Genomic DNA, 89,753 nt, shown 5'->3' on the forward strand with positions numbered 1-89,753 from the left:
CACAAGCTCCGGTGCGCGACCACCCGGATCACCGGCCTCGTCCAGGCCGTCCTCACTCTGCATCTGGCCAGCTCAGACCGATGATGGAAAAGCCTCACTGATACGAGTGCCCCGAGCTGCGCGGCGGCCTCGCTTTGCTCTGGAGCGCCAACCAGTTCGTGCGGCGCCGGCTGCGGTGGCCACACAAGCACCCGACGGAACGGAGGTGTTCCGCCCGGCACACCGGTCATCGCCACGTCCCCGCCGCCTCGCCCCGCCCCGCACCCGCGGCCTTCCCCACCCGGGCGGTGCCGCTGCTGGAGCGTCTGGAGAACACTGGTTCAGCCACGTCTTCGAGTGACCAGAACATGCAGAAGGGAAGACATGCCGCACCGCTCGATCACTCTGGACCCCGACCAATTCAACGCGCTTTACCAGGTCACGCACCAAATATCCGAATTTCCGGCGTCTCGTCTGCTGGAGACGGGGTGTACTGCCGATGATCTGCGGTCTCTGATCACCCTACTGCGTGATGTGAAGGACCGACTGGAGGGAGTGTCGCGGATACGTCTGCTGCTGATCCCCGGGGAGGTGGGAGACGTCGGCCGCCCGGCTTCCGCCGAGGAGTCCGGCGCAGATGGCGAATCGGTCCGCGAGGTCCGGGCAGCCGTCCCACTGCGGCTCGCCGAACGATGGCATGATCTCGCACGCATTGCCGTGGACGGGTTGGGGCCGCGTGAAGTATTCCTCCGGACCGGCTACCGCCCGGAGGAAGTCGATTCCATGATGACTGTGCTCGAGTCCGCCTCTCCTCGATGATCCGCCCCGGGAGCTCGAAACCTGCGGACGTCCTTCCGGCTTCACCTCGGACGGCCGATGCCGCGGGGACCTCTGCCCCGGGTATGCGTGCACGGCTCGACGAGTATCGGATCCCGGCGAACACGTGAGTCGCCGTGGCCTTGTCGAGGCGGTCGAAGCCCATGGCCAGGGCCTTGAGCGTGTGCCGGCCGACCCCGTACCCGGAGAGACCCGCCGGGGACGCTGCACCTGGCGACTTCTCGCTCCCCCGTTGACCCGCCGAACAAGCAGGCACGAGCATGACGCAGATGGACAGCGGTGAAGGATGGGATGCCGTGAAGCGCAGGCTGCCTCTCGGCCGTCGAGTGAGAGGAGTCGTAGAAGTCCGCCGCCCCTTTGGCTTCTTTGTGAACTTGAGGGAAGCGCCAGGGATTGCCGCAATCGTGGACGTAATATCCTACTGCCCTGATGGGGAAGTGGCCGACCCGGTGGACTGGCCTACTGAAGGGGAGGAGATCGAAGCAGTCGTTTCGGATCACCGTGACCTTTATCACCAGATCAGACTTCGTGTCGGTCCTCCGTTCTCTCACTTGCCCATCGAAGGCGGCCTGCATCCGAAGTTACACTGAGGAGGAGAAGCGGAACTTGACGGGAGGCGCTTCGGCGCTGCTCTGGCTACTTTCGGAGAACTGAGGTGGATCAGGGCGCCTGTAGCCTTCAACCCGGTTATCGAACGCTGGCAAGTCCCACTCCCCGGATGGCGTCATGAGAACCCGGGAATCAACCCGAAGGGATTATTCCAGAAGATCACCGAGGATTATCCAAGGTCTGTGAAGTGGCACTTTGACACGTCGACCAGAAATTGACACATACTCCCCTGCCGACTGATTGAAATAATGGATCGCGAGGGCGGCATCCTTTCGAATCTCGCGGTTTCCGTGGCTCAGGAAGACCAAGTCTTCTGCGTTGAAGCGAACGCGGACATGGCGTTGATCCTTCAAGGACTCGAAAGAGCGGCAGCAGCGAGGGAACTTTCACGTGGCCAAGCAGTGGGTACAAAGTTTTCCGCATCAGGTGAAGAGGAATGACGGACGCGAACGATCCTCGCAGCAAAACCCTGGTGACAGACCGGGCCTTCCTCTCTCTCGCACGGAGCGATGCGCAGAGAATCGTCGAGCGAGATCTCCGTCGGCTGGCCGTTGAGCGCTCTCTCAGGAGCCCCGCCATCGCCGCAAAAATGGATGAGCCCGCCCACTCCATCAAGAAGATGATGCAGGAGTGGGAGCGTTTGGTGAACGTCCTGGAATCCCCGTGGGAGACAACCGATTACTTCCTTCTTGACGACTACATGTTCGCGCTCGACACGCGGGCTTCGCTTGAGAAGGAACTGGGTGACTTCTCCCCCGCCCCTCCCACGCCTCTCCTCATTGCTCTGGAGGGTCTTGACGCCCGATTCCTTGCACAGACCGTGAGGGAAGAACCAGGACAGGAGCGACAACTGCAAGCCTGGCTGAAGCCGCTCTCCGGACGCCCGCCGGAGTGGCTCTGGAACCGTCGGCCACGCGTCATGCCATGGTGATGAAGGCGGTGTCCCGTCCGCCGTCCCCCTCCACCGGCTCCCTCCTGGCCCGGCCCCGAGCCCGGTCGTTCATGGGTGGGGGCAGTATCGTCCCGGGGACGGCTTCTCCGTCCCCTTGGAGGACCGCGCGGATCGATGGGGAGACGGCGTCGAGTACCGAAGGCTTCACAGGCCGGACAGTGCCTGTCGGCTGAGTTACCGCATGGGGGAGACGAATGTCCGATCTGACCTCCGCCGCCAGGGACCTGGGCCGGGCCGTCGACGGCCCGGCCGGCGGCCGGATGCCCGAGGCCGCCAGGGCCTACGTCGAGAAGATCACCTTCGCGTCGGCCGACGACATCCTGACGGCGCTCCGGGAGGTCCTGGCCGAGGACTGGATGGCGCTGCCGCCCTGGGCGCGCAACCTCGCCTACCGTCTGGCCTGCCTGCAGCGCCCCGACGACGCGGGCCTGCTGCGGGAGGCGGCAGCGGACCTGCTGTGCTTCGGACCCGACTGGGACGACGCCGCCGACGCGCTCAGGCAGCGCGCCGAAGACCTGGAGCGTCGCAAGTGACTGAGGTCTTCCATGCCCCCGCGGTATGCGCACACGCCTCGGCGGAGGTCAGATCCCCGCGAATTCGGGTGCCCAGGCGAGCCGGACGCCAGGACTCTCGGCGAGTGCGGCCCACCGGGCGCCGGTGGGCCGCTTCTCCAGCACCAGCACCGGACGCACACGGCAGCCGGGATGCGCGGCCCGGAGCTGGTGGGCACAGTCGAGGACCCGGCCGATGCCCAGACGGGATCTGCCGGCCCGCGCTCGCGCCGCTCAGACTCTCGACCTCGGCGATGAAGACGTCCGCGCCGGACGACCAGCCGGCGTCGAATCCCGGAGCGTTCCGCGCGTACATGCGTACGTCGATCCCGCGGCCGCGCCCAGGTCCGCGATGAGCGCACCCACCGTCGCCCCATGGGCCCTTGAGGCTGCTGACCCTTCCGTCACACCGCTGTCCTGCCGCGGCCACTCTCTCCGCTCGCGTCGGTCCACGCCCGGGGCAGCCAGCCGACGTGGCGCAGGACGGGCACGATGCGGAAGTGGACGAATGCGGCCACCGGCGTCCTGCCGTCCTCGGCGGGGAAGAACAGGGCGTGCTGGAGGGGCATGTCGTCCTGCGGGTCGTCCAGGCCGACATCGGACAGGTCCGGCCGGTCGAACGCGGGCTCCAGCGTGACGCCCTTGCGTGCGGTCAACTCCCGCAGGGGGCACAGCCCCACCCGGTCCGCGAGGTCCGCCGTCGTGAGGGATGTGCAGACCCGCGGCCTCCCCCGATCGTCGACGTACGTGGGGTACAGCATGATGCGCAGTTCCGGGCGGCCCGGAGGTGCCGCTATCCCGGAGCGCAGCCGGTTGTGCAGGTTGGAGAGGGGCGCGGGCATCTCGGGGACGACGGTTGGCTGGTAGAGCGTCAGGTCCCGCTCGCCGCTCTCCCAGTGGTTGTCGTGGATCGTCAGCGGAGGGTGTCCGGGAACGCTCAGCTTCCACTCGACGGGGCTGGTGGCGGAGGCCGCGCCCGAACAGGTGGTGCCCTCCTTCCTCTCGCCCGCTTCCTTGCTCCGCGTCAGCTTGAGGTCGTTCAACAGGCGCATGGGTGTTGCTCCTCTCGGAAGGAAATCGCTCGCGCTTCAGGTTTTACGTGCCGGTTCCATGGCCGCCGTGCGGACACATCCGCCCGGTGTCTCGAGGTTCTGTGCGTCGCGGCCGGTGCGCTTGCGCCCCGTGTCCATCGCGGTGAGGGCGGTGCGGGGTACGCCGTGGGTGACGGTCGGGGGCACCCCGGTCCCGGTTTTGGCGATCGCCGCCGGTCGGGTACCGGCCCCCGATGAGTGAGCCGTCCTCGTCGAAGGCGACGCCCTGGTGCGTCAACTGCCATTGCCCGCGCTGGATCCGGTCGGCTGCTGCGCCGTGCTCTTGCCGAGGGAGCGGTTGTTGGTGTTGTGCGTGAGTCGCTCGGCCGCCAACTCGGTCGGGACGTCGGGTACTTCCATGTGCATGGCGGGTGCGCCTTTCCCCGGGAACCCTGGGGGTCCGAGCGGGTGAAGCTGGATAGAGACTGCCTCCATCGCGTGAACTCTGCCAATTTGACAGCTTGATTGTCGAGATGTTCAAGGCAGGCAGGGGCGGGCTCCAGGCCGGTGGGGAGGAAGCGCCGGCAACATGGCCTGCCCGCGGACCCCGGTGCTTCGGCAGCACCGCGGGACCGGGTCGCTCCGAGCTCGGCGGCCCGAACACATGCCTCTGACGCCCCCGCCGCGCTTGCCCGGTCCGGGCTCGGGTTGGCATCTTGGGGCGCGTCGCATCGGGCGTGGGATATGGCCGAGGCGGGATTCCACAGGACGCGCCACCATGCGGCCCCGAGGCGGAGGCCGAACCCATGGGCATGGCGGGTGGGCAGGGGTCGAAGACCGCTGAGCGTCAGGGAGCAGGCGCCGTCTACGGGAGCGGCCGGGAACGGCGGGGACCGAAGGGCTGGGGTGGCCGCGCGTGAAGTACGTCGTGGTGAGCTGGGACGCGGAGTGCCGGGGCTTCTGGACCGACCCCCGTGACTACGTGCACGCGCTCGACCTCCTGCGAGGGGACCTCCCCGAGGGAGCGAGGGAGTTCGCGACCGACCCCTCGCACTATGACTTCTACAGCGAGCGCTGCGTGAAGGACCTGAGACTCTCGAAGATGGAGCTGCCGGGGACGACCCCTGGGGACCTGCGGATCGTTTTCTCCCCGAACCCCTGGAAGCATGCCGCGGGACTGGTGATCGAGTACTCGGGCGTACGGCGCGTCGACATCTCCGAAGGCCGTTGTCCGTGGGACCAGGACGAGGGGTACGGCACCGTGCTGCTCGACGAGATCCTGCCCTCCGAGGCCGGGTGCTCCCACGAGATCGCGCTGAGCGTCTCCACGCTCAGGATCGAGTGCGCCGATCTCGTCGCCGGGTGGGCCGAGGCCGGGCGGTGATTCCGGGGATGCCGCATTCCGATGACCACAGAGCGTGGAAACTCGCCGCAAGCGGTCTCGTGGTCCTGGAGGATCCGCCGCCGAGCGATGTTCCCACGGCTGCCGAAGCCTGGCGGAAAGTGGTGAACATCGAGACGAAGCCCGTGGTCAGGGTGGACCGATCACTCCCGGACGCCATGGACGAAGTGGACCGGCAGTGGCTCGCCCGGGCGGAGAGGGAGTCGCTCTTCGCGGAAGACGGCTCTTTCCTCGTCAGCGTGGCGGGGCCCGGCGCTCTCGACGGGTGGGTGAGCGTGCGGTGGCCGGGGAGCGCCCGTATGGCCTCGGCCCTCTTCCATGACGAGGGATCGCCGGAGTTCGTCGCCATGTCGGCGGACGGACGCGTGCTGTGCGCGGTGACCACGGAGGAGTACGACTTCTGGATCGTGGTCCATGTCTTTCGGTGACGACCGTCCCCGCCTGCCGGGTCCCGGCGTGCGTCCGGAGCGTCTGTGGTCCGCGTCGGCACCACCAACCATCCCGGCCGGCACCGCGCCCGGCCTCCGACGACCCTCGCCGGCCTCGCCCGTCATGCCCGGCCGCCCCTGACCGGCCGGGCATGACGGACCCTGTGGCGTACGGGACCGCGAGAACGAGAAGGGTGATCCAAGGTGGCCCGATCGGCCGACATCGATTTCAACTTCGGTGCCCCGGTGTCCGTTTCGGAAGTTCTGCACTCGTTTCTGAGGCACGGCTTCCTCCTGACCCACCGCGGACTGGTTTCCTACGTGCTGGACGACGACGGGATGTACGACTGGAAGAAGGCGGACGGCTCGCGACTCGAGGAGGTCATCGCCATCGGAGGCAACAGCGACCCGGAGCGAACCTCGTTCGGCATCTCCTTGTTCCTGGGCGAACACGGGACAGGCGGCGACCTCCTTTTCCATCGAGGCCGGAAAAGGAGGTCGTTCATGATCGAGGTCAACCGCAGAACCGTTTCGCGGTCCTCGCGGTTCTGCGACTTCGGGTGGTATCTGGAGCGCATGGTCCCGGTCATGGAGCCTCTGGGGATGACCGAGCTGGTGGCGCGGGACTCGGCTTGACGTTCCGGCCGCGTCCCGCACGCACGCCGCGACGGCGGCCCCGGCCCGGCCCCGGCGTCATCGGCGGACCGAAGGCGTGGGGCCGTCCTTCCCCGGACCGGCCTCCTCACCGACACGACCCTGCTGGAGCGAGGACATGTACGAGTTTCACGGCTGGTTCGGGATCGCCGAGTCTCCCGAGGAGTCGGACACGGGAAGCCTTGAGGCGGGCATCGCCGAGCTGGAGGCGCGGATCGCACGGATCGCCTGGGCCACCGGCGAGGCCGCGCTGAAGGTCTACAACGGCGAACACTTCGTCCTGGTCAACGGCCTGGTGAACCGCCGCCGCGACGAGGCCGAGGAGCTCGAAGCCCTTCTGCGCCACATCGCCGCCCGCTTCCCCGGCTCCTGGGGCCTGCTCTACGAGCGTTCCGCCGACATGGACGTCCCGCCGGGGCAGGGCGCGTTCCGCGTCCGCGTCATGGCCAGGGGTGAGCTCCGGGACCGTCCGGATCCGTTCCTCTCGCCGGTCAGGCCGGTCATCGAGGACTGAACGGAACTTTCCGGAACTCGGCGGCCCGCACATGGTGCGGCTCGGCGCCCCGCGGCCTCCGGCCGGACGGCGAGGCGGGCGGTTCTCCCGCGGGACGCCGGGGGTTGAGCCATGGGGCGCCGAGTGAGATCGTGCCCGCTCGCCGGCCGTGTCCCCTCCGTTCCGGAGGCGGCTGCCGGTCTGGAGACGCACCCGGACCACGTGCCCGGCTTCAGAGTTCGCCGAGGAGGCATTCATGGATGAGCAAGTCGCCTGCGTGCACTGCGGACAGGACTGGCTCCGCCCGTTCCGCCGCAAGGACACCGGGGAGCGGTTCCTCCTCTGTCCCGAGTGCGATTCCCTCTGGCCCGAGGGGCACGATCCGCACTCCGAGACGGAGCACTGCCTGAGCGAGTTCGTGTCCGCTCCCGCCCCTGGAGGAGCCTGGGATGTGATCGCTCCCGTTGAACGACCCGACGCGGGCGGCGCAGACAGGGAGTCGTCGCCCGGGCCGGGAGCGGCAGGCGGCGGCAACCGTATGCCCTCGGCCGTACGGCCGAGGGGCCGCCCGTCACATGAGGAGGTGCCGGTGATCGAGGTCGGAAGGGTGGGACGCATCTCCTCGGGCGACCATTCCGGGAAGTTCGTCAAGGTCCGGGAACTTCCCGACGATCCGCCGAGTTTCCTGGTCCTCCTGGCGCACGACAGGGGGTTCCGGCGCGGATACGGGGACTACTGGGTCGAAGACCGCGCGTCCCTGGAGCAGTTCTTCGCCGAGGGGAGCTGGGTGGTCGAGTGGCTGGGGCCGCGCGGTGCGACGGCGGGCTGACACGCGGCAGCCGTGAAGGCGTCCTCGGCAGCCGGAGGGCGCGGAAGGGGATCTCCGCGGCCGACGCGACCGGGCAACGGACCCGGGGCCACCGCGGCATCCCCCTTGCCCCCGTCGCCCGCGGTACTCCGGCTGTGAACGGCGGTTCTCCCGCACGGGACGTGGCTTGTCGCCGGCGACGACCGGCTCATGCCGCGTGCCCGGTAGGCTGCGCGCAGTTCCGTCCGGAGTTTCGGGGAGCGGCATGTGGCGCGAGTTGGTGGCAGGAGCCGGTTCGGGGGCCGAACTCCGCCCTCCGGTCCGGGAGACCCACATCGGTGAGGCCGAGCGCCGGCTCGGACATCCCCTCCCTTCGGACCTGGTAGAGCTGCTGCTGGAGACCGATGGGGTGGTCGATTCCCACGGCACCTCTGTCGTGTGGTCCACCGGGCGCATCACGGCGGACAACCTGGCGTTCCGTCGCAGCCCCTCGTTCGCCCGGCTCTACCGCCCCTTCGGCTCCCTGCTGTTCTTCGGGGACAACGGAGGCGGGGACCAGTTCGCCTTCGCTGTCGGCCGGGGCGGGGACGGCGTCTTCGTGTGGGACCACGAAACCGACGAGCGGTGCGTGGTCGCGTCCTCGCTCGAGGAGTATGTGAGGCGCTCCCTGGAGGCCGACGCGGGAGACTGGTACCGGCAGTGACCTGGCTGAAGGGCCCTGCGGCACCGCTGATCCCCTCATCGCCTCGTCATCGGAGCAGTCCCTCAGCGGATCCGGCAGACCGGGAGCGGCATGCGGGAGGAAACCAGTGCGATATCGAGGCTCTGGAGCGAGGGACGTCTGCCGGTACGCGACGGCGCGTACGACGCGACCGGGCGCGCATGGGACGTCGTCGTCGACCCGGCCGCGCCGGGCGGACTGCTGATCGCGGACGAGTTCAGCCTCGACGCCTTCCTGGACGCTCGGCCGGACTGGGTCACGGCCGTCGATCCGACAGTGGAGGAGCAGGTGGGCCGGGGCGGGGGTTTCCTGTGCTGTGGCGAGGGGTCCTACGGTTCCGAGGGGTTCATCGCCCGGCTCGATCCGCGCAGGAAGCTGCTGTGGGCGGTCTATCTGGAGGACTCCGATCCCTTCGTGTCGATCGACCTCCGGAACGACACGGCTCGTTTCAGGTCCAGTTCCGGTGTGACGGTCACCGTCGACGCCGGGGCACGCTTCTTCCGCCCCGCAGGAGACGCTTGAGAACGCTCCGGCTGCGGTCCCCGGCGCCCGGCCCCCGGCTTGCCGGCCTCGTCCGGGCCCGTACTCTGCCGACATCCGGCCGGATGGGAACGGAGGCGGGGAACTCTTGGCACGAACGGAGCGGGACGGGCCGATGGCCGCGGCGGTCGGGGTGCTGGAAGGCATCCGGGCCCTCACCCCGCTGACCGGTGAGGGCGTGGCGGCGCAGTTCGGGGCCCGGGGCTGGGAGGCCGGGGGGCGGCCGAAGGGCGGCTTCGAGACGTCCTGGAGCAAGAGCGGCGTCATCGGCTGGTTCCACCGCTACTCGGGCGGGGTCCGGGTCGAGTTCACCGTCTGGATGCGGGACGTGGACGAGGACACGGGCTACTTCGAGGATCTGGAGGCGGTCTACGCGGAGGGGGAGCAGGCCCTGGCCGGATTCCTCCCACAGATCGAGTCGTCCGCGCTCTCGGCCCACCTGTCCGAGGCCGAGGGGACGGCGGAGGACACCGACGAGTACATCGCGTTCCGGAAGTGGACCCTGAACGGCCGGATGCTGACCGCCGGCGTCGTTCAGGAGGACACCGATCTCCCGGTCCGTGTCGTTCTCGTGCTGGAGGAACAGCCGTGATCCGGATGCGTGGCCTCCCCGCCCGTCCAGGGAGGCCGTGTGCCGGGCGGCGCGCGGTCGTGCGCCCCTCCCCCGTCCCGGCTCGTCGCGGCGCGGAAGGGGCGCACGGGGTGCGGCGGGCCGGTCAGGCCAGGCCGGCCACCAGTTCCGCCACCGGCTTGCGGCGGCCGGTGAAGAAGGGGACCTCCTCGCGGACGTGGAGGCGGGCCTTGGAGCCGCGCAGGTGGCGCATGAGGTCGACGATGCGGTGCAGCTCGTCGGCCTCGAAGGCCAGCAGCCACTCGTAGTCGCCCAGCGCGAAGGAGGCCACGGTGTTGGCGCGGACGTCCGGGAAGCCGCGCGCCATCTGGCCGTGCTCGGCGAGCATGCCGCGGCGCTCCTCGTCGGGCAGCACGTACCACTCGTAGGACCGCACGAACGGGTAGACGCACACGTACGCCCGCGGCTCCTCCTCGGCGAGGAAGGCCGGGACGTGCGACCGGTTGAACTCGGCGGGGCGGTGCAGCGCCATGTTGGACCACACCGGCTCCAGGGCGCGCCCCAGCTTCGTGCGGCGGAAGAGGTTGTAGGCCTCCTGGAGCGCGTCGGCGGTCTCCGCGTGCCACCAGATCATCACGTCGGCGTCGGCGCGGAGCCCGGAGACGTCGTAGGTGCCGCGCACGACGACGTCCTTGGCGGCGAGCTGGTCGAACAGCTCCTGGACCTCGTCGGCGTGGCCGGCGCGGTCCTCGGGGAGGGCCTCGCGCAGCCGGAAGACCGACCAGAGGGTGTAGCGGATGACCTCGTTGAGGTCCCTGGCCTTCTTGCCCGCGTTGGGCGTCTTGCGGGGTTCAGCAGTCATACGGCCATTCTCACGCGCCCGTTCCGGGGCCGGGCGACCGGGTCCCGGCGGTCCTCAGCACCGTCCGGGCGGCGGCGCGGCCGCTGGCGATGCAGGCCGGGATGCCCACGCCGTCGTACGCGGCCCCGCACACCGCCAGGCCGGGGTAGGCGGCGAGGTCCCGGCGGACGCGGGCGACGCGGTCCGGGTGGCCCACCGGGTACTGCGGCAGTCCGTTCTCCCAGCGGGTGACCGTGCGCGCCACCGGGCGGGCGGTGAGTCCGATCGCGGACTTCAGGTCCCGCAGGGACAGGTCCACCAGTTCGTCGTCGTCGTGCCGCAGGACCTCCTCCTCCCCGTACCGGCCCAGGGAGGTGCGGAGGACGAACAGGTCCGGGTCCTGGGCGGCGACCCACGACCACTTGTTGGTCGAGAAGGTGGACGCCTTGACGGCGTGCCCGTCCACGGGCGGGACGAGGAAGCCGCTGCCCTCCGGGGCCTTCGTGAGGTTCCGGCGGCGGAAGGCCAGGGTGACCAGGGCCATGGAGGCGTACTCGACGGTCTCCAGTTCGGCGGCGGCGGCCGGGACCTCCCCGGCCAGCAGCCGTGCGGCGGCCGGCGCCGGGACGGCCAGCACCACCGCGTCCGCGTCCCGGTCCCGGCCGCCGGCGGTCACCGTCCAGCCCCGCTTGGTGCGGCGCAGCTCCGTCGCGGACACGTCGGTGAGGATCTCCGCCCCGGCCGCCCGGCAGGCGTCGGCGACGGCTCCGGGGAGCCGTCCGACGCCGCCCTCGATGCCCATGAACACGGGGCCCTCCCGGTGCTGCGCGGCGGTCCGCTCCCGGACCGCGCGCGCCGCGGCCAGCAGGGAGCGCTCCCGCCTGGCCGCCTCGTACAGCCCGGGGACGGCGGCGCGCATCGAGATCCGGTAGGCGTCCCCGGCGTACACCCCGCCGAGCAGGGGTTCCACGAGCCGGTCCACGACCTCACGGCCGAGACGCGCGGCGACGTACTCGCCGACGGCCACGTCCTGTCCGACTCCGGTGCGCGGCAGGTCGGCGTCCTCGGCGGCGCGGGCGATGCCCTCGGGGGAGACCACTCCGGCCAGGGAGGCCGGGTCGGCGGGCACGCCCATGACGTGCCCGGTGGGCATCGGGTGCAGCCCGCCGCGGGTCCACACCGCCGCGGCCGTGGTCGCGGGCGGCTGGAGGGCGTCGCCGAGGCCGACCTCGCGGGCCAGTTCGACGGCCTCGGGGCGGCGGGCGAGCATCGACTCGGCGCCCAGGTCCACGTCGACGTCCGCGATGCGTCCCGTGTGCAGCTTGCCGCCGAGCCGGCCGGTGGACTCCAGGACGGTCACGCGCGCGCCGCCCTTGAGGAGGTGGTGGGCGGCGGCGAGTCCGGAGATGCCGCCGCCGATGACGATGACGTCCATGTCTCCACTCTCGCAGACCTGCGCCCGTCCGGCGGAGGTGGCCCCTCCGCGTCCGGACCGTGACCGCATCGCGACCGGGGACCGGAAACCGGCCCGGCGGGGCGTCCGTCCAACTTCCGTCATCGGCAGACGTATTGGGGGATGGGATGTTCACACGCGGCACACCGCCGTCCGGTTCCTTCCGCGGGTCGCTGCGGTCGCGTCCGAGGCTGCTGGCCGCCGCCGTGCTGGCCGCCGTGGCGGTCGCCGGCTGCGGGGCGGCGGGCGACGGCGGGGCGGCGAGTTCGGCCGACCGGGGGGCGGCGGCGCAGCGGGACGCCGGGGAGGGCGGGCCGGAGAAGGCGTCCGCGGGCCGCGCGGCCGAGGCGCCCGGCCCCGCCGCCACCCATATCGTCCGGACGGCCTCGCTGACCGTGGAGGTCGGAGACGTGCCGGGCGCGCTGGCGGGCGCCCGCCGGACGGTGGAGGCGGCGGGCGGCTACGTCGCCGACGAGTCCACCGACCGGGACTCCGGGGGCCGGGAGCGCTCCCGGGTGACGCTGCGGGTCCCGCCCGCGGAGTACGAGGAGGTGCTGGAGGACCTGGCCGGGCTCGGGAAGCCGGTCCGGCGGAAGGTCACGGCGGAGGACGTCACCGACGAGGTCGTGGACGTGGAGAGCCGGATCAGGACGCAGAAGGCCAGCGTGGAGCGGGTCCGGGAGCTGATGGACGAGGCGGAGAAGCTGTCCGACGTGGTGACCCTGGAGTCCGAGCTGAGCACCCGGCAGGCCGACCTGGAGTCCCTCCAGGCGCGGCTGGAGTCCCTGCGGAAGCGCACCGGGATGGCGACGGTCGCCCTGTCCCTGCACGAGCCGGGCGGGGAGCCCGGAGAGGACGCCGGGCCCGGCTTCGGCGACGCCCTGGCGGCCGGCTGGGACGCGTTCGTCACGGTGCTGCGCTGGACCGTCGTCGTCATCGGGGCGGTGCTGCCCTTCGCCGCGGCGGCCCTGCTGGCGGCTCTGGTGTGGCGCGGTCTGTCGCGGGGCGTCCGCCGTCTGCCGCGAGGAGTCCGCGGCCCGTCCCGCGCCGCCTCCCCGGCGCCGCCGGAGCCGGTCCCGCCGGCGGGCGGCGGGACCGGCGGGGCCGGGGGCTCCGGGAAGGACGGTGCGGACGGCGGGGACTGAGCGGGGCGGCGGCCCGGGGCGTCAGCGGGCGGTCTGCTCGTGCACGAACTCCACCAGCCGGGTGAGGGCGTCGGGGTCGGTGTCGGGCAGGACGCCGTGGCCGAGGTTGAACACGTGGCCCGGCAGGTCCCGGGCCGCGTCCAGCACGCGCCGCGCCTGGGCCTCGACGGCCGGGCGCGGCGCGAAGAGCACCGCCGGGTCGAGGTTGCCCTGGACGGCCTTGTCCGGTCCGATGCGGCGGGCGGCCTCGTCCAGCGGCACCCGCCAGTCGGCGCCGACGACGTCCGGGCCGGCCTGCGACATCAGTCCGAGCAGCTCGCCGGTGCCGACGCCGAAGTGGATGCGGGGGACGCCGTAGGGGGCGACCGCGTCGAACACCTTGGCGGAGGCGGGCAGCACCGAGTCGCGGTAGTCGGCGGGGGCCAGGGCGCCGGCCCAGGAGTCGAAGAGCTGGACGGCGGAGGCGCCCGCCTCGATCTGCACCTTCAGGAAGGCGGCGGTGATCTCCGCGAGGCGGTCCAGGAGGTCGGCCCAGAGGTCCGGGGCGCCGTACATCATCGCCTTGGTGTGCTCGTGGTTGCGGGACGGCCCGCCCTCCACGAGGTAGCTGGCGAGGGTGAAGGGGGCCCCGGCGAAGCCGATCAGCGGGGTGGCGCCCAGCTCGGCGGTGAGCGCGCCGACGGCCTCGGTCACGTACGCCACGTCGTCCGGCTCCAGCGGGCGCAGCCGGCGCAGGTCCTCGCGGGTGCGGAAGGGCCGGTCGACGACGGGGCCCACGCCCGGCTTGATGTCCAGGTCGATGCCGATGGCCTTGAGGGGGACGACGATGTCGCTGAAGTAGATCGCCGCGTCCACCTTGTGGCGGCGGACGGGCTGGAGGGTGATCTCGGTGACGAGATCGGGGCGCATGCAGGAGTCGAGCATCCCGATCCCCTCGCGCACCCTGCGGTACTCCGGCAGGGAGCGTCCGGCCTGCCGCATGAACCACACCGGGGTGTGCGGCACCGGCTCGCGGCGGCACGCCCGCAGGAAGGCGGAGTCGGCGACGGCGGCTCCGGAGCGGGCGGCCTCCGGGGCGGAGGGGGAGGTCGGGGCGGGGGTACGGTCGTCGGCGGTCACAGGCAGAAGTCTCGCACGTGTCCCTACCCGCCCGGGGCACCCGTTCCGCCTACGCTGCCGCCCATGGCAGCGGCGCGAGCACACCTGGCGGACGGTGCGGAGGGTCCCGGCGGCGGGGAGGCCCCGCACCCCTTCCGGCAGGCCGTGGCGGCCCTGGAGGCGGCGCGGGCGCGGCCGGAGGTGCGGCTCGGGCCGCTGCCGGCGCCCCGGCGGCTGGCGCCGTTCGCACACGCCCTGGAGGCGTCGGTCGAGGTGGACGGCGAGGAGCTGGCCGACGGGCGCTTCGTGCTGCTCCACGACCCCGACGGCCAGGAGTCCTGGCGGGGCGCCTTCCGGGTGGTCACCCTGGCCCGCGCCGACCTGGAGGCGGAGGTGGTGGCGGATCCGCTGCTGCCCGAGGTCGCCTGGTCGTGGCTGACGGGCGCCCTCGCGGCGCGGGGCGCGGCGTACGACGCGCCGGGCGGCACGGTGACGCGGGTGAGTTCGCACTCCTTCGGGGAGCTGGGCGACCGCGCGCCGCGCGCGGAGATCGAGATCCGCGCCTCGTGGACTCCCCGGGAGGGCGCGGTGAACGCGGTGGCCGGGCATCTGGCCGCCTGGTGCGACCTGCTGTGCCAGTGCGCGGGGCTGCCGCCGGAGGGCGGGGACGGCGCGGCCATCGTGCCCCTGCCGCAGCGCCGCGGCCCGCAGCCGCTCCGGTGACTCCGCGCCCGCCCGAAAGGGGCGGGGTCCGTCCCTGCGCGGGGCGGGGCGGGCGGCGGGACGCGGGGAGGCCGTGCGGAGGGGGCGGCCCCCCCACCGGGTGAGGCCGGTGACTCCTTTGCCCGGCGTGGCGGTCCCCGGGTCGACCCTGTGTCCGATTTGCCGGAATTATCACTCACTCATTCGTGATCATTCCCTAAAGCCGGACGCCGGAACTGCCGAAGGACTCTGTGGCCCCTTCACAGGGCCCATCCCGACTCCCCCCAGTCGGCTTCCGTCCGCTCTCCACTCCCCAGGAGGCCCGGTGTCCGTTCTTCTTGAGCACCCCACAAGCCTGGTCGCCTACCGCCCGAACAAGCCGACGGCCATGGTCGTCGTCGCCGACCCCCGCGTCCGTTCCACCGTCACCCGCCACCTGTGGGCGCTCGGGGTGCGGGACGTGATCGAGGCGTCGTCGATCGCGGAGGCCCGCCCCCGAGTGGCCAATCCACGCGACATCTGCGTGGCCGAGGTCCACCTGCCCGATGGCTCCGGCCTGACCCTGCTCTCCGAGACCCGGGCGGCCGGCTGGCCCAACGGCCTCGCCCTCTCCGCCGCCGACGACATCGGTGCCGTGCGCAACGCCCTCGCGGGCGGCGTCAAGGGCTACGTCGTCACCGGCACCCGCGGCGCTCCCCCCCACCCCGGCCGTCCCGGCGCCACCCCCATCGGCGCCACCGCGGCCGCCCGCATGCACCGCCGCCCGCCGGGCGCACCCGGACAGCCCAGCGGCTACCGGGAATTGTCCGGCCGGGAGATCGAGGTGCTGCGACTGGTGGCGGAGGGCCAGTCGAACAAGGCGATCGGCGTCTCCATGGGCCTGTCCGCCCTGACCGTCAAGAGCCACCTCGCCCGGATCGCCCGCAAGCTGGGCACCGGCGACCGCGCGGGCATGGTCGCGGTCGCCCTGCGCACCGGCATCATCCACTGACCGCCCACCCGTCCGCCGACCCCCACCGAACCCGCTCCCGCGGTCCGGGCCCCGGCGGCCCGGACCCCGACCCCGTCACGGCGTCCCCGGCCCCCGCCGGGGACGCCGTGCGCGGCGCCCGCCGACGTCACGTTCCGTCGGCGGGCGCTGCGTATCGCGTGCACACGGATACCCTTGTCGCGTGACCGACGCCCAAGAGACCTCCATAAGCAGCACGGATCGGCTCCCCTCCGGGGACGCGGGTCCGGCGCCGGTCCCCCTGCTGGAGCCGCGCGAGGGCGTTCCCCCCGTGATCGCCACGCCCGAGGCCCTCGCCGAGGTCGTGGACGCCTTCGCCGCGGGGCGCGGGCCCGTCGCGGTCGACGCCGAACGGGCGTCCGGCTACCGCTACGGACAGCGCGCCTACCTCGTCCAGCTGCGCCGCGAGGGCGCGGGGACCGCTCTGATCGACCCGATCGGCTGCCCGAACCTGACGTCCCTCGGCGAGGCGGTCGAGGACGCCGAATGGGTGCTCCACGCCGCCACCCAGGACCTCCCCTGCCTGCGCGAGATAGGCATGCAGCCCAGGCGGCTGTTCGACACCGAGCTGGCCGGCAGGCTCGCGGGCTTCGCCCGGGTCGGCCTCGGCCCGATGGTCGAGAACGTCCTGGGCTACTCCCTGGAGAAGGGCCACTCCGCGGTGGACTGGTCCACCCGCCCGCTGCCCGAGCCCTGGCTGCGGTACGCGGCCCTGGACGTGGAGCTGCTGGTCGACCTGCGCGACGCCCTGGAGGAGGAGCTGGAGCGCCAGGGGAAGCTGGACTGGGCGCGCCAGGAGTTCGCCGCCATCGCCGCGGCCCCGCCGCCCGCGCCCCGCAAGGACCCCTGGCGCCGCACCTCCGGCATGCACAAGGTCCGCAGGCGCCGCCAGCTCGCGGTCGTGCGGGAGCTGTGGACGGTCCGCGACCAGGTGGCGCAGCGGCGCGACGTCTCGCCGGGCAAGGTGCTCACCGACGCGGCCATCGTGGAGGCGGCGCTGGCCATGCCCGCCACCGTGCAGGCGCTGGCCGCGCTGCCGGGGTACGGGCACCGGATGGGGCGGCGCCAGCTCGAGCAGTGGCACGCGGCGGTCCAGCGCGCCCGCGCCCTGCCCGAGAGCGAGCTGCCGCCGCCCGCCCTGGCCCCCAGCGGCCCCCCGCCGCCCCGCGCCTGGGCGGACAAGGACCCGGTCGCGGCGGCCCGGCTGTCGGCCGCGCGCGCAGCGGTGACCGGACGCGCCGAGGAGCTGGACCTCCCCCAGGAGAACCTCCTCTCCCCCGACACCGTGCGGCGGCTGTGCTGGGAACCCCCGGCCGATCCGACCCCCGGGGCGGTGGCGGAGGCGCTGCGCGGGTACGGCGCGCGGGAATGGCAGATCGAGCAGACGGCGGAACTGCTGGCGGTCGCCCTGTCGGCCGCCCCGCCGGAGGAGTAGGCCGCCTCCCCGGCCTTCCCCCGGCGGTGGGGCGGGGGACGGGCCCCGGCTGCGCACCGCGGTGGTGGAACCGGGCTTCACTCGGACGGCGGCGCCACGTAGAGTGAGCGACCGCCAACGAACGAGGGGGACAGCATGTCTTATCCGAACCAGCCGTACCCGCCGCAGCCGCAGCCGCCGAACAACTCCAACACGCTCAGCATCGTCGGGATCGTGCTGGGCTGCGTGGCGCTCATCTTCTGCCCGCCGCTCTTCGGCATCGCGGGCATCATCTGCGGTGCGATCGCCAAGTCCAAGGGCGAGCGGCTCGCCATGGCCGGCATCCTGGTTCCCGCGGCGGGCCTGGTCCTCGGCATGGTCCTCGGCTTCGTCGTCTTCCAGGGCATGTACAACGTCTGACGCGGGCGCGCGTCGCCCTCCGGGCCCGTCCCCCATCCGGGGGCGGGCCCGTTTCGCCGCTCCGCAGCGGAACCGGGGCGCGGCGGAGCGTGGCGAGTGTGATGTGCGACTCCTCGGGGAGGCGGCTGTCCACCTGAGGGTTACCGGTAAGTAGCATAAGCTCCGGGAAGCACGCCGTACGGCGTACCACCGCACCCCTGGAGGAGAGCCAACGTGCCTCGTACCGCTAGGGACGTCGTCTTCGTCGACGGCGTTCGCACCCCGTTCGGCAAGGCGGGCCCGAAGGGCATCTACCACGAGACCCGCGCCGACGACCTGGTCGTCAAGTGCATCCGCGAGCTGCTGCGCCGCAACCCCGGCCTGCCGCCGGAGCGCATCGACGAGGTCGCCATCGCCGCGACCACCCAGATCGGCGACCAGGGCCTCACCCTCGGCCGCACCGCCGGCATCCTCGCCGGGCTGCCGAAGACGGTGCCCGGCTACTCCATCGACCGCATGTGCGCCGGCGCCATGACCGCCGTGACCACCACCTCCGGGTCGATCGCCTTCGGCGCGTACGACGTCGTCGTCGCGGGCGGTGTCGAGCACATGGGCCGCCACCCGATGGGCGAGGGCGTGGACCCCAACCCGCGCTTCGTCTCCGAGAAGCTGGTCGACCAGTCCGCCCTGTTCATGGGCATGACGGCGGAGAACCTCCACGACCGCTTCCCGCACATCACCAAGCAGCGCGCCGACGAGTACGCGGTGCGCAGCCAGGAGAAGGCCGCCAAGGCCTACGCCGACGGCAAGATCCAGGCCGACCTGGTGCCGGTCGCCGTCCGCCGCACCAGCCCCGAGGGCGGGGAGACCGGCTGGGGCCTGGCCACGGCCGACGAGCCGATGCGCCCCGGCACCACCCTGGAGCAGCTCGCCGGGCTGAAGACCCCCTTCCGCACCCACGGCCGGGTCACCGCGGGCAACGCCGCCGGCCTGAACGACGGCGCCACCGCCTCCCTGATCGCCGCCGAGGACGTGGCGCGGGAGCTGGGCCTGCCGGTCAAGATGCGCCTGGTCTCCTACGCCTTCGCGGGCGTCGAGCCGGAGGTCATGGGCATCGGCCCGGTCCCCTCCACCGAGAAGGCGCTCGCCAAGGCGGGTCTGTCCATCGGCGACATCGGCCTGTTCGAGATCAACGAGGCGTTCGCCGTCCAGGTGCTGGCCTTCCTGGACCACTACGGCATCGCCGACGACGACCCGCGCGTCAACCAGTACGGCGGGGCCATCGCGTTCGGCCACCCGCTGGCCTCGTCGGGCGTCCGCCTGATGACGCAGCTCGCGCGGCAGTTCGAGGAGCAGCCGCACGTCCGCTACGGCCTGACCACCATGTGCGTCGGTTTCGGCATGGGCGGCACCGTGATCTGGGAGAACCCCCACTGGGAGGGCAAGTGAGCACCGCTGAGCTTCTGAAGGGCGCCGCCGCGCTCTTCCCCGACGAGGTCGTCACCAGCGCGCACGTGCGCCACCTCGACCTCCCCCAGGGCGCCGGCCGGTTCGCGCTGATCACCCTGGACAACGGGTTCGACCACACCAAGCCCACCACCTTCGGTCCGCAGTCGCTGGTCAACCTGGACAAGGCGATCGACCAGGTCGAGGCCGAGGCCGCCCGGGGCGAGATCGTCGGCGTCGGCGTCACCGGCAAGCCGTTCGTCTTCGCCGTCGGCGCCGACCTCAAGGGCGTCGAGGCCATCCGCGACCGCCAGGACGCGCTGGCCATCGGCAAGGGCGGCCACGACATCTTCAAGCGCCTGTCCTCCCTGGCCGTGCCCACCTTCGCGTACTACAACGGCGCGGCGATGGGCGGCGGCGTCGAGATCGGCCTCCACTGCACCTACCGCACCGTCTCGCGGGCCGTCCCCGCCTTCTCCCTGCCCGAGGTCTTCCTCGGCCTGGTGCCCGGCTGGGGCGGCTGCACCCTGCTGCCGAACCTGATCGGCGCCGACCGCGCGGTCTCGGTGATCATCGAGAACTCGCTCAACCAGAACAAGCAGCTCAAGGGCGCCCAGGTCCACGAGCTGGGCATCGCCGACGCCCTCTTCGACGGCGCCGACTTCCTGGAGCAGTCCCTGATCTGGACCGCCTCGGTGCTCCGCGGCGAGATCGAGGTCGACCGCCCGGACGTCGACCGCGGCGAGGCCTGGGACCAGGCCGTCGCCCGCGGGCGCGGCATCGCCGACTCCAAGGTGCACGGCGCGGCCCCGGCCGCCTACCGCGCGCTGGACATCATCGCGGCGGCCAAGAACGGCGACCTGCGCCAGGGCTTCGCGGCCGAGGACGAGGCGCTGGCCGACCTGATCATGGGCGACGAGCTGCGCAGCGGCCTGTACGCCTTCAACCTGGTGAACAAGCGCGCCAAGCGGCCCGCCGGCGCCCCCGACAAGTCGCTGGCCCGCCCGGTCACCAAGGTCGGCGTCGTCGGCGCCGGCCTGATGGCCTCGCAGCTGGCGCTGCTGTTCGTCCGCCGCTTGGAGGTGCCGGTCGTCCTGACCGACGTCGACCAGGAGCGGATCGACAAGGGCGTCGCCTACGTCCACGGGGAGATCGACAAGCTCCTGCTCAAGGGCCGCGTCAACCAGGACAAGGCCAACCGCCTCAAGGCCCTGGTCAGCGGTGCGCTGGACAAGGCCGAGGCCTTCTCGGACGCCGACTTCGTGATCGAGGCGGTCTTCGAGGAGATGGGCGTCAAGCAGCAGGTGTTCGCCGAGGTCGAGGCGGTCGTGCCCGAGCACGCCATCCTGGCCACCAACACCTCCTCGCTGTCGGTCACCGAGATGGCGAGCAAGCTCAGGCACCCCGAGCGGGTCGTGGGCTTCCACTTCTTCAACCCCGTGGCCGTCCTGCCGCTGCTGGAGATCATCCGCGCCGAGCGGACCGACGACGCCTCGCTGGCGACGGCCTTCGCGGTCGCCAAGTCGCTGAAGAAGACGGCCGTCCTGGTCAAGGACGCCCCGGCGTTCGTCGTCAACCGCATCCTCACCCGCTTCCTGGGCGAGGTGCTCCGCTCCATCGACGAGGGCACCCCCGTCGAGGTCGCCGACCGGGCGCTGGCCCCCCTGGGCCTGCCCATGTCGCCGATCGTGCTGCTGGAGCTGGTCGGCCCGGCGGTGGCCCACCACGTGGCGGGCACCCTCCACGCCGCGTTCCCCGACCGCTTCGCCGTCTCGGAGAACCTGGGCCGCGTCGTCGAGGCGGGCAAGCGCAACCTGTACGTCCACGACTCCGGCAAGCCGGAGCTGGACCCGGAGGTCGCCGCCCTCTTCGAGACCGGCGACACCGTCCTCACCGAGGAGCAGGTCCGCGAGCGCGCCCTGAACGCGATCGCCGAGGAGGTCCGGCTGATGCTGGACGAGGGCGTGGTGGCCGAGGCGCAGGACATCGACCTGTGTCTGATCACCGGCGCCGGCTGGCCCTTCCACCTGGGCGGCATCACGCCGTACCTGGACCGCGAGGGCGTCTCCGAGCGCGTCAACGGCAAGCGGTTCCTGGAGCCGGGCGTCGCCGGCGTCCCGCGCTGACCGCAGCCGCTCCTGAGGGCGTCCGTCCGCACACCCCGTGCGGGCGGGCGCCCTCCGCCGTGCGCGTGGCACCCTGGTGCGCATGCGTGGGCGCACCCTTCTGGTCGTGGACGCCGCCAACGTCGTCGGCTCGGTGCCCGACGGCTGGTGGCGGGACCGGCACGGCGCGGCCGAGCGGCTGCGGGACCGGCTCGCCGCCCGGGAGGGCGGCGAGGAGGTGGTGCTCGTCGTGGAGGGCGCGGCCCGGGGGGTGGCCTCCGTGCCCGGGGTCCGGGTGGTGGCCGCCCCGGGCAGCGGGGACGACCGGATCGTGGAGCTGGTGGCGGCCGAGGGCGCGGGGCGGCGCTGTGTGGTGGTCACCGCCGACCGGGAGCTGCGGGAACGGGTGACGGCGCTGGGCGCCGAGGTGGCCGGGCCCCGCTCGGTGCGCTGAGCGCCGCCCGCCGGCCTCACCGGGAGGCGTCGTCGCGGACGTACACCACCGCGCCGTCCACCCGCTCCACCCGCTCGTAGTGGGCCGCGAGGAAGGAGCGCAGGGCCGGCATCCGGGCGGGGGCGTAGGGCTTGCCGCGGGAGTCGTCCACGATCACCTTCGGCGGGTCCTCCTCCAGTTCGGCGCGGAAGACCCGCCAGCTTCCCTCGACGCCGTACTGCTGCCCCACCCGGTTCCCGTCCCGGCCGCCGCTGAAGTTGGTGAGGAGCCCGGCGGTCAGGTACCGGCTGGCCGGGGCGCGGTCGGCGAGCCAGTAGCCCTCCGGGTGCATCCCCCAGAGCAGCACCTCCTCGTCCGGCGCGGTGTGCTCGCGGACGGCGGCGGCCACCCGCCGGGCGTGCCGCAGTTCGGTGTCGTCCGCCACGGCGGCCCACCCCAGGAACGCCGAGCACGACAGTGCGCAGCACAGCCCCGCGGCGCGCAGCCGGCCGGCGGGCAGTAGGCGCAGGGCCCCGGCGGCCAGCAGGGCCAGCGGCGGCAGGAGCTGCAGGTAGTAGTGCCCGAAGAAGTGGAAGCCGGAGAGCACCGCCACCGCGGACGCCGCCAGCCAGACCCACAGGTCGGCCGTGAGGACGCTCCACCGGCCCGGCACCCGCCCGCGCAGCACCGCTGCCAGCGGCACCAGCAGTCCGGCGCACCCGGCGGCCACGATGGCCGTGTTGCCCAGGCCCCGGCCGAGCACGTGCAGCTCCGAGCCGGTGAAGGAGGCGTACGAGCCGGAGCCGGTGACCGTCCAGAACAGGAAGTTCCGCCACCCGGTGGCCAGGGCCGCCGCCACGACGGGGGCCGCGGTGCCGGCGGCGAGCAGGGCGAGCGCGGCCCGCCGCTCCCGGCCGCGCGGCACCGACCGCCACAGCAGGAACAGCACGGGCAGCAGCACGGCGCCGCCGGTCTGCTTCACCAGGAACGCCCCGGCGACCGCGAGGCCGGCCGCCGCCCAGCGCCGGCGGTCGGCGCACCAGACGGCCGCGGCCATGAACGGCACCGTGAAGACCTCGAAGTTGGCCGCCTGGGCGTCCTCGGGGCCGAGGCAGACCGAGGCCAGGACGTAGAGCACCCCGGCGCTCCGCCCGGCCCGGTCGCCCCAGCGGCGGCGGGCGAGGGAGGCCAGCAGGGCGGCTGTGGCCGCCACCGCCGCCACGGCGGCGGCCTTCAGCGGCCACAGCGACTCGTCGCCGAAGACGGCGAACGCCCCCTGGTACAGCCACGGCAGCAGCGGCGGCTTGCGGTCGACGACGGTGTCGTAGAGCACGCCGCCGTCCGCGAGCATCCGGGCCTGGGTGGCGAGGAAGCCCTCGTCGGGGTTCCACACCGGGCGCAGGAACGACGGGATGCGGGTGAGCGCGGCCAGCGCCACCAGCACCGGCAGCAGGACCGGCCAGAACGGCCGCGGGCCCGCGGCGGAGCGGGACGGCGACCACCGGACGGCGGCGCCGTCCCGCAGCCGGGCACGGGGGCCCGGCACCCGCGCGGTCGTCGTCTCCGGCCCGCGGGGGGCCGTGGATCGCGGCGGCTCAGCGGCTGTCGGCATGGGCACAACCTATCCGGCGGCCCGGCCGGGGCCGCCGGGAACGGACCGGGCCCGGCGCGGCACGCCCCGGGTTCCGGGGGTGCCGCGACGGACCCGGTGGGACGTCAGTCGCGGGTGGCCCCCGCGGCCCGCTCGGCGGGGCTCCCGCCGTCGAGGCGGCCGTCGAGCTTGGCGACCAGGCCGGTGACCTGGCGGGCGATGTCCGGGGCGGTCAGGCCGATCTCGGCCAGCACCTCGTTCCGGGAGGCGTGGTCCAGGAACCTCGGCGGGATGCCGAAGTCGCGCAGCGGCACGTCCACGCCCGCGTCGCGCAGCGCCTGCGCGATCGCCGAACCGACGCCGCCCACCCGGATGTTGTCCTCCACCGTGACGACGACGCGGTGCCGGGCGGCCAGCGGCGGCAGCGCCTCGTCCACCGGCTTGACCCAGCGCGGGTCCACCACGGTGGTGGAGATGCCCTGCTTGTCGAGGAGGTCGGCGACCTCCAGGCACATCGGGGCCAGCGCTCCGACGGAGACCAGCAGCACGTCGGGCCGCTCGCCCTCCTCCAGCTCCGGGGCGCGCAGCACGTCCATGCCGCCGGCGGTGCCGACCGCCGCGACCGCCGGGCCGACCGCGCCCTTGGAGAAGCGGACGACGGTGGGGGCGTCGTCGACGTCCACGGCCTCGCGGAGCTGGGCGCGGAGCTGGTCGGCGTCGCGCGGGGCGGCGATCCGCAGGCCGGGGACGACCTGGAGGATCGACATGTCCCACATGCCGTTGTGGGAGGCGCCGTCGGTGCCGGTGACCCCGGCCCGGTCCAGGACAAAGGTCACCCCGCACTTGTGGAGGGCGACGTCCATCAGCACCTGGTCGAAGGCCCGGTTGAGGAAGGTGGCGTAGACGGCGAAGACCGGGTGGAGCCCGCCGGTGGCCAGTCCGGCCGCCGAGACGGCGCCGTGCTGCTCGGCGATGCCCACGTCGTAGACGCGGTCGGGGAAGGTGTCGGCGAACTTCTGCAGGCCCACCGGCTGGAGCATCGCGGCGGTGATGGCGACGACGTCGGGGCGCTCGTGGCCGAGCCTGACCATCTCCTCGCCGAAGACCGAGGTCCAGTCCAGGCCGGCGGCCGACACCGGCAGGCCCGTGTCGGGGTGGATGACGCCGACGGCGTGGAAACGGTCGGCCTCGTCCTGGACGGCCGGCTGGTAGCCGCGGCCCTTCTCGGTCAGGCAGTGGACGATGACCGGCCCGTTGAAGCGCTTGGCGCGGGTCAGGGCCGACTCCAGGGCCGCTATGTCGTGGCCGTCGATGGGGCCGACGTACTTCAGGCCCAGGTCCTCGAACATGCCCTGCGGGGCGATGACGTCCTTGATGCCCTTCTTGGCGCCGTGGAGCGTCTCGTACAGCGGCCTGCCGACGACCGGGGTGCGGTTGAGGAGCTCCTTGCTGCGGGCGAGGAAGCGCTCGTAGCCGTCGGTGGTGCGCAGTGTGGCCAGGTGGTTGGCCAGACCGCCGATGGTGGGCGCGTAGGACCGCTCGTTGTCGTTGACCACGATCACCAGGGGGCGGTCCTTGGCGGCGGCGATGTTGTTCAGCGCCTCCCAGGCCATGCCTCCGGTCAGCGCGCCGTCGCCGATGACCGCGACGACGTGGTCCTTGCGGCCCGTCACCTGGTTGGCCTTGGCCAGGCCGTCGGCCCAGCCCAGCACCGTCGAGGCGTGGCTGTTCTCGATGACGTCGTGCTCGGACTCGGCCCGCGAGGGGTAGCCGGAGAGGCCGCCCTTGGCGCGGAGCCGGGAGAAGTCCTGCCGCCCGGTGAGCAGCTTGTGCACGTAGCTCTGGTGTCCGGTGTCGAAGAGGACCTTGTCCTTCGGCGAGTCGAAGACCCGGTGCAGTGCGATGGTCAGCTCCACCACGCCCAGGTTGGGGCCCAGGTGGCCGCCGGTCTTCGAGACCGCGTCGACGAGGAAGGTCCGGATCTCCCCAGCGAGCTGATCGAGCTGTTCGGGGCTGAGCCGGTCGAGATCTCGCGGTCCCGTGATGCGGGTCAGCAGAGCCACCCGTGCCTCCTTGCTGGTCGAGCCGTACGGGCCTGTGCCGATCCGATGAGTCTAATGTTCCCCTCGCGCAGGAGTACGGCGGGCGGCGCGATCCCCGTCACACCCGGTTTCCCCCTTCCGCGTCCTGTACGCGGTGCGCCCGGCGCCGGGCCCCCGGAAAGGGGGCCCGGCGCCGGGCGGAGGCGGTGCGGATGCAGATGCGGATTGCGGGGGGACGGTGTGTCAGCCGCGGCCCGCGGACCGCTGGGTGCGCCGGGAGACCGAGTCGATGACGACCGCGGCCAGCAGCACGGCACCCGTGATCATGTACTGGATGGCGGCGGCGATGCCCAGCAGCGCCATGCCGTTGGCGATCGAGCCGATCACCAGCATGCCCAGCAGCGCGGACCACACGTTGCCGCGTCCGCCGAAGAGGCTGGTGCCGCCGATGACGGCCGCCGCGATGGCCTCCATCAGCAGGTTGCCGGTGCCGGCGCCCTGGTTGGCGGCCAGGATGCGGGAGGCGATCATCAGTCCGCCGAAGGCCGCCATGGTGCCGGCGATGGAGAACACCGAGATGCGGACGAACTCGACGTTGATGCCTGCGCGGCGGGCCGCCTCGGTGTTGCCGCCCAGCGCGAAGACCTTGCGGCCGTAGGAGGTGCGCCGCAGCAGGAAGTCCAGCCCGACCAGCACGACCAGGAAGATCAGCAGGGCCAGCGGCATGCCCCGGTACTGGTTGAGCATGTAGGCGGCGCCGAAGGCGAGCACGGCCAGCAGCGCGGTGCGGACGATGATCTCGCTGACCGGCCGGGCGGGGACGCCGGCCGCCGTGCGCCGCCGCGCGCCGAGGAACTGGGTGACGAAGAAGACGCCGACCGCGACCGCCGCGGTGCCGTAGGCGACGGAGATGTCGCTGAAGGTGTGGTTGGAGAGGGTGCCGACCAGGCCGTCCCTCTTCAGGTTGATGGTGCCGGTGGTGCCGAGCACCTTCAGCATCAGGCCGTTCCAGGCGAGCAGGCCCGCGAGGGTGACGACGAAGGCGGGCACGCCTATCTTCGCGAAGAAGAAGCCGTGGAGGGCGCCGATCACCGCGCCGGTGGCCAGGGCCGCGAGGACCGCCAGCCACTCGTTCACCCCGTTGTTGACGGCGAGTACGGCGAAGACGGCCGAGGCCAGACCGCTGACCGAACCGACCGACAGGTCGATCTCGCCCAGCAGCAGCACGAAGACGATGCCGACGGATATCAGGCCGGTGCCGACGATGTAGACCGACAGGTTGGAGAGGTTCTCCGCCGAGAGGAAGGCCGAGTCCATCGACTGGAAGATGGCCCAGATGATGATCAGGCCGACCACGACCGGGACGGATCCCAGTTCGCCGGAGCGCATCTTCCGCTTGAAGTCGGTCCAGTAGCCGGCGAGGCCCTCCTCGCGCACCAGCAGCCGCGGGTCGACGGCGGGCACGGCGTCCTTGGCCACGCCGCTGCCGCCCGCGGTGGCGGCGGCCGGGGTCTTGGAAAGGTTGGTGTCACTCACGGTCGGCTCCCGCGGTACGCGCCTTGCGGCGGGTCACGGCGTTGTCCGTGGCGCCGGTGATGGCGGAGATGATCTCTTCCTGCGTGGTGTTCGCGACCTCGAAGACGCCGTTGTTGCGACCGAGCCGGAGCACCGCCACCTTGTCGGCGACCGCCTTGACGTCCGCCATGTTGTGGCTGATGAGGATGACGGCGAGGCCGCGCTCGCGCAGTCTCTCGACCAGGTCGAGCACCTGGGCGGTCTGCTCGACGCCGAGGGCGGCGGTGGGCTCGTCGAGGATGACGAGCTTGGGGTCGCCCAGCATCGAGCGGGCGATCGCGACGGTCTGCCGCTGGCCGCCGGAGAGGGACGCGATGGGGATGCGGACGCTGGGGATGCGGATCGACAGGGTGTCGAGCAGCTCCCGGCTGCGGCGCTCCATCTCGATCTCGTCGAGCACGCCGCCGCGCTTGATCTCGCGGCCGAGGAACAGGTTGCCGACGACGTCGAGGTTGTCGCACAGGGCGAGGTCCTGGTAGACGGTCGCGATGCCCAGTTCCTGGGCGTCGTGCGGCCGGTTGACCTCGACGGGGCGGCCCTGCCACTCGAAGACGCCCTCGTCGGCGGGGCTGACGCCGGCGATCGTCTTGACGAGGGTGGACTTTCCGGCGCCGTTGTCGCCCACGAGGGCGACGACCTCGCCGGCGTGGACCTCCAGGTCGACATCGGTGAGCGCCTGAACGGCACCGAAGCGCTTGGAGATTCCGCGCAACGCCAGTACAGGCGTAGCGGACACGTGAACCAACTCCTAGAAGAGCACGGGGGGATGACCGGCCGGTGCCCGCGACTCCGACGGGGCGGGAGGAGGCGCGGGCACCGGCGGGACCGGGGGACGGGCCGGGCCGACTACTTCAGGCCGGCCTTCTCGCACGCCTTCTCGTACTCCGACGTGCAGATGTCCTCGACCGTGTAGAGACCGTCCTTGATGACGGTGTCCTTGAGGTTGTCCACGGTCACCGCGATCGGCTCGATCAGGGTCGCGGGAACGTCCTTGGTGGTGGCGCTGTCGACGGTGGTCTCCGTCTTGGGCTTCTCGCCCCGGGCGAGGGCCACGGCCATCTCGGCGGCGGTGTGCGCCTCGGGCTTGAACGGCTTGTAGACCGTCATGAACTGCTCTCCGGCGACGATGCGCTGGACGCCCGCCAGCTCGGCGTCCTGGCCGGTGACCGGCGGCAGCGGGTCGACGCCGGCGTTCTTGAGGGCGGTGATGATGCCGCCCGCCATGCCGTCGTTGGCGGAGTAGACGCCCACGATGTTCTTCTTGCCCAGGGAGGCGATGGCGCCGCTCATGTTCTTGTTGGCCTCTTCGGGCTTCCAGCCGGTGGTGTCGTAGGACTTGCCCACCTTGACCTTGCCCTTGAGGACGGACTCGGCGCCCTTCTTGAACTGGCCGGCGTTGGGGTCGGTCGGCGACCCGTTCATCATGACGATCTGGCCGTCCCCGGCCTTGTCGCCCAGCTCCTCCAGCAGGGCCTCGCCCTGCACCTTGCCGACCTTCTCGTTGTCGAAGGAGGTGTAGGCGGAGATCGGGCCCTCGGCGAGGCGGTCGTAGGCGACGACGGGGATGCCGGCGTCGGCGGCCTTGCTGACCGAGCCCGCGATGGACTTGGAGTCCACGGCGTCCAGGATGATCGCGTCGACCTTCTTGGTGATCATCGAGTTCATCTGCTGCTGCTGCGTCGACGCGTCTTCCTTGGCGTTGACGTAGCTGACCTTGCAGTCGGCGCACAGCTCCTTGATCTTCTCTTCGATCAGGGGCTTGTCGAAGTTCTCGTAGCGGGCCGTCTGGTCCTCCGGCAGCAGCAGGCCGATGGTCAGCGGGCCGTCCTTCTTCTTCTCGCCGCCGCCCGAGCCGTTGTTGTCTCCGGCCTCCTTCGCGCTGCCGCAGGCGGCGAGAGACGGCCATGGCGGTCGCGGCCATGGCCACAGCGGCACGGCGCAGTTGCGTGTTCATCCAGGAACCTCCCTGACGAGGCCGCGTCACTGCGGCCGAGGTGGCAGGAAGTCAACTCGTAGTGACCACTGCCGTCAAGAAGTAAATCCTTAACGAGAACGCAACGATGCCTTGCGTGAACAAAATGAACGCAGAGTGGCGATGAGAGCGCTCTCACGCCCTGCCCGCCGGTGCCGGACGGCTGTTTCTTCGCGTGTGGTTCACCTCCCCGCCCCCTCCGGGCCGCCTTCCGTGGCCGGAGGGCGGCCCGGAGGGGACGGGCGGGGCCCGCTCCGGACCCCGGACGGGCCCGGAGCGGGCCCTCGCCGGGCTTCAGGCCCCGGCCGGCGCGGCGACCGCGGGCACGGCGCCCACGGTGTTCAGGGAACCGTCCAGCAGCGTCGAGTCGCCCATCTCGCTCAGCACCAGCGCCAGCGCGCCCAGCACCTCCGCGCGACCGCCCAGGGCCCCGGGCACCACCTTCAGGCGCCGGGCCGCGCTGGGGATGGCGTACCGGGACACGGAGTCGCGGATCGGGTCGAGCACCAGCTCGCCGGCCTCGGCGAGGTCGCCGCCGAGCACCACCCGGCTGGGGTTGAGCAGGTTGCAGAGGTTGGCGACGCCGCTGCCGACGTGGCGTCCGACGTCGGCCACCACCCGGCGGCAGCCCAGGTCGCCCGAGCGGGCGAGCCGGACCATCTCGGCCATGGTCAGGCCGGGGCCGTGGCTGGGGTACAGCAGGGGCAGGACGTAGGGGGCCGCGGTGAACGTCTCCAGGCAGCCCCGGTTGCCGCAGCGGCACACCGGCCCGGACTCGTCCAGGGTGATGTGGCCGATCTCCCCCGCCGTGCCGCCCGGTCCGCGGTAGATCTGCCCGTTGATCACCAGCCCCGCGCCGACGCCGCTGGCGACCTTGATGTACGCCAGGTCCCGCGCCCCGCGCCCGCTGCCCCACACCAGCTCGCCGAGCGCGCCGAGGTTGGCGTCGTTGTCGACGTGGACCTCCACGCCGAGCCGGGCGGCCATCTCCTCCCGTGGGTTGGCCCCGGCCCAGCCCGGCAGGATGGCGGTCGAGCCCAGCGCCCCGGTCTCCACGTCGATGGGGCCGGGGACGCCCAGGCCCATTCCGATGACCTTCTCGCGGCCGAAGCCGGTCGAGGCGATCAGCCGCTCGACGAGCTGCTCGGCCCGGTCGAAGCCCTGGGCCGCGGAGACGTCCACGTCGAACGGCTCGGACTCCTCGGCGAGCACCTGGTGGGCCAGGTTGCCGATGGCCACGCGCAGGTGCGAGTGGCCGAAGTCGACGCCGACGACGATCCCGGCGTCGCCCGAGAGCGAGACGCTGCGGGCCCGGCGGCCGCCGGCGGAGGTCGGGGTGACCTCCACCGTCCCGTTGTCCTTCAGCTCCCGGACGATGTTGGAGACCGTCGCGGCGGACAGTCCGGTGGTCCGGGCGATCTCCGCCTGGGTGAGCGAGCCCGCCATGCGCACGGCCCGTACCACCCGTTCCAGGTTGGCCCGGTGCAGTGAGGACTGCGACCCCGGAGTCTCCACGACCCATCCACTCCCGCCTCGACGGGAGGCTCGACCACCTGCCCGCCTGCCGCACCACTCCAACGGGGTACGGTTTGTCTCCAACACGTGAACTCTAAGAACAGCCTGAAGCGTTATCCTCCGTCAAGACCTTGAGCGGAGTGAACGGCGGGAAGCCGGGCTTTCACCGACAGTGACAGCGTCCCGCGGGCGGGCGCGCCGAGAGGCGGCCACCGCACTCGCGGTGGCCGCCTCTCGGCGCGGGAGCGGGGCCGGGCGGGTCCCCGCGCTACTTCAGGGCCCCGGCCGTCAGGCCCGCCTGCACCTGGCGCTGGAAGACGACGTAGACGACCAGGATGGGCAGCACCGCCAGGGTGAGGCCCGCGAACAGCCCGCCCCAGTTGCCCCGGTAGCCCGTCTGCGCCGCCAGGTTGGCCAGGCCCTGGGTGAGGACGTAGCGGTCGGCGTCGCCGACGTGCACCACCTGGGGGATCAGGTACTGGTTCCACTGCCCCAGGAAGTTGAAGATCCCCACGCTTATCAGGCCGGGCTTGGCCATCGGCAGCATGACCTGGAAGAAGATCCGGGTGTGCGAGGCCCCGTCGATCTCCGCCGCCTCCGCGATCGAGGTGGGCAGGGTGCGGAAGAAGGCCGCCATGAAGAAGACGGTGAACGGCAGCGAGTAGGCGATGTAGACCAGGATCAGGCCGTGGTAGGTGTCCAGCAGCGCGAAGTTCTTCATCACGAAGAACAGCGGCACCAGGGCGACGATGATCGGGAACGCCATGCCGCCGACGAACAGGAAGTAGATCAGCCGGTTGCCGGGGAAGTCGTAGCGGGCCAGGACGTAGGCCACCATCGAGCCCAGCAGCATGGTGCCGACCACGGAGCCGGCCACCACGATCACCGAGTTGATCGTGTACTGGCCGATGTTCGCCTCGTTCCAGGCGAAGGACCAGTTCTCCCAGTGCAGCTTCGTCGGCAGCGACCAGGGGTCCTCCAGGATGGCCCCGGAGGACTTGAAGGAGTTCATCACCGCCCACAGCAGCGGTCCCGCGGCCATGACGGCCCACAGGACCAGGAAGGCGTGCGAGAAGACGTTGAGGGTGCGGCCCTCGCCGCCGCTCTCCGGCCTCCCGGCGGCGCCGCCCGGTCCGGCGGCCGGGCCGGCCGTGCCCTTGGTGAGGGCGACGGCGGTCTCCTCGGGGTCCCCCGGCCGGAGCGAGGGGGACGGTCCGGCAGTGGTCATCGGTTGCTCTCCCCGCTCGTCCTGTCAGAACTCGATCCGGTCCTTGGTGCGTCCCAGGGCCATCGCCGCCACCGAGAAGACCATGGTGACGATCAGCAGGGCCACGGCGACCGCGGTCGCGTAGCCCGCCTGGCCGTCCTGGAACGCCTTGTTGTAGAGGTAGACCGGCGCGACGATGGTCGAGTAGGCGGGACCGCCCTGGTTCACCGTCAGGATGTGCACCACGGCGAAGGCGTCGAGCGCCATGATGCCCATGTAGACCCAGCCGGTCTGCACGGTGTCGCGCATCAGCGGCAGCGTGACGCGGAAGAACGTGGTGGCCCGGCCCGCGCCGTCCAGCAGGGCCGCCTCGTAGATCTCCCGGGGGATCGATCCCATCGCGGCGGAGAAGAGCACCACGTAGAAGCCGACGTTCGACCACACCATCACGGCCACGACGCACCAGAAGGCCAGCCGCGGGTCGCCCAGCCAGCTCTGGTGCCACTCCTCCAGCCCGAGGGCCGTCAGCACGCCGTTGAGCAGGCCGCCCTGGGGGTTGAAGATGTACTTCCACAGCACCACGACGATCGCGATCGACAGGGCCTGCGGGAAGAAGTAGACGATCTTGTAGAAGTGGGAGCCGCGGACGCCCGCGACGGCCTCGCCCCTCCGGTGCCGGCCGCCGACGTTGAGCATGAAGGCGAAGAACAGTCCCAGCCCCAGGGTGACGACCGGCAGGACGAGCAGCAGCAGGACGTTGTGCCACAGCGCCTTGTGGAAGATCTCGTCGTCCATCAGGCGCTCGAAGTTGTCGAGGCCGACGAAGGCGAAGTCGCTGCTGAGGCCCGTCCAGTCGGTCAGCGAGTAGTAGAAGGTCTGGAAGAAGGGCGACACGACCAGGATGCCGTAGAGCACCAGCGGCACCACGAGGAATCCCGCGATGAAGCGGTACTTCAGGTAGGTCCGGTAGTGCGGGGAGGTGCGCAGCCCGCTTCCCCTGCCGCCGTTCCCCGCCGGTGGTGGTCCCGGTTCCTTGGTGGCCCGGGCCACCGTACGGCTGTCACTGGCCATGCCGACTACGTCCCATCTCCGTGTCCGGTTGTCCCGGGTGCCCCGGTGCGCCCGCCGACCGGGGCCCGGGCGGCCTTCAGGCGTGCCTGTACTTCTTGACCGAGTCGTCCTTCGCCGTCCTGTCGGCGTACTCCTGGCACTTGTCCATGGCCTCGGCGGGCTTCGTCCGGCCGGCCAGCAGCTCGGCGAGGACCGATCCGATCTGCTCCTTGTGGAGGGTCTGGTACCAGTCGAAGATCCGCGGGTTGAGGACGTTGTCCCCGGCCTCCTTGAGCACCTGGCTGGACGAGGCGAGGCCCGGGGACATCTCCATGCCGTCGGTGGCGCCGGCCACGCAGGTGAGGGACTTCACCAGCCGGGAGAAGTTCTGCGCGGACTTCTTGCTCAGCATGATGCGCAGCAGTTCCATGCCCCCCGCGGGGTTCCTGGCCTGGGCGGGCACTATGAACGGCTCGCCCGCCTGGGCCCACAGGGTGCCGAAGGGCATCTTGTCGGACCCGTCCAGTCCGGTGACCGGGCCGACGGCCATGTCGAAGTCCGCGGGGGTGGTGTCGGCGGCCTCGTTCTCCACCCAGGAGCCGTTGGGGATGAAGATGCACTTGCCCTTGGTCCACTGGGTCTGGGACTGGATGTGGTCCAGGCCCGGGGTGCCCTTGAGGATGTAGCCCTTGGCGGCCAGTTCGTAGTAGGCCTCGAAGGCGCTCTTGACCGCGTCGTGCTTCCAGGCGTTCGGCTCCAGGTTGTCGATGCTCTTGAGGACGTCCGGGCCGCCGATCTTCCCGATGAACGGGTAGAGGGTGAAGGGGATGTAGTAGGGGTGCTGGCCGGCGTAGGTCCAGCCCGCGATGCCCTTCTTCTTCGCCTTGGCGCACAGGGCGAGCATCTCGTCCCAGGTCTTCGGGTACTCCCAGTCGTTGTCCGCCAGGAGCTTCCTGGAGTACCACTGGCCGTAGACGGTGTAGGCGTAGTTCAGGCGCCAGACCTTCTCGTCGCCGTACTGGCCCATCTCGACGGTGCCCGGCAGGAGCGTGTCGCGGACCTTGGTGTCCGGGTCGTCGATGGAGGGCGCGTCCAGCAGCGGGGAGAGTTCGGCGAGCTGGTCCTTGGCGATCAGGGTGGCGGCGTCCATCTGCTCGGCGCCGGAGTTGTCGATGAGGTCCGGCGGGTTGCCGCCGACCATCCGGGGCTGGAGGACCGAGCGGATCTTCTGCGTGGCGGTCAGCTTGACCTTGCCGTAGCTCTTCTCGTAGACCTTCGCGGCGTCCTTGCCGTACTGGGTGCCGAAGCCGCCGTCGAAGATGACGAAGTCCAGGGGCGCGTTCTTGTCGACGCCCAGGGGGTTGCTCTCGGTCTTCTCGCCCTTGGCCACCTTGCCGTCCCCGTCGCCGCCGCCGGTCGCGCAGGCGGAGAGCGCGCTCATGGCGGGGACGGCGACCAGGCCGGCCGCGCCGGCCCTCTTGATCAGATCACGACGTTTGACATCGGTGGATCCCATGCTCGTGTCCTCGCCTTCTCCAGGACTCGGGCGGTGTGCCGGGGTCCCCGGGTACCGCCGGTGAGTCGACGCTGAGTTGTACGGGATGTGCGCCGGGTCTGTGCGGAGCTGTACGGGCCTTCCCCGATACCCACCCTCCCCCTGACCCTCGGTCATCTGATACGACCGCTCGGACGCCGACAGGTATAGTCCACTCCCCCTTCCAGGGCAAGATCGGTGCAGGTTCGGGCGTCAGTCTTTCCCGAGTTGAGACCTCCGGGAAACGCGACGGGGCCGCACCTCCCACCAAGGGAGGTACGGCCCCGTCCTCACGGGTCCGCCGCCGCCTCAGAGGCGGCGTCCGGTCACCGGGCTCACTTGCGGATCAGCGACCGCAGCACGTACTGCATGATGCCGCCGTTGCGGTAGTAGTCCGCCTCGCCGGGGGTGTCGATCCGGACGGTGGCGTCGAACTCCACGCCGGTGTCGGTGGTCACCTTCACCGTCCGCGGGGTCTCGCCCTCGTTGAGCGCGGTGATGCCGCTGATGGAGAAGGTCTCCTCGCCCGTCAGGCCCAGGGACTCCGCCGACTGGCCCTCGGGGAACTGCAGCGGCAGCACGCCCATGCCGATCAGGTTCGAGCGGTGGATGCGCTCGTAGCTCTCGGCGATGACGGCCTTGACGCCCAGCAGCGCGGTGCCCTTGGCGGCCCAGTCGCGCGAGGAGCCGGAACCGTACTCCTTGCCCGCCAGGACGACCAGCGGGATGCCCGCGGCCTGGTAGTTCTGGGAGGCGTCGTAGATGAAGGAGACCGGCCCGCCCTCCTGGGTGAAGTCGCGGGTGTAGCCGCCCTCGGTGCCGGGCGCGATCTGGTTGCGCAGGCGGATGTTGGCGAAGGTGCCGCGGATCATGACCTCGTGGTTGCCGCGGCGAGAGCCGTAGCTGTTGAAGTCGCGGCGCTCGACGCCGTGCTCCAGGAGGTACTTGCCCGCCGGGGTGTCGGCCTTGATGGCGCCGGCCGGGGAGATGTGGTCGGTGGTGACCGAGTCGCCCAGCTTGGCCAGCACCCGGGCGCCGGCGATGTCCTGGACCGGCTCCGGCTCCATGCCCATGCCCTCGAAGTACGGGGGCTTGCGGACGTAGGTGGACTCCGGGTCCCACTCGAAGGTGTCGCCGGTGGGCACCGGCAGCGCCTGCCACTGGGCGTCGCCCGCGAAGACGTCGGAATAGCTGCTGCCGAACATCTCCTGGCCGATGGTGGAGGCGACGACCTCCTCGACCTCCGACTCGGACGGCCAGATGTCCCGCAGGTAGACCGGGTTGCCCTCGGAGTCGGTGGCCAGCGGCTCGCTGGTGATGTCGATGTCCATCGAACCGGCGATGGCGTAGGCCACGACCAGCGGCGGGGACGCCAGGTAGTTCATCTTGACGTCGGGGTTGATGCGGCCCTCGAAGTTCCGGTTGCCGGAGAGGACCGAGACCACCGCGAGGTCGTTGTCGTTGACCGCCTTGGAGACCTCCTCCGGCAGCGGGCCGGAGTTGCCGATGCAGGTGGTGCAGCCGTAGCCGACCAGGTTGAAGCCCAGCTTCTCCAGGTACGGGGTGAGGCCGGCGCGGTCGTAGTAGTCCATGACGACCTTGGAGCCGGGGGCCAGGGTGGTCTTCACCCACGGCTTGCGGGTCAGGCCCCGCTCGACGGCCTTCTTGGCCAGCAGCGCGGCGCCGACCATGACGTACGGGTTGGAGGTGTTGGTGCAGGAGGTGATGGCCGCGATGGCCACCGCGCCGTGGTCGAGCTCGTAGGACGAGCCGTCGGCGGCGGTCACCCGGACGGGGTTGCTCGGGCGGCCCTCGGCCGAGGCGGCGGCGGAGTGGCGCGGGGCGCCGGCGCCGTTGTCCTCGTGGCCGTAGGCGGGGGCGTCGCTGGCCGGGAAGGACTCGGCGCTCGCCTCGTCCACCGGGGACTCCACACCGGCCGGCTGCTCCTGCTGCGGGACGCCCGGCTTGCGGTCGTCGCCGCCGGTCACGCCGGCCTTGATGTAGTTCGGCAGGTCGGCGCGGAACTGCTGCTTGGCCCCGGCCAGGGCGATGCGGTCCTGCGGGCGCTTGGGGCCGGCGATCGAGGGGACGACCGTGGAGAGGTCCAGCTCCAGGTGCTCGGAGAAGTCCGGCTCGGCGGCCGGGTCCAGCCACAGGCCCTGCTCCTTGGCGTACGCCTCGACCAGGGCGATCTGCTGCTCGGTGCGGCCGGTGAGCTTCAGGTAGTTGATGGTCTCGGCGTCGATGGGGAAGATCGCGGCGGTCGAGCCGAACTCCGGCGACATGTTGCCGATGGTGGCGCGGTTGGCCAGCGGCACCGCGGAGACGCCCTCGCCGTAGAACTCGACGAACTTGCCGACGACACCGTGCTCGCGGAGCATCTCGGTGATGGTCAGCACCAGGTCGGTGGCGGTGGTGCCGGTGGGCAGCTCGCCGGTCAGCTTGAAGCCGACGACCCGCGGGATGAGCATCGAGACGGGCTGGCCGAGCATCGCGGCCTCGGCCTCGATGCCGCCGACGCCCCAGCCGAGGACGCCCAGGCCGTTGACCATGGTGGTGTGCGAGTCGGTGCCCACCAGGGTGTCGGGGTAGGCCTTGCCGTCGCGGACCATGACCACGCGGGCCAGGTGCTCGATGTTCACCTGGTGGACGATGCCGGTGCCGGGCGGGACGACCTTGAACTCGTCGAACGCGGTCTGGCCCCAGCGCAGGAACTGGTAGCGCTCCTTGTTGCGGCCGTACTCCAGCTCCACGTTGCGCTTGAAGGCGTCCGGGGCGCCGAAGACGTCGGCGATCACCGAGTGGTCGATGACCAGCTCGGCGGGCGCCAGCGGGTTGATGCGGGACGGGTCGCCGCCCAGCTCCTTCACGGCCTCGCGCATGGTGGCCAGGTCCACCACGCAGGGCACGCCGGTGAAGTCCTGCATGATCACGCGGGCCGGCGTGAACTGGATCTCCTGGCTGGGCTGCGCGGAGGCGTCCCAGTTGCCCAGCGCACGGATGTGGTCGGCGGTGATGTTCGCGCCGTCCTCGGTCCGGAGCAGGTTCTCCAGCAGCACCTTCAGGCTGTACGGCAGACGGGCGGAGCCCTCCGCCTTGTCCAGCCTGAAGATCTCGTACGACTCGTCGCCCACCTGCAGCGTGCTGCGGGCGTCGAAGCTGTTCGCCGACACGACAGTCTCCTTCAGTGCATGAGTTCGCGCGTACCACCGCGATCCTGCCGCCTTGGCCCCCGGCCTCTCCGCTGAGGTTCACCTAAGTTCGGTGTGCCCCTGCGGCGATGTCGGCGGACGCGGCGGCGGTACGTCCCTCGGCAGATATCTCGATGTCGAGATAACTCTAGTACATCGACGCTCCCCGGTCATGCCCCCACCCGGACGACCTGCCGCGGCGGGGGCCGAGTGCCCGCCGCGGCCCGGCCGTCCCGGGGACGGCGGGAAAACCGCCGTGCGCGGCGGAAAGGACGGCCGAACCGGTCAGGAACGGAGAAGCGCCGGCCGCCGGGCCGCGGCTAGCGTCATCGTCATGGACATCACCATTCACACCTGCTTCCTCCCCCACGACGACCCGGACGCGTCCCTCGCCTTCTACCGCGACGTGCTCGGCTTCGAGGTCCGCAGCGACGTCGGACAGGGCAGGATGCGCTGGATCACGGTCGGCCCCGCCGGCCAGCCCGGCACCTCCATCCTCCTGGCGCCGCCGGCCGCCGACCCCGGAATCACCGAGGACGAGCGCCGCACCATCACCGAGATGATGGCCAAGGGCACCTACGGCTGGATCGTGCTGGCCGCCAAGGACCTCGACGCCGTCTTCGAGAAGCTGCGGGCCAGCGGCGCCGAGATCGTCCAGGAGCCGACCGAGCAGCCGTACGGCATCCGCGACTGCGCCTTCCGCGACCCCGCCGGCAACCTGGTCCGCTTCCAGGAACTGCGCTGAGCCGCCCCGCCGCCGGTCCGGCCGCGGCGGCCGTGCCGCTCGCGGATGCCCGCGGGCGGCGCCGGACCGCACGGCCGGCGGTTGCGGGACCGCCGCCGGCCCGGAGCGGGCCCGGCTGCCGGACCGACCGCGCCCCGCGGGCCTCCCTCCACCCCGCGCCCCTGCGGCCGTCAGGATGCGGACCGGCCGCGGGGGCGCGACGATGTGCTCGTGGAGTCGCGGCGGGACGGCCGGACGGCGACAGGACAGCCGGACGGCGACCGGATGATGGCCGGAAAGCCACCCTTGGACCCTCCGAGGCGCGGCAAAAGGGTGAAAATAAGCAGAAAAGAGCAAAACACTACTGCCCGACGAGTTGACATCTCATATCTGAGATAACATCACCCTCATGACCGACGATTACCTCGTGCGCATCGGCAGGCTCATCCGAGACGCCCGTCAGCATCGGGGCTGGACCCAGGCCCAGCTCGCGGAGGCGCTGGCCACCAGCCAGAGCGCGATCAACCGCATCGAGCGCGGCAACCAGAACATCAGCCTTGAGATGATCGCCAGGATCGGCGAAGCGCTGGACAGCGAGATCGTCTCGCTCGGTTACTCCGGGCCGATGCACCTTCGCGTCGTCGGGGGACGGCAGCTGTCGGGCGCCATCGACGTCAAGACCAGCAAGAACGCCTGCGTCGCCCTGCTGTGCGCCTCCCTGCTGAACTCCGGCCGCACCCTGCTGCGCCGGGTCGCGCGGATCGAGGAGGTCTACCGCATCCTGGAGGTCCTCAACTCCATCGGGGTGCGCACCCGCTGGATCAACGACGGCTCCGACCTGGAGATCGTGCCCCCGGCCGAGCTGGACCTGGACGCCATCGACACCGAGGCGGCCCGCCGCACCCGCAGCATCATCATGTTCCTCGGCCCGCTCCTCCACCGGATGGACCGCTTCCGCATCCCCTACGCCGGCGGCTGCGACCTGGGCACCCGCACCGTGCAGCCGCACATGAGCGCCCTGCGGCACTTCGGCCTGGAGGTCACCGCCACCGAGGGGTGGTACCACTCCGTGGTGGACCGCTCCGTCCGCCCCGTCCGGCCCATCGTCCTGACCGAGCGCGGGGACACCGTCACCGAGAACGCCCTGCTGGCCGCCGCCCGGCACGACGGCGTCACCGTCATCCGCAACGCCTCCCCCAACTACATGGTCCAGGACCTGTGCTTCTTCCTGGAGCAGCTCGGCGTGCGGATCGAGGGCGTGGGCACCACGACCCTGACCGTCCACGGCGTCCCCCGCATCGACCGGGACGTGGACTACTCCCCCTCCGAGGACCCGGTCGAGGCGATGAGCCTGCTGGCCGCCGCGGTCGTCACCGAGTCGGAGCTGACGATCCGCCGGGTGCCGATCGAGTTCCTGGAGATCGAGCTGGCCGTCCTGGAGGAGATGGGCCTGGACCACGACCGCGGCCCGGAGTACCCCGCGGACAACGGCCGCACCCGGCTGGCCGACCTCACCGTGCGGCCCTCCAAGCTGGAGGCGCCGATCGACAAGATCCACCCGATGCCGTTCCCCGGCATCAACATCGACAACGTGCCCTTCTTCGCGGCCATCGCCGCCAGCGCCCAGGGCAAGACCCTCATCCACGACTGGGTCTACGACAACCGCGCCATCTATCTGACCGACCTCAACCGGCTCGGCGGGCGCCTCCAGCTCCTGGACCCCCACCGCGTCCTGGTCGAGGGCCCCACCCGCTGGCGCGCGGCCGAGATGATGTGCCCGCCCGCGCTGCGCCCGGCCGTGGTCGTCCTGCTGGCGATGATGGCCGCCGAGGGCACGTCCGTCCTGCGCAACGTCTACGTCATCAACCGCGGCTACGAGGACCTGGCCGAGCGGCTCAACTCGGTGGGCGCGCAGATCGAGACGTTCCGCGACATCTGACGGCGCGACACGGCAGAGGCCCGGCTCCCCCAGGAGCCGGGCCTCCGTTTCCCCCGTCGCCCCGTGCGGGGCGGGCGGCTCAGCGGCGCTTGCCGAAGTTCTGGACCCACCAGGGGCCCTTCGGCTTCTCGCTCATCCCGATGCCGATGTCCTGGTAGGCGCAGTTGAGGATGTTCGCGCGGTGGCCCGGGCTGTTCATCCACGAGTTCATCACCTGCTCCGGGGTCTTCTGCCCCCGGGCGATGTTCTCCGCCAGCGCGGACCAGGAGTACCCGGCCTCGTTGATCCGCGAGGCCATGGTGGATCCGCCGGGGCCCGTGTGGGACAGCACGCCGCGGCCGCCCATGGTCTCGGCGTACTTCTGGGCGGCGCCGGTCAGCTTCGCGTCCAGCGTCAGCGGCCGGCAGCCGGCCTTCGCGCGCTCCGCGTTGACCAGCCCGAGCACCCGCTGCGCGACCGTGTTCCCGGTGCCCGGCTCCGGCGTGGGCGTGGGCTCGGCGGGCTTCTCCGACGCGGGCGGCTTCGGGGCGTCGGTGCCGCCGTCCGCCGGCGCCCGCGTTCCGAGGTCGACGGTCAGGCCGAACTTCTCCAGCACCTCGGTGACGGGCTGGAAGAAGGTGGTGCCGCCGTTGTCGCAGTCGCCGTTGCCGCCCGAGGTGAGGCCGACGGCGACGCCGCCGGCGAAGAGCGCTCCGCCGCTGTCGCCGGGCTCGGCGCACACGTTCGTGCGGATGAGGCCGTGGACCCTGCCCTGCGGGTAGTTCACCGTGGCGTTCAGACCGGTCACGGTGCCGCCGTGGAGGCCCGTGGTGCTGCCGCTGCGCTGGACCTTCTGGCCGACGAACGCCTGCCCGGCGCTCTTGATCTCCTGCGTCCGGCCGTCGTAGAGGTTCACGGCGGCGGGGTGGGGGACCGCGGGGTTCTCGTACTTGATCACCGCGTAGTCGTCGCCGGGGAAGCTGCTCTCCACGGCCGTTCCCACCCGCTGCCGCGAGGAGCCCCCGCTGTTCCAGGTCGCGCCCTTGTCCGTGCAGTGCCCCGCGGTGACGATGAAGAACTCGTCCCCCTTGCGGGCGTTGAACCCGGCCGAGCAGCGGGAGCCGCCGGAGGTGATGGCGTCCCCGCCGGCGACGAAGGGCTTGAAGACGCCGTCCACACGCTCTATTCGCGCTCTGTCGCCCAGCGCCCCGACCCGCTTCTTCAGGGCGCGCCACTCTGCTCCGGTCACGGTCGAGTCCGCCGTGACCAGCACCTTGTTGGTGCGGGGGTCCACGGCCCAGGAGGTGCCCGGGGTGCGCGTGGTGCGGTCCAGCGACGACTTGGCCCGGGCGAGCTCCTCGGAGGTGCTCTCGACCTCCTTCGCCACGGCCCCCGCCTTGCGGACCGTCACCGCGTCGGCGCCGTCGACGACGTTGACGACCAGCTTCCTGGTGGCGGGGTCGTAGTACGCCCCGGCCGCCTCGTCGCCGAGCTTCGCCTCCAGCCGGTGCGCGAGGGCCTTCGCCTGGGCCGCGCTGAGGAGTGAAGGCGCGGGGATGGCGTCCGCCTCGGGCTGCAGCGCGACGACCGTGCCGGCGGCCACGGACAGGGCGGCGGCTCCGATGGCCGCCTTCAGGAGCATCGGCCGCCTGCGCGCCCGCCGACCCCGCTGCTGCTTCACCTTCACAGATTCGCTCCGTTCTTCCGTTGCCGACTCGCACTGGTGCGACGTCCGAGAGGACCGTAACGGCCCTGGTCAGCGGGGTGAGCGATCTTGCGGGTGCGCTGAGGAACAGCTAAGGAAGCTCTAAGGTGGGCCGCCCTCCGGGGGTGGCGGGCCCCCGGCCGGCGGGCCCCGGAGGGGGCCGGGCGGTCAGCGGCCGCCGCCCTTCACCGCCCCGGGGAGCCACAGGGGCCAGTGCCTGCGCCGCCGCCCGTGGGAGGCGCGCCGGCCCTGCGGGACGCGCTCCGGGGCCAGTTCCAGTTCCATCCGCACCCGTGCCCCGCCCAGCGGGCCGCGGCCGATCTCCAGCCGGCCGCGGCCGGTGTCGGCGGCGCGGTGCGCTATGTCGAGGCCGAGGCCGGTGGAGCCGCCGATGCTCTCCCCCCGGGCGAGGGCGCGTCCCGGGTCGGGGATGCCCGGGCCGGCGTCGTCCACGGTCACCACCACCGCGTGCGCCGTGCGGTCCACGCCGACTGCCAGGGCCGTGCCCTCCGGGGTGTGCCGGAAGACGTTCCCGACCAGGGCGTCGACGGCCGCCGCCAGGTCCTCCTCGGGCAGCAGGACGGGCGTGGGTTCGTCCGTCACGGTCACCGTGCAGTCCCGGCCCTGCTGCGCGGCCAGGACCGACCAGAACTCGACCCGCGCGGACACCACGCGCGACGCCTCGCACGGCACCGCCGGACCGGACGGGTCCGGGCCGCCCGTCAGGGGGGCGCGCGCCGCGGTGATGATCGAGTCGAGTTCGCCCTCCAGGTGGGTGATAGCCGCGTCGAGGCGTTCGGCGTCGTCGGGGCCCAGTGCCGTGGAGACGCGCTCGGACTCCAGGCGCAGCGCCGTCAGGGGCGTTCTGAGGCGGTGCGAGAGGTCGGCCACCAGTTCGCGTTCCATGGCGAGCAGTTCGATGACGCGGTCGGCCATGGAGTTGAAGGCGGCTCCCGCCTCCTGCAGTTCGGGAGGGCCCTTGGGGTCCACCCTCGTCCTCAGGTCGCCCTCGCCCAGGGCGTTGGCGGCGTCCGAGAGGTCCCGCGAGGCGCGGACGACCCGCGCTCCCAGACGGTCGGCGACCAGCACCGAGCCCGCCACCAGGCCCAGCGCCAGGACCGACATCACCACCCAGGAGGTGACCACGCCCCGGTCGAGTTCGGCGCGGGGCACGAAGGACTCGACCACGGCCACCCGGTCCCTGGTGAGGACCACCGGCTGGAGGTAGACCCAGCCGTCCGGGGTGTCCAGGGCGAAGGTCCTGTGCTGCCGGGCCGCCCGCCGCCACGCGTCGGCGGGCGCGTACGCGGCGCCGATCAGGCGCCCGCCGGGGAGGTGGACGCTCAGCCGGCCGGCGCCGTCGAGTTCGTTCACGGCCTGCTGGACGTCGTCGGGGCGGGTGGTCAGGGCGAGCACGGGGGCCAGCGCCGCCGCCCGCTGCTCGGCCACCGTGACCGCCCGGGACTCGGCCTCGGAGCGCACCAGCAGGGCCAGGGGGATCAGGAAGGACAGCGCGACCATGGAGGTGACGGCCAGCGCGACCCCCGCCAGTGTCCGTCTCATCCCGGCGTCACCAGCTTGATGCCCACGCCCCGCACGGTGTGCAGGTAGCGGGGGCGGCGTGCCCGCTCGCCGAGCTTGCGGCGCAGGGAGGACACGTGGACGTCGAGGGTCTGTTCCTCGACGTAGGGCTGCCGCCACACGTCGGCGAGGACGCGGCGGCGCGGCACCACCCGGTCCGCGCGTTCGGCGAGGTAGGCCAGCAGGTCGAACTCGCGCCGGGTCAGGCGCAGTTCCTTCCCGTCGAGGACGGCCGACCGGGCCTCCCGGTCGATCGCGAGGCCGCCCACGCGGATCACGCCGCCGTGGGGCTCCACCGGGGCGGCCGGGTGGGCCGCGGCGGAGGCCCGGCGCAGCACCGCCCCGAGCCGGGCCGCCAGTTGCCCGCCCGAGAACGGCTTGACCAGGTAGTCGTCGGCGCCTGCGTTGAGCAGTCGGATGATCTCGGCCTCGTCGTCGCGGGCGGTGGCGACCAGCACCGGCACCTGGGAGATGCTGCGCAGCATGCGCAGGACGTCGACGCCGTCGAGGTCCGGCAGCCCGAGGTCGAGCACCACCGCGTCCGGCGGCTGCCGCGTCACCTCCCGCAGGGCCTCGAATCCGTAGGGGGAGCTGCGCACCACGTGGTCGTGGCGCGAGAGGACGTCGATCAGTCTCGCCCGTATCACGGGGTCGTCCTCGACCAGAAGTACCGATGCCATGGCCAGGGACGGTAACGGGTGCCCGCGCCGGACCCGCAACCTCCGCCCCGGCGACGGCCCGTGCGGGGGGTCGTGCACCATGGGACGGTGCCCCGCTCCCTGCGCTACGTACTGCTGTGGCTGTCGTGCACGTCCCTCAGCGTGACGGCGGTGAACCTCACCGTCCAGTTCGTGGTCGGGACGACCCGGCCCACCCCGCCGGTCGCCCGTGACACCCCCGGGACGGTCGTCTCGTCGCCGGTGGCGAGTCCGGAGCCGAGCAGGTCCCCCGCGTCCATGCCGCCGGCCACCCGGCGCCCGTCCCCGCCGCCCCCTCCGCCGAAGGCGCCGGCCTCCCCCGCCGCCCGGCCCTCCCCGGCCCCGACCCCGTCCGCGACCGCGACCGACGCCGGGGACGGGGACGGCTGCCGCGCGGCCGGCGCCCAGGTGCGCACGTACCGGACCACCGGGGGGCGGGCGTCCCTGCGGTTCGGCGACGGGGTCTGCCTCGTCTCGGCCGTGCCGGCCGGAGGCTTCACCGTGTCGACCGAGCGCGGCGATCCGCGGAGGCTGACGGTGACCTTCACCAGCGACTCCTTCCGTTCGCAGATCACGGCCACCGCGACGCCGTCCTCGGGCTACAGCGTGTCCGTCCGCCAGTCGACCCTCTGAGACCGCCCGGCGGGACGGCCCGCGAGGCGCGCGCCCGTCCCGGTCGTTTCGGCGCCCGCCGAAACGACCGGGACGCATGATGGACGCCATGGACTCCCCCGGCCCAGCCCACCGCACACGCCGCCCCGAGCACCCGGGCTCGCGGCTCGCCCGGCTCGCCGGGCTCCTCGCCGACGACACCCGGGCGCAGTTCTGCCTGGCCCTGCTGGACGGCCGGGCCTGGACGGCCGGTGAACTGGCCCGGCTGGCGGGCGTCGCCCCGGCCACGGCCAGCGGGCACCTGGACCGGCTGGTGGCCGGGGGGCTGCTGGCCGAGGAGCGGCAGGGCCGGCACCGCTACGTGCGGCTGGCCGGCCCGGCAGCCGCGCGGCTGGTGGAGGAACTGGCCGCGCACGCCGGTCCGCCGCCCGCCCCGCGCTCGCTGCGGACGGCCTCCGCGAGCACGGCGATGGCGCGGGCCCGCACCTGCTACGACCACCTGGCGGGGCGGCTGGGGGTGGCGATCGCCGACGCGCTGCTGGAGCGCGGCCTGGTGCGGCAGGACACCGGGTTCGCGGTGACCGGGGACGGGCTGCGGTGGTTCGGCGCGCTCGGCATCGACCTCACGGCCCTGCCGGGCGGCCGCCGGCCGGTGGCCCGTGCCTGCCTGGACTGGACCGAACGCCGCCCGCACCTGGCCGGGGCGGCCGGGGCCGCGCTGTGCCGCCACGCCCTGGACGCCGGCTGGTGCGAACGGATCGGCACCCAGCGGGCCCTGCGGGTCACCGGCGAGGGCCGGCGAGCGCTGCGCGACCTGCTGGGCCTGGACGAGGCGGGGCTCGCCGGCGGGGCCGGCGCCGCACGGGGGGAGGACCACCGATGGTGAACACGTCCGCCGTCTTCCGTGCGCTCCACCGCGGCGAGCGCCCGCTGCTGCTGCCCTGCGCCTGGGACCACGCCTCGGCCGCCGCCCTGGTCGCGCACGGCTTCCCCGCCGTGGGGACCACCAGCCTGGGGGTGGCCGCCGCCGCGGGCCTGCCCGACGCGGCGGGGGCCGCGCGGGAGGAGACCCTGGCTCTCGGACGGCGGCTGGCCCGGCTGCCGGTGCCCGTCAGCGTCGACATCGAGGGCGGCTTCGCCGAGGACCCCGGTGAAGTGGCCGCACTGGCGAGGGAGTTGGCGGAGGCCGGGGTGGCCGGGGTGAACCTGGAGGACGGGCTGCCCGACGGGCGTCTCGCCGATCCGGCCCGGCACGCGGAGAAGATCACGGCCGTGAAGGAGGCCGCGCCCGCGCTGTTCGTCAACGCCCGCACCGACACCCACTGGCTCGCCGCCGAGCCCACCGCGGCCGCCGCGCTGCGCCGGGCGCGCGTGTACCGGGAGGCCGGGGCGGACGGCGTCTTCGTGCCCGCCCTCGCCGACGAGGACGGCATCCGGGCGGTGGCCGGCGAGCTGGACGCGCCGCTGAACGTCCTCTTCTCCCCCGGGCGGCACACGTACGAGCGGCTGGCCGAGTGGGGCGCGGCCCGGATCAGCCTGGGGTCGCTGCTGTTCCGCGCCGCCCTCCGGCACGCCGTGGGGCTGGCCGCCTCGATCGCCGACCCGTCGGCCGAAGCGCCGGAGCTGCCCTCCTACGACCGGGCCCGTGCCCTGGCCGACGTCTGGGCGGACGGGGACTGACGCCCCGGGCGGGAACCGCGGGCGCCGCCGCCGCGTGGTCATGGGGCATGGTCGCGGACAACGCAACGCGGCGGTCGGCGGCCGCCCGCCTGGCATCGGTCTTCGTCGCGGGCTGCCTCCTCACCGTCCTCCAGGTCCAGGCGGTGCTCGTCGCGGTCTTCGCCGGCGGTTTCGAGCCTCGGACGTGCGGTGAGGCCGCCGGCGTCGTCGGGGGCGTCCTCGTCGTCACGGCGGTTCCGGGGACGGCCCTGCTCGTGGTGCTCGGGGCGGCCTTCCGCCCGTTCCCGCCGTCCGCCCGGGACCGGCGCGGGCGGTGGCTGTGGGCGGCGGGAGTGCACGTGTTCGGCACGGTCTGCGTCATCGGGGCCGTGGCGGCGGCGCTGGCGACGCGGCGGCAGGGCGGGCTGGAGGTCGACCACCTGCTGTTCCCCTTCGGCGGCGCCTGCCACGCACTCGCCGCCGCGTTCTCCCTGCCGGGCGCACGGGCCCGGACGGCCTCGCTGGCGGCGGCGGCCGTCCTCGCGGGCGGCTGGTCGTACGTCGTGTGGGACGCGAACCGGACGCCCTCCCTCGGCGAGTGGATCGCCGCCAACGGCGTGGACCGCGCCCTGCTGCGCGTCGGCGACCCTCCTCCCGGCTACGCGCTGGACGGCGTGGGCGCGGGCGAGGACGGCTTCGGGGCCTCGTACGCGCGGCCCGGTGCGGCCGGGCTGCACCTGTCGGTGGAGCGCGCCGGCCACGACACCCGGCGTACCGACCGGCGCGGCTGCCCCGTGCCCCTCGGCGAGACGGTCCGCTGCGCGGACGACGGCGGGGGCCGGCTGCTGGTGAGGTACGGCCACGAGGACGGCCTGGAGCGGTGGGAGCTGGTGCTGCGCCGTGACGGGCTGGTCCACACCGTGGCGGGGGACTCCTCCGCCGGGCTGCCCGCGGCCCGGCACGTCCTGTCCACGCTCCGCCCGGCGACCGACGCCGAGCTCGCCGGCCTGGTGGAACTGCCGATGCGGCGGTGACCCCGTCCGGCGCCGCCGGGTGCCGCGCGGTGCCGTCTCCCCTCCGGACGGCACCGCGCGGCACGGGGGAACCGCCGGCGCGGGTCAGGCCCCCGCGAGCGTGGCGACCATGACGGCCTTGATGGTGTGCATGCGGTTCTCGGCCTCGTCGAAGACGACCGAGTGCTCCGACTCGAACACCTCGTCCGTCACCTCCAGGGACTCCAGTCCGTACCGCTGGTGGATCTCCCGGCCGACGGCCGTGCCCAGGTCGTGGAAGGCGGGCAGGCAGTGGAGGAACCGCACGTCGGGGTTGCCGGTGGCGCGCAGGACGTCCATGGTGACGGCGTACGGGCGCAGCAGCTCGATGCGCTCCTCCCACACCTCCTTGGGCTCTCCCATGGACACCCACACGTCGGTGGCGACGAAGTCCGCGCCGAGGACGCCCTCCTCGATCTTCTCGGTGAGGGTGACGCGGGCGCCGGTGCGCTCGGCCAGGGCGCGGGCCTCGGCGATCACGCTCTCCTCGGGCCACAGGCTCCGGGGCGCGGCGATGCGGACGTCCATGCCCAGCAGGGCGCCGGTGACGAGGTAGGAGTTGCCCATGTTGTTGCGGGCGTCGCCGAGGTAGGCGTAGGCGATCCCGGTCAGGGGCTTGTCGCTGTGCTCGGTCATGGTGAGCACGTCGGCGAGCATCTGGGTGGGGTGCCACTGGTCGGTGAGCCCGTTGTAGACGGGGACCCCGGCGTGGGCGGCCAGCTCCTCGACGGTCTCCTGGCCGCTGCCGCGGTACTCGATGGCGTCGTACATCCGCCCCAGCACCCGGGCGGTGTCCCTGACCGACTCCTTGTGGCCGATCTGGGAGCCGGCCGGGTCCAGGTAGGTGGTGTGGGCGCCCTGCTGGGCGGCGGCGACCTCGAAGGCGCAGCGGGTGCGGGTGGAGGTCTTCTCGAAGATCAGCGCGATGTTCCTGCCGCGCAGCCGCTGCTCCTCGGTGCCCGTCTTCCGGGCCGCCTTCAGTTCGGCGGCCAGGCCGACCAGGCCGCGGAACTCCTCGGGGGTGAAGTCCAGCTCCTTGAGGAAGTGGCGGCCCGTGAGATCGATCGCCATGGGGGCTCCTAGCAGACTGTCGGGTACGGCGGAAGAAACGGAAGTCTATACGAGGAATCGCATCACTATGCGTCCGGGTGTCGTATCTCCGGCATCCCCCGGCGTCCCCGCGGCACCGGGCCCTGCCGCGCCCGGGCCCTGCCGTGACCCGCCCGACCGTGACCCGCCGCACCGCGTCCCGTCACACCGCGTCCCGCTCGATCGGGCAGCTCATGCAGCGCGGTCCGCCCCGGCCCCGGCCCAGCTCGCTGCCGGGCACGGTGATGACCTCGATCCCGTTCCTGCGCAGGTGCGTGTTGGTGGTGACGTTGCGCTCGTAGGCGATGACGACGCCCGGCTCCACGGCCAGCACGTTGCAGCCGTCGTCCCACTGCTCCCGCTCGGCGGCGTGCACGTCCTGGGTGGCGGTGAGGACGCGGATGCCGTCCAGGCCGAGCGCGGCGGCGATCGCCCGGTACATGTGCTCGGGGGGATGGTCGGTGACCTTCAGCTCCGTCTCCGCCGCGCCCGGCTCGATGGTGTAGGAGCGCAGCATGCCCAGACCCGCGTACTGGGTGAAGGTGTCGCCGTCGACCATCGTCATCACCGTGTCCAGGTGCATGAGGGCACGGCTCTTGGGCATGTCCAGGGCCACGATCGTCCGGGCCGAGCCCGCCGCGAACAGGCCGCGGGCGAGCGTCTCCACCGCCTGCGGGGTGGTTCGCTCGCTCATGCCGATGAGGACCGCCCCGTTGCCGATCACCAGGACGTCCCCGCCCTCGATGGTGGAGGGATAGGCGCCCTGCCCCTCGGCCCAGACGCGGAAGCCGCGGCCGGTGGAGGCGAACAGGGGGTGGTGGCGGTAGATGGCCTGGAAGTGGACGGTCTCGCGCTGGCGGGCGGGCCAGCGCATGGCGTTGATGGCCACCCCGTCGTAGATCCAGGCGGAGGTGTCGCGGGTGAACATGTGGTTGGGCAGGGGGGCGACCAGGAAGTCGTCCAGGTCCATCACGTGGAAGCGGACGGAGACCGGCTCCGGGTGCCGCTCCAGGTACTCCCGTTTGGTCATGCCGCCCACCAGCGCCTCGGCGAGCTCGCTCCCGGACATCCCGTCGAAGACGGCGCGCAGGTGGTCGGCGGCCAGCGGCCCGTACTCCTTCTCGTGGAAGGTCCGGTCCAGGACGAAGGAACGGGCGGCGGGGATCTCCAGGGTCTCCGCCAGCAGGTCGCCGAAGAGGTGGACCTCCACGCCGCGGTCGCGCAGCACGTCGGCGAAGCCGTCGTGCTCCTGGCGTGCCCGCCGCACCCACAGCACGTCGTCGAAGAGCAGGTCGTCCCGGTTGGACGGGGTGAGCCGTTTCAGCTCCAGGTCGGGACGGTGCAGGATGACGCGGCGCAGCCGCCCGGTCTCGGAGTCGACGTGGAATCCCATGCCTCCATCCTCACCGCGCCACCGCCCGGTACACCCGTCCGGAGCCCTGTGACGGGCTCCGGACGGGTGTACGCCGGCCGGCGCCCCGGCCTGTCACAGCCGGGGGTCGACCGGCTCCGACTCCAGGGCCAGGACGGCGAAGACCGCCTCGTGGACGCGCCACAGCGGCTCGCCGCCGGCCAGCCGGTCCAGCGCCTCCAGGCCGAGCGCGTACTCCCGCAGGGCGAGCGACCGCTTGTGGCCCAGGTGGCGCACCCGCAGCCGCCGCAGGTTCTCCTCGCGGAGGTACTCCGGGCCGTAGACGATCCGCAGGTACTCGCGGCCCCGGCACTTCACCCCCGGCTGGACCGGCCGCCCGTCCGCGCCGCGCACCAGCGCGCCCAGCGGCTTGACGACCATGCCCTCGCCCCCGGCCTCCGTCAGCTCCAGCCACCAGTCGGTGCCGGCGGCGACGGACGCCTCGTCGCCGGTGTCGACGACCAGGCGGCCGGTGCTCCGCAGCAGCCCGGTGGCATCGGCCGCGACGAGCCGGTCCAGCCAGGCCAGCTGGGTGTCGTGCGGGACGGCGGCCAGGCTGCGGCCGCGCACCGCCAGGATCTGGAACGGTGCGAGCTCGACGCCGTCGAGCCCGTCCACCGGGCGGCAGTACCGGCCGTACGCCTCGGTGAACGCCGCCGCGTCCGCCGCGCGCTCCCGCTGCCGCGCCAGCAGCCCGTCCACGGGCAGCCCGCGTCCCGCCGCGGCCTCCAGCGCGGCCAGCGCGCCCGGGAGGACAGCCCCGGCCGCGGCGCCGACCGCGGCGTACTGGCGGCGCAGCAGCCCGGCCGACTTCAGCGACCAGGGCAGCAGCTCGGCGTCCAGCAGCAGCCAGTCGGTGTCCAGCTCCTCCCACAGTCCGGCGGCGTCGGCGGCGGCGCGGACACGGGCGAGGACCTGCTCGGTGAGGGCCCGGTCGTCGAAGAATGGCCGCCCGGTGCGGGTGTAGAGCGAGCCCGTCTCCCCGCCGGCCGCGCCGAACCGCTCGGCCGCCGTGTCCGCGTCGCGGCAGACCAGGACGACGGCGCGGGAGCCCATGTGCTTCTCCTCGCACACCACCTTCTCCACGCCGGCGGCGCGGTACTCGGCGAACGCCTCGGCCGGGTGCTCCAGGTACCCCTCCAGCCCCGAGGTGGCGCAGGGCGCCATCGTCGGCGGCAGGTAGGGCAGCAGCCGGGGGTCGATCGCGAAGCGGCTCATCACCTCCAGCGCGGCGGCGGCGTTCTCCTCGCGCACGGCGACGCGGCCGGCGTGGCGGGTCTCCACCACGCGGCGGCCGTGGACGTCGGCCAGGGCGAGGGGCCTCCCCTCGCGTCCGCCGGGCGCGTCGCCGGCCAGCGGCCTCACCGGCTCGTACCAGACCCGCTCGGCGGGGGTGTCGACCAGTTCGCGCTCGGGCCAGCGCAGGGCGGTCAGGGAGCCGCCGAAGACGCAGCCGGTGTCCAGGCAGATGGTGTTGTTCAGCCAGGTCGCGCGGGGGGTGGGCGTGTGGCCGTAGACCACGGCCGCCCGGCCCCGGTAGTCCTCGGCCCACGGGTAGCGCACGGGCAGGCCGAACTCGTCGGTCTCGCCGGTGGTGTCGCCGTACAGGGCGTGGGAGCGGACCCGGCCGGAGGTGCGGCCGTGGTACTTCTCGGGCAGCCCGGCGTGGCAGACGACCAGCGCGCCGCCGTCGAGCACGTAGTGGCTGACCAGGGAGTCGACGAACGCGGCCACCCGGGCGGGGAACTCCGGGTCGGCGTCGGCCTCCCTCTGAAGCTGCTCGATGGTCTCGGCCAGCCCGTGGGTGCGCTGGACGCCCTTCCCCCTGAGGTACCGGCCGAGCTTGTTCTCGTGGTTGCCGGGGACGCACAGGGCGTGCCCGGCGGCGACCATGCCCATCACCAGCCGCAGCACGCCGGGGCTGTCCGGTCCGCGGTCGACGAGGTCGCCGACGAAGACGGCGGTGCGGCCGTCCGGGTGGAAGGCGTCCACCGGGCGGCCTGCCGCGTCGCGCTCGACGGTGTAGCCCAGCTTCCCCAGCAGGGCCTCCAGTTCGGCGCGGCAGCCGTGGACGTCGCCGACGATGTCGAACGGGCCGGTGAGGTGGCGCAGGTCGTTGTAGCGGCGCTCCAGTTCGATCCGGGCGGCCTCCACCTCCTCCACGCCGCGCAGGACGTGCACCTTGCGGAACCCCTCGCGCTCCAGGGAGCGCAGGGAGCGGCGCAGTTCGCGCCGCTGGCGCGGGATGACGTGGGCGGGCATGTCCGCGCGGTCGGGGCGGGCGGCGTTGCGTTCGGCGCAGACCCGCTCGGGCACGTCGAGGACGATCGCCACGGGCAGCACGTCGTGCTCGCGGGCCAGCCTCACCAGCTGCCGGCGGGCCTCGGTCTGGACGTTGGTGGCGTCGACGACGGTCAGGCGTCCGGCGGCCAGCCGCTTGCCGGCGATGTAGTGGAGGACGTCGAAGGCGTCGCCGGTGGCGCTCTGGTCGTTCTCGTCGTCGGCGACCAGGCCGCGGCAGAAGTCGGAGGAGACGACCTGGGTGGGCTTGAAGTGGCGCCGGGCGAAGGTGGACTTGCCCGCCCCGGTGGTGCCGACCAGTACGACGAGGGACAGGTCGGGCACCGCGAGGGTCCTCGCGGCGGGTGCGGCGGGGGTCCCCGCGGGCGCCGCCGGGGGAGCCGTCGTGCGGTCCGTCATGCGGCTGCCTCCTTGGTGGCCGGTGCGGGCGGGGCCCCCTCCGGGGCCCGGGCGAGGGTGAACAGGGCGAGCTGGGTGGGCGGGCCGACCTCCGGGTCGTCGTCCCCGACGGGCCGGAACTCCACGGCGTACCCGTACCGTTCGGCGACCTTCCCGGCCCATGCGCGGAACTCGCCGCGCGTCCACTCGAAGCGGTGGTCGGGGTGGCGGACGCGGCCCGCCGGCAGGGTCTCCCAGCGCACGTTGTACTCGGCGTTGGGCGTGGTGACGACGACCGTCCCCGGCCGGGCCGCGCCGAAGACCGCGTGCTCGGCCGCCGGCAGCCGCGGCGGGTCGATGTGCTCGATAACCTCGCTGAGCACCGCGGCGTCGTACCCGTTCAGCCGGGGGTCGGTGTACGTCAGGGAGCCCTGGACGAGGGTGACGCGCGCCGCCTGCCGCTCGGACATCCGCTCCAGGCGCAGCCTCCGCCCGGCCGTCTGCAGGGCCCGCGTCGAGACGTCCACGCCCACCACCTCGGTGAACCGGGCGTCCCCGAGCAGCGCCTGCACCAGCTGCCCCTGCCCGCAGCCCAGGTCGAGCACGCGGGCGGCGCCGGCCTCGCGGAGCGCGGCGGTGATCGCCTCCCGGCGCAGGACCGCCAGCGGAGCGGGGCGCTCCTCGGTGTCGGCGTCCTCGTCGACGGCGTTGTCCAGTTCCTCGGCCTCGCTGCCGTCGGCCTCGGCGAGCCGGGCGAGCTCCAGGCGTTCCAGGGCGTCGCGGGTGAGGCGGTGGCGGCGCGTCAGGTAGCGGGTGGTGATCAGCCTCTGCTCGGGGTGGTGCTCCAGCCAGCCCTCCCCGGCGCGCAGCAGCTTGTCCACCTCGTCGGGGGCGACCCAGTAGTGCTTGGCGTCGTCCAGCACCGGCAGCAGGACGTACAGGTGGCGCAGCGCGTCGGCCAGCCGCGCCTCGCCGTCGAGGACCAGCGACACGTAGCGGGAGTCGCCCCAGTCGGGGAAGCGCGCGTCCAGCGGCACCGGTTCAGCCTCCACCGTCCAGCCCAGCGGTTCGAAGAGCCGGCGCACCAGGTCGGCGCCGCCGCGGGCGGGCAGCGCGGGCACCTCGATCCGCAGCGGCAGTGCCCGCCCGGCCAGTTCGGGCCGGGCCCTGCACTGGCCCTTGAGGGCGCTGGAGAACACCGCGCCCAGGGCCACCGCCAGCAGCGAGGAGGCGGCGTAGGGGCGGTCGTTGACGTACTGGGCCAGCGCGGAGTCGGGCGCGCCGCCGCGTCCCCTTCCCCGGCCGCGGCGGACCAGCGCGACGGGGTCGATCTCCAGCAGGAGCGCCGCCGTGCAGCGCTCCTGCCCCGCCTCGGGGTAGAAGACGTGCGCGGTGCCGTGGGAGGTGGAGAACTCCTGCGCCCGGCCGGGGTGCTTGTGCAGCAGGTACCCGAGGTCGGTGGCGGGCCGCTCGGCGCTGCCGGTGGTGGTCATCGTCAGGAACACCCGAGCGAGTATGTCCCGGTGGGAACGGACGTGCCCACCGGTTTTCCGGTGCCGCCGCGGCTATCCGGCCGCGGGCGGCCCGTCGTTCCGCTCCGCCAGGGGCCGCGGGTCGCCGGCCCCTCTGAAGCGGCGCCAGGCGTCGCGGGCCCGGCCGGCGGAGTCGATCACTTCGGGAAGCTGGTCCAGCAGGCCCTTGACGGCGGAGAGCAGGACGGACAGCACGCCGGTGACGGCGAGAACGGCGATGACGACGGTCGCGTCCACCGATCCCTGCCTTTCGTGTCCGCGTCCGGATCGGGGCGCGGGGCGGCCTCGGTCCGGATCTTCCGGTTGGGTCGAGCCCCCCGCGCCGACGCATGCGCGCATGTCCCGGCCCGGGCCGGTCGTTCACCGGTCCGAGATCTCGCCGGGGTCGCCGGCCCCGTGGTGCGGCCTGCTGCGTCCGGTCCGGCTGTCGTAGGACTCGCCGGGACCGCAGGCCGGGCCGGTCCGCCTGGCTCCCCGTGCGGGGCGTCAGGCCCGTGCGGGTCGGCAGGACCCGCCAAGTGCAGTCTAGGACCGGGGAGTTGGGCGCGCCAGGGTACGCCGCGGGTCCGTGCCCGGGTGGGCCGGACACGGCTTGTCGGGGCGTCCGGCCCACCCGGGGCGTCCGGTCCATCCGGGGAGTCCGGTCCGTCAGGGAGCCCGGCCCGCCGTCCCCAGTTCACGCGCCAGCCGTGCGATCTCCTCCGGGCCGACCCGGCAGCAGCCGCCGACGAGGCGGGCGCCGTCCCGCAGCCAGGCGTGCGCCTCGGCCGGGTCGAAGAGCGTCTCCCCCTCCCAGGCGCCGCGCCGGGCGTTCCAGCGTTCGCCGCTGTTGGGGTAGGCGACCGCGGGTTTCCCGGTGACCCACACCGCCTGGCGTACGGCCTCCCCCGCGTCGCGCGGATCGCAGCAGTTGACGCCGACCGCGATCACCTGCTCGTTCCCGGCGGCGACGGCGAAGGCCTCCGGGAGCGGCTGGCCGGCGCGGGTGCGCCCGGCGGCGACGGTGTACGACAGCCACACGGGCACCCCGCAGCCGGCCGCGGCCCGCAGCAGGGCCTCGGCCTCGTCGGCGTCCGGCACGGTCTCCAGCGCCAGGACGTCCGGGCCGGCCGCGGCCAGGGCCTCGATCCGGGGGCGGTGGAAGCGTTCCAGCTCGGCCACGCTCAGCCCGTACCGGCCGCGGTACTCGCTGCCGTCGGCGAGCACCGCCCCGTACGGGCCGACCGAGGCGGCCACCCACACCGGCTCCCCCGGTGCGACGGCGGCGGCCGCCGCGCGGGCCAGGGCCACGCTGCGCCGCAGCAGGGCGTCGGTCTCCGCCCGGCTCAGGCCGCGCCGGGCGAAGCCGGGGTGGGACGCCTGGTAGCTGCCGGTGATGAGCACCCGTGCCCCCGCCCGCAGGTAGGCGGCGTGGGCCGCCTGGACCTGTGCGGGGTCGTCGGCGAGCAGCCGGGCCGACCACAGCTCGTCGGACAGGTCGCAGCCCTGCGCCTGGAGCTGGTTGGACAGCCCGCCGTCGAGGACGAGCGGGCCGCGCTCCAGGGCGTCGGCGAGCGGGGGCGCGGACGGGATGCTCACGGCGGCCTCGCGGTGCTAGGAGAGCTGGCTCTGCACCTGGGAGGAGATCAGCTCCAGGTGGTCGAGGTCGTCGAGGTCCAGGACCTGCAGGTAGATCCGGGAGGACCCGATCTCGGCGTAGCGGCCGATCTTGTCGACGACCTCGGCCGGGGAGCCGGCGAGGCCGTTCTCCTTCAGCTCCTCCACCTCGCGGCCGATGGCCGCGGCGCGGCGCGCCACCTCGGCGTCGTCCCGGCCCACGCAGACGACCAGGGCGTTGGAGTAGACCAGGTCGCCGGCCGAGCGGCCATGGGCCTCGGCGGCCTCCCGCACCCGGCCGAACTGCCGCTCGCTGTCCTCGATGGAGGCGAAGGGGATGTTGAACTCGTCGGCGAACCGCGCGGCCAGGGCGGGGGTGCGCTTGGCGCCGTGGCCGCCGATGAGCACCGGCACCTTCTTCTGGGCGGGCTTGGGCAGTGCGGGCGAGTCGGTCAGCCGGTAGTGGACGCCCTCGTAGCTGAACTTCTTGCCGGGCTCGGTCTCCCACAGCCCGGTGATGATCTCCAGCTGCTCCTCCAGCCGCGCGAACTTCTCCTTGGGGAAGGGGATGCCGTACGCGGTGTGCTCGGCCTCGAACCAGCCGGCGCCCAGACCCAGCTCGACGCGTCCGCCGGACATGGCGTCCACCTGCGCGACCTGGATGGCCAGGATGCCGGGCAGCCGGAAGGTGGCCGAGGTCATCAGGGTGCCGAGCCGGATGCGCCGGGTCTCACGGGCCAGGCCGGCCAGGGTCGTCCAGGCGTCCGTGGGGCCGGGCATCGGGTCGCCGTCGCCCATGCGCAGATAGTGGTCGGAACGGAAGAAGGCGTCGAAGCCGAGATCCTCGGTGGCCTTGGCGACCTTGAGGAGGGTGTCGTAGGAGGCGCCCTGCTGGGGTTCGGTGAAGATACGCAGATCCATGGCCTCTATCCTGCACCGTCACCTCGCCTTCCCCCGCACCGCCGGCCGGACCCGGCCCGGAGGCCGGGTCCGGCCGGATGTCCGCGCCCGGGCGCGCGGGGCCCCGGAGCGCGGGGCCCGGGGGCGGACGGCGGCCGGTCGGCGAGCCGTCTGAGGATCTCCGCCACCCGGTCGCCGCACTCGTCGGCGGCGTCGATGCCCTCTATGCACCGCCAGTAGAGCCCTTCCTCCTCGGCCCCGACCGCCACCCTCACCAGCGCGCCCCCGGCCTCGTCCAGCAGCCCGCCGAGGTCGTGGAGGGCGGCGAGCGGGTCGCGGACCTCCGTCAGGCGGGCGGCGCGGGCCCCGTCCGTCCGCTGCCCCGGGCCGCGCAGCGAACCGCAGGCCCGTCCGCTCGCCTCGCGCAGGCCGCCGGCCTGGGCTCTCACCTCCGGCGGGCCGCTCACGACCAGATGGCCGCCTACCGCCTCCGCGAGCGCCTGCGCCTGCCACGCCTCGGTAACGACGTCAGAGGCCTCCTTACTGCCGGCGAGCGCCTGTCGCGTGTCCTCAATGAGTGGTACCGCATCCATCCACCTTTTCCCTCCGTGACTCCCCGCTACCCAGAGTGATACCCATCTCGCCGTCTGGCTAGGGGTTTCGGGAAAACTGTGGAGAAAATCGGCACTGTGGAGAACGCCATCACTCCGCAGAGTGACGATTGGCCCGTCCGTCCCCTCCCCCGGGACCGTCCGTCTCGCCGGTTCCCCCGCCCGCCCCGGGCACCGGGAAACGCCGCTCGTTGCGGTCGATCTTCGCGGCCAGCGCCTCCAGCGCGTCGATCCCCAGCACCTCGCAGAACTGCAGCAGGTAGGCGAGGACGTCGGCGACCTCGTCCTCCACCCGGGCCGCCGTGTCCGGGTCGCCCATCACCCGCGCCGACTCCTCCGGAGTCAGCCACTGGAAGACCTCGACCAGCTCCGAGGCCTCCACGGCCAGCGCCATCGCCAGGTTCTTCGGGGTGTGGTACGGCTCCCAGCGCCGTGCCGCGGCGAACTCGGCCAGCCGGCCCTGGAGTTCGCCCACCCGCCCGGCGGGCCGTCCGCCCCCGCGCCCGCCGCCGCCCCGCGCGCCGCCGCCCTCGCCGTCCCGTTCCGCACTCATGCGCTCAGGTCTACCAGCCGCACCCCGCCGCCCGCGCACGGCGTCCGGCGGGGCGGCTCCGGGTCGGACCCTGCCCGCACCTCCGCCGCCGTCCCGCGGGCAGCGCGGTACGCGCCGTCCGGTCCGCGCCCGCGGTGCGCCACTGCACCTGGACCGCGCGCAGCGCCGTGGACAGCAGCGCCCGGCCGTCCGCACCGGTCAGCCGATCGCCCGCGAGGCGCCGGCGCGGCTCGGTCCGGACGGCGAGGCCGGGCCGGACCGGACCGGCGGGCCCGTCCACCGTGCACCCGGTCCGGAAGCCGCGCCTGCCCTGCCCGTCCAGGGGCGCCCCGCGCGGCACGTACGCCGACGGGCCGCCGCGCACCCCGCCGAAGACCTCGCCCGGGCTCTCTCGCCGCCGCCGAGCCGCGCCGGCGCCTCGTACGCCTCCGGCACCGTGGGCCTGCCGCTCCCGCTGCCCCGGTCGCCGGGGTGAGCGGGGCCGGGGGGACGCGCAGCCCTCGGTGCCGCCGGAAGGCGGACAGCCGCAGCTCGGTGACGGCGGGCCGGCGCCCGCCCCGTTCCCGACCATGGCCGGACCGTATCGGCGGCCCGGAGGCCGAACCGTTACGGCTGCCCGGCGTTCCCGCCTTCAGGGGATTCCGGGGCCGGGGAGGTGCGCCCTCCGGGTCGACTTCCCCCCTTCCGGGCGCAGTCGGGCGGAAGGGCGCCGGGGGCGCCGTCGGGCAGCAGGTCCTTCTCGGCCCCGGTGAAGTCCCGCCCCACGGCGGCGCAGAGGTGCTCGAACATCTTCTCCCCGCGCAGGTCCAGCTCCTGGTATCCGTCGGCTCCGGCGATGATCAGGCGGTGGCCCCGTATGACGGCGTCCAGGAACACCGGCCCGGAGAGGGACGCGATGGTGTCGCCCGTCCCGGGGTCCCTGAGATCAAGGCCGGCCTCGCCTCCCAGGACGGCCAGCATGCCGTCGTGCCCGTGGCCGATGGGGACGTCCAGGTCACCGATGCCGAACGGACGTCCCGTGCGCCTGCCCCGGTCGACGTCCCAGCGGTGCAGGAAGCCGTCCTCGCCCGCCGTCAGCAGGTGTTTCCCGTCGGGGGTGAACAGCATGCGGGCCGCGGTCCTGTCGCCGAAGTCGTAGTCCCCCTGGACCCTGCCGGTCTTCAGGGTGCGGACCAGCTCTCCCGTGCGCAGGTTCCACATCCGCACCAGCCCCTGCCGGCGGTCCGCGTCGGTGACCACAGCGATCTCGTCGGGTCTCCCGGGCCGGGCCCGGAGCTGTCCGGTCTGCGCGAAAGGGCCCTTCTCCCGTCCTCCGGCGCCCTGCGGCCCGACCATGACGGGCGGGGCCCGCCGGGTCCCTCGCGCGGCGTCCACCAGCACGAGGCCGTCCTCTTCGGTGAGCACCGCGATCCGGCTGCCGTGCAGCGGTTCCACGGCTTCCATCCGCGGTGGCTTCTCGCCGGATGTCCCCAGGGCCCGTGACAGGTCGACCCGGCCGTCCGGGTCGCGCACCGGCAAGGCGGTCAGCCCGCCGCCGGGCCCCTGCAGCACCACCCGCTCGGAGTCGGCGGTCCACACGGGCACGGCACCGGGGGCGAGCGCCTTCTCCGCCTTCGCCAGCGTGACGTCGGTGCGGGCGGCCGGGACGATCTCGATGTCGCCGTCGCTCCCGTAGTACGCCAGGTACCTGCCGTCCGGGGACAGCCGCCCGTTCCGTTCCCCCGGGGTTTTCACTCCCACCCGGAGGGATTCCACCGGGTCGGCCCTGGCGGTCATGAGCGCGTCGGCGGTGGCGAAGAGGACCACCGGCCTTCCGTCCGCGCCCGGCACGACGGCGACGCTGTCCTCGGGGTAGGTCCCGGAGCCGTTCCGGAGTATCCGTGTGCGGTGACTCTCGCCGGTGCGCAGGCTCGCCAGGCCCAGGTCGTAGTAGTAGCCCCCGCCGTCCGCTTCCAGGGTGAAGGCGTACTCGCCGGTGACGTCCTTGTCGTGGACGAAAGCGGGCAGGGAGACCACCCGGTTCCGCGCCAGGTTCCTGGCCGATCCGGGCTTCTCGCCGCCCGGGCCGCTCCACAGCACCTCCCCGCCCCCCGCGATGCCGTTGGCCGGGGCCGGAAAGGCGCGCAGCCGGCGGCCCGTACGCAAGTCCTTGAGCACCGTCGTCTCCCTGTCGGCGACGATCACCGTGCCGTCATCGGGCCCGAAGGCCGCCCCGAGCACCTCCGACTCCTCCGGCAACAGGCCGGGGGCGGCTCTCAGGGCCCGTCCCGTGTGCGGGTCCCACACCGACAGGACGCGGCCTCCGTGCTCGCTCCGGGCGCCGGGACCGTGGACGAGCGCCCGCAGCAGCCGCCTGCCGTCGCCGCTGTAGTCCACGAACGCGCTGGTCGTCCGGCTCTCCCGCTCCTCCCCGGAGCCCAGGACGCGGGGACGGCGGTCCCCTTCCTCCGCCAGGTCCCACACCCGCACCCTGCCGTCCGCCGTCGCGAGGGCGTAGCTGCTGCCGTCGGGGCTCAGGGCGCTTCTCCACTCGTCCGTCGGGACGTTCCGCAGCCGCCAGTGGCGGGGGTGGTCGCCGAGCGGGTCCTTCACCACGGTCAGTGCCGTCCCGCCCCCGGGCGACGAGGCGATGACGGCCGTCCCGCCGTCCGGGGTGACGTCCATGCTCGTGAAGGCGCCGGGCCACATGGCGGGACGGCTGCGGGTCAGCCACTGCCCTCGCATGTACTGGCGCAGCAGCTCCCCGTACGCCTCGGTCGTCTCGCGGGCGGTCCAGGCGGCGAGGGCCAGTTGGAGCGAGGTCCCCGGTTCGTCGCGGGCGTAGCGGTCGGCCATGTCGGCGAGCAGGCGGGACGCCTGGGTGCGCAGTTGCTCCTCGGCGCGCAGGTTGTCGCGCCACACGGCCACGGACAGGCCGGCCGCCAGCAGCACCAGGACGACGAGGGCGGCCACGGTCGCCCTCAGCCGGCGCAGGCTGCGCCGCTGGTGGCCGCGGCTGAGGAGGATGTAGTCGCGTTCGGCGGCGGAGACGTCCCCGGGACGCCGCTCCAGCCAGTGCAGGGCCGTGGCCAGGTCCCGCTCGCCCAGCAGGCGGTCGGTCCCGCCGTCCCGCTCCCACCGTCCCAGGTCCCGGCGCAGCTCCTCCTGCCAGGACCGGAAGTCACGGGAGTCGTCGAGCCACCGCCGCAGGCGGGGCCACAGCCGGGTGAGGGCCTCGTGGGCGAGGTCGACGACCTCCTCCCCGTCGGCGGAGCGCCCGACGACCACCAGTTTGGTGGTGCTCAACCGCCGTGCCAGAGCGCGCAGTCCGGGGTCGAGGTCGCTGGCGGGTGTGGGCCTGCGGGTGTAGCCGCCGCTGTCGTCCGGGCGCGCCAGCTGGGCGAACAGCCTCCGGGCGAGCGGTTCCTCGTCCGGGGTGACGCGCGTGCGGAAGACGTCCTCGGCGTAGCCGACCAGCGCCCCGGCGACACCGCCGATCTCCTCGTAGGCGGCGTGGGTGAGCATCGAGCGGTCCCGGCGTTCCCACAGCCGGGTGGCGGCGAACTCCACCAGCGGCATCCGCCCGGGTTCGCCGGCCGCGTCGGCGACGATCCTCTCCGGGAGTCCGGGTTCGAACCACACTCCCGGCACGGCGTCCACCGGAGCGGTGACCGCCCGGTGGAGGTCCTCCGGGGAGAGCGGGGAGAGGAGCTGGACGGCGCCGCTGAGCAGCCCGGCCGTCCGGGAGGTCGTCAGGGCCTCCAGGGACTCCGCCCGGACGGTGGCGACGACGCACAGCCGCCCCTTCCGGCCGCGGTCCGCCTCCCCCGCGAGCGCGACGAGGAGTCCGAGGAGTTCCCGGGCGGCGTCCGGTGCCGTGGCGGCGTACTCCTCCAACTGGTCGACGAACAGCACGTGGCCGTCGCGCCCGGCGCGGGCCAGGACCCGCGCCCGTAACTCCGCCGCCGCGGCGGGGTCGAAGGGCCGGTCCGGGCCGTCCGGGGAGATGTGCCGCGCCAGTTCCCTCGCCCTGTCCATCCGGTCGATCCCGCCGAGGTCCGGTTCGAGGAGGGGCAGCAGGGCGCGGGCCGGTACCGCGGCGGGCCGCTCCCCGGCGACCGGACGCACCTCGGAGACGGTCATGCCGTCCGTCCGCAGGGCGGGCAGCAGCCCGGCGCGCACCAGCGAGGACTTCCCGCTTCCCGAGGGGCCGGCCACCAGGGTCAGCGTGTGCCGCCGGACGGCTTCCCGGAGCCGCCGCGTGTCGTCCTCGCGGCCGTGGAAGAACTCCGCGTCCTCCTCGCCGAACGACGCGAGTCCCACGAAGGGGCAGCGGGGGTGCAGGATCCGCTCGTCGACGAGTTCGGCGGACGGGATCAGGTAGGCGGTGGTCGCTCCGGATCCCCGCCCGGCGGCCACCGTCATGCCGACGACACCGCCCTGTTCGTCGTCCCAGACGGGGGTCCCGCTGAAGCCGTGCGTGATGTGCTGCCCCCCGGCGCCGGTCTCCATCTGGAGCCAGCCCGTGCCCTGGCGGCCCCGCAGCGTGCCCGCCGCCCACACCCCGTCCTCGGCGTGCCGGGGGAAGCCCAGCACCCGGAAGCCGTGCCCCCACACCTGTGTGCCGTCCACCAGCGGGACCGGCCGGGTGCCCGGCACCGGGTGCTCCAGCCGCAGCAGCGCGGTGTCGCCGGTGCCGTCCTCCTCGATCCGCCGCCACGTCACGACCCGGGCGCGGACGGCCGTGCCGCGTCCCGTTCCGAGCAGGGGGAACTCGATCTCCACCGCGTCCCGGGGGGCCTCCTGCGGGACGGTGGGCGCCTCCAGTGCCCTCGCCACCACGTGGGCGCAGGTGCACACCACGTCGGCGCCGATGAGGAATCCCGCGCCGGCCACCTCGCCCGACGCGGTGCGCAGGCGTGCCAGGCCCTGTTCCAGCCCGCCGCCGTCCCGGTGGACCGCCATGCGCCGGGCCCCCTCACTCCGCGGCGGCGGACGGCTCGCCGGGGGACGGCCGTGCCGTGTCGTCCCGCGTCCGCCACTCCAGGCTCACCGTGAAGTTGGCCTCCGTGGCCGCCCTGGCGATCACCACGCCCGCCTCGGCCGAGAGTTTGATGCCGAAGTCCACCCGTACCGTCTCGGGCGGGTGGACCATGCCCCGCACGCTCCCGGCCACGGCGTCCAGGGCCGGCCTGACGTGTGCGAGCGCTTCCTGCAGGGTCTCGGACGCGCCGCGTGCCACCGACGACGCCCGGCCCACGCGGTCGATGCCCCCGGCCTCCGTGTCGGCGATTTCCACCAGCACCCCGGTCCCGTCCGACAGCCGCATCTCCCCCGTGTACGCCATGCCGCTCCTCCCCCTCGGGTTCCTCTCGCCCTGCGGGCACCACGACGCTCAGTTGAACACCCGTCACCGTGTCCGGTCCACCCTTTCCCGCCCTCCGCCATGGCGGCCCCGTGACCGGGTATGCGGGTTCCGGCCGTATGTCGCCGTCGACGCTCTCGGGGAAGGAAGGGCCGGGTGTTCTCGGTACTGACAGGAACGTGGAGCCTGGGCTGGAGCATCGCCGTCTTCGCCCTGGCCGCCGCCGTCACGGTGGTGTGCAGTGCCCGCCTCGCCACGCTCGGGGACGTCCTGGCCGACCGGACGGGGTGGGGCGAGGCGCTGTTCGGCGCCGTGTTCTTCGGGCTGGTCACCTCCCTGTCGGGCATCGTGATGACGGCGGTCAGCGCGGTCGCCGACCGGCCCTCCCTGGCGTACAGCAACGCGGTGGGCGGGATCGCGGCGCAGACCCTGGCGGTGGTGGTCGCGGACGCCTTCCACCGGCGGGCCAACCTCGAACACGCCGCCGCCTCCGTGCGGAACATGCTGTTCGGCTGCCTGCTCGTCGGGCTGCTGGGGGTGGCGCTGATGGCCTCCTTCAGTCCCGAGGTGACGCTGTGGGGGGTTCATCCGGCGTCGGCGGTGATGATCGCCCTGTACTGGGGCGGCATCCGGCTCATCCGGGAGCAGGGCGAGCCGATGTGGCACGCGGTCCGCACCCGGGAGACCCTGCCGGACGTGCCGGAGGAGGAGCAGGCGCCCGGGCGGGGCGGCGGCGGGCTGTGGGCCGAGTTCCTGGTGATAGCAGCCCTGGTCGCGGTGGGCGGCTGGGCCGTGGCGCGGGCGGCGGAGCGCGTCCTGGACTCCACCGGTTTGAGCGCGGGTTTCGTGGGCGCGGTCCTGATGGGCGTGGTCAACGCCCTGCCCGAGACGGTGGCGGCCGTCGCGGCCGTCCGGCGCGGGGCGGTGACGCTGGCCGTCGCGGCCATCATCGGCGGGAACTGCCTGGACGCGCTCAACCTCGTGGTGGGCGACGTGGCGTTCCGCGGCGGCTCGCTGTTCCACGCGGCCGGCTCCGACGAGCTGTTCCTCATCAGCGCGGCCCTGGTGATGACCACCGTGCTGCTGGGCGGCCTGATCCTCCGTCAGCGGCGCGGCTGGCTGGGGCTGGGCTTCGACGGGGTGCTGCTCACCGCCGTCTACCTGGGCAGTGTGGCGGTGCTGGTGTTCTAGCGGCCTTCTCCGGGCGCCCGGGCCGTCCCCTGGTTCCCGTCCCGGCCACCGGGAGGGGGTGTACACGGGGTGGTGGCCGGGACGGGTACGGCGGGACGGCGTCCGCCGCGCCACCACAGTGGCGCGCGGTCACGCCGGGCGGCAAGCGGTGACGCACCGCCACGGCTCCGTTGTACGGGTCCGGGGTTCCGCTGTACGCGCCTGTACGGGCCTCCCTGGTACCGCCCGGCGGTTGAGACCAGTCCGCCCGCCCGCGTCTTTGCGACCGGGACTTGTCCGGCCGGTCATGTGACTGCTTCGCGTCCGGGTCGCCGGTGTGGGCATGGGCCGGGGTGATCCGGCGGATGCCGAGTGGGAACGGCTGCGGCCGTTCCTGCCGGTCGGCAACGGGCGGTGGGTCACGTCCGCTGGAGTGGTGCACAGGCGGCCACTCTGCTCGCACCGGCTTGACGGTGAGCATCGTGGACGGGTTCGCGCCAGGGAAGACGGTGACCGGGCGGCCGGTCGCACGGGGAAGCCGTTCCTGGGACTCCCGGTCCCTGGAACGCGTCTCCCCGGAGGAATCCTCACTGGTGAAGCCTTGTGCGCCCGGGGCATCGTGAAGCCGCGCCCGGCCGGGCGGAAGGCGGCCGGCCGTCATCAGTGAATCCGGAATCCCGTTGACGTCGGGAAAACCCGAGGAGGCTCGTCCATGACTGCGATCACCCGTGCGGAGGCCCTTGCCCGCGTGGAGGCGGGTATCGCCAAGGCGGAAGAGATCGGCGTGGACATGAACATCGCGATCGTCGACGACGGCGGGCACCTGGTCCAGTTCTCACGTCAGGACAACGCCTGGCTCGGCTCGATCGACATCGCCCTGAAGAAGGCGAAGACCGCGGTGCTCTTCCGCATGCCCACCTCCGTCATCGGTGAGATCTCCCAGCCCGGCGGCCCGGTGTACGGCATCGAGCACAGCAACGCCGGCCTGGTGACCTTCGGCGGCGGCCTGCCGATCACCGACGAGGAGGGCAACGTCATCGGCGCCGTCGGCGTGTCCGGTGGGGACGTCGTCCAGGACACCACTGTCGCCGAGGCGGTCGTCAGGGCCGCCGTTCCCGCCCGGGCCTGATCCGGGCCGTGTGCCGCCGTGTCCGGCCGCGACGGCGCACGCCACCGGCCGCATCAGGGCGGCCGGACGCATCCGGGTGACCGGTGAAAGCGACCGGCAAAGGGGAGGGAACGGGACTTGCCGGTTCCGCCGGCCGCCGGGAGGGCATGATCGCCTGCCCGCTGACGCCGTACGACGACACCGGTGGCATGGACGCCGGAATCTACGCCGCGCAGGTGGAGTTCCTGCTCGGCTCGGGTTTCACCGCCCTGTGCCCGCTGACGCACGCCGGAGAGTCCCTGGACCTGTCCTTCACCGAACGTGAACGGGTGACCTGCCTGTCCGTACCGGTGGCCGGGCAGCGCGCGCCGGTGGTCGCGCACATCAGTTGCCCGGCCACCGGCCACACGGCCGAACTGGCCGGGCACAACCCGGTCCACCCCGTGGTGCAGGACGGCGGGATCATCCGGCACCGCGCGAAACTGCTGTACGCGTACCGCAACGCCGCCGTGCCACGCGTCCAGTTGATCCCGCGCAAGGCCTACGGCGGCGCGTACACCGCCGTGGACTCCCGGTCCGCCGGCGCCGGCCTCCCCTGCCCTGGCCGGCCGGCGAGATCGCGGTGATCCGGGTGGTGCGCGGCACCGCGGAGGACCACGAGGTGGCCGCCGTCATGGCGGTGCTCCTCGCGCTCGCCGCCTCCCGCCCCGCGTCGCTCCGTCCGGCGCGGTGCCGCGCGGCGTCCTGGCGCCGGAGGAGGCCTGGGCCGCGGACGGGGGCTGATCCGGTGGAGGAGACACCGCAGCGGGGACAGCCGCTCCCGCGGGAGCCGAACGCTCCCCCGGCAGGCATGCGCGTCCCATGGCCCATAATCGAGAGCGTGGGTGCGGTATCGCGACGGCATCTCGTCTTGGGGCAGTTCCTCAGGGCCAAGAGGGCGGCTCTGTCCCCCGAGGACGTGGGATTGCGCGAAACCGGGCGGATTCGCCGCGTCCCCGGACTGCGCCGTGAGGAAGTCGCCCAACTCGCCGACGTGAGCGTCGACTACTACACCCGTCTGGAGCAGGGGCGCATGACCCATGCGTCCGATGCGGTGCTCGGCAGCATCGCCCAGGCGCTGAAACTCACCCGGGCCGAGCGGGAGTACCTGCACTCCTGTGCGCGTGCGGCGTTCCCCCTCGGCGCCTCTCCCCCGGCCGACACCGTGACGCCCGAGACGCAGACGCTCCTCGACAGCATGGCCCGCGTCCCGGCCGTCGTACTCGGCCGCCGTATGGACGTCATCGCCTGGAACGCCATGGGCGCCGCGCTGTTCCTCGACTTCTCCGAAGTCGATCCCGAGCGGCGCAATCTGGCCCGCATGGTCTTCCTCGAACCTCGGGTACGGGAGCTGTACGTCGACTGGTCCGATGCCGCCAGCGGCTTCGTCGAACGACTGCGCATGGATGCCACCCGCTACCCGGACGATCCCCGGCTGGACGACCTGGTCGAAGAGCTGTCCGCCCGTGACCCCGACTTTCGGCGCTGGTGGGGACGGCACAGGGTGCAGGGCGTGACCTCGGGGCGCAAGCGCATCCGCCACCCCGTCGCCGGAGAGCTCACCCTGGACTGGCAGGCACTCCGGATCACCGCGTCTCCGGAGCAGACGATCATCGTGCACACCCCCGCCAAGGACGCCCGGACCCAACAGGGATTCGAAGCGCTGGCCGCGTGGTCGGAGGCGATGGCCGGCGGGACAGCCGGGTCCTCGGAGGCCGGGACGGGCAGCCCCGGCGGAGCCGGGGGCCGCAGCGGTCGGTGACCTGACCACGGGCGCGTCGGTGCGGTGGTCCGCGTTCCCCCCGCGGCCCGGATCCGGGGCACGAGGGGGCGGGGGCGGTTCCGGCGAGGGGTCGTGGCGGGCTCGGTGTGTTCGAGGGTCTCCCTGACGTGCGTCCGGCGACGGTGGGACTCCCGCCGCACGGGCCCCGTGGAGGACCGCCGGGCACTCGGCCGGCTCCCCGTGCCGCCCTGTGCGGGGAGCCGGCCGAGTGCCCGGCGGAGGGTTCGCGCCTCCGCGCCTCCGGGGGAACCCGGGACGGGCCGCGGCCGGCCGGCTGCTACTTGACGTCCGCCCTGACCGAGTCGCCGATGAAGCCGTTCCTGAAGGTGACCGCCTTCGGGGCCATGGACCCCTTCACGGTGACGGTGCCGGTGGCCTTCTCGCCCTCGGCGAGTTCGACCGTGTCGATCTGCCGCTCGTCCACGCCGAGTTCGACGGTGCGCTTCGTGCCGTCCGAGCCCGTGACCTGGAAGTACAGCGGGTTGACGCTGACCTTCTCGGCGCTGTTGTTCACCACCGTGACCAGGACGGAGGTGTAGTCCTCCCCCTGCGCGAGGATGGTCGGCTGGAAGTCGGTGGCCTCCGCCGAGACCGCGATCGGCGACGCCGCGGCGTCCTCCTCTGCCTCCTCGGCACCCTCCTCCTTGGCACTCCCGCCCTTGGCGTCCTCGTCCTTCTTCCCGCCGTCGCCGGACTCCTCCGGCGCCGACGACGCGGGCGGCTTCTTCTCCGCGCCGGTGTCGTCGCCTCCGCCGAGAGCCGCGGCGACGATGCCGATCAGGACGAAGAAGGCGATGACACCGAGGCAGCCGAATCCGATGATCTTGCCCACGCTGGACTTCTTCTGAGGAGGCATCGGCTGCTGTGGCGGCATCCCGTGGTACTGCGGCTGCTGCGGCTGGCCGGGGCCCCACTGCTGGGGGCCGGGGTTGGACTGGGTCATGAGACCCCCCTCTTTCCTGGTGACTGCTTCCGGATCTCGGGGCGCGGCGTCCGGTCCGAAGGCGGACGTCACCGCGCCCGCACCGGGCCGGTCCGCGATTTGTGTGTTACAGAACGCGACCCATCATACGGAAACTGAGTTAACGAACGAGCCAGCGTTTCATATCACGACATCCACCCGAACGCCAAAGAGAGTCAACAAGCGACACCCTGTCAGCACCGCTCCCTCCGAGCGGGGAACGCGCGAACCAGGCTGCGAGAGGGGTGTGTTGACAACGCCCGGGTTGATCTCCGCAGTGTGTCCCCCTGGGGCCCCATCAGGCACACAAGAGCACACACATCCACCCGAAAGGGTGATGCGGTGGCAGACGCGTCCATTCCGGCCGATGCTCGCCGGACGCGGTGATGCCAGGCGAGGTGCCGGGAGAACCTCGGTGCGCTGTCCGGTTCCCGGCCGTGATCCGGCCGTACTCCTCATCCCTCGGCCGGTCGCCGTGGCCGGGCACGCCGACGGCCGCCCGGCACCACCGGGCCTCGTGGGGCCGGGACCGGCACGCCTCCGCCCGCGCGGCCGCCCGGGGGATCCTCAGGGCCGCCGGACCCGGCCGCGGTTCACGGCGTCCCGTCGAGGAACGGACCCAGTACCGCGGCGAGTTCGGCGGGCGCGTCCATCGCGATGAGGTGGGCCGCGGTGGCGAACTCGACCAGGGTGGCGCCGGGGATCTCCTCGGCGTACCGGCGGGCGATGTCCTGGAAGTCGGCCACGTCGAGCCTGCCGACTCCCACCAGCGTGGGCACGGAGATCGAGGCGAGGTCACCGGCCGCGGGGTCCTGGGAGTACCCCTCCACGACGGTCTGGTTCGCCAGGGCCGTCCGCAGAGGGCCGCGGAGCCGGTCGGACAGCCCCGGGGCCACGTCGTCCCAGTCGCGGACGGGTCCGCGCAGCCACATGTCCAGGTTCACCCCGACGGCGGCGTCCAGGTCGCCCGCTTCCAGGGCCGCGGCCTCGGCCTCGTCGCAGGCGATCACCTCCGCCGACCAGCGGTGGTCCGGCCGCGGCGCGGCGAACAGCGCGAGGGAGCCCACCCGGCCCGGGTGGGCGAGGGCGAAGTCCACGGCCACGCGGCCGCCCCAGGACGCGCCCACCAGACGGACGCGCTCGTGGCCGAGGTGGTCCAGGAGCCGGCGCAGATCGTCGGTCTCGCGGAACGGCCCGGTCGGGGGTGGGGACTCGCCGAAGCCGCGCAGGTCGTACCGGATCACTGTGTACCGTTCCGCGAGGGCCGGCACGACCGCGTCCCACATGCGGTGATCGGCGATGCCGGCGTGCACGAGCACGACGGGCGGTCCGCCACCGGTGACGGTGTAGAAGAGGTGGCCGAGATCGTCGGCGAGTGCGGGCATCCGCAGATGCTCGCACGACGGCAGGGCGCACACCACCCATTACCGGCTCCGGGCGCGTCCGCCCGGTCCCGCCACGGCGAGAGCCCGGCCGCGCGGTTCGCGCGACCGGGCTCCCAGCCGGTACGGGGCCGCCGGGTCAGGCGGCGGCGGGGGCCGGCCCGACGAGTTGCTCCAGGACGTCCTCCATCGTGACGAAGCCGAGCAGCGCGTCCCCGTCGCCGGTGACGGCGGCCAGGTGGGTGCCGGCGGCGCGCATGGTGGTCAGCACGTCGTCCATCGGGGTGTCGGCCCGGACGCGCACGACCCTGCGCAGCGCCTCGGGCGGGAACGGCCTGTCCCGGTGGACGACGCCGAGGGCGTCCTTGACGTGGAGGTAGCCCAGCACCGTCCCGCCCGGTCCGGTGACCGGCAGCCGGGAGTAGCCGGCCGTGGTGGCGGTGCGCTCCAGCTCGTCGGGGGTGACCGTGTGGCCGACGGTGTGCATCTCGTGGAGGGGCACCAGGATCTCGCCCACCGGGCGGCGGCCCAGTTCCAGGGCGTCCCTCAGCCGCTGGTGGCCGCCGGGCTCGATCAGCCCCGCCCGGTCCGCGTCCTCGGCCATCCGGGCGAGTTCCTCGTCGGTGAAGACGGAGGCGACCTCGTCCTTGGGCTCCACCTTCAGCAGCCGCAGCAGGGCGTTGGCGAAGGCGTTGATGCCGAAGATCACCGGCCGCAGGGCCCGGGTGAGGGCCACCAGGGGCGGCCCCAGCAGCAGGGCCGTGCGGACCGGGGCGGCCAGCGCGATGTTCTTCGGCACCATCTCGCCGACGAGCATGTGCAGGTAGGTCGCCAGCGTCAGGGCGATGACGAAGGCGATGGGGTGCACCAGCGCGTCGGGGACGCCGACCGCCGCGAAGGGCGGCTCCAGCAGGTGCGCGATCGCCGGTTCGGCCACCGCGCCCAGGACCAGCGAGGAGACGGTGATGCCGAGCTGGGCGGTGGCCATCAGGGCGGAGAGGTGTTCCAGTGCCCACAGCACCGTGCGGGCGCGTTTGGCGCCCCTCTCGGCGTGCGGCTCGATCTGGCTGCGGCGCACCGAGACCAGCGCGAACTCCGCGCCGACGAAGAAGGCGTTGGTCAGCAGCGTCAGGGCGCCGATGATCAGTTGGACCGTGGTCACCGGGCCCCCTCCTCGACGAGTTCCCGCACGTCCGGCTCGCTCGGCGCGGGGGCGGTGATGCGTATCCGGTCCGCGCGGTGGTGGTCCACGTCCAGGACGTGGAGCTCCCAGCCGTCGACCTCGACCGCGTCACCGGGGACGGGGATGCGCTCCAGCAGGGTGGCCAGGAGCCCCGCGGCGGTCTCGTAGGGGCCGTCGGGCGCGGTCAGGCCGATCTGCTCCAGCTCGTCCAGGCGGACGCCGCCGTCGGCCTCCCAGCACTCGCGGCCGTCGGAGGCCGGGCCGACGGAGCTCAGCGCGGGCTCCTCCTGGGGGTCGTGCTCGTCGCGGACCTCGCCGACGACCTCCTCGACGATGTCCTCCACGGTGGCGACACCGGCGGTGCCGCCGTACTCGTCGACGACGACCGCTATGGTGCGGCGGCTGCGCAGCCGCTCCAGCAGCCGGTCGACGGGGAGCGTCTCGGGCACCAGCAGCGGCTCGGTGAGCAGCTCGGTGACGGGGGTCCGGGGGCGGGCGGCGGCCTCCAGGGCGAGGACGTCGCGGATGTGGACGGTGCCGATCACCTCGTCCAGGGTGTCCCGGTAGACGGGGAAGACGGACAGTCCGGTGGCCAGGGTCAGGTTGGCGGCGTCGGCGGCGGTGGCATGGGCCTCCAGCGCCTTGACGTCCACCCGGGGGGTCATCACGTTCTCCGCGGTCAGCTCGCTCAGGTGAAGGGTGCGCACGAACAGCTCGGCGGAGTCCTCCTCGATCATGCCCTCCTTCGCCGAGCGCCTGGCCAGGGAGGCCAGCTCGTCGGGGGTGCGGGTCGAGGCCAGCTCCTCGGCGGGTTCCAGGCCGAGGCGGCGCACCAGGCGGTTGGCGGTGGTGTTCAGGTGGCGGATCAGGGGACGGAAGGCCGCGGTGAAGCCGCGCTGCGGTCCGGCGACGACCCTGGCCACGGCCAGGGGGCTGGAGATCGCCCAGTTCTTGGGCACCAGCTCGCCGAGCACCATCAGCACCACCGTGGAGGCGGTGACGCCGAGCACGGTGGCGACCGGGGGGACCGCCCCGGCGGGCAGTCCGGCGGCCCGGAGGGGGCCGCGCAGCAGCACGGCCAGCGACGGTTCGGCGAGCATGCCGATCACCAGGGAGGTCACGGTGATGCCCAGCTGGGCGCCGGAGAGCTGGAAGGTGAGTTGCCGGACGGCCTTCAGGGCGCTGTCGGCTCCGCGCTCCCCATCACGCGCGGCCCGCTCCAGTGCGCCCCTCTCGACCGTGGTCAGGGAGAACTCGGCCGCCACGAAGACGGCGCATCCCAGGACGAGTGCGAGGGCCACCAGAAGGAGCAGGACTTCGGTCACCGTGCCACCTCCGTTCGCTCACCTGTCGTGGAGCGGCCGCGGGTGGCACGGCTGGTACTGGGGGGTTCGCCCATGGTGGGTGTGTTGCCCTTTCTCGGCTGATAGTCGGGATGTCCGGAGAGTACCGACACCCTCAGGCCATAGTAAATGGTCGGCAAAACACCCGCCGGAAGCGCGGCGTCACTTCGGGTGGCCGAAGCTTTCCGGACTTTCCTCCGGTCGGCGTCCGGCCCCGTGCCCCACGGCGGGCGGTTCCCCCCTATTCTTCTACACGCATGTAGAAGTTGGGGAGGGCGGTGCGGGCCTGCCTCCGGCGGAACGGCCGCACGCCGCTCGCCCCCCACGTCACCGGAAGGAAGACCATGGCGTCGATCGATCTGGAGAAGGTGCTGGACAAGGCATGGGCGGACAAGTCCCTGCCGGAGATCCTCCAGGCCCCGGTATCGGCCCTCAGGGGGGTCTCGGACCGCGACGGCGAACTGCTGGAGGAGGCGTTCGGCGTGAAGACGGTGGCCGACCTGGCCGACCTGGAGTACGTCCGCTGGGCCCAGGCCCTCGCCGCGCTGGCCCCGGCCAGGTGACGGACCCCTCCCGCATCCCCACAGCAGCACGACACGACAAGGAGTGAACGCCGCGATGGTGTTCAAACGGTTGCTCGGCTCGCTCGGCGTGGGCGGCCCCACGGTGGACACGGTCCTGGACCCCGGCCCCTTCCTGCCCGGCGGCAGCCTCACCGGCCGGGTCCACCTCAGGGGCGGCAGCGCCGACTTCGACATCGAGCACATCACCCTGGAACTGGTCGCCCGCGTCGAGGCCGAGACGGACGGCGGGGAGCACCAGGGCACGGTCGTCTTCGACCGCTTCACCGTCGGCGGCGGCTTCCGCCTGCCCGAGGGCGCGGAGCACGGTGTCCCGTTCACCGTGACGCTGCCGTGGGAGACCCCCGTCACCGAGCTGCACGGGCAGCCGCTGGGCGTCGTCCTCGGAGTGCGCACCGAGCTGGCGGTCGCCGGGGCGAAGGACAAGGGCGACCTCGACCCCCTGGCCGTCCGCCCGCTGCCCGTGCAGGAGGCCGTCCTGGAGGCCTTCGGGCAGCTCGGCTTCGGGTTCCGGTCCGCCGACCTGGAGTACGGGCGCATCCACGGCACCGGGCAGACCCTCCCCTTCTACCAGGAGATCGAGATCACCCCGTCCCCGCGGTACGCGCACGCGGTGAACGAGATCGAGGTGACCTTCCTGGCCGGCCCCGGCGGGATGGAGGTGGTGCTGGAGGCCGACAAGCGCGGCGGGCTCCTCTCCGGCGGGCACGACGCGCTCACCCGCTTCACCGTCGGCCACCAGGACGTCCGCGACTGGAACGCCGAGGTGGACGGCTGGGTGCGGCAGCTCGTGGAGAACCGCCCCGCGCACGGCTTCCCGGCACCGTACGGGCACCACGGCGAGCACCACGGCGAGTACCACGCTGAGCATCACGGCGAGCACCGCTCCGGCCCCGGCATGGGCACCGCGATCGCCGCGGGCGCCGCGGGACTCGCGGTCGGTGTCGCCGGCGGGATGGTGGCGGCCGAAATCGTCGACGAAGTGGGGGACTTCTTCGAGGACGACGGGGAAGAGGGCTGACCGAGAGGTCCTTCCAGGGGCGCGCCCGGCCCTGCGGGCGCGCCCGTCCCCTCCCGCCGGGGCCGCCGCCGAAGGCGCCCCGGCGGCCCGTCACAGCGGGGTGGCCGCCCTCAGCACCAGGAACAGGGTGACCGCCGAGTTCGCCGAGGACAGCGCCGAGAACGCGGCACCGGCCACGGCCGTCCACACCGCCAGTCCGGCGGCCGTGAACACCGGCGGCCAGGCGCGCGGCGCCGGAGCCGGGGCGAGGAGGGCCGCCACCCGGCGCGGCACCGGCCCGGGTCCGGCGGCCCCCGCCAGCGTCACCGCCGGAGCGCCGCGGGAGTCCAGCGCCGCCTTGCCGATGGCGCGGGCCACCGTCCGCCGGCTGCCCACCGCACGGGCCGCCGCCTCGTCCGCCCACCGCTCCACGGTGTAGGCCACGGACGTGCGCAGCGGCCGCAGGAACGGGTTGGCCCCCGCCGCCAGCCTCACCGCCAGCAGGTACCGGTGGTGCCGGGCCTCCAGATGACTGCGCTCGTGGGCGAACAGCGCCCGGCGCTCGGCCGCGCCGAGCCGGGAGAGCACCGCCGCGGAGACCACCACACGGCCGCCGCGCCCCCAGGGGCCGGGCAGGGCGTAGGCGTAGGGGACGGGGTCGGGCAGCACCGCCACGGACGTGCCCGGCAGCCCCTCCAGCGCCCGCCGGGCCCGGCGGCCGGTCCGGTGGTGCCGCCACAGCGTCCTCGCCGCCACCGCCAGCACGGCGGCCAGGGCGGGAATGGACGCCTTCCCCGCCACCTCGTCGTACGGGACCGCCTCGCGCACCTCCGGGTCCGACCAGCCGTCCGGCAGCGGGTTGCCCGGCAGCTGCGCCGTCCCCACCACGACCAGCAGCGCCAGGCACAGCGTGCTGCACACCGCGAGCACGACGGCCGTGGCCGACAGCATGAGGGTGGCGGTGCGCGGATGCAGCCGCCGTTCGGCCAGGTGCGCGATGGGCCAGGCGGTCAGCGGCAGGACCAGCGGCAGGAAGACGAAGACCCCCATGGACATCAGTCCTCCGGTTCCTCCGCCTGCCTCAGGAGTTCCCGGAGCACCTGCTCGTCGTCCGGGGACAGCTCGGCCACGAAGCCGGCCAGCACCGCCTGGCGGTCGCTCTCCGCGTCCAGCACCCTGCGCATCCGCAGCGCGGCCAGCCGGGCTTCGTCGGCGGCCGCCGTCCACACGAACGACCGGCCCTCCTTCCGCCGTTCCACCACGCCCTTGGCCAGCAGCCGGGTCAGGACGGTGATCACGGTGGTGTACGCCAGGGAGCCGCCGAGCCGCTCCCGCACCCACGCGGTGTCCACCGGCCCCGGCGCCTCGCGCAGCACGGACAGCACCTGCGTCTCCAGCTCGCCCTGGCCGCGCCGTCGGGGGCCCTCCTGCCGGCCTCTCACCCCGCCTCCCTCCAGCCGTGTCCCGCTCCGTGGGCGGTCCATCGTAGCCACGCTCCCGGAAGGCCCCTCCGCGGCGCGGGAGCGCGGCCGGAACACGGGGCCCGCCCCGGTCACCAGGGGTGGGTGGCCGAGCCCGTCCGGCGGGCCGCCGGCCGGAGGCGGGGCTCGGGCGACCGGGGCGGGAGCTGGTCGGTCCGCCGCGCATACGCCAGCGGCGAGGTGCCGAGCGCCGGGGTGGTGACACCGACGGGCCAGGCCCGCAGCGCATAGCTCCCCGTGTGGTCGGCGACGGCGAAGTGGAACGGCAGCCCCTCGGCGAGCAGCTCGGACGCGGCCCGCTGCCGCGCGTCGTCCTCGCACCACCGCCGCAGCTCCGCCGGCGCGTCGGGCAGCCGCTCCGGCACGCGGGCGAGCGTGCCGTCCGGGATCCAGGGCGCCGCCGGATCGGGGTCGAGCCCGTCGGCGACGCGGCGGGCCTGCTCCCGCAGCCAGCGCAGCGCGAGACGGCGGTTGGGCGCCGAGTGGCGGCCGAGCGGCACGGCGACGGTGGTGCCGTTCACCGGCCCTTCGGCGACGACCTCGGCCCGGTAGGAGCGGGCCGTCTCCCCCTCGGCGCCCGGTGCGGCCCTCCCGCCCCGGCGGACCGTCCGCGCGGGGACGGGTGCGCCCGGGAGGGCGGCGGTCCACGGCGGGCGGTGCCGCACGGGGCCTGCGAGGCGGATGGTGCGCGCGGAGAGCTGGAGGTCGTTCGTCACGCCCCCCACGGTGACAGCGGTAGCGCAGAGTGACAAGTGGTGACGCACCGCGAACACCCGTCGTACGGGTGGACGCGGTGCGACGCGCGCCGTGCGCCGGGGCCCCGCGCGGTCGCGCGGCCCGGCCCGCCGTCCGCCGCTACCCGCTCAGCTCCGGCTTGCCGAACAGGACGGCGTACCCGGAGGGGAGCTGGCTGAGGACCTGGTTGAGCTCGCCCCCGGAGATCGCCTCGGCCATGGGGGCCAGCACGGCGCTGGCGTCCCACTCGGCCGTCCTGGGCCGGGCGCCGGTCCGCTCGCCCACCCGGCGGCAGAACTCCTCCACGCCGAACGTCTCGGGCTGGTCCACCCGGTTCTCCTCCAGAATCTCGCTCAGATGGCCCGGCAGCTGCGCCGCCAGGTCCTCCACCTCGCCCGGGGTGATCCGGGCCGCGAGCACCGACAGCACCGCGTCGGCGATCTGCTCCGCCTCCTGCTGGCTCTTGTACTCCCCGAGGTCGCGGACCCGGGCGAGGAACTCGTCGTACCTCATCGGTGACCTTCCTTCCCAACCGGCGGATGCCACTCGGGCAGCTCACCGGGTCCCCCGCATCGCCGCCGCGAACCCCCCGCGGGCCGCTCCGGGCCGCGGGCGGGGTCCGCGGGGGTGAACGTCCGTGCCCTCGCGCGCCGGTCCTCGTTGGCCCCCTGCGAGGAGGCCCCGGCGGCCGGGCGCGGGGCCGCGGAACCCGAGGAGCCGCGAGCATGACGGACACCGCGCCGGTGCGGCGGGCGGACCTGCCGCCCGGTCCCCGACTGCCGTACGCCGTCCAGGGGCTGCGGATGCTGTACGCGCCCGAGGCGTTCTCGGACTCCTGCCGGCGGCGCTACGGCGACACCTACACGCTGGGGGTGCCGCGGCGGCCGGTGACCGTGTGGAGTTCGGACCCGGCCCTGGCCCGGCTGGTGACCCGGCTGCCGGACGAGGCGTCCACGGCCGCCGAGTGGAACGCGGCGGCGGAGTTCCTGTGGGGTCCGCGCTCGCCGTTCGTCGTCGAGGGCGAGGAGCACCGGCGGACCCGCCGGCTGGTGATGCCGGTGCTGCGCGGGCCCCGGGTGCTCGCCCGGCGGGAGGAGATCGGCGAGGCCGCGCGGCGGGCGGCCGCGGGCTGGAGCCGGGAGGGGCCCGTCCGGCTGCTGGAGGAGATGCGGGCCCTGGTGCTGGAGCTGATGGTCCGCTCCGTCCTCGGCCCCGGGGCCGGTCCCGTCTCCGGCCCCGGGGCCGATCCGCTCGCGTCGCGGGTCGCCCGCCTCACCGAGACGCTGCGCAGGATCACCCTCGGCTCGCTGCTGCTGCCGTGGACCCGGCACGTCCCCGGCAGCGCCTACGGGCGGGTGCTGCGCGCCCGGCGCGAGCTGGCCGGCTGCCTGGAGGCCGCGTCCCGGGCGCGGGCCGGGGAGGGCGGCGGGCCGGGGCTGCTGGGCGATCTGGTGCGGGCCCGCGCGGACGGGCGGCTGGCCGGGGACGCCCTCGCCGACCAGCTGATCGCCTTCCTGCTGGGCGGCTACGCGACCACCGCGACGGCCCTGGCCTCCGCCTTCGACCTGCTGCTGCACCATCCGGCGGCGCTGGAGCGCGCCGAGGACGAGGCCGCAGGCGGGGAGGGCGGCGAGGAGGGCGGGGGGCCGTGGCTGGAGGCCGTCGTCCGGGAGAGCCTGCGGCTGAGCCCGCCCGCGTGGGTCTTCGGGCGGGTGCTGCGCGAGCCGGTGGAGTTCGGCCGGTGGCGTCTGCCGGCCGGGGCGTGGGTGGCCTTCGACGTGCTGGAGATGCACCGCCGGGCGGACGCCCTGGCGGGCCTCGGCGGCGATCCGGGCGCCTTCCGTCCCGAGCGGCACCTGGCGCGTGCGGCGGACGGCAGGCGGTGCACCGGTGCGGTGCCGTCCTGGCACGTCTTCGGCGGCGGCGGGCGGGTGTGCCCGGGGGCGTCGTTCGCCCCCTTCGTGGTGCGGACCGTGCTGGCGGCGGTGCTGGCCCGGGTGCGGCTGCGGCCGCTGCGGGACCGGCCGGGGACGCTGGTGCGCGAGTCGACGCTGCTGGTGGTGCGGGACGGAGTGCCCGTCACCGTGTCGGACCGCTGAGCGCCTCCGCCGGGCGCCGGACGTGCGCGGCCAGTTCGCGGCCGAAGGCGTCGGCCAGCAGCCGGGCGTGGCCGGGCAGGGTGTGGCTGACGACGCCCAGGGTGTACGTGCCCCCGCAGTCCGTCAGCGCGAAGCCGGCCGTTCCCGGCGCCTGCACCGGGGGCAGGGGGATCACCCGCTCCATCGGCCTGCCGTCCAGGAACCACGGGCCGCGCGGCCACCTGACGGCCATGCAGGCCACGGGCGCCTGACCGGGCGCGGCGGCCCGCGCGGCGAGCAGGCGCAGCGCCCAGGGGCCCAGCCGGGCGGCGGTGCCCACCAGGCGCGCCGCCGGGTCCGCGCCGCCCAGCGGGCCGTGGGCGGCGAGCAGCCCCCGGCAGGCCGCCAGCCGTTCGGCGGGGCCGTCCGCGTCGGCCGGGAGCGGTACCCGCACCACCGAGACGACGTTGCCGAGCTCCCGGGCGCCGTCCGGGGTGCGCAGGTCCACCGGGAACGTCCCGAACAGCGGGCGGGGGGCGCCGGGCCAGCGGTGCGGCGGGCCGTGGACGGCGCGCAGGGCGCCCGTGGCCGCCGCCAGCAGCACCTCGTTGAGGGTCGCGCCCAGTCCCGGGAGGGCCCGGCGGGCGGCCCGCACCGCGGCGGGGTCCACCTCCGTCCAGGCCGTCTCCGGGCGTGCGGCCGCTCCGGCGGGCAGGGGGAGGGCCCGGCCGGGGCCCAGGGGGACGCGAGGCCGGGCGTGCGCGCTCCCCTGCGCGTCGTCCGGGTGGGCGGCCCGGAGCGCGCGCACCTCCCGCACGCCTCCGCCGGGGCGGCCGCCGCGCCCGGGGTCGCCGTCGAGGAGCCGACTCAGCAGGATCTCCAGGGAGCGTCCGTCGAGGAGGGCGTGGTGGGCGGTCAGCACGAGGGCGAACCGGCCGGCCCCCGCCCGCCGCACCAGGCGCAGCCGCCAGGGCGGCAGCCCGTCGGGCAGGGGGCGGGCGACGAGGCGGCCGAGCAGTCCGGTGAGGTCCGCGTCACCGGGCCCGCCGGTGTCGTCGGCGGTGTCGTCGGCGGTGTCGTCGGCGGGCCCGTCTTCGGCTGTCTCGCCGGCGTCGAGGACCTGGCGGCCGGGGTCGAAGCGCTCCAGCGGCAGCCAGCGGTGCGGGCGCAGCCGGGCGGCGGGCCCCTCCGGCCGCAGCAGCGCGCGGCGCAGCCGGGGCAGGCCGCCCCACCGTCCGGCGACCCGGGCGCGCAGCTCGTCCGGGTGCGGCGGCTCGCCGGCGAACAGGGCCGCCACCCCGATGGTCTCCGGAATTCCGGGCATCGCGCACAGGAGTTCGTCGATGGGCGACAGCACGATTCCGTTTCTCGTTCCCGGCATCTTCTCCGCTCTTTTCCCGCACACCCGCGCAGACCATTCGGCGGTTTTCCCGAAAAGCACACGAGTTGTGCGTTCCGTTCCTTTTCTGCATTTCTGTGTGAGTATTCTGCCGACCCGGTCGACGAGGAGAGAGAACCCATGGCCCCTACGGTCCTGGACGGCACCGCGCTCGACCCGGTACGCCGCTGGCTGCTCACCACCGACCAGCGCGGCCTCGCGGACGTCTACGACGAACTGCGCGCCGCCGGGCCGCTGGTGCCGACCCCGTGGGGCTCCCTGCTGGTCACCGGCCACCGCGACTGCGCCCGGGTGCTCACCGGCCGGACGTGGCTGACGATCGGCGCCCGGTGGCGCGACGCGCACCGCCCCGGCTGGCGGCACAGCCCGAGCACCGTCGCGCTGTGCCGCAGCGCCCTCCAGACGGACCCGCCCCGGCACGCCCGCAAGCGGCACCTGCTGACGCGGCTGGTCGCCCCGCGGCTCCTGCCCCGCCTGGAGCCGGTGGCGGCGCGCCGCGCCGAGGAGTGCCTGCGCGCCCTGGACGACCGGCTGCGGCGGGAGGGGACGGCCGACGCGGTGGCGGCCGTGTGCCGTCCGCTGCCCGCCGCCGTCCTGGCCGAGCTGCTGGACCTGCCGCCCGTCGACCTGGACCGGCTCGGCGCCGCCGCCCACGACTACTCCCGCGCGGCGGAGCTGGTGCGCACGCCCGGCCTGGTGCGCCGGGCCGACGCCGCGGCCGCGGACCTGACGGACCGGCTGGGCGCGCTGATCGACCGCCACCGGCGGCGGATCCCGCCGCCGCGCTGGTGCGAACCGGAACCGGGGGACGCGCTGGACGCCCTCCTCACCCTGTTCGGCGCGGGCGTGGTGACCACCTCCGCCCTGCTGGGCAGCGTCTTCCTGGCGCTGCTGGAGAACCCGGGGGCGGCCGCCCGGATCGGCGGCGACCCGGGGTACGCGGACCGGTTCGTCGACGAGGTGCTGCGCTGGGACCCGCCCGCCCGGGTGGTGACCCGGGTCGCCTCGGCCCCCGCCGAGCTGGCCGGGACCGTCCTGCCGGAGGGCCGGGTGGTGCACGTGCTCCTCGGCGCCGCGCACCGCGACCCGGAGGTGTTCGGCGACCCCCACGCGTTCGATCCCGGGCGTCCGCCCGGCCGGCTGCTCGCCTTCGGCGCGGGGGCCCACTACTGCGTGGGCGCGGCGGTGGGCCGCGCCCAGGCCGTCGCGCTGGCGCGCGGCCTGGCCCGGCGCGTCCCGGGGCTGCGGCTCGCCGCCGCGCCCCGGAGGCGGACCGGGCCGAATTTCGCCGACCTCGACCACCTGCCCGTCGCCCCACGGATTCCCGCGTGCTTTCCGCGGGGCCGCGCGGAAGGGGGCCGGCCGTGATCCCCGGCGGGCCCGCACCCGTGACTCCGCGACCGCGTCCGCGGAGAACGGTCGAAGCACCCGAAGCGTCCCCGACGCGGACCGCACCGCGCGCGGAGCGGAGCGCGGAAACCAGAGAACCGACGGAAACTCCCCCGGGGGACAGCATGGCGGACGTCTTCGGAAAGAAGCGGTCGGCGGTCCAGCGCGCGCTGGCCGACGACCCGGCCCGGCCCTACTACCGCCCGCTCTCGGCCCGGGGGGCGGAGGTCGAGATCGACGGCCGCACGGTGGTCATGGCCGGGTGCAACGACTACCTGGGGCTGTCGACCGACCCCCGGGTGACGGAGGCCGCGGCCCGCGCGCTGCGCCGCTTCGGCGCCTCCTGCTCGGGGTCGCGCGTCCTCAACGGCACGCTCGCCCTCCACGAGGAGCTGGAGGGGCGGCTGGCGGCGTTCGTCGGCGGCGAGGCGGCCCTGGTGACCACCACCGGATTCCAGGCCAACCTCGCGCTCGCGGCCCTCCTCGACGAGGGCGACACCGTCTTCGCCGACATGTCCAACCACGCCTCGCTGGTGGACGCCGTCCGGCTGAGCCCGGCCGACCACCGACGCTACCGCCACTCCGACCTCGACCACCTCGACCGGCTGCTGGCCGCCTCCGACCCGGCGTCCGGCCGGCTGATCGTCACCGACGGCCTGTTCTCCATGGAGGGCGACCTGTGCCGGCTGCCCGGGCTCGTGGCGCTGGCCCGGCGCCACGGCGCCCGCCTGGTGGTGGACGGCGCCCACGACATCGGGCTGCTGGGGGCCCGGGGCCGCGGCGTGGTCGAGCACTTCGGTCTGACGGGCCGGGTCGACCTGGTCACCGGGACGCTGTCGAAGTGCTTCGGCTCGGTCGGCGGGATGCTCGTCGGCCCCGCCGACGTCGTCGAGCACCTGCGGTACAACGCCCGGTCGGTGCTCTTCTCGGCCGCGATGCCGCCGGCCTCGGCCGCCGCCGCCCTGGCCGCGCTCGACATCGTGGAGTCCGAACCGGAGCGCAGACGGCGGGTGTTCGGCCACGCCCGGCGGCTGCTGGAGGGCCTGCGGTCGCTGGGCTACGACACCGGCGACTCCACCACCCCGGTCGTCCCCGTCTACACCGGCGGCACGGCCCGGTGCCTGCGGATGTGGCAGGAGCTGCTGGACGCGGGGGTGTTCACCAACGCCGTGGTGGAACCGGCCGTGGCCAGGAACCGGGCGCTGATCCGGGTGACGCCCCAGGCCGTCCACACCGACGGGCACATCGCCCGCATCCTGGACGCCTTCGCCGAGGTGGCGCGCCGGATGGGCCCCGCCCCCGCCGTCCCGCCGGGCGCGCGGCCCCGCCGGCCGGTGGAGGTCCCGGCGTGACCGCCGCCGCGGCCCCCTCCGGAACCGCCCCCGCCGGAACCGCCGTGGCGGGCACGTCCGCCGGTGTCGCCGTCCGCCCGGTGCGGGGCCGCGCGGACGCCACCGCCTTCGTCGCCCTGCCCCGTGCCCTGTACCGCGGCGACCCGCACTGGGTGGCGCCGCTGGAGCGGGACCAGCGGGCCCTCCTCGACCGGCGGCGCAACCCCTTCTTCGACGTCGGCGCGGCCGAGTTCTTCCTGGCCCGCCGGGGACGGCGGGTGGTGGGCCGGATCGCCGCCGCCGTGGACTGCCGCCTCCAGGCCCGCCACGACCCGCACTGCGGCGTGTTCGGGTTCTTCGAGTGCGCCGACGACCCCGGCGCGGCCGCCGCCCTCTTCGACGCGGCCGCCGCCTGGCTGCGCGAGCGCGGACTGCGCACGATGCTCGGCCCGATGGGCTTCTCCACCAACGACGAGTGCGGGGTGCTGGTGGAGGGCTTCGACGGCCCGCCCAGCGTGATGATGCCGTACAACCACCCCTACTACCCCGCCCTCTACACCGCCTGCGGCCTGGTCAGGGCCAGGGACCTGCTGTCCTGGCGGGTCCCGATGCCGCCCGGCGGCGACCCTCCCCCCGTCGTCGCCCGCGCCGCCGAGTGGGCCCTTCAGTCGCCGGACGTACGGGTGCGTCCGCTGGACCCGGCCCGTATGGACGACGACCTGGCCGCCGTGCGGGAGATCTACACCGAGGCCTGGACGGAGAACTACGCCTCCGTCCCGCTGACCGGCCGCGAGTTCGCCCACACCCTGCGCCGGCTGCGCCCGCTGATCCGGCCCGAGCTGCTGTGGTTCGCCGAGGTGCGCGGCGAGCCCGTCGCCTTCACCCTGTGGCTGCCCGACGCCAACCAGGCGCTGCGCGCCGCCCGCGGCCGGCTCACCACCTTCGGCGTGCCCGTCGGCCTGCTGCGGATCGCCCTGGCCTTCCGGCGCGTCGACCGGACCCGCGCGATCATCACCGGCATCAAGGAGGCCCACCGCTCGCGCGGGCTGGGCGCGGCGCTGGTCGCCGAGGCCCAGCGGGCCGCGTTCCGCCTCGGCTACACCGAGAGCGAGCTGTCCTGGCTGCTGGAGGACAACCGCGACGCCAACCGCTACGCCGAGGCGTTCGGCGGCGTCCTCTTCCGCCGCCACCGCCTCTACCGGCGCGGTCTCGTGCCCGCTCCCCCGCCCGCCGGGGAGGCGTACCGGTGAGGTACCTCGTCACCGGGGCGACCGGGTTCGTCGGCCGCCGGCTGGTCCGGCGGCTGCTGCTGGACGGCCACACCGTCACCGCGCTGGTCCGCGACCGCGCACGCGCCGGGCTGCCGCCGGGGGTGGGCGCGGTGGACGGGGACCTGGCCACCGGCCGCGGCCTGCGGCGGGCCGTCGCCGAGGCCCGCGCCGACCGCGTCGTCCACCTGGCCGGCACCGTCAAGGCCACCCGCCCCTCCGGCTACGCCCCCGTCAACGCCGACGGCACCCGCCGCCTGTGCGAGGCCCTGGCCGGCCTGCCCGAGCCGCCGCGCCTGGTGTACTGCTCCTCCCTGGCCGCCGCCGGACCGTCGCGGCCCGGCAGGCCCCGCCGGGAGACGGACCCGCCGGAGCCGGTGTCGGCGTACGGGCGGAGCAAGCTCGCCGGGGAGCTGGCCCTGCGCGCGGTGGCCGGCCGGGTGCCGGGGACGGTGGTCCGTCCGCCGATCGTCCACGGGCCCGGTGACGCCGAGTTCCTGCCCGTCCTGCTGGCCCTGGTGAGGGGCGGGGTGCTGCCCGTGTGCGGCACCGGCCCGCGCCTGTACTCGCTGATCCACGTGGACGACCTGTGCCGCGCCCTGGCCGCCGCGGCCGACCGCGGCGCCACCGTGGAGCGCGGCCCCACGGCGCGCGGCGTCTACCACGTCGGCGACGGCGTCGAGCACCGCTACCAGGACCTGGCGGCGGACGTGGCCGCTCTGGCCGGGTGCCGCCCGCCCCGGACCGTCCCGGTGCCCCGCGCGGTGGCGATGGCCGCCGCCTGGGGGGCGGAGCTGGCGGCGCGGGCGCGGGGCAGGCCGTCGATGCTCGCCCGGGACAAGATCCGCGAGGCCTGCCGTCCGGCCTGGACGTGCGGCCACGAGCGGGCCGCCCTCGACCTGGGCTTCACGCCCGGCCTGGTCTGGCCCGCCGGCCTCGGCGACCTCCTCGGCGACGTCCTCACCGGCGTCCCGCGTCCCGCCCCGGCCGTGTGACCCCGCGCCGGAACCGGCGCGGGGCGGGGGTCAGGCCGCCGGCAGGTCGACCTCGAAGGCCACGATCATCTGCTCGCGGTCCGAGGTCCTCTCGCCCATGACCAGCACCTTGCCCGTGTCGTAGGCGTAGAGGCTGTCGCTCTGGGAGAGGTAGGCGCCGTCGGGCATCACCATGGTGCCCGCGTACACCGGCTTCCCCGTGTCCGGGTCGAGGACGCCCACGCGGGTCCAGTAGTTCTTCCCGGGGTCGGCCTCGGCGATCAGCATGCGGTCGTCCGCGTCGTCGTGGCCGATGAGGGAGACGGACGCGCCTCCCTCCCAGACCACCGTCCCGGTCGTGAGGTCGAGCACCGCGTGGCCGCCGCTGCGCAGCTTGCCGAAGTAGAGCCCGCTCCCGGTGATGCCGTTGCCCTTGTCGTCGAACACCATCTCGGACGCCTTGCCCGTGAGGTCCACGGTCTCGACGGTGTCGCCGTCCTCGGCGAAGTTGAGCACCCGCGGCGGGCTGGACTCGCCCTCGCCGACGGTGACCGCCACGATCAGCGGATGGTCGGAGAGGATCTTGACGGGCCGGCCCTGCTGGTCGGACACGCTGACGCCCCGGCCGCCGTACTGGGTGTCGAGGACGAGCAGTTCGTCGCGGCACTCGGGCTTGGCCACGATGTGCCGGGCGCTGAAGACGTAGGTGTACCGGCACTTGACGGGCAGCGAGGCGAGCGGGTCGGACGCGGCCCCGGTCCGCACGTCGAACATCCGGACGCCTTCGACGGTGTTGAGCCCGACCGTGATGTTCTCGTCGCCCGCGTGGACCCTCGGCCCGTTCGCGCCGTACTCGCTGGGGATCTTCTTCGCCCAGACCACGGTTCCGGTGTCGACCTCGATCGCGGCGAGGTAGGTGCACTCGTCGCCGCCGGAGTCGAAGAGCACCGCGCCCATGCCGTTGCCGCTGGCCTCGGGGGACATCGCGCACGGCTCTCCCGCGCCCTCGGGCGGCTCGACCTCCCACTTCTGCCGGCCGGTCGCGGTGTCGTAGCCGCGCACGCCGTGCTCGTCGCCGTAGACCAGGGTGCTGCCCCTGAGCCAGCGGGCGGGCCACTGCACCGTGAAGCCGGAGGACGCGCTGGAGCGCGGGAGCCCGTCCTTCTGCCAGGCGACGTCCAGGGCGTCCGGCGGTACGTCCGACCCGGTGCCGCCGGAGCTCTTGGGGAGGGCGGTGAGCAGGAAGAAGACTCCGCCGCCCAGGAGCGCGAGGACGAGGAGGCAGGCGATCACGACGGCGGCGGCCTTGCCGCCCGAGCGGCGGGGAGCCGGGGCGGGCGGACCGGGAGTGCCCCAGCCGCCCGGTCCCACGGGAGCGCCGGGGGCGCCGGGGGCGCCGGGGCCGGGCCATCCCCCGGGCTGTGGGGCCCCGTAGCCGGGGCTGCCATAACCGGGCGCGCCGCCGGGAGCTCCGAAGCCGGGCGCACCGCCGGGGGCGCCGAAGCCCGGGGCCGGGGCGGTCGCCGGCCCGGGAGCGTGTCCGGGGGACCGCGGTGGCGGCTGCGGCGGCCGGGCTGGCGGGGGAGGCAGCGGCGCACCACCGCCCGTGCCCCCGGAGCCGCCGCTGTCATGGCCTGCTCCGCCCCCGTTGCCGACGGGCTCCCCGTCCGGCCGGTCCTCCCGCGCCACGTGACCTCCCCCATTCCTGGACCTCGCTGAACCGCCGCGGCACCGCCCGGCGCTTCCGTGCCGGCGGCACCGCGTCCCCCGCACAGGCGACCGGCCGCGGACCGGCCGCCGTCCCGCCCCTCGGGCGGGACCGGGAACCCCCTCGGCCCCCAGGGGCGAGGGAATTCGCGCGTCCACCGCGGGCCGCGGGCGCCCGCCGGTGAACTCGGCCATCCTGGCACGGTGTTCGGCGGAACTGAATCGGCTGCGCGCCGGACGGCTGCCCCGCTTCGGCCGGTCGCCCCGCGCTCCCTCAGGCGGCCCGGAGGACGACCGAGACGTTGTGGCCGCCGAACCCGAAGGAGTTGCTGACGGCGGCTGCGACCCGCTGCTCCCGCGCGGTCTTGGTCACCAGGTCGATGCCGAACCGCGCGGCGGGCGCGTCGACGTTGGCCGTCGGCGGAACCAGCGAGTGCTGGATGCTGAGGACCGTCAGCACCGCCTCGACCGCGCCCGCCGCCCCCAGGGAGTGCCCCAGCGCGCCCTTGGCGGACGTCACGCTCGGGCCGTGCCCGAACACCCTGGCGATCATGCTCGCCTCGGCCGCGTCCCCCAGCGGGGTGGAGGTGGCGTGGGCGTTGACGTGGTCGACGTCCCGCGCGTCCAGCCCCGCGTCCGCCAGCGCGGCGGCCACCGCGAGTTCGGCGATCCGCCCCTCGGGGTGGGGCGCGGTGGGGTGGAGGGCGTCGGTGCTCGCCCCGCATCCGGCCAGCAGCGCCCGGGGGCGCACACCCCGCGCCCGCGCGTGCTCGGCCCGCTCCAGCACCAGCACGGCGGCGGCCTCGGCCATGACGAACCCGTCGCTGTCCTCCGCGAACGGCCGCGAGGCGGCCTCCGGTTCGTCCCCGCGCCGCGACAGCGCCCCGGCCTGGTGGAACCCGGCCACCACCAGCGGGGTGACCGCCGCCTCCGTGCCGCCCGCCAGGACGATGTCGCACAGCCCGGCCAGCAGCCAGTCGCGGGCGATGGCCAGCGCGCTGGCCCCGGAGGCGCAGGCCGTGGAGGCGGACAGGCTCGGGCCGCGGGCGGCGAGGGCGAGGGCGACCTCCCCGGCCGCCATGTTCGGCAGCAGCATCGGGATGACCGCCGCCGACACCGCCCCGGGCCCCTCCCGCCGCAGCCGCGCGAACTCCGTCTCCCACGTCCCGGCGCCGCCCAGACCGCAGCCGAGGACGACGCCGACGCGCGGCGCGTCCCACTCCCGCGGGTCCAGTTCCGCGTCCCGCACGGCCTCGTCGGCCGCCGCCAGCGCGAGCTGCGTGAAGCGGTCCTGCCGCCAGAGCTGCCGCCGCCGCCTGCGGTCGGTGACGGCGAACTCCGGGACGCGGCAGCTGAAGTCGACGGCCAGCCCCGCCAGTTCCCCGTCCCGGCGCGCCGTGGACTCGCCGGCGCGGACCCGGCGCCAGGTCTCCTCCACCCCGGCCCCGGCCGGGGTGACCGCCCCCAGGCCGGTCACCGCGACATCCGGACGGCTCACCGCGGCGCCACCGCCGCGCCGGCCTCCCAGGCCTCCTCGATCGCGGCGGCGAGCTCGCCCAGCGTGGTGTCCAGGGTGACCTGCTCCTCGCCGAACGGCACACCGGTCCGGTCCTTCAGGGTGAGCGCGAACTCGACCCGCCCCAGCGAGTCCAGGTCCACGTCCTCCAGCGTGGCGTCCGGCGCCAGCTCGTCCTCGGCGAACTGGAACTTGCCCACCAGAATGTCCACAACGACGCCGTACGCCCTGCTCATCGGTCTCCTCAACGGGGTCGGTTCCGACCGGCCGCGGCCGGTCGCTGCCGTCCCCCATCCTTGTGTCTCGGCCATGGGAGGAAAGGAACCGCGGACCTCATTTCACTCATACGAGGCAGAAGTCGCGGAAGCGCCTGACACACCCGTCCGCACCCGCCCGCCGTCCCACGGGCGCGGACGGCTGTGAGAATCGGGAACGCGAGCGGCGCGGACGGGAAGACGGCGGACGCGGCGGCGGACGCGGCGGCGAACGCGGCGACAGGCGGGACGCGAAGGGGAGAAGGGGAGGGGCCTTGCTGGCGCTCAAGGGGGTGAGCCGCGTGTTCGGCGAGCGCCGGGCGCTGCGGTCGGTCGACCTGGAGGTGGCCGCGGGCGAACGCGTCGCGCTGCTGGGCCCCAACGGCTCGGGCAAGTCGACGCTGCTGCGGATCGCCTGCGGCCGGGACCGCCCCACCACGGGCACCGTCGAGTTCCACGGCGCGCCGATGTCCGAGGACGACCCGCGGGTGCGGGCCCGGGTGGCGGTCGTCGGCGACTCCCTGAGCTGCTACCCGGACCTGACGGTGCGTCAGCACCTCGAACTGGTCGCGGTGGCCCACGCCGTGCCCGACCCCGACGACCGGATCGACCGGCTCCTGCGCGACCACCGCCTCTCCGGCCACGCCGACGCCCTGCCGTCGGGCCTCTCCTCCGGCCAGCTCCAGCAGATGCTGCTGGCGGCGGCGCTGCTGCGCCCCCGCGACCTGCTCGTCCTCGACGAACCGGAGCAGCGGCTCGACCCCTCCGCGCGCCTCCGCCTGGCCGGCCTGCTGCGCGCGGAGGGCGGGGCGGGGACGGCCGTGCTGTTCGCCACCCACGACCACGCGCTGGCACGCACCGTGGCGGACCGCGTCCTCGTCCTGGCCGACGGCTCCCCCGTCGCCGAGGGCCCGCCCGGCGAGGTGACGGCGGGAGCGGGCCGGTGAGCCGCGCGGCGCCGCCGTCCGGCGCGCCCGCCCTGCCCCGCCCGGCCGCCGCGCCGGACCGGACCGCCGGGACGCTGGCGTGGCTGCGGGCCCGGCGCGGCGCCGGACGCCTCCGCCGCTTCGCCTACGCCGCGTACGTGGCGCTGGTCCTGCTGACCGGCTGGTACGGCCTGTTCGCCGCCGGCCTCCTGTACGAGATCCGCCACGGCACGCCCCTGGCCGGGCAGGCGGAGGTGATCGCGCGGACGCTGCCCTCCGCCGCGGTCTGCGCGGCGCTGGCCGCCCTGGCCGTCACGGTGTGGGACGCCCTGTGGCGCGGCCCGGTGACCCCGCCGCGGCCCGACGTCGACTGGCTGGTGGCGCTGCCGGTGCGGCGCGGGCCGGTCCTGCTGCCCTGGTTCGCGCTCTCCGCCGGGATCTGGACGCTCGCCGCGCTGCTGGCGGGCTTCGCCGCCGTGCTGCTGCTGGCGGCGGCCGGGCTCGGCGGCGTCGGCCGGCTGGCCCTCGCCGTCCTGCCCCCGGCGGTCTGCCTGGCCCTGCTGGCCGTGACCGCGGCGGCCCTCGTCCAGCGCTCCCCGGCGCTCGCCGGCCGGCTCCGCCGCCTCTCCCCGCTCCTGGCGGCACCGGTGCTGCTGAGCGCCGCGCAGACGGCGGCCGCCGCGTACGGGCACCGCCTGCCGGCACTGGAGACGGTGGCGCTGTGGTCCGGCCCGTGGGGGTGGGCGGCGCAGCCCGTCCTCGCCGCGACCGGCGGCCCCTCGCCGCTGTGGCCGCCGGCCGCGGCGCTGCTGGCGGGCTCCACGGCCGCCGCCCTGGCGTGCTGCGGGCGGATCGTGGCGGGCATGCCCGCCGCGGTCCTGCGGGACCGGGCCCGGACCGTCGGCGGGGTCCTGGCCGCGCTGTGGGCGGTGGACCCCCGCGCGGTCCGGCTGTCGGTGGCGGCCGGACGGGAGAGCCGGCCGCGGGGACGGACCGGGCGGTGGGCGGCCCGGCTGCGTCCGCCGCGCCGCCCGGGGCTGCTGGTGGCCTGGCGCGACACGGTGGCCCTGCTCATGGCGCCCGGCCGCGCCGCCCGGGCGGTGCTGCTGCTCGCCGCGGTGGGCGAGGCCCTGGCCGCCGGGGCGGAGGGCGGGGGGGGGGCGGTGTCCCTCCCCCCGCCCCC

77 protein-coding genes and 5 pseudogenes are annotated in these 89,753 nt (G+C 73.9%); 40 read left to right on the forward strand and 42 right to left on the reverse strand.

Annotated features, from left to right (window positions below; translation table 11 throughout):
- From ABD358_RS22340 to ABD358_RS22360, 5 genes and pseudogenes are all read left to right on the forward strand, one after another.
- A pseudogene (locus ABD358_RS22340) lies at positions 1-84 on the forward strand (IS5/IS1182 family transposase); the annotation flags it as partial.
- A gap of 279 nt (positions 85-363) precedes the next feature.
- Entirely contained in the window at positions 364-798 is a 435-nt protein-coding gene (locus ABD358_RS22345) for a hypothetical protein (RefSeq protein WP_344632901.1), read from the forward strand.
- 278 nt (positions 799-1,076) lie between these two features.
- Positions 1,077-1,406: a hypothetical protein gene (locus ABD358_RS22350; RefSeq protein WP_344632902.1), complete on the forward strand. Its 330-nt coding sequence runs from the start codon at positions 1,077-1,079 to the stop codon at positions 1,404-1,406.
- 455 nt (positions 1,407-1,861) lie between these two features.
- Positions 1,862-2,356 (forward strand): hypothetical protein, encoded by a 495-nt coding sequence (locus ABD358_RS22355; protein WP_344632903.1) that lies wholly within the window; start codon positions 1,862-1,864, stop codon positions 2,354-2,356.
- A 215-nt stretch (positions 2,357-2,571) separates the two neighbouring features.
- Entirely contained in the window at positions 2,572-2,910 is a 339-nt protein-coding gene (locus ABD358_RS22360) for a hypothetical protein (RefSeq protein WP_344632904.1), read from the forward strand.
- A gap of 422 nt (positions 2,911-3,332) precedes the next feature.
- On the opposite strand, the gene ABD358_RS22365 is transcribed toward ABD358_RS22360, so the two are convergent.
- Together ABD358_RS22365 and ABD358_RS22370 are read right to left on the reverse strand one after the other, a co-directional pair.
- Positions 3,333-3,980 (reverse strand): hypothetical protein, encoded by a 648-nt coding sequence (locus tag ABD358_RS22365; protein WP_344632905.1) that lies wholly within the window; start codon positions 3,978-3,980, stop codon positions 3,333-3,335.
- A gap of 273 nt (positions 3,981-4,253) precedes the next feature.
- Positions 4,254-4,385, reverse strand: coding sequence for a hypothetical protein (locus tag ABD358_RS22370; RefSeq protein ID WP_344632906.1), 132 nt, complete (start codon positions 4,383-4,385; stop codon positions 4,254-4,256).
- 490 nt (positions 4,386-4,875) lie between these two features.
- Between ABD358_RS22370 and ABD358_RS22375 the strand changes: the two genes are divergently transcribed.
- The 8 genes from ABD358_RS22375 (at position 4,876) to ABD358_RS22410 (ending at position 9,597) form a co-directional block, all read left to right on the forward strand.
- On the forward strand, positions 4,876-5,343 hold the full coding sequence (locus ABD358_RS22375; RefSeq protein WP_344632907.1) for a hypothetical protein: 468 nt from the start codon (positions 4,876-4,878) through the stop codon (positions 5,341-5,343).
- A gap of 122 nt (positions 5,344-5,465) precedes the next feature.
- A complete protein-coding gene (locus ABD358_RS22380; RefSeq protein WP_344632908.1) occupies positions 5,466-5,789 on the forward strand; it encodes a hypothetical protein in 324 nt (107 codons plus the stop codon).
- A gap of 204 nt (positions 5,790-5,993) precedes the next feature.
- Entirely contained in the window at positions 5,994-6,425 is a 432-nt protein-coding gene (locus ABD358_RS22385) for a hypothetical protein (protein WP_344632909.1), read from the forward strand.
- Between the two features lie 136 nt (positions 6,426-6,561).
- Entirely contained in the window at positions 6,562-6,957 is a 396-nt protein-coding gene (locus ABD358_RS22390) for an Imm7 family immunity protein (protein ID WP_344632910.1), read from the forward strand.
- A 568-nt stretch (positions 6,958-7,525) separates the two neighbouring features.
- Entirely contained in the window at positions 7,526-7,765 is a 240-nt protein-coding gene (locus ABD358_RS22395; protein WP_344632911.1) for a hypothetical protein, read from the forward strand.
- Between the two features lie 244 nt (positions 7,766-8,009).
- Positions 8,010-8,447, forward strand: a complete 438-nt coding sequence (locus ABD358_RS22400; RefSeq protein ID WP_344632912.1) for an SMI1/KNR4 family protein — start codon at positions 8,010-8,012, stop codon at positions 8,445-8,447.
- Between the two features lie 90 nt (positions 8,448-8,537).
- On the forward strand, positions 8,538-8,987 hold the full coding sequence (locus tag ABD358_RS22405) for a hypothetical protein (protein ID WP_344632913.1): 450 nt from the start codon (positions 8,538-8,540) through the stop codon (positions 8,985-8,987).
- Positions 8,988-9,093: 106 nt separating this feature from the next.
- Positions 9,094-9,597 carry a hypothetical protein gene (locus tag ABD358_RS22410; RefSeq protein ID WP_344632914.1) on the forward strand — a complete coding sequence of 168 codons (504 nt, stop codon included), beginning with the start codon at positions 9,094-9,096 and terminating at the stop codon, positions 9,595-9,597.
- Between the two features lie 124 nt (positions 9,598-9,721).
- Here ABD358_RS22410 and hemQ read toward each other — a convergent pair whose 3' ends face one another.
- Together hemQ and hemG are read right to left on the reverse strand one after the other, a co-directional pair.
- Entirely contained in the window at positions 9,722-10,438 is a 717-nt protein-coding gene (gene hemQ / locus ABD358_RS22415; RefSeq protein ID WP_344632915.1) for a hydrogen peroxide-dependent heme synthase, read from the reverse strand.
- Between the two features lie 10 nt (positions 10,439-10,448).
- Positions 10,449-11,852, reverse strand: coding sequence for a protoporphyrinogen oxidase (hemG, locus tag ABD358_RS22420; protein ID WP_344632916.1), 1,404 nt, complete (start codon positions 11,850-11,852; stop codon positions 10,449-10,451).
- Positions 11,853-11,998: 146 nt separating this feature from the next.
- On the opposite strand from hemG, the gene ABD358_RS22425 reads away from it, so the two are divergent.
- Entirely contained in the window at positions 11,999-13,015 is a 1,017-nt protein-coding gene (locus tag ABD358_RS22425; protein ID WP_344632917.1) for a DUF4349 domain-containing protein, read from the forward strand.
- A gap of 21 nt (positions 13,016-13,036) precedes the next feature.
- On the opposite strand, the gene hemE is transcribed toward ABD358_RS22425, so the two are convergent.
- Positions 13,037-14,134: a uroporphyrinogen decarboxylase gene (gene hemE / locus ABD358_RS22430; protein ID WP_425576391.1), complete on the reverse strand. Its 1,098-nt coding sequence runs from the start codon at positions 14,132-14,134 to the stop codon at positions 13,037-13,039.
- A 63-nt stretch (positions 14,135-14,197) separates the two neighbouring features.
- Between hemE and ABD358_RS22435 the strand changes: the two genes are divergently transcribed.
- The 7 genes from ABD358_RS22435 (at position 14,198) to ABD358_RS22465 (ending at position 21,642) form a co-directional block, all read left to right on the forward strand.
- The gene (locus ABD358_RS22435; protein WP_344632918.1) at positions 14,198-14,836 is read left to right on the forward strand and encodes a DUF3000 domain-containing protein; all 639 of its coding nucleotides are present in this window, start codon (positions 14,198-14,200) and stop codon (positions 14,834-14,836) included.
- Between the two features lie 304 nt (positions 14,837-15,140).
- A complete protein-coding gene (locus ABD358_RS22440) occupies positions 15,141-15,806 on the forward strand; it encodes a helix-turn-helix transcriptional regulator (protein ID WP_344632919.1) in 666 nt (221 codons plus the stop codon).
- A gap of 181 nt (positions 15,807-15,987) precedes the next feature.
- Positions 15,988-17,259 (forward strand): ribonuclease D, encoded by a 1,272-nt coding sequence (locus tag ABD358_RS22445; protein WP_344632920.1) that lies wholly within the window; start codon positions 15,988-15,990, stop codon positions 17,257-17,259.
- Between the two features lie 135 nt (positions 17,260-17,394).
- Entirely contained in the window at positions 17,395-17,658 is a 264-nt protein-coding gene (locus tag ABD358_RS22450) for a hypothetical protein (protein ID WP_344632921.1), read from the forward strand.
- 213 nt (positions 17,659-17,871) lie between these two features.
- Positions 17,872-19,086 carry a thiolase family protein gene (locus ABD358_RS22455; protein WP_344632922.1) on the forward strand — a complete coding sequence of 405 codons (1,215 nt, stop codon included), beginning with the start codon at positions 17,872-17,874 and terminating at the stop codon, positions 19,084-19,086.
- Positions 19,083-21,209 (forward strand): 3-hydroxyacyl-CoA dehydrogenase NAD-binding domain-containing protein, encoded by a 2,127-nt coding sequence (locus tag ABD358_RS22460; protein ID WP_344632923.1) that lies wholly within the window; start codon positions 19,083-19,085, stop codon positions 21,207-21,209. Before ABD358_RS22455 ends, ABD358_RS22460 begins: the two co-directional genes overlap by 4 nt.
- An 82-nt stretch (positions 21,210-21,291) precedes the next feature.
- Positions 21,292-21,642 (forward strand): PIN domain-containing protein, encoded by a 351-nt coding sequence (locus ABD358_RS22465; RefSeq protein WP_344632924.1) that lies wholly within the window; start codon positions 21,292-21,294, stop codon positions 21,640-21,642.
- 16 nt (positions 21,643-21,658) lie between these two features.
- Here the strand turns inward: ABD358_RS22465 and ABD358_RS22470 are convergent, their stop codons facing one another.
- The 10 genes and pseudogenes from ABD358_RS22470 to ABD358_RS22515 form a co-directional block, all read right to left on the reverse strand.
- On the reverse strand, positions 21,659-23,233 hold the full coding sequence (locus ABD358_RS22470; protein WP_344632925.1) for a glycosyltransferase family 39 protein: 1,575 nt from the start codon (positions 23,231-23,233) through the stop codon (positions 21,659-21,661).
- A 104-nt stretch (positions 23,234-23,337) separates the two neighbouring features.
- Positions 23,338-25,275, reverse strand: coding sequence for a 1-deoxy-D-xylulose-5-phosphate synthase (gene dxs, locus ABD358_RS22475; protein WP_344632926.1), 1,938 nt, complete (start codon positions 25,273-25,275; stop codon positions 23,338-23,340).
- Positions 25,276-25,497: 222 nt separating this feature from the next.
- A complete protein-coding gene (locus tag ABD358_RS22480) occupies positions 25,498-26,790 on the reverse strand; it encodes a sugar ABC transporter permease (protein ID WP_425576392.1) in 1,293 nt (430 codons plus the stop codon).
- Complete coding sequence (locus ABD358_RS22485) at positions 26,783-27,574, reverse strand: ATP-binding cassette domain-containing protein (protein ID WP_344632927.1); 792 nt, start codon at positions 27,572-27,574, stop codon at positions 26,783-26,785. The genes ABD358_RS22480 and ABD358_RS22485 overlap by 8 nt, the downstream gene beginning before the upstream one ends.
- Positions 27,575-27,675: 101 nt before the next feature.
- Positions 27,676-28,783 (reverse strand): annotated as a pseudogene (locus ABD358_RS22490) (sugar ABC transporter substrate-binding protein).
- Positions 28,784-29,095: 312 nt separating this feature from the next.
- The gene (locus ABD358_RS22495) at positions 29,096-30,316 is read right to left on the reverse strand and encodes an ROK family transcriptional regulator (RefSeq protein ID WP_344632928.1); all 1,221 of its coding nucleotides are present in this window, start codon (positions 30,314-30,316) and stop codon (positions 29,096-29,098) included.
- Positions 30,317-30,584: 268 nt separating this feature from the next.
- Positions 30,585-31,544, reverse strand: coding sequence for a carbohydrate ABC transporter permease (locus tag ABD358_RS22500; protein WP_344632929.1), 960 nt, complete (start codon positions 31,542-31,544; stop codon positions 30,585-30,587).
- 24 nt (positions 31,545-31,568) lie between these two features.
- Complete coding sequence (locus ABD358_RS22505) at positions 31,569-32,594, reverse strand: carbohydrate ABC transporter permease (protein ID WP_344632930.1); 1,026 nt, start codon at positions 32,592-32,594, stop codon at positions 31,569-31,571.
- Between the two features lie 76 nt (positions 32,595-32,670).
- The gene (gene ngcE, locus ABD358_RS22510; protein ID WP_344632931.1) at positions 32,671-34,089 is read right to left on the reverse strand and encodes an N-acetylglucosamine/diacetylchitobiose ABC transporter substrate-binding protein; all 1,419 of its coding nucleotides are present in this window, start codon (positions 34,087-34,089) and stop codon (positions 32,671-32,673) included.
- Between the two features lie 353 nt (positions 34,090-34,442).
- Positions 34,443-37,280 carry an aconitate hydratase gene (locus ABD358_RS22515; RefSeq protein WP_344632932.1) on the reverse strand — a complete coding sequence of 946 codons (2,838 nt, stop codon included), beginning with the start codon at positions 37,278-37,280 and terminating at the stop codon, positions 34,443-34,445.
- A 352-nt stretch (positions 37,281-37,632) separates the two neighbouring features.
- On the opposite strand from ABD358_RS22515, the gene ABD358_RS22520 reads away from it, so the two are divergent.
- Both ABD358_RS22520 and ABD358_RS22525 read left to right on the forward strand, forming a co-directional pair.
- Complete coding sequence (locus tag ABD358_RS22520; RefSeq protein WP_344632933.1) at positions 37,633-38,043, forward strand: VOC family protein; 411 nt, start codon at positions 37,633-37,635, stop codon at positions 38,041-38,043.
- Between the two features lie 388 nt (positions 38,044-38,431).
- On the forward strand, positions 38,432-39,961 hold the full coding sequence (locus ABD358_RS22525; protein WP_344632934.1) for a helix-turn-helix domain-containing protein: 1,530 nt from the start codon (positions 38,432-38,434) through the stop codon (positions 39,959-39,961).
- A gap of 79 nt (positions 39,962-40,040) precedes the next feature.
- Here ABD358_RS22525 and ABD358_RS22530 read toward each other — a convergent pair whose 3' ends face one another.
- The 4 genes from ABD358_RS22530 to ABD358_RS22545 all read right to left on the reverse strand — a co-directional run bounded on the left by ABD358_RS22530 (position 40,041) and on the right by ABD358_RS22545 (position 44,472).
- Positions 40,041-41,621, reverse strand: a complete 1,581-nt coding sequence (locus ABD358_RS22530; RefSeq protein ID WP_344632935.1) for a CAP domain-containing protein — start codon at positions 41,619-41,621, stop codon at positions 40,041-40,043.
- Positions 41,622-41,813: 192 nt separating this feature from the next.
- A complete protein-coding gene (locus ABD358_RS22535; RefSeq protein WP_344632936.1) occupies positions 41,814-43,208 on the reverse strand; it encodes a sensor histidine kinase in 1,395 nt (464 codons plus the stop codon).
- A complete protein-coding gene (locus tag ABD358_RS22540; RefSeq protein WP_344632937.1) occupies positions 43,205-43,906 on the reverse strand; it encodes a response regulator transcription factor in 702 nt (233 codons plus the stop codon). Before ABD358_RS22540 ends, ABD358_RS22535 begins: the two co-directional genes overlap by 4 nt.
- A 104-nt stretch (positions 43,907-44,010) precedes the next feature.
- On the reverse strand, positions 44,011-44,472 hold the full coding sequence (locus ABD358_RS22545; protein WP_344632938.1) for a hypothetical protein: 462 nt from the start codon (positions 44,470-44,472) through the stop codon (positions 44,011-44,013).
- Between the two features lie 173 nt (positions 44,473-44,645).
- Between ABD358_RS22545 and ABD358_RS22550 the strand changes: the two genes are divergently transcribed.
- Genes ABD358_RS22550 through ABD358_RS22560 form a run of 3 tightly spaced genes read left to right on the forward strand, consistent with a single transcriptional unit; the run spans position 44,646 to position 47,229 of the window.
- A complete protein-coding gene (locus ABD358_RS22550) occupies positions 44,646-45,422 on the forward strand; it encodes an ArsR/SmtB family transcription factor (protein ID WP_344632939.1) in 777 nt (258 codons plus the stop codon).
- A complete protein-coding gene (locus ABD358_RS22555; RefSeq protein WP_344632940.1) occupies positions 45,416-46,216 on the forward strand; it encodes an isocitrate lyase/PEP mutase family protein in 801 nt (266 codons plus the stop codon). Before ABD358_RS22550 ends, ABD358_RS22555 begins: the two co-directional genes overlap by 7 nt.
- Before the next feature lie 47 nt (positions 46,217-46,263).
- The gene (locus ABD358_RS22560) at positions 46,264-47,229 is read left to right on the forward strand and encodes a hypothetical protein (RefSeq protein ID WP_344632941.1); all 966 of its coding nucleotides are present in this window, start codon (positions 46,264-46,266) and stop codon (positions 47,227-47,229) included.
- An 84-nt stretch (positions 47,230-47,313) separates the two neighbouring features.
- On the opposite strand, the gene argF is transcribed toward ABD358_RS22560, so the two are convergent.
- The 11 genes from argF to ABD358_RS22615 all read right to left on the reverse strand — a co-directional run bounded on the left by argF (position 47,314) and on the right by ABD358_RS22615 (position 62,944).
- Entirely contained in the window at positions 47,314-48,318 is a 1,005-nt protein-coding gene (gene argF / locus ABD358_RS22565) for an ornithine carbamoyltransferase (protein ID WP_344632942.1), read from the reverse strand.
- 181 nt (positions 48,319-48,499) lie between these two features.
- Positions 48,500-49,729 (reverse strand): arginine deiminase, encoded by a 1,230-nt coding sequence (locus ABD358_RS22570; RefSeq protein WP_344632943.1) that lies wholly within the window; start codon positions 49,727-49,729, stop codon positions 48,500-48,502.
- A gap of 93 nt (positions 49,730-49,822) precedes the next feature.
- Positions 49,823-52,447 (reverse strand): polynucleotide kinase-phosphatase, encoded by a 2,625-nt coding sequence (locus ABD358_RS22575; RefSeq protein ID WP_344632944.1) that lies wholly within the window; start codon positions 52,445-52,447, stop codon positions 49,823-49,825.
- Positions 52,444-53,931, reverse strand: a complete 1,488-nt coding sequence (locus tag ABD358_RS22580) for a 3' terminal RNA ribose 2'-O-methyltransferase Hen1 (RefSeq protein WP_344632945.1) — start codon at positions 53,929-53,931, stop codon at positions 52,444-52,446. The genes ABD358_RS22575 and ABD358_RS22580 overlap by 4 nt, the downstream gene beginning before the upstream one ends.
- A gap of 60 nt (positions 53,932-53,991) precedes the next feature.
- The gene (locus ABD358_RS22585) at positions 53,992-54,195 is read right to left on the reverse strand and encodes a hypothetical protein (protein ID WP_344632946.1); all 204 of its coding nucleotides are present in this window, start codon (positions 54,193-54,195) and stop codon (positions 53,992-53,994) included.
- Between the two features lie 411 nt (positions 54,196-54,606).
- On the reverse strand, positions 54,607-55,536 hold the full coding sequence (gene mmuM / locus ABD358_RS22590; protein WP_344632947.1) for a homocysteine S-methyltransferase: 930 nt from the start codon (positions 55,534-55,536) through the stop codon (positions 54,607-54,609).
- 15 nt (positions 55,537-55,551) lie between these two features.
- Complete coding sequence (locus ABD358_RS22595) at positions 55,552-56,475, reverse strand: LLM class F420-dependent oxidoreductase (protein ID WP_344632948.1); 924 nt, start codon at positions 56,473-56,475, stop codon at positions 55,552-55,554.
- Positions 56,476-56,480: 5 nt separating this feature from the next.
- Positions 56,481-57,047: a DUF6099 family protein gene (locus ABD358_RS22600; protein WP_344632949.1), complete on the reverse strand. Its 567-nt coding sequence runs from the start codon at positions 57,045-57,047 to the stop codon at positions 56,481-56,483.
- A gap of 109 nt (positions 57,048-57,156) precedes the next feature.
- Positions 57,157-57,618, reverse strand: a complete 462-nt coding sequence (locus ABD358_RS22605; protein ID WP_344632950.1) for a nucleotide pyrophosphohydrolase — start codon at positions 57,616-57,618, stop codon at positions 57,157-57,159.
- Between the two features lie 606 nt (positions 57,619-58,224).
- Positions 58,225-62,562: an nSTAND1 domain-containing NTPase gene (locus ABD358_RS22610; RefSeq protein ID WP_344632951.1), complete on the reverse strand. Its 4,338-nt coding sequence runs from the start codon at positions 62,560-62,562 to the stop codon at positions 58,225-58,227.
- Between the two features lie 13 nt (positions 62,563-62,575).
- A complete protein-coding gene (locus ABD358_RS22615; protein WP_344632952.1) occupies positions 62,576-62,944 on the reverse strand; it encodes a CU044_2847 family protein in 369 nt (122 codons plus the stop codon).
- A gap of 174 nt (positions 62,945-63,118) precedes the next feature.
- Here ABD358_RS22615 and ABD358_RS22620 point away from each other — a divergent pair, with 174 nt between their 5' ends.
- The 5 genes and pseudogenes from ABD358_RS22620 to ABD358_RS22640 all read left to right on the forward strand — a co-directional run bounded on the left by ABD358_RS22620 (position 63,119) and on the right by ABD358_RS22640 (position 67,041).
- Positions 63,119-64,153 (forward strand): sodium:calcium antiporter, encoded by a 1,035-nt coding sequence (locus tag ABD358_RS22620; protein ID WP_344632953.1) that lies wholly within the window; start codon positions 63,119-63,121, stop codon positions 64,151-64,153.
- Between the two features lie 691 nt (positions 64,154-64,844).
- Entirely contained in the window at positions 64,845-65,261 is a 417-nt protein-coding gene (locus ABD358_RS22625) for a GlcG/HbpS family heme-binding protein (RefSeq protein WP_344632954.1), read from the forward strand.
- Positions 65,262-65,407: 146 nt separating this feature from the next.
- Positions 65,408-65,650: pseudogene (locus ABD358_RS22630) on the forward strand (dihydrodipicolinate synthase family protein); the annotation flags it as partial.
- Between the two features lie 39 nt (positions 65,651-65,689).
- A pseudogene (locus ABD358_RS22635) lies at positions 65,690-65,868 on the forward strand (carboxyl transferase domain-containing protein); the annotation flags it as partial.
- Positions 65,869-66,090: 222 nt separating this feature from the next.
- Entirely contained in the window at positions 66,091-67,041 is a 951-nt protein-coding gene (locus ABD358_RS22640) for a helix-turn-helix transcriptional regulator (RefSeq protein ID WP_344632976.1), read from the forward strand.
- 298 nt (positions 67,042-67,339) lie between these two features.
- On the opposite strand, the gene ABD358_RS22645 is transcribed toward ABD358_RS22640, so the two are convergent.
- The 4 genes from ABD358_RS22645 to ABD358_RS22660 all read right to left on the reverse strand — a co-directional run bounded on the left by ABD358_RS22645 (position 67,340) and on the right by ABD358_RS22660 (position 71,913).
- The gene (locus ABD358_RS22645; protein WP_344632955.1) at positions 67,340-68,005 is read right to left on the reverse strand and encodes a DUF4352 domain-containing protein; all 666 of its coding nucleotides are present in this window, start codon (positions 68,003-68,005) and stop codon (positions 67,340-67,342) included.
- Between the two features lie 611 nt (positions 68,006-68,616).
- On the reverse strand, positions 68,617-69,408 hold the full coding sequence (locus tag ABD358_RS22650; RefSeq protein ID WP_344632956.1) for an alpha/beta fold hydrolase: 792 nt from the start codon (positions 69,406-69,408) through the stop codon (positions 68,617-68,619).
- Positions 69,409-69,544: 136 nt separating this feature from the next.
- Positions 69,545-70,567 carry a hemolysin family protein gene (locus ABD358_RS22655; RefSeq protein ID WP_344632957.1) on the reverse strand — a complete coding sequence of 341 codons (1,023 nt, stop codon included), beginning with the start codon at positions 70,565-70,567 and terminating at the stop codon, positions 69,545-69,547.
- Entirely contained in the window at positions 70,564-71,913 is a 1,350-nt protein-coding gene (locus ABD358_RS22660) for a hemolysin family protein (RefSeq protein ID WP_344632958.1), read from the reverse strand. Before ABD358_RS22660 ends, ABD358_RS22655 begins: the two co-directional genes overlap by 4 nt.
- A 362-nt stretch (positions 71,914-72,275) precedes the next feature.
- Between ABD358_RS22660 and ABD358_RS22665 the strand changes: the two genes are divergently transcribed.
- Together ABD358_RS22665 and ABD358_RS22670 are read left to right on the forward strand one after the other, a co-directional pair.
- Positions 72,276-72,494 carry a hypothetical protein gene (locus ABD358_RS22665; RefSeq protein ID WP_344632959.1) on the forward strand — a complete coding sequence of 73 codons (219 nt, stop codon included), beginning with the start codon at positions 72,276-72,278 and terminating at the stop codon, positions 72,492-72,494.
- Between the two features lie 55 nt (positions 72,495-72,549).
- Positions 72,550-73,533 (forward strand): sporulation protein, encoded by a 984-nt coding sequence (locus ABD358_RS22670; protein WP_344632960.1) that lies wholly within the window; start codon positions 72,550-72,552, stop codon positions 73,531-73,533.
- 90 nt (positions 73,534-73,623) lie between these two features.
- Here ABD358_RS22670 and ABD358_RS22675 read toward each other — a convergent pair whose 3' ends face one another.
- The 4 genes from ABD358_RS22675 to ABD358_RS22690 all read right to left on the reverse strand — a co-directional run bounded on the left by ABD358_RS22675 (position 73,624) and on the right by ABD358_RS22690 (position 76,241).
- The gene (locus ABD358_RS22675; RefSeq protein ID WP_344632977.1) at positions 73,624-74,562 is read right to left on the reverse strand and encodes a M56 family metallopeptidase; all 939 of its coding nucleotides are present in this window, start codon (positions 74,560-74,562) and stop codon (positions 73,624-73,626) included.
- A gap of 5 nt (positions 74,563-74,567) precedes the next feature.
- On the reverse strand, positions 74,568-74,996 hold the full coding sequence (locus tag ABD358_RS22680; RefSeq protein ID WP_425576393.1) for a BlaI/MecI/CopY family transcriptional regulator: 429 nt from the start codon (positions 74,994-74,996) through the stop codon (positions 74,568-74,570).
- 68 nt (positions 74,997-75,064) lie between these two features.
- Positions 75,065-75,709 carry a hypothetical protein gene (locus ABD358_RS22685; RefSeq protein WP_344632962.1) on the reverse strand — a complete coding sequence of 215 codons (645 nt, stop codon included), beginning with the start codon at positions 75,707-75,709 and terminating at the stop codon, positions 75,065-75,067.
- Between the two features lie 139 nt (positions 75,710-75,848).
- Positions 75,849-76,241: a DUF2267 domain-containing protein gene (locus tag ABD358_RS22690; protein ID WP_344632963.1), complete on the reverse strand. Its 393-nt coding sequence runs from the start codon at positions 76,239-76,241 to the stop codon at positions 75,849-75,851.
- Between the two features lie 212 nt (positions 76,242-76,453).
- On the opposite strand from ABD358_RS22690, the gene ABD358_RS22695 reads away from it, so the two are divergent.
- Positions 76,454-77,827, forward strand: coding sequence for a cytochrome P450 (locus tag ABD358_RS22695; protein ID WP_344632964.1), 1,374 nt, complete (start codon positions 76,454-76,456; stop codon positions 77,825-77,827).
- On the opposite strand, the gene ABD358_RS22700 is transcribed toward ABD358_RS22695, so the two are convergent.
- Positions 77,808-79,187, reverse strand: a complete 1,380-nt coding sequence (locus ABD358_RS22700; RefSeq protein ID WP_344632965.1) for a wax ester/triacylglycerol synthase domain-containing protein — start codon at positions 79,185-79,187, stop codon at positions 77,808-77,810. The two genes, ABD358_RS22695 and ABD358_RS22700, sit on opposite strands and share 20 nt — an antisense overlap.
- Positions 79,188-79,325: 138 nt before the next feature.
- Between ABD358_RS22700 and ABD358_RS22705 the strand changes: the two genes are divergently transcribed.
- From ABD358_RS22705 to ABD358_RS22720, 4 genes are all read left to right on the forward strand, one after another.
- On the forward strand, positions 79,326-80,573 hold the full coding sequence (locus tag ABD358_RS22705) for a cytochrome P450 (protein ID WP_344632966.1): 1,248 nt from the start codon (positions 79,326-79,328) through the stop codon (positions 80,571-80,573).
- A 146-nt stretch (positions 80,574-80,719) separates the two neighbouring features.
- Complete coding sequence (locus tag ABD358_RS22710) at positions 80,720-81,946, forward strand: aminotransferase class I/II-fold pyridoxal phosphate-dependent enzyme (protein ID WP_344632967.1); 1,227 nt, start codon at positions 80,720-80,722, stop codon at positions 81,944-81,946.
- Positions 81,943-83,175 carry a GNAT family N-acetyltransferase gene (locus tag ABD358_RS22715; RefSeq protein ID WP_344632968.1) on the forward strand — a complete coding sequence of 411 codons (1,233 nt, stop codon included), beginning with the start codon at positions 81,943-81,945 and terminating at the stop codon, positions 83,173-83,175. Before ABD358_RS22710 ends, ABD358_RS22715 begins: the two co-directional genes overlap by 4 nt.
- Positions 83,172-84,188: an NAD-dependent epimerase/dehydratase family protein gene (locus ABD358_RS22720; RefSeq protein WP_344632969.1), complete on the forward strand. Its 1,017-nt coding sequence runs from the start codon at positions 83,172-83,174 to the stop codon at positions 84,186-84,188. The genes ABD358_RS22715 and ABD358_RS22720 overlap by 4 nt, the downstream gene beginning before the upstream one ends.
- Before the next feature lie 30 nt (positions 84,189-84,218).
- Here ABD358_RS22720 and ABD358_RS22725 read toward each other — a convergent pair whose 3' ends face one another.
- From ABD358_RS22725 to ABD358_RS22735, 3 genes are all read right to left on the reverse strand, one after another.
- Positions 84,219-85,460, reverse strand: coding sequence for an outer membrane protein assembly factor BamB family protein (locus ABD358_RS22725; protein ID WP_344632970.1), 1,242 nt, complete (start codon positions 85,458-85,460; stop codon positions 84,219-84,221).
- A 688-nt stretch (positions 85,461-86,148) separates the two neighbouring features.
- Complete coding sequence (locus ABD358_RS22730; RefSeq protein WP_344632971.1) at positions 86,149-87,372, reverse strand: beta-ketoacyl-[acyl-carrier-protein] synthase family protein; 1,224 nt, start codon at positions 87,370-87,372, stop codon at positions 86,149-86,151.
- Positions 87,369-87,626 carry an acyl carrier protein gene (locus ABD358_RS22735; protein ID WP_344632972.1) on the reverse strand — a complete coding sequence of 86 codons (258 nt, stop codon included), beginning with the start codon at positions 87,624-87,626 and terminating at the stop codon, positions 87,369-87,371. The genes ABD358_RS22730 and ABD358_RS22735 overlap by 4 nt, the downstream gene beginning before the upstream one ends.
- 293 nt (positions 87,627-87,919) lie before the next feature.
- On the opposite strand from ABD358_RS22735, the gene ABD358_RS22740 reads away from it, so the two are divergent.
- Positions 87,920-88,591 carry an ABC transporter ATP-binding protein gene (locus ABD358_RS22740; protein WP_344632973.1) on the forward strand — a complete coding sequence of 224 codons (672 nt, stop codon included), beginning with the start codon at positions 87,920-87,922 and terminating at the stop codon, positions 88,589-88,591.
- A pseudogene (locus ABD358_RS22745) lies at positions 88,588-89,753 on the forward strand (DUF6297 family protein); the annotation flags it as partial. The gene ABD358_RS22740 and the pseudogene ABD358_RS22745, both read left to right, overlap by 4 nt.

The sequence above is a fragment of the Streptomyces glaucosporus genome (assembly GCF_039533345.1).
Lineage (GTDB): Bacteria > Actinomycetota > Actinomycetes > Streptomycetales > Streptomycetaceae > Streptomyces > Streptomyces glaucosporus.

Coding starts and splice junctions, on each gene's coding strand:
- ABD358_RS22345 (WP_344632901.1), top strand. CDS start 364: ATGCCGCACCGCTCGATCACTCTGGACCCCGACCAATTCAACGCGCTT.
- ABD358_RS22350 (WP_344632902.1), top strand. CDS start 1,077: ATGACGCAGATGGACAGCGGTGAAGGATGGGATGCCGTGAAGCGCAGG.
- ABD358_RS22355 (WP_344632903.1), top strand. CDS start 1,862: ATGACGGACGCGAACGATCCTCGCAGCAAAACCCTGGTGACAGACCGG.
- ABD358_RS22360 (WP_344632904.1), top strand. CDS start 2,572: ATGTCCGATCTGACCTCCGCCGCCAGGGACCTGGGCCGGGCCGTCGAC.
- ABD358_RS22365 (WP_344632905.1), bottom strand. CDS start 3,980: ATGCGCCTGTTGAACGACCTCAAGCTGACGCGGAGCAAGGAAGCGGGC.
- ABD358_RS22370 (WP_344632906.1), bottom strand. CDS start 4,385: ATGCACATGGAAGTACCCGACGTCCCGACCGAGTTGGCGGCCGAGCGA.
- ABD358_RS22390 (WP_344632910.1), top strand. CDS start 6,562: ATGTACGAGTTTCACGGCTGGTTCGGGATCGCCGAGTCTCCCGAGGAG.
- ABD358_RS22400 (WP_344632912.1), top strand. CDS start 8,010: ATGTGGCGCGAGTTGGTGGCAGGAGCCGGTTCGGGGGCCGAACTCCGC.
- ABD358_RS22405 (WP_344632913.1), top strand. CDS start 8,538: ATGCGGGAGGAAACCAGTGCGATATCGAGGCTCTGGAGCGAGGGACGT.
- hemQ (WP_344632915.1), bottom strand. CDS start 10,438: ATGACTGCTGAACCCCGCAAGACGCCCAACGCGGGCAAGAAGGCCAGG.
- hemG (WP_344632916.1), bottom strand. CDS start 11,852: ATGGACGTCATCGTCATCGGCGGCGGCATCTCCGGACTCGCCGCCGCC.
- ABD358_RS22425 (WP_344632917.1), top strand. CDS start 11,999: ATGTTCACACGCGGCACACCGCCGTCCGGTTCCTTCCGCGGGTCGCTG.
- ABD358_RS22435 (WP_344632918.1), top strand. CDS start 14,198: ATGGCAGCGGCGCGAGCACACCTGGCGGACGGTGCGGAGGGTCCCGGC.
- ABD358_RS22450 (WP_344632921.1), top strand. CDS start 17,395: ATGTCTTATCCGAACCAGCCGTACCCGCCGCAGCCGCAGCCGCCGAAC.
- ABD358_RS22465 (WP_344632924.1), top strand. CDS start 21,292: ATGCGTGGGCGCACCCTTCTGGTCGTGGACGCCGCCAACGTCGTCGGC.
- ABD358_RS22470 (WP_344632925.1), bottom strand. CDS start 23,233: ATGCCGACAGCCGCTGAGCCGCCGCGATCCACGGCCCCCCGCGGGCCG.
- ABD358_RS22500 (WP_344632929.1), bottom strand. CDS start 31,544: ATGACCACTGCCGGACCGTCCCCCTCGCTCCGGCCGGGGGACCCCGAG.
- ABD358_RS22505 (WP_344632930.1), bottom strand. CDS start 32,594: ATGGCCAGTGACAGCCGTACGGTGGCCCGGGCCACCAAGGAACCGGGA.
- ngcE (WP_344632931.1), bottom strand. CDS start 34,089: ATGGGATCCACCGATGTCAAACGTCGTGATCTGATCAAGAGGGCCGGC.
- ABD358_RS22520 (WP_344632933.1), top strand. CDS start 37,633: ATGGACATCACCATTCACACCTGCTTCCTCCCCCACGACGACCCGGAC.
- ABD358_RS22525 (WP_344632934.1), top strand. CDS start 38,432: ATGACCGACGATTACCTCGTGCGCATCGGCAGGCTCATCCGAGACGCC.
- ABD358_RS22535 (WP_344632936.1), bottom strand. CDS start 43,208: ATGAGACGGACACTGGCGGGGGTCGCGCTGGCCGTCACCTCCATGGTC.
- ABD358_RS22540 (WP_344632937.1), bottom strand. CDS start 43,906: ATGGCATCGGTACTTCTGGTCGAGGACGACCCCGTGATACGGGCGAGA.
- ABD358_RS22550 (WP_344632939.1), top strand. CDS start 44,646: ATGGACTCCCCCGGCCCAGCCCACCGCACACGCCGCCCCGAGCACCCG.
- ABD358_RS22555 (WP_344632940.1), top strand. CDS start 45,416: ATGGTGAACACGTCCGCCGTCTTCCGTGCGCTCCACCGCGGCGAGCGC.
- ABD358_RS22560 (WP_344632941.1), top strand. CDS start 46,264: ATGGTCGCGGACAACGCAACGCGGCGGTCGGCGGCCGCCCGCCTGGCA.
- argF (WP_344632942.1), bottom strand. CDS start 48,318: ATGGCGATCGATCTCACGGGCCGCCACTTCCTCAAGGAGCTGGACTTC.
- ABD358_RS22570 (WP_344632943.1), bottom strand. CDS start 49,729: ATGGGATTCCACGTCGACTCCGAGACCGGGCGGCTGCGCCGCGTCATC.
- ABD358_RS22575 (WP_344632944.1), bottom strand. CDS start 52,447: ATGACGGACCGCACGACGGCTCCCCCGGCGGCGCCCGCGGGGACCCCC.
- ABD358_RS22595 (WP_344632948.1), bottom strand. CDS start 56,475: ATGGATCTGCGTATCTTCACCGAACCCCAGCAGGGCGCCTCCTACGAC.
- ABD358_RS22600 (WP_344632949.1), bottom strand. CDS start 57,047: ATGGATGCGGTACCACTCATTGAGGACACGCGACAGGCGCTCGCCGGC.
- ABD358_RS22605 (WP_344632950.1), bottom strand. CDS start 57,618: ATGAGTGCGGAACGGGACGGCGAGGGCGGCGGCGCGCGGGGCGGCGGC.
- ABD358_RS22610 (WP_344632951.1), bottom strand. CDS start 62,562: ATGGCGGTCCACCGGGACGGCGGCGGGCTGGAACAGGGCCTGGCACGC.
- ABD358_RS22615 (WP_344632952.1), bottom strand. CDS start 62,944: ATGGCGTACACGGGGGAGATGCGGCTGTCGGACGGGACCGGGGTGCTG.
- ABD358_RS22625 (WP_344632954.1), top strand. CDS start 64,845: ATGACTGCGATCACCCGTGCGGAGGCCCTTGCCCGCGTGGAGGCGGGT.
- ABD358_RS22640 (WP_344632976.1), top strand. CDS start 66,091: ATGCGCGTCCCATGGCCCATAATCGAGAGCGTGGGTGCGGTATCGCGA.
- ABD358_RS22645 (WP_344632955.1), bottom strand. CDS start 68,005: ATGACCCAGTCCAACCCCGGCCCCCAGCAGTGGGGCCCCGGCCAGCCG.
- ABD358_RS22650 (WP_344632956.1), bottom strand. CDS start 69,408: ATGCCCGCACTCGCCGACGATCTCGGCCACCTCTTCTACACCGTCACC.
- ABD358_RS22665 (WP_344632959.1), top strand. CDS start 72,276: ATGGCGTCGATCGATCTGGAGAAGGTGCTGGACAAGGCATGGGCGGAC.
- ABD358_RS22670 (WP_344632960.1), top strand. CDS start 72,550: ATGGTGTTCAAACGGTTGCTCGGCTCGCTCGGCGTGGGCGGCCCCACG.
- ABD358_RS22675 (WP_344632977.1), bottom strand. CDS start 74,562: ATGGGGGTCTTCGTCTTCCTGCCGCTGGTCCTGCCGCTGACCGCCTGG.
- ABD358_RS22680 (WP_425576393.1), bottom strand. CDS start 74,996: ATGGACCGCCCACGGAGCGGGACACGGCTGGAGGGAGGCGGGGTGAGA.
- ABD358_RS22690 (WP_344632963.1), bottom strand. CDS start 76,241: ATGAGGTACGACGAGTTCCTCGCCCGGGTCCGCGACCTCGGGGAGTAC.
- ABD358_RS22695 (WP_344632964.1), top strand. CDS start 76,454: ATGACGGACACCGCGCCGGTGCGGCGGGCGGACCTGCCGCCCGGTCCC.
- ABD358_RS22700 (WP_344632965.1), bottom strand. CDS start 79,187: ATGCCGGGAACGAGAAACGGAATCGTGCTGTCGCCCATCGACGAACTC.
- ABD358_RS22705 (WP_344632966.1), top strand. CDS start 79,326: ATGGCCCCTACGGTCCTGGACGGCACCGCGCTCGACCCGGTACGCCGC.
- ABD358_RS22710 (WP_344632967.1), top strand. CDS start 80,720: ATGGCGGACGTCTTCGGAAAGAAGCGGTCGGCGGTCCAGCGCGCGCTG.
- ABD358_RS22735 (WP_344632972.1), bottom strand. CDS start 87,626: ATGAGCAGGGCGTACGGCGTCGTTGTGGACATTCTGGTGGGCAAGTTC.